Source organism: Halomonas sp. PAMB 3232, assembly GCF_031954225.1.
GTDB lineage: Bacteria > Pseudomonadota > Gammaproteobacteria > Pseudomonadales > Halomonadaceae > Vreelandella.
In genome coordinates, this window is sequence record NZ_CP134865.1 from 738,049 (window position 1) to 852,522 (window position 114,474).

A 114,474-nucleotide genomic window follows, 5' to 3' on the forward strand; every position below is an offset into this window, starting at 1 on the left:
GCAAAGTGGGCGCGATTATAGCGCCTCCCACCGGGGATGAATACCGATTCGGCTAAACGGTGAAGCTCTCGCCGCAGCCGCACTCGTCCTTGACGTTGGGGTTGTTGAAGCGAAAGTAGCGATTGAGCCCTTCGCTGACGTAATCGACTTCGCTGCCGTTGAGCATCGCAAGCGCTTCAGGGTCGACGAACACGCAGGCACCGTGCTCTTCAAAACGGACTTCGTCCGCTTTCGCTTCATCGGCGAAGTCCAGCACGTAGCTGTAGCCCGAGCAGCCGCTGGGCTTGACGGCGACGCGAAGGCCAAGCCCCTGACCACGCTCGTCCAGCACGTGACGGATCTGTTTGGCGGCGTTGGGCGTAATCGTGAGGGTTGCCATTGGCATGCTCCTTGAAAGTGTCGGTCTTGAGTAGAGCCGTCCGATGAAGATCAGTTCGAGGCTTGCGGGGTGCGAAGCCCGCCAAGCGCGTGACGCATCAGACCGAGCGCGTGATCGATGTCGTGTTCGGTGGTAAAGCGCCCAAAGCTAAAACGCAGCGACGAGTGGGCCAGCGCCCGCGGCACGCCAATATTCAGCAGCACATAAGAGGGCTCTACACTTGCCGAGTTGCACGCCGAACCCGTCGATACCGCCACATCGCGCAGCGCCATTAACAGCGCCTCGCCGTCCACGCCTTCGAACGCCACGTTGACGATGCTCGCCACGCTATGTTTGGTTGGCGAGTTGACGTGCACGCCGCCGATATCGGCAAGCCCGGCCATGAAGCGCGCCTTGAGCGCGTCGATATGGGCGCGGTCAGCCTCGCCGACCTCGTTCATCAGCGCAAACGCCTCGCCCATGCCCGCAATCTGATGAGTGGGGAGGGTGCCGGAGCGCATGCCGCGTTCGTGGCCGCCGCCGTGAATCAAGGCTTCGACACGAATATCCGGGTGGCGTTTCACATAAAGCGCGCCGATTCCCTTCGGCCCGTAGGCCTTGTGCGCCGATAGCGACATCAAATCCACCTGCTGGGCGGCCACGTTAAGCTCGATTCGCCCCACCGCCTGAGCGGCGTCGGTGTGAAACGCCGCGCCGAAGCCGTGGGCGGTGTCAGCCAGCGCCTTGAGGTCGTTGACGGTGCCAAGCTCGTTGTTGACCGCCATCAGCGATACCAGCGTGGTGTCGTCGCGAAGCGCGCTTTCAAGCTGCTCGGGGGTAACGCGGCCATCCGGCCCCGGCGTGAGCCAGGTGACCTCGAAACCCTCGCTTTCGAGCGCTCTGGCGGTATCCACCACTGCCTTGTGCTCGATGGTGGAGGTCACCAGGTGCATGCCGCGTTCGCGATTGGCGCGCATGAAGCCGGTCAGCGCCAGGTTGTCGGCTTCGGTAGCGCCGCTGGTCCAGACGATTTCCCGCGGGTCGGCGTTGATCGCATCGGCGACCTGGCGGCGCGCCTGCTCGACGGCCTGCTCTGCCTGCCAGCCAAGCATGTGGCTACGCGAGGCCGGGTTGGCGAACAGCTGATCCACCGTCAGATAGCGCTGCATGACCGCGGCCACGCGCTCGTCCACCGGCGTGGTGGCGGCGTAGTCCAGATAAACGGGGAGCGGGGGAGCGGAGGTTGTCGGCATGGTGTCCAGCGGCTCATCAAATGGTAAAAGGGCGGTCATTGCGACGAGGCGAGAATGCTCGCATCGACGCGGTGGCGCTGACGGGTGGCCGTTTGCAGCACGTCCGGGCGCCTGGCGAGCTTTGCCAGAGTGACGTCATCGAGAAACTGACGAATCTGGTTGGAGAGCTCGCACCATAGATAGTGAGTTAAGCAGATATCGCCCTGTTGGCAATCCGACATGCCCTGGCAGCGCGTAGCGTCGACACGCTCGTCGACTGCATCGATCACCTGAGACACGCTGATGTCGTCGAGCCCGCGGGCCAGCAGGTAGCCACCGCCGGGGCCACGTACGCTCTTGACCAGCCCCGCCCGGCGCAGCCTGGCAAAGAGCTGCTCGAGATAGGAAAGCGAAATTTCCTGACGTTTGGAAATATCGTTCAAACACGTCGGGCCCTGCTCGGCGTGCAGCGCCAGATCGAGCATCGCCGTCACGGCGTAACGGCCTTTGGTGGTCAAACGCATAGGGTATCCCGGTGCTGGTCATGAGCGCACGGACGAAAGTGTGGGACCATTATGGGAAATCCCGAGTACTTTGGTCAACTATTGTGGCGCGCATGGCCCGCGCCGCCTGGAGCGGTGGGATCAACGGGCGGTCGAGTCAGTGCCGGGGCGTTTCGCTCTCTGGACTGTTCGAACGTGCGCGCGTATGGGCGGCGTCGACGCTTTCACAGCCCGGGGTGGGCTCGTCGAGCACGTCGGCGAAGTCGTCGCTGTTGAGTTCAGGGAGCTTTCCCTCGCGGTAGCCGGCATCGAGCTTTTTGAGGGTGGCGCACATGCGCTCCAGGCGTCCGTCGACGGCGTGCATGTGATCGAGCATCGCCTGCATCGAGCGGGCGACGGGGTCGGGCATGTCCTGGCTCACGCCATAAGCATCGAAGCCGAATTTCTGGCAGATCGCCTCGCGCCGGGCCGGGTCGACCTCGTGTGCCGCTTCGACGTCCGGGTCCGGGCGCTGGACGACCTTGCCGGGAATGCCTACGACCGTGGCGCCGGCGGGCACCTCCTTGGTGACCACCGCGTTGGAGCCCACCTTCGCCCCGGCGCCGACGGTGAACGGGCCCAGAATTTTCGCACCGGCCCCGACGATCACGCCGTCGCCCAGGGTCGGGTGGCGCTTGCCCTTGTTCCAGCTGGTGCCGCCCAGGGTTACACCCTGATACAGGGTGACGTTATCGCCGACCGTGGCCGTCTCGCCGATCACCACGCCCATGCCGTGGTCGATGAAAAAGCGCCGCCCGATGGTCGCCCCCGGATGAATCTCGATACCGGTGAGCCAGCGCCCGAAGGTCGAAATGCTGCGCGCCAACCACTTGAGGTTCTTCTTCCAGAGCCAGTGGGCGCCACGGTGTAGCAGCAGCGCGTGAAGCCCTGGGTAGTTGGTCAGCACTTCGAGAAAGTTGCGCGCCGCCGGGTCGCGGTCGAACACGCTGTTAATATCTTCACGCAAACGTTCAAACATGTAGGGTCCTTCGTCCTGGCGACGGCGCGGCGCTTCGAGCTCTAACGTAGCCGCATTCGAATTCGAGTCTGACAGGTAGTTTAGCGCGCCTTGTCAGCGGCCGCTTTTTCTGTCGCGGTGAGCACGCCGCGCAGGATGCCCATCTCCATCTTCTCGACCCGGGCGCGCAGGTAGAGCCTTCGAAGCCTGGCCATCAGCTGGCGCGGCTTGGCCGGGTCGTGAAAGTCGATCGCGATCAGCGTGCGCTCCAGGTGCTCGAAGTAGCGCTCGAGCTCCTCGTGGGTGGCGAGCTCGGTCTCGGTATCCAGCTCAGCCTCATTCTGGGGGCAGGCGCTTGGCTTGCCGTCGAGCCAGGCCAGGCGGCACTCGTAGGCCACGACCTGCACCGCCGCCGCCAGGTTCAGCGAGCTGAAATCCGCGTTGGTGGGAATGTGCACGTGGGCGTGGCAGCGCTGAAGCTCGGCGTTGGTCAGCCCGCTATCCTCGCGGCCGAATACCAGCGCCACGCGGGCGTTGTCGGCCCGGCACTCGCCCGAAAGCCGGCCACCGAGCTCACGCGGGGTGAGCATCGGCCAGGGGAGGGTGCGCGAGCGGGCGCTGGCGCCTACGGCCAGAGTGGCATCCGCCACCGCCTCTTCCAGCGTCTCGACCACCTGGGCGCTGTGCAGCAGGTGATCCGCGCCGGAGGCGCGCGAAATGCTCTCCTGAGTGATCACTTCGCAGCGCGGCGCGACCAGACGTAAATCTGCCAGGCCCATGTTGTGCATGGCGCGGGCCACGGCGCCAATGTTGCCAGGATGACTGGTGCCGATAAGAACGATGCGAATGCGCTCAAGCATGAAAAGGCTCGGTAATGATGAAAACGCGCAGTTTAGCATGAGTCGATAGCAAGCCCGAGGGGGCTCTGTTAGAATTGCGCGCCAAAGGTTCGCCCACCCCCATCCTTACCTGGAATCGTTACCTGGTTTTATCCGGGCGGCCCAACGTTCTTTAACATCACTGTGACAAGGTTTGATCATGAATCCGATGGTCCAGTTTGCGCTGCGCGCCGCGCGTGGCGCCGCCGAACAATTCTTACGCGTTCGCGAACGTATCGAAAACGCCCACGAGGAATCCAGCCTCGAGCGCCTGTTGGAAGATACCGCGCGCAAGGCCGAAGCCACGATCGTGCACCAGCTCGATCGCGGCTATCCGCAGCACGGCGTGACCGGTCGCTACACCGCGCATAAAGCGGGCGAAGGCGACGGCGCCGAGACCCTCTGGAAGATTGAACCGCTTCACGGCTACTCCAGCGTATCCGTGGCGGGTAAAGGCTTTGCACTCACAGTGGTGTGTCTGATCAAGGGGCGGCCCGAACATGCCGTCATCATCGCGCCGTTTGGCGACGACGAGTACATCGTCAGCCGCGGCAGCGGCGCCCAGCACAACGACAAGCGCATGCGCGTGAGCAAGTCCACCGCGCTCCCCGGTACCCGCATGGCGATGAGCCTGCCGCCGTCCTGGCTGCGCGAAGCGCACCTGCCGGCGTACCTGAGCGTGGCGCAGCACATCGCCCCGCAAACCGACACCCTGATCGCCACCGGCAGCGGCCTTTTGGATATTTGCGAGCTCGCCTGCGGGCGCGTCGACAGCGCTTTCGTGCTGGGGCTCGAAGAGCAGGACCTGCAGGTCGGCACGCTGCTCTTGAAAGAAGCCGGCGCGCTGATCGGCACCCTCCAGGGGCAGCCCTCGGTCAAACCCGAAGGCCAACTGATGGCCGCCGGCCCCCGCCTTTACAAGGCGCTGATCAAGCAGCTGGCGCCGCACGTTTGAAGAATGATGAGTCATTGGTGAGTCGCGAATAGTAAGTGGCGAACAAAAAAAGCCCCTGCCGGTTACCCGGCAGGGGCTTTTTTGTGACTCGAAAGCCCGTGGTTGAAAAGCGCCTTACGGCAGCTCCTCTTCCTCTTCGTCGAGTGCCTTCTTCGTCGGGATCAGATCCTCGCGCGAGAGCTTCAGCGGCAGCAGCAGCGCTCCGGAAATATAGATCGAGGAGAAGGTGCCCACGCCGATGCCGACCAGCAGCGCAATGGCGAAGTTCTGGATCATGTCGCCGCCGAGCACCAGCAGCGCCAGTAGCACGAGAATGGTCGTGCCGGAGGTCGCCAGCGTCCTGGAGAGCGTGGCGTTGATCGCTTCGTTGAAGATTTGCGGCATGTCGTCGATGCGCGAGGTGCGAATCGACTCGCGGATACGGTCGTACACCACGATCGTATCGTTGAGCGAGTAGCCGATGACCGCTAGGATCGCCGCCAGCACCGTCAAATCGAAGTCGAGCTGGAACAGCGCGAACACGCCGACCACGATGATGACGTCGTGAATCAGCGCCAAAAGCGCCCCGATGGCGAACTTGTACTGAAAGCGCAGCGCCACATACAGCATCACCACGCCGAGCGCGACCATCAGGCCCATGCCGCTTTGATCACGCAGCTGATCGCCCACTTGGGCGCCGACGAACTCGGCGCGGACCAGATCGACGCTGTCACCGCTTTCACGCAGTAGATTGACGACATTGGTACCCACGTCCGGATCAAACGCCTGCTGCAGGCGAATCAGCACCTCGGTGGAGGCGCCGAAGGTTTGCACCGAGACGTCCTGGAAGCCGCTGGCTTCCAGCAGCTGGCGCACGGCGTCGAGCGAGGGCGCCGCGCCGTAGCGTACTTCGATCAGCGTGCCGCCGGTGAAGTCCAGGCCAAGGTTGAGCGAGAACGCGGCAATGGCGACGATCGACACGACCAGCATGACGGCGGAGGCGATGAACGCCAGATTCCGCCGGCCCATGAAGTCGATGTACAGATGTGTTAGGGGTTTCATGACCACCTCTTGAAGTCGGGGCGAAGCGCGAGGGTCTGGAACATGGCGATCAGATCCATAGCTTTTTAACGGGCTTGCTGCCGTAGGTCAGGTTGACCATGGCGCGCGTCACCATCAGCGCGGTGAACATCGACGTCAAAATACCGATCGAGAGCGTCACGGCAAAGCCTTTCACCGGCCCGGTACCGATCGAGAACAGGATCACCGCCACCAGCAGGGTGGTGATGTTGGCATCGACGATCGAGGTGAAGGCGCGCTCGTAGCCGGCGTGAATGGCCTGCTGGATCGACAGTCCGTTCTTGAGTTCTTCGCGGATGCGCTCGAAGATCAGCACGTTGGCGTCCACCGCCATGCCAAGCGTGAGCACGATACCGGCAATGCCGGGAAGTGTGAGCGTGGCGCCCAGCATCGACATCACCGCGACCAGCAGCGTCAGGTTGAGCCCCAGCGCGACGGTGGCGAACACGCCGAAGACCTTGTAACGGGCGAGCATGAACAGCACGACCAGCAAAAGACCCAGCTGGACCGACAAAAGCCCGCGCTCGATGTTTTCGGCGCCAAGGCTTGGGCCGATGGTGCGCTCCTGCACGAAGTAGATGGGCGCGGCAAGCGAGCCCGAACGCAGCAGTAGCGCGAGTTCGCTCGCTTCGGTGGGCGAGTCGAGCCCGGTGATGCGGAAGCTGTTGCCCAGCGCGCTTTGAATGGTGGCCAGGCTGATCAGTCCGCGCTCGGTGTAGGGCTCACGCTCGATGGTCTGCTCGCCGGTTTCCGGGTCGGTGACCACCGTGTCTTCGCTCTTGTGCTCGATGAACAGGACCGCCATGTTGCGGCCAATGTTGGTGCGCGTGGCGCGGTTCATCAGCGTACCGCCGGTGCCGTCCAGGTTGATGTTGACCTGGGGGCGGCCGTTTTCATCGAAGCTGTTGCTCGCGCTCGACACGCTGTCGCCGGTAATGATCACATCGCGCATCAGCTGCGCGCTGCGGCCGTCGTTGTTACGAAACCCGAAGCTTTCGGTTTCCATCTCCGGCGTGTCGCCCCGCGCTTCCAGGCGGAACTCCAGGTTCGCGGTGGCGCCGACGATGCGCTTGGCGGCCACGGTGTCCTGAATGCCCGGCAGCTCCACCACGATCTGGTTTGGCCCCTGGCGCTGCACCATCGGCTCGGCGACACCCAGCTCGTTGACCCGGTTACGCAGCGTGGTCAGGTTCTGGTTGATGGCGTAGTCCTGGATTTCGCTCACGACCTGGTCGCTAAGCGTCATGGCCAGGCTTGCCGAGCGGCCGCTGCCGTTGCTGGCGTAATCGAAGTCCGGAAACTCGCGGCTGATCAGCTGGCGGGCGTCGTCGCGGTCTTCCGAGCTTGCGAAATCGAGCGACAGGGTCTGGCCATCGATCTCGGTATTGCGATAGCGAATACGTTCGCCGCGCAGAAGCTCGCGCATGGCGCTGGCGTTGACTTCCAGGCGCTGGGTGATCGCCGCGTCCATGTCCACCTCCAAAAGGAAGTGCACGCCGCCGCGAAGGTCGAGCCCTAAAGTCATCGGCGAGGCGGAGAACGCCTGTAGCCAACCAGGGGTGGCATCGGCCAGGTTCAGCGCCACGGTGGCATCGCCACCCAGCACTTCGGTTGCCGCGTCGCGCGCGTCGAGCTGGTCGTCGTCGCTTGCCAGGCGAATCAGCCACTGGCCGTTCTCCTGCTCGACGCCGGTGACGGCGATATCGCGCTCATCGAGGGCATCGCGTACGCGGGATACGTCGTGCTCGCTCAGGGCATCGCCCTGGGCGCTACTAATCTGAATGGCGGGATCGGCGGGAAATAAATTGGGAAGCGAATAGATAAGGCCAACGATCAAAACGACCAGTATCAGCAGATACTTCCACAGGGGGTAACGGTTGAGCATGTAAGCCCTGCCTTCAATGACATACGGAATTGCCGTACGCGGGCAGCCCGCGTACGGCAACGTTTACCATCATCGACCATCTCACCCGTGCCGGGGTGGCTGGCACGTGTCGGCAGGGTGGGGCGCGAAGATTAGATGGACTTGATAGTGCCCTTGGGCAGTACCGCGGCCACGGCGTTTTTCTGCACGTTCACTTCGGTGCCTTCGGAGACTTCAAGGGTCAAAAATTCGTCGCTGACCTTGGTGACGCGACCGACCAGACCGCCGCCGATGACCACTTCATCGCCTTTATCCAGGCTTGTGACCAGCTGCTTGTGCTGCTTGGCGCGTTTGGCCTGCGGGCGCCACAACAGGAAATAGAAAATCAGTACGAAACCGACCAGCATGACGATTTGGGCAATACCGCCGCCGCCGGCGGCACCTTCGGCATGCGCCGGCGAGATGAAGAAATCCAGCATCGAGCGAGCTCCTGGGTTAATGACGTTGAGGTTGATGGAAAATGGGATAAAACCACTCGCGCACGCGAGTGGCGATCAATCTGGTATCGCTGCTTTTTATCACTTGGCAAGCGGTGGCACGGGCAGGCCGCGCTGGGCATAAAAGCCTTCCACAAAGGCGGTCAATGTACCCGCTTCGATTGCCTCGCGCAAATCCGCCATGACCCGCTGATAAAAGCGCAGGTTATGGATCGTATTGAGCATCGAGCCGAGCATTTCATTGCAGCGATCCAGGTGATGCAGGTAGCTGCGCGAGAAATTCTGGCAGGTGTAGCAGTCGCACTCGTCATCGAGCGGTCGGGTGTCGTGGCGGTGCGTGGCGTTACGAATTTTGACGGTGCCGGTGGAGACGAACAGGTGGCCGTTTCGCGCGTTGCGGGTCGGCATCACGCAGTCGAACATGTCCACGCCGCGGCGCACGCCTTCGACCAGGTCCTCGGGCTTGCCCACACCCATCAGATAGCGCGGCTTGTCATCCGGCATCCAGGTCGGCAGGTAGTCGAGCACCTTGATCATCTCTTCCTTGGGTTCGCCCACGGAAAGCCCGCCGATCGCCAAGCCATCGAAGCCGATCTCCATCAACCCCGCGAGCGAGCGCTCGCGAAGCTTTGGGTGCATGCCGCCCTGGATGATGCCGAAAAGCGCCGAGGGTGAATCGCCGTGAGCGTTCCGAGAGCGCCTGGCCCAGCGAAGCGAGAGCTCCATGGATTTCTCGGCTTCATGATAAGTCGCCGGGTAGGGCGTGCACTCATCGAAGATCATCACCACGTCGGAGCCCAGCGAGCGCTGCACCGCCATCGACTCTTCCGGGCCCATGAACACCTTGCTGCCATCTACTGGCGAGCGAAAATGTACGCCCTGTTCGGTGATCTTGCGCATCTCGCCGAGCGAAAAGACCTGGAAGCCGCCGGAGTCGGTGAGAATCGGCTTGTCCCACTGAGCGAAGTCGTGCAGGTCGCCGTGGGCCTCGATCACTTCCGTGCCCGGGCGCAGCCACAGGTGAAAGGTGTTGCCCAGAATGATCTCGGCACCGATCTCTTTCACCGATTCCGGCGTCATGCCCTTGACGGTGCCGTAGGTGCCCACCGGCATGAAGGCCGGGGTTTCGACCGTGCCGCGGGGAAAGTGAAGGCGGCCGCGGCGCGCGCGGCCGTCCTCGGCCAGGCGCTCGAAGCGCATAAAGCATTCGTTTCGCATGTCTAGACTCGTATCTGAATTCGTTGAGGCGGCCGCGATCAGCGCGTCAGCAGCATGGCGTCGCCGTAACTGAAGAAGGCGTAGCGCTCGCGGACCGCTTCCCGGTAGGCGCGCTGGATGTTGTCAAAGCCCGCGAAGGCGGACACCAGCATCAAGAGCGTCGATTCCGGCAGGTGGAAGTTGGTGATCAACGCATCCACGCAGCGCCACTCGTAGCCCGGGTAAATGAAGATGTCGGTATCGCCGCTGTAAGGAGCGATCTGGCCGTCCGCACTTTTCTGACAAGCGCTCTCCAGACAGCGCACGCTGGTAGTGCCCACGGCGATCACACGCCGCCCTGCCTGTTGCGCGTCGCGCACCTTCTGGCAGGCCTCTTCACCCACCTCGATCCACTCGCTGTGCATGTGGTGCTCGAGGATGTTGTCCACCCGCACCGGCTGGAAGGTGCCCGCGCCGACGTGCAGGGTGACGAAGGCGCTCTCCACGCCTTTCTCGGCGAGTGCGTCCAGCAGCGGTTGATCGAAGTGAAGCCCCGCCGTGGGTGCGGCCACCGCGCCGTCGCGGCGGGCGTAGACGGTCTGGTAGCGCTCACGGTCGGAAAGCTCGTCGTCGCGGGTGATGTAAGGCGGCAGCGGCATGTGGCCGTGCGCTTCCAGAAGCGCGATCATCGGCGTCTCGCCCAGAAAGCGCAGCTCAAAGAGCGCATCGCGCCGGCCTTCCACCACGGCGTGAATGCCGCCTTCGAAGATCAGCTCGGTGCCGGGTTTGGGCGACTTGCTCGAACGCAGGTGCGCAAGGCCCCGGTGGGTATCCAGCGGGCGCTCCAGCAGCATTTCCACTTTGCCGCCGCTGGCTTTCTGGCCGTGCAGGCGGGCGGGAATCACGCGGGTGTCGTTGAACACCAGCAGGTCGCCGGGCTCCAAAAGCGCGAGAAGATCGGTGAAGCGGCGATGGTCGATGGCGCCGTTTTGGCCGCTCAGGCACAGCAAACGGCAGTCGCTACGCTGCTCGGAGGGGTAGCGAGCGATCAGCTCTTCAGGTAGCTCGAAATGAAAGTCCGCGCGCTGCATTAAAGGGCTCTTGTGGGTGGTCGAACAGGCGCCCTAGGATAGCGCTTTCACACGATAAAGTCAGTCGATGCGATTGACCCGGCAGCGATTCTCCGTATAATGCCCAGCCATTGCCGGTGTGGCGGAATTGGTAGACGCAGCGGATTCAAAATCCGCCGCTGTAACAGGCGTGCCAGTTCGAGTCTGGCCACCGGTACCATCTTGTTAAAAAAGGCCTAGCGTTTTCGCTAGGCCTTTTTTATTGGCTTCTACTACCGGCTTTTGGAGCCGCTTGGGGGCGCTATGGACTACACGCTCGTCGGGTGGGTCTTCATCGCTGTAACCGGCATTATTCTGAATACGGTCTTTGCCAGAAAGAAAGGCTACCCGACTGTTTTGGGCATTTTAATCGGGATTCTCCTGCCTCTCTGGGGGATTATCGTCATTGCGCTGATCCCTAATCGAAACAAGCGTGAAGACGGCACGTCGCCGCTTTCAGGCAAGGAGAGTGCACGCATTACGCTGGTGTCGTTGGTCATTGGCGCGCTACTGACCGTGCTGGTGGTTGGGCTCATTTACCTCGTGCTGTGGCTTGGGTTTCTTGCCAACTACTGAGGTTCATTGTGTTTTTTCAATCAACGAGACGGTTTTCATCACGTTGAGCAAGCATTTTTGCCGCGTATGTCGTAGTCTCGGGGCGTTCTTTATTTAATGCACGGAGAAACACCATGAGCGTGACCTACCACGACAGCAACGCCCGCATGAGCCAAATCGCCATTCACAACGGCACCGTTTATCTGGCAGGCCAGGTACCGGCCGACGCCACCGCCGATATGAAAGGCCAGACCGAGCAGGTGCTGTCGCGCATCGACGAGCTGCTGGAAAAAGCGGGTTCCTCGAAAGCGCACTTGATCTCCGCCCAGGTCTGGGTCACCGATATGGCCGAGTTCGATGCGATGAACGTCGCCTGGGAAGCCTGGATCGGTTCGAACAACCCGCCGGTGCGTGCCGCCCTTGAAGCCAAACTGGCCAAGCCCGAGTGGAAGGTCGAAATCATGGTCGTGGCGGCACTGGCCAACGGCTGATCCATCGCTCGTTTGATCCCCGCTTTAGAAAACCCCGGCGCCCGCCGGGGTTTTTCGTTGAGTGCGCCCATTATTGAGGTATGCGAAGAGTCGCTGTTTTTGGGTAAACTCCATGGGGCCACTGAGCGCAGTGGGGCGTGCGCGTAAGCGCAAGGCTCATGACTGACAACCCGAACGGAGAGGCGATATGCGAGTGATTTCGAGCGAGGAGGTGGCCCGTCACCTTGAATGGAGAGGCCTGATCGAACGACTCGAACGAACTTTCCTCAACGGCGTGGAGTCACCGCCGCGTCACCATCACGCCATGCATCGCCCCGACGGCGAAGCCACGATGCTCCTGATGCCCGCCTGGGAAGCCGCCGGCTACATCGGTGTGAAAATGGTGAACGTCTTTCCCCAGAACGCCGAGGCCGGCGTGCCGGCAATTTCCGGGCTTTATCTGCTCAGCGAAGGCAAACACGGCCAGCCCCTGGCGTGTATCGACGGCAGCGAACTGACCCGGCGTCGCACCGCGGCGGCGTCCGCGCTGGCGGCCCGCAAGCTCTCGCTGGACACCGCCGAGACGCTGCTGGTCGTGGGCACCGGCAAGCTCGCCCCCATGGTGATCGAAGCCCACGCAAGCGTGCGGCCCATCAAACGGGTGCTGGTGTGGGGGCGAAACCCGAACAAGGCCGCCGCGATTGCCCGGGATTACGCCGACCGGTTCGAGACCCGCGCCGTCGAGGATTTGGCCGAGGCAGTGGCCGCGGCGGACATCGTCAGCTGCGTCACGCTCTCCACCCAGCCGTTGATCAAGGGCGAATGGCTAACGCCAGGCACTCACCTGGACTTGATCGGTGCCTTTCGCCCGCAGATGCGCGAAACCGATGCCGAGTGCCTGCGCCTGAGCGAGGTGTTCGTGGACACCTACGCCGGCGCGAAAGGCGAGGCGGGCGATATTCTGCAGGCCATCGACGAAGGGGCGTTTCGCTTTGATGACATTCAGGCCGATCTTTTGGAGGTGCTCAGCGGCGAGCATCCCGGGCGCTCCTCGCGTAAGGCGATCACGCTGTTCAAGTCCGTCGGCGCCTCCCTCGAGGATCTCGCCGCGGCGGTCGAGGTGTGGGAGACGCTGTCGGGTGCCGAGGCTTGATCCCTGGGCGCTTACCTGGCGCTGGCGATTGGCCGCGTTGGCTATTACATCGACGATGGGAACGTTAATCCAGGTCCCGGCGAACAACTTTAAAAGGGAGAAACGATGAGCCAAACCGGTTTTTATTGGCACGAGCGCTGCTTCTGGCACGACCAGGGCGCCATCGGCGTGTTTTCCGCCCCTGGCGAGTTCCTTCAGCCTCAACCCGCTTCAGAAAGCCCGGATAGCAAGCGGCGTCTCAAGAACATTCTCGAAGTCAGCGGGCTGATCGACGAACTTCACGTCGTCAAACCTGCCCCGGCGGCCCGTGAAGATCTCGAGCGGTTTCACAGCCGGCGCTATCTGGACGCGCTGCAAGCCGGTGATCAAGGCATGGGCGGAAATGGCGGCGACTGCGCCCCTTACACGCCGGGTAGCTGGGCGGCGGCGACTCAATCGGCGGGGCTTGCCATCGCTGCTGTCGAGGCGGTCGCGACCGGTGCACTCGATAACGCCTACGCCCTTTGCCGCCCGCCGGGCCATCACGCCGAAGCTGACCAGGGCCGCGGCTTCTGCCTGCTGGGCAATATTCCGGTGGCGGTCATGCGCGCGCGTGCGCTGGGTCAAATCAAACGGGTCGCGATTCTCGACTGGGACGTGCACCACGGCAATGGCCAGCAGTCTGCGTTCTATGAAGAGCCCGACGTGCTCACCGTCTCGATCCACCAGGCGGCCAACTACCCGCTGGATAGCGGTGGTTTCGACGAGCAGGGCGAAGGCGAGGGCCTGGGCGCCAATCTCAACCTGCCCCTGCCGCCCGGGTGCGGTATTGGGGCCTACGAGTATGCGTTCGAGCGCTTGGTACTGCCGGCTATCGAGGCCTTCGCGCCGGAGATGATCGTTGTCGCCTGCGGATATGATGCCTGCGCCAAGGACCCGCTGGGCAAGATGCTGCTCAACAGCCAGGCCTTTGCCGATATGACGTCAAGGCTCAAGGCTTTGGCCGAGCGCTGCTGCCAGGGCCGGCTCGTGCTGGTTCATGAAGGTGGCTACTCGGAAGGATACGCACCGCTTTGTGGCCACGCCACGCTGCAGGCCTTGGCGGGTAGCCATACTGCCGTACCCGACCCGCAAAACGACGAGATCGCCGCTTGGGGTTACCAGGCATTACAGCCGCATCAGTGCGCGCTGATCGACCATTGGCAAACGGAGTGGGAGCGCAACCACCGATGACACCGCTATACGACCGTGACGGCTGGATCTGGCAGGATGGTGAATGGCTTGAATGGCGAGCCGCGAAAATGCACTTGCTCACCCATACCATGCACTATGGCATGGGCTGCTTCGAAGGCGTGCGCGCCTACGACGGAGCGGGCGGGACGCATATCTTTCGGGCGGCGGAGCATACCAGGCGGCTGGTGGAAAGCGCCCACTCGCTGGATATTCCGCTGTCGTTCAGCGAAGAAGCGCTGATCGCAGCCCAGCGCGCTTGCCTGGCGCGAAACGCGCTAACGGATGCCTATCTCAAACCGACCGTGTTTCTCGGCGCCGAAGGTTTAGGGTTACGCGCTCAGGGGCTGCAAACGCATGTGATGATCGCCGCCTGGGATCTGGGGCCGTACATTTCGCCCCAGGCGGCCACGCACGGGCTTCGCGCGCTGACCTCCTCCTGGGCACGCCACCACGTCAACATTAGCCTGTGCCGCGCCAAGACCAGCGGCCACTACGTCAACTCGATACTGGCGCTGAATACCGCAGTGAAGGCGGGCTTCGACGAAACCATCATGCTCGACCCCGAAGGCTACGTGGCCGAAGCCTCGGCAGCCAACGTCTTTCTGCTGCGCGACGGCGTATTGCACACGCCCGAGGTGACCTCGTGCCTGCAGGGCATCACGCGGGACAGCGTGATTCAGTTGGCCCGCCAAGTGCTCGGGTTGGAGGTACGCGAGCGGCGCATCACCCGCGACGAACTCTACACCGCCGACGAGGCGTTCTTGACCGGCACCGCCGCGGAGATTTTGCCACTGCGCGAGCTCGATGGGCGTCATATCGGCACCCGCGCCGGCGCGCCGCCGGTCAGTGAACCGATCAGCCATGAGAGCGTGACTGCCCGGTTGCAGCAGTTGTATCGCCAAGCGGTACGCGGAGAGCTTGATGAGTTTAAGCACTGGCTGACGCCCGCCTAACGGCGGGCTCGGCTTGGGAGCGTCAGGTGGACGCGTTGATCGCCCGCTCCAGAATGGCCAGCCGCCCGGGTTTTAGCGCATCCGCCACGGCAGTCACCCGGAGCACGTGGCCGAGTGCCGGGTGCGCCGGGCGGGCGATCAGCCGGCCATCTTCGAGCAGCTCGCGGTTGACGCGCTCGGCCAGCTCGCTGCTGGCCAGCCGAATACCGATGAAATTAGTGGCACTTGGCAGCACATCGGCCCCCAGTGCGCGAAAATGCTCGGCGAGGCGCTCCCGGCGCGCTTTCACGTCACGAACGTGTTGATTGACCTCGTCCATGTTATCCAGCACCACTTCCGCTGCCGCTTGGGTGAACGCCGAGACCGCATAATGAATACGCACTTTCATCATCATGGCGAGCACGTCAGGGTCAGCAATGGCGTAGCCGATACGCAGCCCAGCCATCCCGTGGGCTTTCGATAGTGTGCGCAAACGAATGACGCCGGGAAGCGCCCGAGCGGCAAAGTCGCTGCCCGCATCGTCGCGAAAATCGCCATAGGCCTCGTCGAGCAGAAGCCAGCAGTGATCGGGCAGTGCTTCTCTTAGCTTCAAAATGGCGCTGTCGTCGTGCAGATAGCCGCTTGGGTTATCCGGATTGGCAAGATACACCAGCTGCGCGTTTTCCTGGTGCGCAGCTTCGGCCAATGCGTCGAGGTTCGGCGCGAGTACGCCGGGTGCTTCAAAGTAGGGCGGTTCCACCAGCCGGCAGCCCTGGCCTTTCGCAAAATAGCCAAAGGTGGGGTAGGTGCCCGCGGTGCTGATCACCGTGTCGCCGGCCATGCAGGTGGTTCGTAATGAAAGCGCGATCAGGCTGTCGGCACCGGCATCCACCAGCAGCTCGTCGAGCTTGATACCCTGCTGATCGCTAAGACGTTGGCGCACGCCCAGCGCTTCGGCATCGCCATAGCAGTAGGCGTGCTCGGTGGCGGCATCACCGAAATGCTCACGCAGCGCCCGGTGAGGCATATCGAGCCCTTCATTGGAACCCAGTCGATGGGGGATTTCGCGGCCGATGCGTCTCTCCAGCACCTTGATGCCGGGGAACGGGTTAACCGGACCTTCGCCGGTCAGGTGATCGGGGTAGCGGGGCATAACGGTATCCTGAAAGTAATAACTGATAGTAATAACTGAATAGTAAGAGGCTGGCGGCTTACTCAAAAAGCGTCTCGTCGAGTATTTTGCCGCGGTTGAGCAGCCCAAAAGGGTCGAGCGACTTTTTCAGCGTCTGCATCAGCTCGATCTCCGCCTCGTTGCGGCAGCTTCCAAGCCAGGCACGCTTTTCAAGACCGATGCCGTGCTCGGCAGAGATGGAGCCGCCCAGCGCCGTCAGTGGCTCATAGACCAGTGCCTCCACGGCGCGGCGGACTGCGGGCTCCTTGCTACCCACGCCGACCGAAATATGCAGATTGCTGTCGCCCAGATGGCCGAACACGATCAACTGCGGGTCGGGCCACGACGCTTCAAGCCTCGCTTCGAGCGTCTGGGTGTAACGCTCCATGTCGGCGATCGGCAGGCTCACATCGAAGGTCAGTACCGGGTGCAGCCCTTCCTTGAGTCCTTCGATATCTTCCCGTATCGCCCACAGGCCGTCACGCTGGGTGCTGGACTGCGCGATAACCGCATCGATGATCAGCTCCGCTTCCATGGCCTGTTCCAGCGCATCGCGAAACTGAGCCTCACTGCGAGCGTCGTCGCTCCCCAGACACTCGATGATCACGTAGTAAGGGTGCTCTGTAGAAATCGGGGGCGTGTGCCGTCCCAAGGTTTCTGTCTGCAGCTGGTAGTAGTTTTGCCACATCACCTCGAACGCCCCGAGCCCGCCGCCCAGCGTCTTACCCATCTGAGCGAGCAGCGCCGTCAAGGCCTCAAAAGAAGGGCAGGCGACCATGGCGGTGTGTTCGCTCGGCGTAGGCGGTTGCAGGCGTAGCACCGCGCGGGTCACGATACCCAGTACGCCTTCGGTGCCCACGAACAGCTGCTTGAGATCGAAGCCGGCGTTGTTCTTGAGCATGTGGTTCATCGAGCTAACCACGCGCCCGTCGGCCATCACCGCTTCGAGCCCCAGCACCTGCTGGCGCATCATGCCGTAACGAATCACCCGCACGCCACCCGCGTTGGTGGCGATGTTGCCGCCGATGGTGCAGCTGCCCCGCGCGCCCAAATCCAGCGGAAACTGTAGCCCGATGTCCTCGGCGGTTTCCTGCACGCGCTGCAGCGGCGCGCCGGCCTGAACCGTCAGCGTGGCGCCTACCGGGTCGACGCTCTCGATGGCGGTCATACGCTCCAGCGAGATGACAAGATCGTCAGGGCTGGTTTGAGTACCGTGAACAAGTCCCGTTAGCCCGCCGTGGGTCACCACGGTCTGCTTGCACTCGAAGCAGGCGCGCATCACCGCTGAAAGCTCCTCGGTACTGGCTGGTCGAACGATGGCACCGGCCTGACACGGCGCGCCGGTCATCCAATCTTCCTGCCGGCTCGTCACATCGCTGCCAGTCAAGACATGGTTAGGGCCTAAGATTGCGCGTAGGGCCTCCAGGGTGATCTTCATTCATATTCCTTTCGATGACGAGACGGCTGGCAGGCGCTCGTGTTAAAAAAATGCATGCGAAACAATATCATGTTTTACATCGCGCTTTAGGCGCTGGCTGCCACTGGCGCCTCACGCCCGGGAATGGCCTCCAGCAGCGAGCGGGTATAGGCCTCGCGGGGATTTAAAAATATCTGCTCTGCGCTTCCCTGCTCGACGATGCGACCATGCTGCATGACCACGATGCGGTCGCAGATCTGCGCGGCCACACGTAAATCGTGGGTGATGAACAATAGCGATAGCGACAGGCGCTGCTTGAGCTCCTCGAGCAGTTCCAGCACCTGGGCCTGAATGGAGACATCAAGCGCCGAGACGGCCTCGTCCGCGACGATCAGTTCCGGATTGAGCGCCAGCGCCCGAGCGATGCCGATACGCTGGCGCTGGCCGCCGGAAAATTCGTGGGGAAAGCGATCCAGAGCGCTGGCGCCCAGGCCCACCATGTCCAGGAGTTCACCCGCCTGCGCCAACGCCTTTGCCTTGGGTGTGCCGTTGGCGATCGGCCCCTGGGCGATCGCCATGCCCACTTTGGTGCGCGGGTTGAGCGAGGCATAAGGATCCTGAAAAATCATCTGCACCCGGTGGCGCTCGCGGCGCAGGGCATCACCCTTGAGCGTTGACAGGTTCACGCCGTCGAGCAGCAGTTCGCCGTCGTCCGGATGCTCCAGACGTACGACGCAGCGCCCAAGCGTCGACTTGCCCGAACCGGATTCGCCAACGATGCCAACGGTTTCGCCGCGAGCAAGCGAAAGCGAAACATCGTCCAGCGCACGCACTTCGCGCGCTGGTTTCAAAAAGCCTCCGCGAGAGCGAAACACCTTGTTGAGATGCTTGATATCCAGAAGCGCTGCGGGCTCACGCGCCTCTCGGTGGGGCGGTACGGCGTTGCTCGGGATCGCGGCGATCAGTGCCTGGGTGTATTCGTGCTGCGGGTTGCCGAGCACCTCATCCGCGTCGCCGAGTTCGACGATCTTGCCGTGGCGCATCACGCAGACACGGTTGGCAATTTCGGCCACCACGCCGAAGTCGTGGGTAATAAACATCACCGCCATCCCCCGGCGGCGCTGCAGATCGCGAATCAGCTCGAGGATCTGCGCCTGGGTCGTGACATCCAACGCAGTGGTCGGCTCATCGGCGATCAAGAGCACCGGCTCGAGCGCCAGGGCCATGGCGATCATTACCCGCTGACGCTGGCCGCCGGAAAGCTCGAAGGGGTAGGCGCGAATCGCCTTTTCCGGCTGCGGTAGGCCCACCTCGATCAACAGCTCCAGCGCGCGTGCCTGGCGCTCGGAAGGGGTCAACCGGCCGTGGGCCTCGAACACCTCGGCGATCTGGGCGCCCACGCGCATCAGCGGGTTCAGGGCGGTCATCGGCTCCTGGAAAATCATGCCGATCTTGAGCCCGCGCAGCGCCATGTGCTGCTTCTCGGTAAGCGCGAGCAAGTTCTGGCCCTCGAAGGTGATCTCGCCTTGTACCGGGCGTACGCCCTTGGGCAGAAGCCCCATTACCGTATTGGCTGCCATGGACTTGCCCGACCCGGATTCACCCACTACGCACATGATCTCGCCGCGGTTCACCTCGTAGCTCACGTTCTCTACCGCCAGGGCGCGATCCGCGCCCTTGGGCAGCGCCACGCTCAGGTCACGAATGCGAAGTACCGTCTCGCCCGGCGCCTGGGATGGATTCGATTGCGTCATGTCTCTCTCCTAGCGCTCGCGGGACAGTTTGGGGTTCAGCGCATCGTCGAGGCCTTCGCCCACCAGGTTCAGCGCCAGCACGGTAAGCAGGATGGCAACGCCTGGAAAGAAACTGAGCCACCACGCCTGACGGATCACGGTGCGCGCCGCGCCGATCATGTAGCCCCAGGACATCACGTTGGGATCGCCCAGCCCGAGAAACGAAAGCCCGGACTCCAGCAATATGGCCGTGGCCACCATCAATGAGGCCAGCACGATGATCGGCGAGAGCGTGTTGGGCAGAATCTGCTTGAGAATGATGGTGGTATTGGTCTGGCCCACCAGCCGTGCGGCTTCGACGTATTCACGGTGACGCAGCGACATGAACTCGGCGCGCACCAGACGCGCCACCGGCGGCCAGCTCACCAGCGCGATCGCCAGCACGACTGAGGTGACGCTGGGTTGCATGATCGCGACCAGTACGATCGCCAGGGCGAAGTTGGGAATGGTCTGGAAGAACTCGGTGAAGCGCATGAGCACGTCGTCGATCAGGCCACCGTAGTAGCCGGCGATAGCGCCCATGGGTACGCCGATCAAAAGCGCCACGCTGGTGGAGACCAGTCCGATCAGAAGCGACACCCAGGCGCCGTGCATCAGCCCTGCGGCCACGTTACGGCCCATGGTGTCGGTGCCCAGTATAAAGCCATCCTGCGCGAGAGGCGGCAGAAACGGGCGCTGTACCATGCGCCAGGGCGACTCGGGAAATAAAAGCGGCGCAAGTATGGCCATGACGATGATCAGCGCCAGAATGATAAGACCCACTAAAGCGCCGCGGTTTTGGGCAAAGCGTGCGAAAAAGCTCATGAAGCCCCCTTGATGCGCGGATCCGCAAGGCGGTAGACCAGGTCGGTCATGATGTTGAAGACGATGACCAGCGCGGCTGAGAAAAAGAAGATCCCCAGCAGCAGGTTATAGTCGCGCTGCTGAAGCGCCTCGAACATCAGCCGGCCAATGCCGGGCCAAGCAAATACGGTCTCGGTGAGGATCGCCCCGCCGACCATTTGCCCCGCCTGCAAGCCGGCCAACGTAATGATCGGCAGGAGTGCGTTACGCAGCACGTGGCGGCGTTGAATGATGCGCGGCTTCAAGCCCTTGGCGCGAGCGGTCTTGACGTAATCCTGCTGAGCGGCTTCGAGCATCGAGGTACGCGTCATGCGGGTGTAGATCGCCATGAAAAACAGCGCCAGGGTCGTGGCGGGCAGCACCAGGTGCTGGGCGACATCCCACACCAGCGCAAGGCCCGTATGGCCCGCGCCCACGGTATAGAGGCCGTAGGCGGGCAGCCAGCCCAGATAGACCGAGAACACCACCACCGACATCAGCGCTACCCAGAACAGCGGTGTTGCGTAAAACACCAGCGCCAGCGCCATGATCAGCGAGCCGGATGGTTTTTTCACCCGGGCGGCGGCCATGGAGCCGGCCACGATGCCCAAAAAGAGTGACAGTACGAAGGCCGTGCCGGTCAGCAGCAGCGTGGCGGGCAGGCGGGCCATGATCAAGTCGAACACCGGAACGCCCAAACGGTAGGAGTAGCCGAAATCGAGCATGGCGATGCCCGAAACGTAGCGCCACAGCTGCACGTACATGGGCTGGTCGAGCCCGAAGCGCTCGCGTAGCTGGTTGAGAAACTCCTGATCCGCCGCGCCGGCTTCGCCAGCCAGAATGGAGGCCGGGTCGCCGGGGGCAAGCTGGATCAGCAAAAAGTTAAAAATGACGATGAGAAATAGCACAATGACGGCTTTGATGAGCCGCATGGCAATCAAGCGGGCATAGACCATGATGGAATTCCTGACGTTTTTTTAGCCCGGCCGGAGCACGCCAGCCGGGCAAGGCTTGGCTTAGCGGTCGAGCCAGGCATCCCGGAAGCCGTCGTTGACGCCGACACCGGAGGTCACCAGGTCGTTGACGTCGCAGCGGTAGATCGTGGGGAAACCAAGCTCCATCAGCCAGCCCACCGGCACATCCTCGTGAAGGATCTCCTGCACTTGCTGGTAAAGCGCTTCACGCTCGGCGTCCGGATAGGCCGTAGCCGCCTCGTCGAAAAGCGCATCGACCTCGGCGTTTTCGTAGCCTTCCACGTTGTTCCAGGGCGAGCCCTTGGCAATGTTGTCCGAAAGGTAAGTGCGCGAGATGCCCAGCGCCGGGTCGCCGTACTGGAAGAGGTAGGTAAAGGCCAGATCATAATCCCAGTCGCCCAGGCGCTGGTTCCAGCCGCCCACGTCGGTGGCCTGGGTGCTGACGTTGATGCCTACTTCGCGCAGATTCTGCTGTACGGCCTCGGCCCAGCGGGTCCAGGTTTCGCCGTAGGGCAGTGGCAACAGTCTGATCTCTTCACCGTCGTAGCCCATTTCATCCAGCAGCTCGCGGGCGCGGTCAGGGTCGTAGTCGTAGGGCTCCAAATCGTCGTCCTGGAAACGCGCATTGGAACCGAAGGCGGAGAGCGGGACGTTACCCAACCCGTTCCAGAGCACGTTGCGGGCGAACTCACGGTCCATGGCGTACATCACCGCCTGGCGAAAGCGCTTGTCGGCGGTGGGGCCTTCGCGGTTGTTCATCCACAGCATGGCGAAGGGGCTGAAGTACTCATGGCCCTGCTCGGTCATGCAGACACCGTCCATCCCGGAAAGACGCGGGATGTCGAAATTTTCCACGGTGCCGCTGGGCAGCACGTCGACGGTGCCGTTTTCAAAGGCCACGGCCCGGGAGCCGCCGTCGGGAATGATGTGCCAATTTACCCCGTCCAGGTAGGGCAGGCCTTCTTCGTAATAGTCTTCGTTTTTGACCAGCTCGATAACCGTGCCGCGTTCCCAATTGGAGAACTTGAACGGGCCAGTGCCGATGGGGTGGTCGTTGTGCTCGTTATTGCGGAAATCGGTGCCTGCGTAGAGATGCTCCGGCACCATGGTGAACGTACCCGCCTCGAAGGAGAGCAAAAACGGCCCGAAGGGTTCGGCCAGCGTGAAGACTACGGTGTAATCATCGGTCGCTTCGATGCTTTCGACGTGCTCGAGCACGGCGCGGGCGCTGGGATTGAGTTCACGGTGAAAAACGTCTGCGGAGAACACCACGTCGTCGGCGGTGAAGGCCTCGCCGTCGTGCCAGGTCACATCATCGCGCAGATGAAAGGTATAGACTCGGCCATCTTCGCTCACGTCCCAGGACTCGGCTAGCTGCGGCATCGGTTCCAAGTCGGTGGTGTAGCGTAGAAGTCCCTCGTAGATATTACCCGCGACGGTACGGGTGGGGGCGTTCTGGATCATGCCCAGTACCAGGCCCGGCGGTTCGGGCTGAATGATGGTATCGATGGTGCCGCCGGTTTTGGGTTCCTGCGCCATCGCTGCGCAAGAAACGGCCAGGGCCGCTGCGGAAATCGCGAGAGCCAAAGGTGTTTTCATTGTTCCTACTCCTCGGTTATTCACGTCAATAACGTGATGTTTTGTCTTTTTAGCAAGCGAGGCGTGGTGCTGGAGAGCCCGTTGAAATAGGTTTTTGAGGGCCTTTTTGACCATAGCACCGCTCTTTTTAACTGTCGACAGTCGGCAGTCGTTTATCGACACTGCCCTTATTTGCGTCATACTGAACGTCGAAAACAATTTACAAAGGGAGGTGCCCATGGCCTTGTTACCCATGGCTCCCCAGGGGTTGATCCAGCAAAAGAATCTGGTCGAGCAAGTGGCCGATTTTCTTACTCAAGGTGTGATCGAACAGCGCTTCATGCCCGGCGAGCGGCTCTCGGAAGTGCAGCTTTCACGGGATTTGGGCGTCAGCCGCGCACCGGTGCGCGAGGCAGCCAGGCTCCTCGAAAGCCGTGGTCTTTTGGTTTCGCGCCCGCGGCGAGGATTTTTCGTCAAGGCGCTCGACGCGGTCGAGCTACAGGACGTGTTCGACCTGCGCCTGTGCCTGGAGCGCCACGCCATCGAGCGCCTCGCTCAGCGCTACACCCCTGAGGCCAGAAACGCGCTCGAACGACAGGTGGACGTGCTTTGCGAGGCGGCTACGAGCGATAGCGGCACGCGGCGTATCGAAGAGGATTTGAAGTTTCACCGCCTGATGCTGCACTACGCCGGCAATGAGCGGCTACTGCGCGCCTTCGAGGGGTTAGCGCACGAGCTGCGCCTGTGCATCACCTTGATCACGCGGACCCACGAAGCGCCGGAAACCATTGCGACCAGCCACTATCAACTGCTGGAAGCGCTGGCGAGCCAAAACGGCCCGGCCTGCCGGGAAGCGATCGACTACCACATCGGTGTGGCGCGGGATTCCGTGGTGCGCGGCATCAACGACGCGGGCGCGCAGGAGGAGGGCGGCACGCGTTGATCGCGTGCGTTTCTACCGAGCGATTGTATGGCGCTTTCATGGCACGAAACGAGGAGACCTGGCAGTGCAGACGTTCTTTCACGACGATCAGAAATGGCATCAGCCGCAAACCTACTTTTCACGCGGCAAGATGCGCACACCCCAGGAGGTCGCCCAGCGCGCCACTCACCTGTTGGCCGCCGCTGACCGGCTGGGGTTCGAACTATCGCCGCCCAAGGATTACGGCGTTGGCCCTCTTAGAGCGGTGCACTCACTGGCCTACCTGCGCTTTCTGGAAAGCGCCCATGCCCGCTGGCACGCCGTGGGCGAGGACTGGGGCGAAGAAGTGATTTCCAACATCTTCGTGCGCTCGCCCAACGCCTTGCAGGGCATTCTGGCCGAGGCCGCCCGCTACCTGGCCGACGGCAGCGCCCCGGTGGGTCAGCACACCTGGCACTCCGCCTACTGGTCGGCCCAGAGCGCGGTGGCCGGCGCCGAGGCGCTGATGAGCGGTGAGCGCTTCGCCTACGCGCTTTCCCGCCCGCCGGGCCACCATGCGGGCATCGACTCCGCCGGCGGCTTCTGCTTTCTCAATAACGCCGCCATCGCCGCGCAGCACCTGACCAGGCGCTACCCGCGCATCGTGGTGCTCGATACCGACATGCACCACGGCCAGGGCATCCAGGAAATTTTCTATTCTCGTAATGACGTGTTCTACATCTCGATTCACGGCGACACCACCAACTTCTACCCGGCGGTCAGCGGCTTCGAGAACGAGCGCGGTGAAGGCGAAGGGCTCGGCTACAACCTCAACCTTCCGATGCCGCATGGCTCTGCTGAGTCGGTATTCTTCGAGCGTTTGGAGCAGGCCCGTCAGGCCATTCGCCTGTTCGAACCCGACGCCCTGGTGCTGGCGCTCGGCTTCGATATCTTTGAGCGCGACCCCCAGGCCAAAGTCGCCGTTTCCACACAAGGCTTTCATGAGCTGGGCCGACAAATCGCGGCGCTGAACCTACCGACACTGGTGGTGCAGGAAGGTGGGTATTACCTGGAAGGGCTCGAAGCGAACGCGGTAAGTTTCTTTGAAGGACTAATGGTAGAGGCGTTATAAGCCGAGCGCTCGTTTCGGCTTATAGCGCATTGCCTCGCGTTTCCCATCAGGCCCTAAACCTGGGCGTAGCCCCCGTCAACGAACACCTCGCTTCCTGTCATGAAGCGGCTATCGTCGGATGCCAGGAATGCCACTACGGCGGCGGTTTCCCTGGGGTCGCCCAGTCGCTCAAGCGGTATGGCCCGCTTCATCTCGCCCACGGCCTCAGCAGGGAGCAGTGCCATCACCTTGTCGGTTTGGGTGGGGCCAGGCGACATGACGTTCACGCGAATGCCCGTTCCCCTGAGGTCATGAGCCCAGCTGCGCGCCAAATTGCGCACGGCCGCCTTGGAGGCGCTGTAAACGCTCATGGCCGGGGTACCCATGCTGCCCACCGTAGAGCCGGTCAGGATGATAGAGCCGCCATTCTGCATCAGCGGCAGCGCCTTCTGAACGGTGAAGAGGGTGCCTTTGACGTTGATGTCGAAGATGTCGTCGTAGTGCTCGGGCGTGATCTGCCCCAGGCGTGCGAACTCGCCGACGCCCGCGTTGGCCACTAGTATGTCCAGGTGGCCTTTCTCTTTCTGAACTGTCTCGAATACACGGTCGAGATTCTCCGACTTCGTTACATCCGCCTGGAGACCTTGGGCGTTGTGGCCCAGTGTCGACGTCGCGCTGTCGAGAACGTCCTGGCGCCGGCCGACAATGAAGACGAAGGCGCCTTCCTCGATGAGACGCTGGGCCGAGGCCAAACCGATGCCGCTAGCGCCACCGGTGATGAGTGCGATTTTGCCGTTTAGCCGATTCATGTTGGGGTTTCCGTGTGCGTTGACTCGATTCGCTTGAACGATATATAACCCGCTTACAAATGTTCAAGTATGCACCTTTTGGTAAGTAGGGTTATGACGAAAGAAAACTCAGAAAACCCACGTTTCATTTGCGGCCTGCATGCAACGCTGCACGTGATGACCGGGAAGTGGAAACCGTTGATTCTGTTCTTTTTAAACAGGGGCCCGACGCGTTACGGCGAGCTAAAGCGAAGCGTTCGGGGGGTGAGCGACAAAATGTTGATCCAGCAGTTGAAAGAGCTGGAGTCCGACGGCATCGTCCGGCGAACCGATTATGGCGAGATCCCGCTGCGCGTCGACTACTCGCTGACGCCCTTCGGGGAAAGCCTGGTGCGAGCCATGGAACCGCTTTGCAACTGGGGTGAAGCGCACGAAGAGGACATTGCCGCAGCGATGGACCGCCGCCAAGCCAGCCGGTAGACGATAGTTTAGCTGAACGGCCGCTTCGCCAACGTTAGGTGGTGAATCAAACCCGCTGGTCGTCTACCCTGGCGATAGCGATGACGGCGGTTTTGCCTTACTCGAAAATGCCTAGCGTAAACCCAATTGGCCACATAGCGACGTTGGTAATTTCGAACCCAAAGCGGTAAAAGCCATGGATAGCAACGCCACTACACGTACCTGCTGAACTATTCCCTTGCCAGCGCAGGTTGCGTAAGCACCTCGCCTCATTCAATGCATGAGTGTCTATCACTACTGTTGGGCAAGCCGCGGGGCTTACGCCGCAGTGGAGTGTGTCGGACCGGAGAGATTGCGTATCTATTGGTCGAGAGACCACACCTCCTTCCAACCAAGGCTCCGCATGCGTAATACCGGGTGTCCGTATGATTGAAACCGGCAAAACGCGCAGGCTAGCGAATTTTGGATATGTGGCCAAATTTTGCTTTGCTAACAATAGATATAATAAGGTAGAGTCAAAAGAGCTTGCTACATAAAATCAATGAATAGACGGACGCGTTTATTGAGATTATACAGCCTTTCATATAATCGTTTTTAGAGATAATAGGGATGCGTGAAATATCAATTCCGGTCCTAAGTTTTAGTCGTTTGACCTTATGGAGTGATCGTTTCGATATAGTAGGGCGCGAGTATCCTGGTGTTTATGTCATCGCAATATCCGATCAAGATTTGGCGGGTTCGGCTGTCAGGTGGCGTGACGTGGTTTACGTCGGCATGACGAAATCGAAAGGTGGGCTAAGCCAAAGGTGGTCCCAATTTCAGAACTCGATTCGTGGACGAAATGGGCATAGCGGTGGATGGACTATATTCAAAGCGCTTGGTAATTTCGACGAATGGACTTCTGGCCTTTTCGTGGCCGCTATGCCTATAAAATGTAATCCTGCCGATCCTAGCTCCAATGACCTTCGGCGTCTCGGGTGGGTGGCATATCTCGAATACGAGGCGTTCTCGAAATTCTCTCGTCAGGTTCCGAATCAGAAGAAGCCTATGTATAACACTCTGTGAACGTGACTCTAATAATAAGCTACAGTTGATCGTCCAAAGCGCTGGCGCGTTCTGCTGGCAATTGAGAATAGACATTATACCCTAGGAATAAAATGGACATTCAGAGTATAGCTCTAGGATTTTTAAGCGGAGTTCTTCTGGCTCTGATTGGAAGCTTGATTAATCATAAAATAAAGACAAAGTCAGAAGAGCAGAAGGCAATTGAAAAAGCAGAATATGAGCTTTTCTTAAAGCTAAATGATTTATATCAATGGTACTTTTGGCTTGCTACTAATGAATTTCATAAAAAGGAGACAGATGATGAGGTTATCACAACTATCCATAAAATAGCTGTCGATATAGGGCAAGAACTTCATAAAAACGAAAACGGTGAATTTACTGAGCAACTACTTCGTATCCTTTATGATGAAAGTTATGAAACTTATACTCAGCGCTGGAAAGAGATGAGTTTGCTCTCAGAGGTAATGGGTAAAAAAGTTACGCCAAAGCATCATAAATATCTAAAACAGTTAAATGACTCAAACTTAATGTATATGTCAAAATCAGATTTCACACCCAAAGCGCCAGGAACAGTTCGTTTCCGGCTGCAGGTATAAAAAAAATCAATATGATGTCAACGGTTTACCTGAATCTGGCTTAAAACGAATCAAACATGAATACTAACGATAACTCTATTGCTATCAGGCTGCGTTGTTTATCCCGTCAATAAAACGCTGCAGCCGGAGGCTGAAATCCTCGTCACCGACGAGAAAGGAAAGCCCATTCAGGATGCCAAGGTGACTTTGATATCGAACTCCTACCCGTATGGCTTTGAACAGATGAGAAGGAGTGATCAAACCAGTAATGGCGGCGAGGCGAGCTTTCCAGAAATAAAGGAGTGGCGCACTGAATCGCTGATGATTCACGGCTCAAACGTGTTTTTCTGGAATTGGTGCGTAGTAAAACCAGGTTTTGAAACACACACGACCATGTGGAGTAGTGGTCAAGATTTTCAGCCCCAATACAACGTCACTCTTACGCCAGGGGAAAGCACGCCATGCCCAGAAGAGATGAATAAAATTGGCCGCAGGCTATAACAAGCACATGTTGCCGGGCTGATTTTAGCTGAGTTCCGGGCTGACCATCTATGCAGGTCATAAATGTGCGGGCAGGGCATTCAACGGTTAGATGATCTTCCTGACGTCGAGTGTGAGAACATGGCAGCTGTGCCTGCTTGGCCCGCACCGGATGCGTTTGGAGAAAACATGAAAAAGTGGTTATTCATAGTGCTTGCTACGCTGTCGCTGTCCGCCGTGGCTGACGACGAAGCGCTTGATTGCAATAACATCAGGAACACGCTCGAGACCAATCGGTGCGCGGCTATCGAGTTGGAGGGCGCCGAGGAGGTACTCGCCCACTATCTGGAAACGAGCGTTGAACATAACGCGGCGGATCCGGAGTTAGTCGAGGCTATCCAGGCGACTCAAACGCAGTGGCAGGCGTATGCTGCGGCCCATTGCGGCGCGGTCTATACGCAGTGGCGCGACGGGACCATCCGAGGCGTCATGGGCATTACGTGCAGTACAAGGTTAACGAAACAGCGAACGCATGACCTCTGGCAAGATTTCCTGACCTATATGGACAGTACGCCGCCGGTGTTACCGGAACCCGCCATCGAGTAACGCCTTGATTCGTTACATGACGGTACTGTCGTTACTTTCTATAGGCACGTACCATGCTTTCTTCCGCTTGATCGAATGAGAGGGTTCCCCAATGCAGACGTTGAGAATTGACTTGGTGTCCGATGTTGCCTGCCCGTGGTGCGCGATCGGCTACCGGCGTTTGGAACAAGCGCTGGAAACCCTGAAAGGCGAAATCGATGTGGAACTCCACTGGCAGCCTTTTGAACTCAACCGCGACATGCCGCCCGAGGGCGAGCCGATCCTTGAGCACCTGTGCCAAAAATACGGCAAGGATGCGGCCACCATGGAGCAGTCCCAGCGCGAGATCATGGCGGTGGCCGAAGAGCTGGGCTTGAATTTCCGGGGTGCCGTCGAGCGGCGGGCGAACAATACGTTTGCGGCCCACCGGGTGCTGGCTTGGGCGGCTACGCAGAACCGGGAAACACCTCTGCAATTGGCCCTGTTCGATGCCTACTTCGGTGAGGCGAAAAACCCGTCAGACCCAGAGGTGCTACGCGAAAAGGCGATTGATGCGGGGCTTGACGGCGATACTGCCGAGGCCATCGCCCGCTCTGATCAGTACGCGGAGGAGGTTCGCGCGGCAGAGCAGACGTTCATGGAAGCAGGGGTGAGCGCCGTACCGGGGTTCATTCTCGACGGCCGCTACCTGATTTCCGGCGCCCAGCCCGCCGAGGTGCTGGTCGATGCGCTTCGTCAGGTGGCACAAGAGAACGCCAACCGCTGATGCTCTGTAGATTTTGAGAAGCGCCGAGCGGGCGAGGAGCAGAACGCCACTTACGTGGCGTCCGTGATTTTTAAGTTCTTACTCGCTCAGGCCCACCTTCTCCATGAATGCCCGCGCATGCACGTCCACCGCCTTAATGGCGTGAACGACCTGCTGCTGCGTCAGCTCGTAGGCGAGGTTGTGGCTCGATTCGCCTTCCTTCAGCGCCGCTTCCGCCACTCGATACAAATCCTCGTCGCTGACGTCTTCGAGTTTGAGCGCTTTGAGCGTCACCGGCAGGCCCAGTGCCAGATAAAGATCCAGATACTCTTCCAGCTCCGCTTGGGGCGTTTGATCCAGAATCAGCTGGGCGACGGTGCCAAACGCCACCTTCTCGCCGTGGGTCAGCTCGTGAATCTCACCATGAAGCGCGGTGAAACCGTTATGGATGGCGTGCGCCCCGGCAAGGCCGCCGCTCTCAAATCCTAGACCGCTGAGTAGCGTGTTGGCTTCCACCACCGCTTCAAACGAAGGCGTGACGATCTGCGCCTGGTTGGCCTGGTAGGCGAGCATGGCGTGCTCGAAGAGGATCTCTTCGCACTTCTCGCCAATGGTCGCGCCCAGAAGCGTGGCCTTGCCGCCGGCCATGTTGTTGGCGTTGGCGCGAATCGCCGCGCGGGCCTCGACCCAGGTGGCCAGCGCATCGGCAATGCCCGAGGCCAGAAAGCGCGGCGGCGCCTTGCAGATGATGCCGGTGTCCACCAGCACCAGGTTCGGGTTCTTATCAAAAAAACGGTAGGACTCAAACTCACCGTCGTCGTTGTAGATGACCGACAAGGCGCTGGTCGGCGCGTCGGTGGAGGCGGTGGTGGGGAGTACGGCGCAGGCGGCCTTGAGCTCGTCGGCCACGCCCTTGGCGGTGTCGATCGTCTTGCCGCCGCCAAAGCCGATCACCACGTCGGCCCCTTGCTCGCGCCCAAGCTTGACGATGCGCTCGATCTCGCGAGTGGAGGCTTCGCCTTCGAACACCACGCGCTCGAAGCTAACGTTTTCGCCCTGCAGGCTTTCGCTGAGCGCTTCGCCGGCGATATCCCACACGACGTCATCGGCGATCAGCAGTGCTTTCTGGCCGAGTGCGGCCACGTAGTGCCCGGCACGCGCCGTAACGCCTTCGCCCTGCACGTAGCGGGCGGGGCTGATGAAGACTTTCTCGTTGGTCGCTTCCATGGCGGATCGCTCCTGTGCATCAATGAGTGGCTAGCCCAGTGTAGACAGCGCCTGGGCTGAAACGCTCGGATTGATTCAGCGAACGTACAAGAAACGACCGTTACCATGACCGGCGGCAATAAAATGCCCCGCACCGGGCGGGGCATTGCGTGGCGAGGCGAGAAAGGTTACTCCAGGAACTCACGCAGCAGGTCGCTCGCCTGGTCGATGGCGAGCACGCCGTCCAGATGGCCCTGATTGCCTTGAAGCGTTTCCAGCGTCACTTCATTGCCCGCCTGGCGAATCAACGCGGCGGTGCGGCGCACACCTTCCGCGGAGAAGACCTGATCGTCTTCGCTATAGAGCATCAGCGTGGGCGCCTGAATGTTGGCAAGCCCCTCATCGGCGGAGGCGCCGCCGGCCTCGAACGTCTGGTTTGCGCGCACCAGGTACAGCAGATGATTGGCATCGGCGGTGTGGGCGCGAGCGGCGGCCAGGTTGTCCAGCGTCTGCTCGATGGCGTAGCGGGCGTTTAGCTCTTCGGCCGGGTCGCGGTTTTCATCCGCCCAGTCGCGGGTGAAGGTGCGGTTCGCCCAGCGCCAGTGGCTGGCGTTGAGCGTGATCAGCTTGAGCGCCGCCTTGAGCCCTTCAAGCGGCTGCTCGCCGTCGTAGTAGTCGCCTTCGTTCCAATTCGCGTCCAGGCGAATGGGCGCCGCCCAGGTATCAAGCATGGCGACCAGCCACGGGTCGGCGGCGCCGCTACCGATCACGGGCACCAGCCGCTCGACTCGCTCCGGGTAGACGCTTGCCCACTCGATCGCCTGCAGCGCGCCCATGGACGGGCCCATCACCGCGTACAGCGACTCGATTCCCTGGCTCTCCAGCAGTGCCCGCTGCACCTCGACGAAATCGCGAATCGTCACTACCGGGAACGCCAGGCCCCAGGGCTCATTCGTCTCCGGGTTGATCGTGGCCGGACCGGTCGTGATCACGTTTGGATCATGGGCGTTGAGATTGACCAGCGTGTCGGAGGAGATGATATAAAAACGGTCGGTATCCAGCGGCTTGCCCGGGCCGATGATGGCGTCCCAGTAGCCGGGCAGCACGTCGCTTTCCGCGTAGCGGCCGGCGGCGTGGCTGGTGCCGGAGAAAAAATGCGTGATAAGGATGACGTTATCGCGCGCCTCGTTGAGCTCGCCGTAGGCCTCCCAGCCGACTCTCACCTCCGGGATCGTCTCGCCGCTTTGGGTCGTAAAGTTCTCGATTTCGAAGGTCTGTTTATCGACCAAACCGTCGAAGGCAAAAAGAGGCGTCGCGGTCATAAGGGCAAGGCTCGCTATCATCAGGGTGTATCGGTGCAGGCGCGGCATGGAAGTTCCTTATATGTTGTTGTGATTGTTGTGAGATATCAAAAGCGGTTTTCTCAGCATAGTCGGGTTTTGTAGCGCTTGAGTAAAAACCTTTTATTGGACGAGGCTAGCTATCCAGGAGTCAGCTATGTGCTGTATTCTTGTATAATTTTTAATTAATTAATTTTTTATAATGATTGTGAGGCCAAGGATGACGCAATATTTAGACTCAATGATTAAAGATTGCAAACAGGCCAAACTTGCTATGCCCAAGAAAGATATCTTAATTTCCAGTACTGAAGAAATGCCAGCGGTTGATAAAGGTATTTATATTATCAGTGAGGTGGGCGGTAACGCGGCTGAAACCCTTGAAGCGTTCAAGACATTTAAACAGACTAAAACCAAAGCATGCTGCAAGATTAACCATCCCTCGAACATTCTTTATGTAGGCTCTTCTACAAGAAATTTGCAAAGAAGGTTAAGCCAGCATTTGGTCAGTTGTCCACCAAGTACATATTCGCTGCACCTTTATGAATGGTTCAAGGGTGAGTATCAAGTGCGAATACTAGAGTATGATGAGTCCAACAGAGTTCTACAGCTAATCGAAGATAGTATCTCCGCTGATTTAAAACCTGCGTTCGGGAAGCAGGGTGCGAATAATAGATAAATTTTCGATTTGAAAAGCAGGTAGAATTTATCCTATTTGACAACCGCTAGAGCGAGGTTGTACCGGAGTTTCAACGTAAATATGAACCTTCTGTTTCTCGGCACCTCCGCCGGTACGCCCACTAAAGCGCGCAATTTTTCCGGGCTGGCGCTTCGCGAGCGCACCGGCAAGGGCTGGTATTTGATCGACTGCGGCGAGGCGACTCAGCATCAGCTTCTGCATACGCCGCTGTCACTTCATGGGCTGCGCGCGGTTTTGATTACCCACGTGCACGGCGATCACTGCTATGGGCTGCCGGGGTTACTCGCGAGCGCGTCGATGAACGGGCGTACCGAGACGCTGACGATCATTGCTCCACAGGCGATCAAGACGTGGATCATGGCCACCTTTGAGGCTACCCAGCTTCGGCTGTCGTTCGAGATGACGTTCATCTTCACTGAGACGCTTCCCGAGGTCGAATTCGACGCGCTGACGGTCGCCACGACGCGCCTTTCCCATGGGGTGGATTCCTTCGCCTACCGCTTTACCGAAAAGCCTCTGCCTGCGCTCGATACCGAAAAACTGATCACACGCGGCGTGCCGCGCGGCCCGCTGTGGGGGCAGCTCAGTAAAGGCGGGGAGGTCGAGTGGCAGGGCGAGACGTTGAAGGGCGAGGACTTTCTCAGGCTCGATCAACTGCCCTGCAAAATCGTCGTGGCCGGTGATAACGACCGCCCGGAACTGTTGGCCAGCGCCTGCGAAGGCGCCCAGGTACTGGTGCACGAAGCCACCTACACCGGCGCGATGGCCGAGAAAGCCGCCGAGGTGCGCCACAGCTATGCAGGGCAGGTGGCCGGATTCGCCGAGGCCGCAGGGCTACCGTATCTGGTGCTGACGCACTTCAGCCCGCGCTATCAGTCGCGCGCCGAGCCGTCGTCGTCGATCGAGGAGATCCGCGAGGAGGCCGAGCGCGTGTACTCGGGTACGCTTTACCTGGCGCGCGATTTTCTGGAATTTACTCTGGATAAATCGGGTCATTTTCGTGAAGTGGCGGATGAGTGACCCGCTTCATCGCGCCGTTCAGTTACGGCAGTAGCCTTCGCCAGGTTGTACGACCAGGCAGTTTTCCTTATCCGCCAGCCATTTCAATCCGGTCGCTTCGCCATCCGCCTGGCGCAGCAGCTGCTCACCGTCTTCACGGGTAAAGCGGATGCCTTCTGCCGTTGCCTGTCCTTCGAAGGTGCCGTGCTGATCCGCATCCAGGCCGTACTGCATGTCGAGCAGGTAACTGCCTGGGTTGGCGGAATCCTCGTGGCGGATCTCCAGGACCAACCCTTCCACGCCGACCCAACGGCCAATCCATTGATCCGTCATCTGATGGGGCGCACTCTCCTGCGCCGCGCTATTGGAAGCGGGCTCCACGGCTGCCGCCGTCGTGTTTTCCTGACTACACCCGCTGATGAGTATCGTGGCGCTCAACGCCAAGGCTCTTTTGAACATGATGAGTACCACCATTTATCAAGAGAAGAAGCGGCCAACGGTTACCCGTTGGCGCACGGTTTACCAAATCTTGAACGGATTCAGCCCGTTGGCCTGGCGCATCATCAGACGCTTGGCCAGCGGCAGGCGCTCGGCCAGGTGCAGGCTCAGGTCGCCGAGCTGGCGCAGCGGTTTGGCGCCGGTGAACAGGTGATGAAAACCGTCGGTGGCGGCGATCATCGCCTGGTTGGCAAGGCGGCGGTGCCACTCGTAGTGTTGAAGCGCGGAGGCGTCGCCGGCATCAACGTGCTTGAGAATTTGCTCGGCCAGGGTGTCGGCGTCGTGCAGGCCGATATTCAGACCCTGGCCCGCCAGCGGGTGCACCACGTGGGCGGCGTCGCCCATCAGCGCCAGGCGCTTGGCGGTATAGCTTCGGGCGTGCTGGCGCTTGATGGGGAAGCTTGCGCGGGCCACCACGCGAGTAATGCTGCCCAGGCGTTTGGGAAACGCCGCTTCAATGGCGTCCATCAGCGCGTCGTCGTCCAGCGCCTCGCGCGCCTGAATGGCGTTGGGTTCGTCGTACCACACGATCGAGGCGCGGTGGCCGGGCAGCGGCAGCATGGCCAGCGGCCCGGTGGGCGTGAAGCACTGCCAGCTCACATCCTGCTGGGGGAGCGCGGTTTCGACGTTGATGATCATCGCGCGCTGGCGGTAGTCGTGGGTGGCGATGTCGATGCCGGCCAGCTCCCGGAGCCTGGAATTCGCGCCGTCAGCGCCGACCACCAGCTCGGCGCTCAGGGTTTTGCCGTTATCGAGCTCCACCGTGCGCCCGCGGCCGCTGGCAAGGGTGGCGACCAGGGTAGTGTCGGTGTAGAGCGTCACACTCGGCATGTTTTCAAGCCGCTGCCAAAGCGCGTGCTGAAGCGCTATGTTCTCGATGAAAAGCCCGAACTGCTCCAGGTCGCTGTCCCTGGCCGAAAAGAGGCTATGCCCGGTGCCTTCCTGGTTCCACACCTCGATATGGCGAAACGCGGCGGTGCGCTCCAGGGGGAGCTGTGCGCCGCTTGCCTCGATGAACTCGAGCGAGCGCTTGTTGAGCGAGGAGATGCGCAGGTCATAATCGCCTTCGGCCGCCTTGGGCGGCGCGCCTCGCTCGATCAGTGCCACGCGGCGCCCACTCTTGCCCAGCCGCGCGGCCAGCGCCGCCCCGACCATGCCGCCGCCAATGATGATGATGTCGTGATCCTGCTGCATGAGAGGCTCCTTTCTCCGCCGGGGGAGGGCACGTTATGGGCTCGCCCGATGTCTTACCGTATCGTTGGGATGTTAACCGGTTTTTTGAGGTGGCGTATTGACGCAGATAAAAAATCCAACCGATATCGAGCAGGCGGGCGAGGAGCTGGCGGCGTTTATCGCTGGCCATCCGCGCCTTTTCATCATTACCGGGGCCGGGGTCAGCACCGATAGCGGCATTCCCGATTACCGCGACGCCAACGGCCAGTGGAAGCGCTCACCGCCGGTGCAGCACGCTGACTTCATGGGCAACCTTCACGTGCGAAGGCGCTACTGGGCCCGCGCCCTGATCGGCTTCAAGGCGCTGGGTAGCGCTCAGGTGGGCGGCTCTCACCGGGTGCTGGCTGAGCTCGAGGCGCGCGGTTTCGTCGAAATGCTGGTGACGCAGAACGTCGACCGGCTTCACCAGCGCGCGGGATCCAAACGGGTGGTCGACCTGCATGGCCGCGCCGATACGGTCAGCTGCATGCGCTGCGGCTACTCGATGATGCGCTACGCCATGCACGCGGAAATGGCGCGCATGAACCCGCGCTTCGCCGCCATGGACGCGGCCCACGCCCCGGACGGCGACGCGGATCTGGAAACCGACTTCTCGAGTTTTCGCGTTTACGACTGCCCGCGCTGTCGCGGCGTCATGAAGCCTGATGTCGTCTACTACGGTGACGTGGTGCCGAAAGCGCGCCGGCTAGAAGCCGAAGCGGCGCTTGCGCGCTCAAGCGCCGTATTGGCGGTGGGCACCTCGCTGATGGTGTTCTCCGGCTACCGGTTTTGCCGCGAGGCGCACGCCAAGGGCCTGCCGGTGGCGTCGCTGTCGCTGGGCGTAACTCGCGCCGATCCGCTGCTTTCTCACCAGTGGCGGGCGCCGCTGACGCCGGTGCTGGCTCACGCGCTTGAGTGTCTTGATCGCGCGTCCTAGCGCGCTTTGGAAACCCACGGGTTGTCTGCGATCCAGAGCCGCCAGGGCGCGTCGCGATCGGCAGGCGAGGCGTAGTCGATGCCCACGCGCGGGCCGGTCGCGACGCGCTGTGGGGTGGGGCCCTGGGCGACCCAGAGCTTGTCTGCGCGGGTCATGTCCTCGCCGTACAGGGCCTTGTCGATCGAAAGCGCCCGGGTGAGCTTGCCCGGGCCGTTGGAAAGCTCGCGATTTCGCGCCACGCGCGCCCGTCGCATGGCGTCCTCGTTCAGGTAGGGCTCGACGGCGCGTACCAGCACCGCGCAGGGGTTGCCTTCCGGCTGGGTAACGATGTTCAACAGCCAATGCATGCCGTACACCAGATAGACGTAGGCGTGGCCGGGCGGGCCGAACATCGCCTCGGTGCGCGGCGTCTTGCGCCGGTGGGCGTGGCAGGCGGAGTCCGTCGACCCCCGGTAGGCCTCGGTTTCCACGATGGTCGCGGCCATCAGCTCGCCTTCCACGCGGCGCACCAGCTGGCAGCCCAGTAGTTCCTGGGCGACCTCCAGGGTGTCGCGGTCGTAAAAATCGCGGGGCAGGGGCGTGGAGAAGGATGCAACGTCTGCAGAGTCGGAAAGCGCCATGAGTTCGCCATAAACTTGAGTCAGGTGCTAGGGTATTAGCCCAACGACACTATTGAAAGCGGAGGCTCCAGTGCTGACATTCGAGCATGACTATACCCGGCTCCCTGAACCGCTGTGGCTCGCCTGCGAGCCTTCCGGTGTGTGCGCCCCGGCGCTGATCGCCTTCAACGAGGCGCTGGCCCGAAAACTCGGCGCAAGCGACGTGCCTGACGACGATACGCTCGCCCAGTGGTTCAGCGGCAACACGATTCCCGACGGCGCGAAGCCCGCAGCACTTGGCTACGCCGGCCACCAGTTCGGCAACTTCGTGCCGCAGCTCGGCGATGGCCGCGCGCTGCTGCTGGGCGACGTGGTGGACGCCGAGGGTCGACGTTTCGATATTCAGCTCAAGGGCAGCGGGCGCACGCCGTTCTCGCGTGGTGGCGACGGGCGCTCGCCGCTGGGGCCAGTGCTGCGTGAATATCTGGTTAGCGAGTTCATGGCCGCGGTGGGCGTGCCCACCACGCGGGCGCTGGCGGCGGTGGCCAGCGGCGAGCGCGTAGCGCGCCAGATGCCGGAGCCCGGCGCGGTGTTCACCCGCGTGGCTTCGAGCCACGTGCGCGTGGGCACCTTCCAGTTCGCCGCTCGCCACGGTGAGGAGACCACCCGTGCGCTGGCGGACTACGTCATTGCGCGCCACTACCCCGAGGCGCGCGACCAGGATGATCCGTATCTGGCGCTTCTGGAGTGCGTAACGCGTCGCCAGGCCGAGCTCGTGGCGCGCTGGATGAGCCTGGGCTTCATCCACGGCGTGATGAACACCGACAACACCAGCATCAGCGGCGAAACCATCGATTACGGCCCCTGCGCCTTCATGGAGCAGTTCGACCCGCGCAAGGTGTTCAGCTCGATCGACGAGGGCGGGCGCTACGCCTTCAACAACCAGCCGGCGGTCGCCCAGTGGAATCTGGCCCGCTTTGCCGAAACCTTACTGCCGCTGATGAACGTGCAGGGCGAGGAGGGCGTGGCGCTGGCGGTCGAAGTGATTCGCGGCTTCGAGGCGCACTTCGATAAAACCCGGCAGGCGCTTCGCATCGCCAAACTCGGGCTCGCCGAGAATGGCGGTGATACCGCCGACACGCTGATGGACGCACTCAAGACAGTGATGCATCAGGGGCGCATGGACATGACCGCCACCTTCGATGCGCTGACCCACTACGCCGACAGTTTCGAGACGCAACGTCGCGAGGCGCTGCTGGCGCTTTCCCATCAGCCCGAAGCGCTCGATGCGTGGCTCGAGCAGTGGCGCGCGGCGCCGCTTCTAAATGATGCCACGCGATTTGACGCCATGCGCCGGGCCAACCCGGTCGTGATTCCGCGCAATCATCGCGTGAAAGAGGTGATCGACGCCGCGATCGAAGGCGATTTCGCGCCGTTTCATACGCTGTTGAACGCGGTGAGTGCGCCGTTCGATGAGTCCGTCGAGGCGCGTCGGCTGGCCGCGCCGGCCACCGACAGCCAGGCGGTACTGCGCACCTTCTGTGGCACCTAAAGCGCGCGAGGCTATGGCGCGCGAGGCTATGCTACACTGTGATTTTTTACAGCGCCGGACCAGTTAACGGCCCGGCGCTAACCTTTCGACGGTGAGCCAAGCAGGGAGCCCGTGCGCAAGATTATTCACTGTGACTGCGACTGCTTTTACGCGGCGGTTGAAATGCGTGACAACCCGGCGCTGACGGACATTCCCATCGCCATTGGCGGCAGCGTCGAGCAGCGCGGGGTGGTGGCGACCTGCAACTACCCGGCACGCGAGTACGGCATCCACTCGGCGATGCCCATGGGGCAGGCGCTCAAGCGCTGCCCGCACCTGACGATCGTGCGCGGCGACATGCCCAAGTACAAGGAGGTCGCCCGGCAGGTTTTTGCCATTTACCGCGAGATGACCGAGCTGATCGAGCCGCTATCGCTGGACGAAGCGTATCTGGACGTTTCCGAGGTGACGCAGTTCAAGGGCAGCGCCACGTTGATGGCCCAGGCCATTCGCGAGCGGGTGCAAAAGGACGTGGGGATCACCGTGTCCGCCGGGGTCGCACCGAATAAGTTTCTGGCCAAGATCGCCAGCGACTGGAACAAGCCCGACGGCCTTTTTGTCATCGCCCCGGGGGAGGTCGAGCGCTTCGTCGAGCAGCTCCCGGTCAAGAAGATTCACGGCGTGGGCCCGCGCACCGCCGAGAAAATGGCGAGTCTGGATATCCACACCTGCCTCGATCTGCAAGCGCGCCCGCTGACCGAGCTGATCGAATACTTTGGCCGCTTCGGCAAGCGCCTGCATGAGCTGAGCCGGGGCTTTGATGAGCGCCCGGTGAAGACCCATCGCGAACGCAAGTCGATCAGCACCGAACAGACCTACTCTCAGGATCTGCCGACACTCGAGGCGTGCCGGGGCGAACTTCCCGAACTCCTGCAGGACCTGGAGCGGCGCTATGCCCGGCTCGACCCACCGCCGGCGGTGAAAGGGCTGATGGTCAAGGTGAAATTCAACGACTTTACCCAAACCACCGTCGAACATGCCGACCCGGCCCCGGACATGGCCCAGTTCGAAACGCTTTTGAACGTTGGTTGGGCCCGCAAAAGCCGCCCGGTACGCCTGCTGGGCGTGGGGTACCGCTTGGCCGATAGCGCGCCTGATACCCAGCTCTCGCTCTTTTGAAACTTCCCCTTTCGGCGCATTGACGCCGGCACGGGCAGCGATTAAAACAGGTGTATGAACTCTGGCGGCCTAAAGGGCTGCGCTTACCTTCTATTCTCCTCCACCTTGAGCCGCCCATGACGCCCTCCCGCCCTTTGCTGGTATTTGCCCACGCCAACGGCTTTACCGGCGCCAGCTACCGAAGCCTTTTGGCGCCGCTTGCCGAGCACTTCGAGCTTGGCCCCATCGACCGGGTGGGTCACCACCCGCGCTATCCGGTAAACCGCAACTGGGGCAACCTGGTCGACGAGCTGCTGCATTATCTGCCCACCCACCGAAAAGTGTTTGGCGTCGGGCACTCTTTGGGCGGCACGCTCATGGCCATGGCGGCGTTGCGCGAACCCGAGCGCTTTTTTGGGGTGGTCATGCTCGACCCGCCGTTGATGCTGGGCATGGATGCCTGGGCGATGAAAGCGGCCAAGCGCTTTGGCTTCGTCGATCGTATTACCCCGGCGGGCAAAACCAAGGGGCGGCGCAGCGTCTGGCCAAGCCGCGAAGCGATGGCCCACTCGCTGGGCCGCCGCGGCATCTTTCGCGGCTTTACCACAGAGGCGCTCAACGACTATGTTGAAACAGGCACGACGCTTCGCGACGACGGCCAAGCGGAGCTGGTATTCGAGCCGCGAGTGGAAGTGGCGATCTTTCGCAACCTGCCGGACCACCTGTCGTCGAAACTGACCAAAATCCGGGTGCCGGTGGAGATCGTTGCCGGCGACCGCTCGGATCTTTTAACGCCGGGCCGTATCGCGCGACTCACCCGCAAGGGCCTGCGCGTAAGCCGCGTACCCGGCGGGCACATGTTCCCGATGGAGCACCCGGACGAGACCCGCGCGGCGATCATCAACGCCTGGCAACGGCTTGCGCCCTAAGCTACAGCTCACGAGACCCATCAAGGAGGCACGCCATGTACCTTTCCGTACAGCTAAGCTACTACCCGCTGACCGACGACTTCAAACCCGTGGTCAAGGAGGTGGTCAAGCGCCTGGAAGCCACCGGCCTCGAGGTGCACGCCAACCGCATGAGTACACAGGTATTCGGTGAGTTTGACACGGTGATGAACGCGCTGACTGAGGTCATGAAGTGGTCCTTCGAGACCCACGGTAAAGCGGTGTTCACCGCCAACTTTCTGGAAGGGGATCGCCGGCCGCGGGAGTAGATAACCCCTCTCTGAACAACAACGCCGCCCCGAGGGCGGCGTTCTTTTTCATCAAACCAACGTTCAGGTCAGCGATTCGAGGCAGGACTCGATGATGTCGAGGCCTTCGTTGAGCACCGTGTCGTCGATGGTGACCGGCATCAAAAAGCGGATGGTGTTGCCGTAGAGGCCGCAGGAGAGCAGGATCAGCCCCTTTTCGCGGGCTTTTTTGCACAGCGCGCCGGCCAGGTCCGGGTTGGGGGCGCCGTCGGCTTTATTGGATACCAGCTCGAAAGCGGCCATCGCGCCCATGTTGCGCGGGTGGGCGACGCAGTCGAATTTTTCCTGCCACTGGCCGAAGCGCTGGGCGAGTTTGTCACCCAGTGCCCGGCTCTTCTCCAGAATGTTCTCTTCTTCGAACACCTCGAGCACGGCAAGCGCCGCAGCGCAGGCGGTGGGGCTGCCGGTGTAGGTGCCGCCAAGCGAGTTGGGGCCGGAAGAGTCCATGATCTTGTCGGTGCCGACGATGGCCGAGATCGGCATGCCGTCGGCCATGCTTTTCGCCATGGTCATGATGTCCGGCTCGACGCCGCTGTGTTCGATGGCGAACAGCTTACCGGTGCGACCGAAGCCTGACTGCACTTCGTCGACGATCATGAGAATGCCGAGCTCGTCACAGATATCGCGCACGCGCTTCAAGAACGAGGCGGGGGCGGGATAGAAGCCGCCTTCCCCGAGCACCGGTTCGAGCACGATGGCGGCGGTATTGGTCGGGCCGGCGTCGGTCTTGAGCGTCATCATCAGCCCGCGGATCGCTTCCTCTTCGCTGATACCGTGGGAGGGCACCGGGTAAGGGGCGCGGAAGACGGTGCCGGGCATCGGGCCGAAATCGGTCTGGTAGGGCGCGACCTTACCGTTCATTGCCATGGTAAAGAAGGTACGGCCATGGTAGCCGCCGTCGAAGCAGATCACGTTGTCACGCTGGGTCGCTGCGCGGGCGATCTTGACCGCGTTTTCGAGCGCCTCGGCGCCGGAGTTGGCGAGCATCACCTTGGCGTGGCCGCGCACCGGCACGACGTGGCTGAGCTTTTCGGCGACCTTCACGTAGCCTTCATAAGGCATCACGGTCTGGCAGGTGTGCATGACCTTGTCGAGCTGATCCTTGACCGCGGCGACCACTTTCGGGTGGCGGTGGCCGATGTTGAGTACGCCGATGCCGCCGGCAAAATCGATGAAGCGGTTACCGTCGGCATCCCAGATTTCGGCGTTTTCAGCGCGGGCGGCAAAGGCGGTGGCGGGGCTTGCGGCGCCGGCGGCGACGTATTTCTGCTTTAGCGCGTTAAGCTCGGCATTACTCGTCATGGCGGGGTCCTCTGGCGTTGAGCAAAAATAACGGGTGTGAGGACAGCATAGTACGCAAGTGGCGTTATTTACACGTTCTTAGGCAAGGCTTACCTGGTTGCGCCCGCTGGCTTTGGCCTGGTACATGGCCTGGTCGCCGCGCTCGATGAGCTGCTCGGCAGAGGTGGCGGGCGTGCTGGCGACGCCGGCGGAGAGCGTGATCGACAACTGGTGGGGCGTGAAGCGGCGCTCCTCGATGATCGCGCGCAGGCGCTCGGCGGCAACGTGCGCCTCGTCACTACCGGTTTCCGGCATGATGATGAGAAACTCTTCGCCGCCCAGGCGCACCTGCAGGTCGGTGTCGCGCAGAGCGTGGGCGATCGCTGCCGTGACCTCGGCGAGTGCGGTATCGCCGGTAGCGTGACCATAGGTGTCGTTGATCGATTTGAAACTATCCAGGTCGAACAGCACGACGCTGAGTTCGCCGCCGTAGCGCCGGCAGCGCTTGAGCTCCTCTTCGAGCTGACAAAGCCCCGCGCGACGATTTAAAAGCCCCGTCAGTTCGTCGTGACAGGCCAGGTGATCGAGCCGACTGTTGGCTTCCTGCAGGCGCTCTTCGAGCTTCTTGCGCTCGGTGATGTCGATGACGAAGGTGACCTTGTGCTGTTGATCGTCGTCGCTTTCGACCTTGGCGGCCTCCGTCAACACGGTGCGCCGCTCGCCGTTTTTGCAGTAAACCGTCCACTCCTGGCGGGCCTGGATCGTCTCCGTGCCGCCCAGAAACTCGGTATGCTGGGTACAGGCGAACGAGTGGTTTTCCGGCGAGAGCAGCATGATAAAGTGCTGGCCGATCAGCTCTTCCTGAGCGTAGCCGTAAAACGCACAGAAGGCGGGATTAACCAGCTCGAAATGGCCCTGTGGGTTGGTGACACAGATGCCGATGGGGGCACTGTTAAGAACGCTCCAGGCGTTGCGTTTGGAGCGTTTGACCGTTTCTTGTAGTTGGTCGGTCGAAAGATCAAGCATTCGCTGTCTCGGGTATCGAACTTGAGTGCGCCTTGGCGCGAAGCGCCTCCAGACGCGATGAAAGGTCTTCACCCAGTGAGTTGATGGCGGGTTTAGCATAAAAATAGCCCTGCTGACGCATAATGCCAGCGCGGGCGAGCCACAACGCTTCGGCTTCGGTTTCGATGCCCTCGGCGATCAGGGTCGTGCCGAGTTCGCGCCCCAGCGTAATGACCGACTTCAAAATCGCCTGGCGGCGCGGGTCGCTATCGCAGTGCATGACGATCTCGCGATCGATTTTCAGCTTGTTGGGGGCAAGCTCGGTAAGAAGATCGAGATTGGCGAAGCCGTTGCCGAAGTCGTCGAGCGCGGTTTCAAAGCCCATGCTGCGGTAGGCGTCGATGATATCGGAGAGATGCTGGCGATCCTTGACGCGCTCGGTTTCGGTGATTTCAAAGATCAGTCGATTGGCCGGCCAGCCTACACGCCGCGATACTTCGAGCGTTGCCTGAATGCAGGCACGGGGCTCGTAAACCGCATTAGGGAGAAAGTTGATGGAAAGACTGGTCGGCATGTTCAGCGCGCTGGCCATTTCGATCGCTCGGACGCGGCAGGCCTGATCAAAGCGGTAGAGTAGATCGTCGGTGACTTTCGAGAGAATGCTGTAGGCCGACTCTCCGTTCACACCGCGCACCAACGCCTCAAAAGCGATGACCTGCGCTTTGGAAATATCCACGATCGGCTGGAACGCCATGGTGAACTCGAACGGAAGCTCTCCTTCGCACCGATTACAGTGCCCCTGTACGCGAGCGCAGTTACCCATGAAAAACCCTCCACAAACCCTTGGTTTCTTGATTTTTTGAGCGCGCTCGTGACGCGCCGTATATCTAGTGTTTTAAGCTTAGATGCTGGTAGTTTAGTAGCAGTGCTGGAGTCCGTACATGTCCGGCGTTATGCTTTTAACGTTTAGTTAACAATTGTTCAAAAAATCGATATTTGCTCACGTTAAAGCAAAAAAACGCCCGAAGCGGGCGTTGAACAAAGGGAATCGTTAAATGGAGGAATCGTTAGATTGTGATGGCGGTGAGCGGCGGGGCTAAATGATGCCTGCTCGTTTGAGCGCTTCGCGCTGCTGTCGGGTAATACCGATCTCTTCAAGCACGTCGTCGGTGTGCTGCCCCAGAAGCGGCGGCGCGGTAGGCGCCGTGGCCGAGCGGCCATCAATACGCACCGGATTGGCGACCAGGTCGACGCTGCCGGCCTGAGGGTGAGCAAAGGTCTTTCTGAGTCCGCGCGCCTTGACGTGGGCATCCTCGAATACCCGGTCGAGGGTGTTAATCGGCCCGCAGGGCACGCCCACCGCTTCCAGCGCCGCCAGCCACTCGTCGATCGAGCGCAGCGCAAGCGTGGCCTCTAAAAGCGGCACCAACTCCTCGCGGTTGGCTACCCGGGCGCCGTTGGTGGCAAAGCGCGGATCATCACAAAGGCCGGGCTGCTCAATCACCTGACAAAAGCGCTTGAACTGCTCGTCGTTGCCCACCGCGACGATGATATGGCCATCCAAAGTGGCGAAGGCCTGGTAGGGCACGATATTGGGATGGGCGTTGCCCAGGCGCTCGGGCACGCGGCCCGAGGTCAGGTAGTTGGTCGCCTGGTTGGCCAGCACCCCGACCTGAACGTCCATCAGCGAAAGATCGATATGGCAGCCCTGGCCTGAGTCACGGCGGGCGTAAAGCGCGGCGAGAATGGCATTGGTAGCGTAGAGGCCGGTGAACAGGTCGGTGATCGCCACGCCCACCTTGACCGGTCCGCCGCCGGGTACCTCGTCCGGTTGACCGGTCAGGCTCATCAATCCGCCCATCGCCTGGATCATGAAATCGTAGCCGGCGCGGTGAGCGTAGGGGCTTTGCTGACCAAAGCCGGTGATCGAGCAGTAGATCAACCCCGGGTTGAGCGCTTTCAGGCTCTCGAAATCGAGCCCGTAGCGCTTGAGCCCGCCCACCTTGAAGTTCTCCACGACGACATCGGCGCCCCTGGACAGGGTTTTGATCAGGGCCTGGCCTTCGGGGGCTGCCATGTCCACCGTCACCGAGCGCTTGCCGCGGTTGGCGCACAGATAGTAGGCGGATTCAAAACTGTCACCGAGCCAAGGCGGCCCCCAGTGACGGGTATCGTCGCCCTTGCCGGGGCGTTCTACCTTGATGACGTCGGCGCCCAGATCGGCCAGCGTCTGCCCGCACCAGGGGCCGGCGAGCACGCGGGAGAGATCGAGCACTTTGACGCCTTTGAGCGGGGTGGGCGCATCGCTCATAACAACTCCTTGCGCGGCGGCTTAGAAGAACGCCTGCAGACCGGTCTGAGCGCGGCCCAGAATCAGCGCGTGTACGTCATGGGTGCCTTCGTAGGTATTGACCGACTCGAGATTGACCATGTGACGAATGACGCCGTACTCGTCGGAGACGCCGTTGCCGCCGTGCATGTCCCGCGAGAGCCGCGCAATGTCCAGCGCCTTGCCGCAGTTGTTGCGCTTGATCAGCGAGACCATTTCCGGTGTCCAGCTGCCGTTGTCCATCAGCCGGCCGACCTGCAGCGCCGCCTGAAGGCCGAGCGTGATCTCGGTCTGCATATCGGCGAGCTTTTTCTGAATCAGCTGGTTGGCGGCGAGCGGCCGGTTGAACTGCTTGCGATCAAGAGTGTACTGACGCGCGGCGTGCCAACAGAACTCGGCGGTGCCCATCACCCCCCAGGCAATGCCGTAGCGCGCCTTGTTCAAGCAGCCAAACGGGCCTTTCAAACCGCTGACGTTCGGCAGCAGGTTCTCTTCCGGCACGAAAGCGTTATCCAGCACGATCTCGCCGGTGATCGAGGCGCGCAGCGACACCTTGCCCTCGATTTTTGGCGTGGAGAAGCCTTCCGTGCCGCGCTCGACGATGAACCCCTTGATCTGGTTTTCATGGGCGGCTGACTTGGCCCACACCACGGCGATATCGGCGATCGGGCTGTTGGTGATCCACATCTTGGCGCCGGTCAGGCGGTAGCCACCATCGACCTGTTCAGCGCGGGTGATCATCGAGCCCGGGTCGGAGCCGTGGTCCGGCTCGGTCAGGCCGAAGCAGCCCACCATCTCGCCGGTGGCGAGCTTGGGCAGATACTTTTTCTTTTGCTCTTCACTGCCATAGGTTTCGATGGGATACATCACCAGCGACGACTGCACGCTCATCGCCGAGCGGTAGCCTGAATCGACGCGCTCCACTTCGCGGGCGATCAACCCGTAGGCGACGTGGTTGACGCCGGCGCCGCCGTACTCCTCGGCCACCGTCGCGCCCAGTAGGCCAAGCTCGCCCATCTCGGACATGATCTCGCGATCGAAGCGCTCTTCACGAAACGCGCTCAGCACGCGCGGCTGGAGATTCTCCTGGCAGTAGTCGTGCGCGGCGTCGCGGATCTGGCGCTCTTCGTCGGTCAGCTGTTGTTCGAGCAGCAGCGGGTCGTCCCAGTTGAAGCGTGACATGGCAATAGCCCTCCTGATAAGTGCGTCCAATGTAGCGCTGATATGAAAAAATATCTACATTTTTATAAAACGGCGACGTTAGTTGGGGAAATGCTAGTCGATGCCGCGCTCGCGCAAGAGCTCGGTGATGATCGGTACCGGCGTCATCAGGTGATCGCGCATCATGACCGCGGCGCGCTCGGCGTCGCGGGCCAGAATGACCTCGACCAGGGCGCTGTGCTCGTCGTGTTTTCGTGAAAGCGCCGCGGGCGACATTACCGTCTGCTTGAGCCAAAGGTGGCGATAGCGCTCTACCTGGCTGAAGAGCGTTTCGCGCATCTGCAGAAGGTGGGGAGAGTTACAGCCGCTGGCGATAGCGGTGTGAAACGCCTGATGGCGCGCATCCCAGGTATCCAGCAACGCCTCCGGGGAGCTTACATTGGTGACCTTGCCCAAGCGGTGGGCGGTGGCCAGTACCTCGGCTTCCCAGTCATCGTCGCCGCGCTCGATGGCCAGTTTTAGCACCAACCCTTCGAGCTGTGCGCGGGCGTCGTAGATATCACGCAGCTCAGAAAGCGACATGGGGGCGACGCGGTAGCCGCGCTGACTAATGGCGATGACCAGCCGGTCCGCCACCAGCTGGGAAAGCGCCTCTCTCAGCGGGCCAGTGCTGAGCCCGTAGTGCTCCTTCAAACGACTCATCAACAGCTTTTCGCCCGCCGGGTAGCGCCCGCGAATAATGTCGCGCTTCAAATCGCGGTAGGCGTTGATGGCCAGGTTAGGCCGGGGCAGGGAGGTATCCATCGCGTATCCTGTAGCGGTGTTGGCCGTTTTTGATAAATGACGGTCATTATCCGTCAATTTCGATTCTTTAGCATGACAAGCGCGCCTTTTAAACGCTCTCAAGGGCGAAAGCGTTCCAAAAACGCCGGCACAGAGCTTGGGTCATGGCACTATCGTCCCATTAACGTTTGATTTAAAACCGTGCTAACGTCGACTAAACGGTTGGGTGAAAAACATTTTCGAATGCCCGACGCCGTTGATACCGCCTTGATTTAAACATCAATAACGCTCCCAAAAGGATAGAGGCAACGCTCATGAAAACGCTAAAATACGCAGTCGCCACGACCATGTTGGCCATGGCGCTACCCGCCAGTGCCCAGCAGCTATCGATCGCCACCGGCGGAACCGGCGGTGTCTACTATCCGATCGGCGGCGGTTTGGCCGAGATGATCAACAACCACATCGAAGGCGCCCAGGCCACGGCAGAGGTAACCGGCGCCTCGGTCGAGAACATGGGGCTGATCATGCGCGGCGATGCGGACATGGCGACAGCGCTTGCCGACACCGTATACCAGGCCTACACCGGCACCGGCGATTTCGAAGGCCGCCAGGTCGAGAACACCCGGGCGCTGGCCTCGATCTATCCCAACGCCGTGCAGCTGGTCGTGCTCGCGGAATCCGACATCGAAAGCATCGACGATCTGGCCGGTAAGCGCGTATCGGTGGGCGCCCCGGGGAGCGGCACCGAGCTCAATGCCCGCGCCGTGCTCGAATCCAACGGCATTAGCTACGACGACTTCACCGCCCAGCGGCTGAACTTCAACGAAACCGCCGACGCCATCCGCGACGGCGACATCGACGCCGGTTTCTGGAGCGTGGGCCCGCCCACCAGCTCGATCATGAACCTGGCGGCGACCCGCGACATCCGCTTGATCAGCCTGACCGACGAAGAGATTGCCAATGCTCAGGAAGAGGAAGCGGTGTTCGCTCCCTACCAGCTGGAAGCCGGGCTTTACGACGGTATGGACGAAGCGGTGCAAACCATAGGTATTCCCAACGTGCTGGTGGTCAACGCGGACATGGATGAAGAGCTTGCCTATCAGCTCACCCAGCTATTGTTCGAGCACACCGACGAGCTGATCGCCGTTCACCCGGCGGCCAACGACACCACCGTGGAGTTCACCATGGAGTCCACGCCGGTGCCGCTGCATCCTGGTGCGATTCGCTACTTCGAGGAGACCGGTGTCGAGATTCCCGACCGCCTGCGTCCTTGATCACTCTCTTAACACGTTCTCTTAACGATCGTTCAAAAGGCGTCTGATCATGCAGTGGTTCACTCTACCGCTGATAGCGCTTTCACTGATGACACTGCCGCACGCCGGCGCCTGGGGACAGGCGCCGGCGCGTTTGGTGGTGACCAGTGAGTCGGGTGAGGTGTTGATCGATGACACCGTTGTGGAAGGTGGGCGCTGGTGCATGGCCTGGAACCATTCGGTGGCGCACTTCACCGTGCTCGACTGCTATCGCAATCAACAGGGGCAGATGGTGCTCGAGCGCAGCCATCAGCCGGACTTCGCCGCGGGCCTTGGCCATATCGCGGGCCGCGGCGAGCAGGTCTCCGACGGCGAGGGCGGCTACTGGATCAACGCCATCGACGAGCCGGTCCCAAGCAACCGCTACCTGCTGCGGGCGGGGGCGCCTGGGGTGAATCACCGTATCGTCTGGCCTGACGGCGAGCATGAGCCGTCGAGCATTAGCGAGCGCGCCGCCGGCGAGCGCGTGACGATCGAGCTTGCGTCGTCGTCAAGCGCCAACACCGAGTGATCAACACGCTCGAATCGTCTCAGGTTGGGGTATGAAGATCTTCCAGGACCGCTTTTTAGCGCAATTTTTCTAACGCAGCTTTTTTTAACGCAGCTTTTTTAACGCTTCGAGGACTCCATGAGCGAATCCACTCAACCGCCGGTGGTCATGCCGGGTGCCAACGCGATTCAGCCTCGCGCCGCACTCTGGGCGATCACGCTGGTCGCGGTCGCCCTGTCGCTTTTTCAGCTCTACTCGGCGGGTATTCAGCCGCTCGGGCTTTTCTACCAGCGCAGCATTCACCTGGCGCTGGTCATGCTGCTGGCGTTTCTAATGTTTCCGGTGTTCGGCCCGGATCGTAAGCGCGGGGCGCTCGGCTGGGCGCTCGATGCCGTCTGCTTCGCTGGCGCTTTGATCACCGGCGGCTATCTGGTGTTCTTTCTCGATGAGATCATCAACCGCGCCGGGTTCTGGAACCAGACCGACATCATCGTGGCGATGATCGCGACCGTCACGGTGCTGGAAGCGAGCCGTCGCGCGGTGGGACTCGGCATGACCATCATCGGGCTGATTGCCATCGTTTACGCCCTGGCCGGCCCCCGGGGCGAGCTTCCCTGGCTTGGTGAGTGGCTGCCGGGCATTCTCTCGCACCGTGGCTATACGCTGGACCGCGTCGCGGGGCAGCTCTATCTCGGCCAGGAGGGCATCTTTGGGCTGCCGCTCGGCGTGGCGGCGACCTACATCTTCATCTTCGTGCTGTTCGGCGCCTTTCTCGAGAGTACCGGCGCGGGGCGATTCTTCATCGATATGGCCTACGCCGCCACCGGGCGCCAGCGCGGCGGCCCGGCAAAAGCTGCCGTGCTCGCCTCGGCGGGCATGGGCTCGATCTCCGGCAGCGCCATCGCCAACGTGGTGACCACCGGTGCCTTCACCATTCCGCTGATGAAAAAGCTGGGCTACAAGCCCAAGCAGGCCGGCGGTATCGAAGCCGCGGCTTCGACCGGCGGGCAGATCATGCCGCCACTGATGGGCGCCGGTGCCTTCTTGATCGCCGAGTACACCAACACGCCGTATCTGGAAATCGTCAAGATCAGTATCCTGCCGGCGATCATGTACTTCGCCACGGTCTATCTGTTCGTGCATATCATTGCGCTCAAGCAGGGCATGCAGGGCATGCCGCGCTCCGAGCTTCCGAAGATGCGCCAGGTGATGAAGGACGGCTGGCACTTTCTGCTACCGCTGGCGGTGCTGGTGTGGCTGCTGGTGCTGAATCTGTCACCGATGCGGGTGGGGTATTACGCAGTCATCACCATGGTGGCGGTGGCGGTGATTCGCTACGCGCTCTGGTACTTCTTCGTTGCCCCCGGCCAGGGCCAGCCGGTGACCGCAGCGCGTACCAAAGCGGTGGTCTGGTCGGGGTTGACCAAACTGGTCGAAGGGCTCGAACTGGGCGCGCGCAACGCCGTGGCGGTATCGATGGCCTGCGCCGTGGCCGGAATTATCGTGGGCGTGGTGGGGCTGACCGGGCTCGGGCTCAAGTTCTCCTCGATGATGCTCGCGTTCTCTGGCGGTAACCTGGTGTTGGCACTGGTCATGGTGCTACTGGCGAGTCTAGTGCTCGGCATGGGGCTGCCGGTGACCGCCAGCTACATCGTGCTGATCGTGCTGGTGGGGCCTGCCTTGACCAATGAGTTCGGCGTGCCGCTTCTGATCGCACACCTGGTGGTGTTCTGGTACTCCCAGGACTCCAACGTGACCCCACCGATTGCGCTGGCGGGCTTTGCCGGGGCGGCGATTGCCGGCAGCAAACCGATGGAAACCGGCTTCCAGGCCTGGAAGTTCGCCAAGGGGCTCTACCTGATTCCGCTGTTCATGGTCTTCAATCCGGAGATCATCATTGGCGGGCCGGTGCCGGTCGTGATCTGGAATGCGGTGATCGCGATCTTCGCGCTGTGCGCCTTTGCCGCCTCGCTCGAAGGCTATCTGTTCACGCGAATGAGCTGGCAGGCGCGTCTGGCGGTCGGCGCGGCGATCTTCGGCGTCTTCTACCCAAGCCTCTGGACCGAGCTTGCGGGCGTGGTCGTGATGGCCGTGATCATCGCCGCCAACTACCTGGCCAGCCGCCGTGAGGAGCACCCGGTCATGCCGTGACCGGCCTTGAGTGAGCGCTATAAAAAAGCCCGGGACGCCATGGCGTCCCGGGCTTTTTCGTTCAGGCCTTTTTCGTTCAGGGCTTAAAAGCGTTAGAAGATCGACTCTGCCGCGCCGGAGCCCTGGGAGCCGGTTGCTTCCTCGAACTCGCGGCTCACCGTGCGCGCCTGATAAGAGGGCAGATTATCCTCGCGGAACAGCTCAGTGATACCGCCGGACTGATTGTCATAAAGCCGACGTCCGTTGTCCGGGTCGACCCGTGCGGTCACCACGTTGCTCGGACGCTCCGGCAGCGCCGACGGCGTACCCGCCAGGGCCTGGCCCATGAAGTCGATCCAGATCGGCAGCGCGGCGCTGGCGCCGTACTCGGCGGTGGTTTCGTTGCTGTCCTTGCCGACCCACACCGTAGTCACCAGGTTGCTGTTGAAGCCGGCGAACCAGGCGTCGCGCTGGTTGTTGGTGGTGCCGGTCTTGCCGACGATATCGTCCCGGTCGAGACTGAGCGCGGCGCGCCCAGTGCCCGAGGTGATGACGTCGCGCAGCATGTCGCGAAGGATGTACACCGCCGCCGGGTCGGCCACGCGCTTGGCGATGGGGTAGCTCTTGCCGTCGATCTCGACGCTTTGCTGGCCTTCGGCGCAGCTCGCGCAGGCGATGCTGGGCGTGGCTTCGTCGAGAATTTCGCGGTCGTCGTTACGCGTGACGCGCTCGATGAACCAGGGCGAGACCTGGAAGCCGCCGTTGGCGATGACCGCGTAGGCGTTGGTCATCTCCATCGGCGTAAGGCTTGCGCTACCGAGGGCCAGCGACAGCCCACGCGGCAGGCGATCCACCGAGAAGCCGAAGCCTTCCAGATAGTTGATGGTCGGGGTGATGCCCATCGACTGCAGTACCCGGATGGTGACCAGGTTGCGCGAGCGGGCCAGCGCCGGGCGCAGGCGCATCGGGCCCTGGAAGTCGCGGCTCGAGTTCATCGGCCGCCATAGCGAGTCGCTGCCGTCATCGACCACCAGCGGCGAGTCGTTGACTACGCTCGCCGCGGTCATGCCGCCGTCGTCGAGCGCGGCGAGATAGATGAACGGCTTGAAGATCGAGCCGGACTGGCGCTGGGCCTGAATGGCGCGGTTGAATTTGCTGGCGTTGAAATCGAAGCCGCCCTGCAGCGCGAGAATGGCGCCGGTGCGCGGGTCCTGCACCACCAGCGATCCCTCGACGTCCGGGCGCTGGGAAAGGCGTAGCGAGCCGTCATCGCTTTCCACCACGCGAATCAGATCGCCCCGCTCGGCGATTTGGCTGGCATTGGCGGGCTCGCCGCCGCGGCTTCGCGGGCTCAGATACTGGCGGGCCCAGTTCAGGCCGTCCCAGCCGATGGTTTTAAGTTCACGGTCACGGGTCAGCACCTGCATTTCGCGGCCGCTGCTTTCGACCACGATGGCTGGCTGCAAAAGCCCGTAGTTGGGCGTGCGCTCGATCACCTGAAGCCAGTTGGAGACGTCGCCATCGATGCCTTCGATTTCGGTCTGGCTGCGTTCGGCGGCCTGGCGCGCGGTCTGGCGAATCTCCGGCGACTCGGAAAGCTCTTCCTCGAGCCCTTGGGTCGTGGTCTGCTCCTGGGCTTCGACCAGGCTCGCGGCGATGTCGCTCTGCTCCGGCCCGCGCCAGCCGTGACGGCGGTCGTATTCGATCAAGCCATCGGCCAGCGCCTGACGCGCGGCGGGCTGAAGCTCGCTATCGATGGTGGTATAGATGCGGTAGCCGCCGGTGTAGGCGGTATCGCCAAAGCGCTCGACGGCGTACTGGCGCGCCATTTCCGAGACGTAGGAGGCGTCCACTTCGGTTTGCGTATAGTGGCGACGCGCGGTGACCGGCTCCTGCACCGACGCCTGATAGGTGTCGTTATCGATGTAACCCAGCTCGCGCATGCGAAACAGGATCCAGTTGCGGCGAATCAGCGAGCGCTCGGAGTTGGCCAGCGGGTTGAACGCCGACGGCGCCTTGGGCAGGCCGGCGATCATCGCGGTTTCGGCCAGCGTGAGCTCGGAGAGCGGGCGGTCGTAATAGGTCTCCGCGGCGGTGGCGATGCCGTAGGCGCGGTTGCCCAGAAAGATCTTGTTCACGTAGAGCTCGAAGATCTGCTCCTTGGAGAGCACCTGCTCCATCTGAAGCGCCAGCAGGATCTCGCGAATCTTGCGCGTGAAGGTCTGATCCAGAGTGAGCATGTAGTTACGCGCGACCTGCATGGTGATGGTCGAGCCGCCGGACTGGATCGTGCCGCCACTGCTGGCAAGCTCCACCGCAGCACGGGCCAGACCCCGCGGGTCGACCCCCGCGTGCTCGAAGAAGCTCGAGTCCTCGGCGGCGATCAGCGCATTGATCATGTTTTGAGGGATTTCGTCGAAGTCCACCACCATGCGGCGCTCTTCACCGAACTCGCCGATCAGCCGGCCGTCGTTGGTGAAGATACGAAGCGGGGTGTGGAGCTCGAAATTTTGTAGCTGACGCACATCGGGAAGCCCGGGCGAAAAGTAGATGGCAGCGGCGATCACCGCCAGCGCCGTGGCGCCCACGAGGGCGACCACCGCGGAGAACAGTGACACGAGAAGAGTTCGTAAAAACGTCATGAACAGAGGGCACCCGTGGAGATAAAAGAGGTACGGCGTCCAGCTGGCCGTATTGCGCAATTGGGCACCATTATAAGAAGCCTATCCACCGGCCACCAGTGTTGATATGCCATGTGGGCCTTAACGTGTCGCGCCGCTAAAAATAAGGTAACCTCGCTACACGCTCGGTAAAACGATAAAACCAAACGGGATCCCATGCGCTTATCAACGTCTGGAAAGGGATTGATCGGGGTCGATATCACCTCGGCCACCGTCAAGCTTTTAGAGCTTAAACAGCTGGATACCAACTATCAGGTACAAAGCTACGCCGTACGCCCGCTCAAGGAAGGCGCGGTGGTGGAGCGGCGTATTCGCGATATCAACGACGTGGCGCGAGTACTTAGAGCCGCCGTCGAACACGCCAAACCCACTACACGCAAGGCCGCCGTCGCGGTACCGGCGAGTGCGGCGATTACCCGCACCCTCACGTACCCCGCATCGCTTGGCGAAGAGGACATCGAAGCGCGTATCATCGAGGAGTACGACCGCCACGTTCCCTTTCCGTTCAACGAGGTGGCGTTCGATTTCCAGCGCCTGGGGTTGGTGCCCGGCGACGACACTCTGCAGCAGGTGATTTTAGTGGCGTGTCGCCAGCGCGATGTCAGCCAGCTCACCGATACCCTGATCCAGGCCGGGCTCGAACCCGCCGCCGTCGACGTTGAAACCTTCGCCGTGGAGCGCTCGTTTGGCGAGCTCAGACGCCAGATCGATCTGGCCGAGGCGTCGCAGTCGAACATCGCGCTGGTGGATCTGGGCGCGACCATGAACGCTTTCCACGTGCTCGACCACGGCCGCATCATTTACAGCCGCGATACCGTTTACGGGGGGCGCCAGCTCACCGATAACATCCGCGAGCGCTATGAGCTGACCAACGAAGAGGCGGGGCTTGCCAAAAAGCGGGGCGGGTTGCCGGAGGACTACGAAAAGAGCGTGCTCGATCCTTTCATCGACACCGTCGTACAGCAGGTAGGCCGCTCTCTACAGCTTTACTACACCGCCGGGCGCAAGCGGCGCGTGGAGCATCTGGTGCTGGCCGGCGGGTCGAGCGTGATTCCGGGCCTTGCCGAGCGCATCGCCCAGGAGAACGACCTGACGGTGACCCAGGCCAATCCGTTTCAGCGCATGAAGCTTCGCTCGCGGATCAACGTCAAGGGGCTGACCAGCGACGCGCCGGCAATGCTCACCGCCTGTGGGCTTGCCATGAAGGTGAGCCAGTGAATATCAATATTAATCTGCTGGCCTGGCGCGAAGCGCGTCGGGAGAAGCGCACCAAACAGTTTTACGGCGTGCTGGCACTGGCGCTTGCGCTGGGTATTCTGGCCGCCCTCGGCGTTTCGCTCATTTATCAGCAGGAGCTCAACGAGCAGGCGATGCGTAATGACTATATCGTCCGTCACATCGAGCAGCTCGACCAGCAGATCGAGGACGTCAAGCGCTACCAGGAGGATGCTGCCCAGCTCAACAAACAGCTGGCCCTGTTCAGGACGCTGCAAAGCGAGCGCGTCGATACCGTCGAGCTCTTCAACGCGCTGGCGGCCAGTTTGACCGACGGTGTGGTCTACGAAGAGCTCAGCCGTGAAGGCCCGCGGGTGAGTGTGACGGCGACGGCCAACGACGAGCGCCAGGTCTCCGAGCAGCTTCGCCGCCTGGCCCGCGTGCCGGGCTTCGCGGTGCCGGTGCTATCGGAAGTCACCAGCGCGCCGGACGAGCAGGGGCGGCGTTTTCGCTTCGAGATGATTCAAACGATGCCCACTGTCGAGGCCAGTGCGACGACCGAGGAGACCGCCCAGTGATGAGTAAAGCCCGGGCGCGCCAGGAGTGGCAGCGTCTCAAGGAAGTCGAGGTGCAAAGTCTCGATCTAAAAGAGGCCGGCGGCTGGCCGATCTTTTTGAAGGCGCTGTGCGTGATACTGGTGTTCGCCGTCGCCTTTGGGGCTCTGATGGCTTGGCAGGTGAGCGAAAAGCGCGCTGGCCTTGCCGAGGCCAAACGTGAGGAGGCGCGCCTTTTAAGCGACTACCGCGTCAAGGCCTCGGAAGTGGCGCTCTTGCCCAACGTTCAAAGCCAGCTTGAAACGCTTGGCGGACACATGGAGCGCATGCGCGCGATGCTGCCCACCAATGTCGAAATTCCGTCCCTTCTGGACAGCATCAGCGATGCCGCGGTGGATAATCGTCTTACCATCGAGGTGATTCGCCTCGGCGCGCCGGTGGCCAACGAGCATTACATCGAGCATCCGCTGGATATTCAGGTGCGCGGCGGCTACCACCAGCTGGGCCGCTTCGTCGCCGATATCAGCCAGCTGGCGCGCATCGTGACCCAGCACGATTTGACCCTCACCGCCGTCGAGCCGCCGGGCGAGTCGCTACGGTTGACGCTGGATGCGCGCACCTATACCTATATCGACGAGGCTCGACCCGACGAGGTAGCGCCATGAGTCCGCGCGCGCTAACGCCGCTTTTGCTGACCGCTTTGCTGAGTGGCTGCAACGACGCCATGCTCGACCAGCTCGATGCCACGCTTGCCGACATTCGGCGCGAACCGAACGTGCCGGTGGCCATCGACGCCGCACCGTTTCCCGAGCCCGCGCTATTAAACTATCGATATAGCGAGTCACGCAGCCCGTTTTTGGCGCCTGAGCGGCTCGCGCGCAGTGAGACAATCGCAACGCGCAATAGCGCCCTAGCGCCGGATACCGAGCGCCCGCTGGAGCCGCTGGAGGCCTTTGCGCTCCCGTCGCTACGCCTGGTAGGTACGCTTCAGATGGGCACTCAGCGCGTCGCCCTGATTGCAACGCCGGACGGCAGCGTCGTCACCGTGCGCGAAGGCAATCACCTGGGCACCAACTACGGGGAGATTACCCGCATTACGCTGGACGAGGTCACGCTGGTCGAGCGCATCCTTGACGAGCAGCAAGGGTGGCAAACGAGCCCGGCCGCCCTGTCGCTGCAGCCCTGAGGCGCTTGTGAGCTGCGGTTGAGCAACCATTTTCGTTGGACGTTTATTTGGACATCCCTGTTTATGATCACCATTGCCCGCAGTACCGCGCTTTGTCTGCTCGCCCTCTCTGTGCTCGCTTGCCCGGCGCTTGCCTCGGCGGCGCTATTGACCGACCTGGAGGTGCGTGATGCGCCCCAGAGGGAGGTCGAGCTACTGCTGTCATTTGACGGCGCGCCGGGCGAGCTGACTGGCTACGCGCTGGAGGCGCCGCCGCGGCTGGCGCTGGATCTGGCCAATACGCAAAACGGGCTTGCCGAGCGAAGCCAGGCCGTGGGGCTGGGTGGGGTGGAGCGCATCACCACCATCGAAGGTGGCGGGCGCACGCGACTGATCGTCGATTTGAGCGGCGCGCACACGTTTCGCTCGGCGGCCTCGCCCAGCCGGCTCAGCGTGTTTCTTACCCCCACCGCCATTGGCTCCCAGCCGCCGGTCGCGTCCACGCCAAGCGCCGCCAGCGTCCCCACCGCCCCACCGTCACCGCGCCCGGCGCCGGCCGCCTCTAGTGGGCCAAGCATCGAGGACATCGATTTTCGCCGCGGCGCCAACGGCGCCGGGCGACTTCTGGTCACGTTCAGTCAAAGCGGGGTGAACGCCCGCGTCGAGGAGGCGGGGCTTGGCGTGGTGAACGCCACCTTGCCGGGCGTCACGCTGCCCGCGTCGCTCGACCAGATTCTCGATGTCACCGACTTCGCCACGCCCATCAATCGCATCACGCCGCGCACCACCGCCACGGGCACCCAGCTCGAGCTGCAAACCCAGGGGCCTTATGCGCTGCTCTCCTCGCAAAGCGGGCGGGTGCTGACCATCGACGTCGAGCCCGTGGCCACCCCCGCCGATTCGCTTGCCCAGGGGGCGGAAGAGCGCTTTACCGGCGACCGGCTGAGCCTCAACTTTCAGGACATCGAAGTGCGCTCGGTACTCGCCACGCTTGCCGAATTCACCGGGCTCAACCTGGTCGCCAGCGACAGCGTCACCGGCCGGGTCACGCTGAACTTGAACGACGTGCCCTGGGATCAGGCGCTGGCGCTGATTCTGCAAAGCCAGGGACTATCGAGCCGCGAGCAGGGTAACGTGATCGTGATCGCCCCGGCTGGGGAGCTCGCCGAGGTCGAACGTCAACAGATCGAGTCGCGCAATCAGCGCCAAACGCTGGCGCCACTGGTGACCGAGTTCATCGAGGTGCGCTACGCCCGCGCCGAGGACTTCGCCCAGCTCTTGCGCGGCGCCGAAGGCTTTGGCCTTTTGACCGACCGCGGCCGGGTCAGCGTGGACCAGCGCACCAATACGCTGCTGGTGCAGGATACCGCCGACCAGCTTCGCGAAATCGTGGCCACCCTCGACCGGCTCGATGTCGCCGTGCGCCAGGTACAGATCGAGGCGCGCATCGTCATCGCCCGCGATAACGCCTCCCGCGAGCTGGGGGTCAACTGGAGCGCCTCGAGCACTCGCGGCTTTCAGATTAACGAGTTTGGGCAAGGCGTTCGTCGAGACCTCAATCCACAAGGTCTCAGCCGTGCTCGGGGCGGGCTCGCCGTGGACCTTGGCCCCGGCGCGGTCGCGGGCACCGGTTTCAGCTTCGGCTATCTCTCCGGCGACGTGCTGCTGGATCTCGAGCTTCGAGCACTCGAAAGCGAGGGCAAGAGCCAGACGATCTCCCAGCCGCGCATCATCACCGCCAACCAGCGCACCGCCACCATCCGCCAGGGCGAGGAGCGCGCCTTTCAAAGCGTCGATGCAGAGGGCAACCCGGATACCCAGTTCAAGGAAGCCGAGCTTTCGCTCGAGGTCACGCCGCAAATCACTCCGGACAACCGCATCATCATGGATCTGGTGATCAAGAACGATAGTTTCCGCGAAAGCGAATTCGGTGGTGAGCCGCCCATCGATACCAACCAGATCGAAACCCAGGTGCTGGTGGACAATGGCCAAACCGTGGTGCTGGGCGGCATCTTGACCACCGAGCAGCTCAGCCAAATTTCCAAAACGCCGCTTCTGGGCGATCTGCCGCTTTTGGGCCGGCTGTTTCGCTATAACCAGGAGAGCAATGAGAAGGTAGAGCTGTTAGTGTTTATTACTCCACGACTACTCGATGATGGTTTGACGGTTCGCTGATGCAGGATTTACCCAATCTTTTTCTGGTCGGCCCGATGGGAGCCGGCAAAAGCACCATCGGCCGTTTGCTGGCCGCGGAGCTTTCACGCACGTTCTTTGATAGTGATCACGTGATCCAGGACCGCTGTGGCGCGGACATTCCCTGGATTTTCGACGTCGAAGGCGAGCCCGGTTTTCGCCTTCGCGAAGTGCAGATGATCGACGAGCTCACCAGGCTTTCTGGGGTGGTGCTGGCCACCGGCGGCGGTGCGGTGCTGCGCGAAGAGAACCGCCGGGCGCTGCGCGAGCGCGGCACCGTGGTGTATCTGCTGACCACCGTCGAGCAGCAGCTCAAGCGTACCGCCCGCGACAAGAACCGCCCGCTTTTGCAGCGCGTCGACCGCGAGCAGGTACTCAAGGATATGTTTTTACTGCGTGACCCGCTCTATCGCGCGACCTCGGACATTACCGTACGCACCGACCGGCGAAGCCCGCGTGCGGTGGTCAACGACATTTTGCGCCGCGCGCGGCGCTTGAACGATCCGCTGGAAAGCCGCCAGCTCACCGACTCCGGGGTATCCTCATGACTGCCAACGCCCGTCGCACCCTCAACGTCGCGCTCGGCGAGCGCAGTTACCCCATTCATATCGGCCGCGGCCTGATCGGTGAACCCGGCCTGCTGGCGCCTTATCTGGCGGGCCGCCAGGTGATGGTAGTCACCAACGACACTATTGCGCCGCTCTACTTGAAGGCGCTGATGGACGCGCTGCCCGAGGAGTGCGACGTGCGTACGGTGTCGCTACCCGACGGCGAGCGCTATAAGAACCTGGAGCAAGTCGAGCGCATCTGGGATGCGCTGCTGGGTGCCGGGTTCAATCGCCGCTGCACGCTGATCGCACTCGGCGGCGGCGTGATCGGCGACATGGTCGGCTTTGCCGCCGCCGCCTATCAGCGCGGAGTGGCGTTCATTCAGGTACCGACCACGCTGCTCTCCCAGGTAGACTCCTCGGTGGGCGGCAAGACCGGCGTCAATCATCCGCTGGGCAAGAACATGATCGGCGCTTTCCACCAGCCTCGCGCGGTACTCATCGATATCGACACGCTGGCCACACTCCCGCCGCGCGAGCTCTCCGCCGGGCTTGCCGAAGTGATCAAGTACGGCTTGATTCGCGACGAGGCGTTTCTTGGCTGGCTCGAGGAGCACATGGACGCGCTTCGCCGTATTGATGCCGATGCCGTCAGTGAGGCGATCGCGGTGAGCTGTCAGATCAAGGCCGATATCGTCGCCGAAGATGAAACCGAGCAGGACGTGCGGGCGCTTCTGAACCTGGGCCACACCTTTGGCCACGCCATCGAGGCGCACCAGGGGTACGGCAACTGGCTACACGGTGAGGCGGTCGGCGCCGGGATGGCGATGGCGGCCACACTCTCCTTCGAGCTTGGGATGATCGACGAGCCGATGCTCACTCGCGCCCGGACGGTGATCGAGCGCGCGGGGCTGCCGCTGGCCGCGCCGTCGAACATGAGCGTCGAGGATTTTCTCAGCCGGATGCGGCTGGACAAGAAAAACGTCGATGCCCGGCTCAGGTTGATATTGCTCAACGCTCTGGGTGAGGCGGTGATCAGCGATCAGACGCCACCGGATACGCTTAACGAGCTGCTTCGGCGCTACCCGCGAAGCGAATAATTCCGTTCTTCTGTCTTTGTCTTGACAGCAGGCGTCGACCGGCGCCTCTAAAACCCGCCCACGTGGCGGGTTTTGGCGTTTGGGTCATGCGTAAAGCCAATGGTTGCGCCAATCGGTATGCCGTATGCGTTATCGGCATGGATAAAAGCGGTGTTGTTAGACTAAAGTCTATGTGGCATTCGGGCTCACGCAGACTACGCATGATATCGGCTTAAGTGGTTGACGGAGCTATGTTTTTTGGTTGGGTGGTGCTGCAAATACAGGATTTGGCGAGAGTTTTGAGAAATTTGGCGCGGTCGGGCGATTGCGCCAGGTGGGGGCAAGTGGCTATGCTGAGCGGCCATTTTCCTAAGGCAGCGAACGCCAGGGAGCCGGGAGCTCGGGCGGGAAAGGCAAGAAAAAATAAAAAGAAAACCCGCTATTAAAGCACAAGTTCGCTGCCAGTAAAACACCTTGACTAGAGGCACGCCCATGAACAAAGGTCTTCATCAGCCTGGCGAGTTTCGCGATAACTGCGGTTTTGGGCTTATCGCGCACATGCAAGGGGAAGCCAGTCACGATCTCCTCAAAACCGCCATCGAGTCGCTGACCTGCATGACCCACCGGGGCGGCATCGCCGCCGACGGCAAAACCGGCGACGGCTGCGGGCTGCTGCTGAAAATGCCGACCCGGTTCATGCGCGATGTCGCAAAAGAAGCGCTGGGCACCGAGCCCGGCGAGCGCTTCGCCGTGGGGGTGATCTTTCTGCCCAATGACGATGCGCGCGCCCGGACGGCCCGCGAGACGCTGGAGCGCGAGCTCGACAGCCGCGGCTTGAAGCGCCTGGGCTGGCGCGAAGTGCCCACGGATTCGAGCGTGTGCGGCCCGATGGCGCTCGATTGCCTGCCGCGGATCGAACAGATTTTCGTCGAGCCCGGCGATAGCGCCAATTTCACCGTCGATCTGTTCATGGCCCGGCGCTACGCCGAGCAGGCCTTGAAGAAAGAGGAGGATTTCTACGTCGCCTCGCTCTCTTCTGAAGTCGTCTCCTACAAGGGCCTGGTGATGCCGGAAGATCTGCCGGCCTTTTACAAGGACCTGAACGATTCGCGCCTGGAAACCGCCATCTGCGTATTCCACCAGCGTTTTTCGACCAACACCGCGCCGCGTTGGCCGCTGGCCCAGCCGTTTCGCCTGCTCGCCCACAACGGCGAGATCAACACCATCGAAGCCAACCGCGGCTGGGCGAACTCCCGGAAGGCCAACTTCGCAAGCGAGCAGTTGCCGGACATCGTCAAGCTCGACGAGGTAGTCAACACCACCGGCTCCGACTCCTCGAGCATGGACAACATGCTCGAAGTGCTGCTCACCGGCGGCATGGAGCTTCATCGCGCCGTGCGCATGATGGTGCCGCCGGCTTGGCAAAACGTCGAGACCATGGACGCGGAGCTGCGCGCGTTCTATGAGTACAACTCCATGCACATGGAGCCCTGGGATGGCCCCGCCGGCGTGGTCATGACCGATGGCCGCCAGGCGGTGTGCATGCTCGACCGTAACGGCCTGCGCCCGGCGCGCTGGGTGATGACCAAGAACGGCTACATCACGCTCGCCTCCGAAACCGGCACCTACGGCTACAAGCCGGAGGACGTGGTGGCCAAGGGGCGCGTCGGCCCGGGCCAGATGCTCGCCGTCGATACCCAGACCGGCGAAGTGCTGCATACCGACGACATCGATAACCGCCTGAAGTCCGCCTACCCCTACAAGCGCTGGCTGAAAGAGCAGGCGAGCTATCTGGAGTCAGCGCTGACCGAGCTTGCGCGGTTCCAGAGCATGGATACCGATGCACTCAACGTGCAGCAGAAGATGTTCCAGGTGACGTTCGAAGAGCGCGACCAGGTGCTGCGCCCGCTGGCGGAAAGCGGCCAGGAAGCGGTTGGCTCGATGGGCGACGACACGCCGATGGCGGTGCTGTCGAGCCGCCCGCGTCTTCTGACCGACTTCTTCCGGCAGAAATTCGCCCAGGTGACCAACCCGCCGATCGACCCGCTGCGCGAGGCGATCGTGATGTCGCTGGAAACCTGCTGCGGCGCCGAGCTCAACGTCTTCAAGGCGACCCCGGAACACGCCCATCGCCTGATTCTGACCACGCCGATCCTGTCGCCGCGCAAGTTCACCGCGCTGGTCAGCCAGGACGATCCGGCGTTTGCCAGCTGCCTACTCTCGCTTGGCTACAACCCGGACGAGACCAGCCTCAAGCAGGCCGTCGACGCGCTGTGCCAGAAGGCCGAGCGCCAGGTGAAAGAGGGCTGCGTGCTGCTGGTGCTCAGTGACGCCGAGCTGCCCAAGGGCGAAGTGCCGATTCAGGCCGCGCTCGCCGTGGGTGCGGTACACAGCCACCTGGGCCGTCTTGCCATGCGCCCGATGGCGAACATCATCGTCGAGACCGGCTACGCCCGCGACGCTCACCAGATGGCGGTGCTCTTCGGCGTGGGCGCCACGGCGGTCTACCCCTGGCTTGCCTACCAGGTCATGGCGGACATGCATCGCGTCGGCGAGCTGACCGGCAACCCGGCGGACGCCCGCGAGAACTATCGTAAGGGCCTGCAGAAGGGGCTGTTCAAGATTCTCTCCAAGATGGGCATCTCGACTTTGGCCTCCTACCGCGGCTCGATGCTGTTCGAGGCGGTCGGGCTCAACGACGAGATCATGGACACCTGCTTCGTGGGCATGGCCTCGCGCATTCAGGGCGCAGGCTTTGGCGAGCTGCAGATGCAGCAGACGCTGATCGCGAAGGATGCCTGGACGCCGCGCAAGGGAATCTCCCAGGGCGGCCAGCTCAAGTACGTTCACGGCTATGAGTACCACGCCTACAACCCGGACGTGGTCATGACGCTGCAGGCGGCGGTGCAGGAAGGCAGCTACGCCAAATGGAAGAAGTTCGCCCAGCAGGTGAACGAGCGCCCGGTGGCGACCATTCGCGACATGCTGAAGCTCAAGCAGTCCGGCGATTCCATCGCCTTGGACGAGGTGGAGTCCATCGAGGAGCTCTTGCCGCGCTTCGATAGCGCCGGTATGTCGCTCGGCGCGCTGTCGCCGGAGGCTCACGAGGCGCTGGCCCAGGCGATGAACGAAGCCGGCGGGCGCTCCAACTCCGGTGAAGGCGGCGAAGACCACGCCCGCTACGGCACCATCCGAAGCTCCAAGATCAAGCAGATCGCCTCCGGCCGCTTCGGTGTGACGCCGTCGTATCTGGTCAACGCCGAAGTGCTGCAGATCAAGGTCGCCCAGGGCGCCAAGCCCGGTGAAGGCGGCCAGCTGCCCGGCGGCAAGGTCAACGAGATTATCGCCAAGCTGCGCTACGCCGTGCCTGGTGTGACGCTGATCTCGCCGCCGCCGCACCACGACATCTACTCGATCGAGGATCTGGCGCAGCTGATTTTCGATCTCAAGCAGGTCAACCCACAAGCGCAGGTCTCGGTCAAGCTGGTCTCCGAGCCCGGTATCGGCACCATCGCCACCGGCGTTGCCAAGGCCTACGCCGATTTGATCACCGTGTCCGGCTACGACGGCGGCACCGCGGCGAGCCCGCTCACCTCGATCAAGCACGCCGGCTCCCCTTGGGAGCTGGGCCTGCCCGAGGTGCACCAGGCGCTGCGTATCAACGGCCTGCGCGACAAGATCCGCCTGCAGACCGACGGCGGCCTGAAGACCGGGCTGGACGTCATCAAGGCGGCGATTCTCGGCGCCGAGAGCTTTGGCTTCGGTACCGCGCCGATGGTCGCGTTGGGCTGCAAGTACCTGCGCATCTGTCACCTGAACAACTGCGCCACCGGTGTCGCCACCCAGGATGACTACCTGCGCGGCGAGCACTTTCGCGGCACCGTCGACATGGTCAAGAACTACTTCCGCTTCATTGCCGAAGAAGTGCGCGAACTGATGGCGATGATGGGCGTGCGCAGGCTGACCGACCTGATCGGCCGCACCGATCTGCTCGAAGTGATCGAAGGGCGCACCGCCTCGCAGCGCGGGCTCGATTTGACCCCGCTTTTGAAAAACGACTTCGTGCCGGCGGATGCGCCGCAGTTCTGCACGGTGAGTCGCAACGTGCCCCACGATCCGGGTGCGAAAAACCAGGAAGTGCTCGAGGCGCTCAAAAGCGCCATCGAGAACCGCTCCGGCGGCGACTTCAGCTTCGATATCACTAACTGCGATCGTAGCGTCGGCGCGCTCTCCTCCGGCGCCATCGCCAAGCGCTATGGCGAAGAGGGCCTGGAAGACGCCCCGATCACCGCGCGCTTCACCGGCGTGGCAGGTCAGAGCTTTGGCGTGTGGAACGCGCGGGGCCTGAATCTGTATCTCGAAGGCGATGCCAACGACTACGTCGGCAAGGGCATGAACGGCGGGCGCATCGTCATCGTGCCACCCAGGGTGAGCGAGTTCGAAAGTCACAAGACCTCGATCGTCGGCAACACCTGCCTGTACGGCGCCACCGGCGGCACGCTGTATGCCGCGGGCGTGGCTGGCGAGCGCTTTGGCGTGCGCAACTCCGGCGCCATGGCGGTCATCGAAGGCGCGGGGGATCACTGCTGCGAGTACATGACCGGCGGTATGATCTGCGTGCTGGGTGAGACCGGCGTCAACTTCGGCGCCGGCATGACCGGCGGCTTTGCCTACGTGCTCGACGAAGAGCGCAGTTTCGTGGACAAGTACAACCACGAGCTGGTCGAGATTCACCGGGTCAACACCGAGGCGATGGAGGCGTACCGCCGCCACCTGCGCGAGACGATCGAAGCCTACGTGGCCGAGACCGGATCAAAGCGTGGGGCAGCCATTCTGGAAGACTTCAGCGACTACGCGCGCCACTTCTGGCTGGTGAAGCCGAAGGCGGCGAGTCTGGGAAGTCTGTTGGATCAATCTCGGCGTCAGCCGCAGTAATCCGAATGTGTCCATCGCCGAGAGGAGAGAGATCATGGCCAACCGTTTGAACAACGATTTCCAGTTTATCGACGTGGGTCGCAAGGACCCGCAGAAAAAAGAGGCGCACGCGCGCGCCAAAGAGTTCGCCGAAATCTACGAGCCGTTCAAGCCAACGGACGCGGCGAGCCAGGCGCACCGCTGCCTGCACTGCGGCAACCCGTACTGCGAGTGGAAGTGCCCGGTGCACAACTACATTCCCAACTGGCTGCAGCTCGTTGTGGAAGGCAACATCATCGAAGCCGCGGAGCTTTCGCACAAGACCAACTCGCTGCCGGAAGTGTGCGGGCGCGTCTGCCCGCAGGACCGTCTCTGTGAAGGCGACTGCACGCTCAACGATGGCTTTGGCGCAGTCACCATCGGCTCGATCGAGAAGTACATCACCGACACCGCCTTCGCCATGGGTTGGCGCCCGGACATGTCCAAGGTGGTCTGGACCGACAAGAAGGTCGCGATCATCGGCGCCGGCCCCGCGGGCCTGGGCGCGGCGGACATTCTAGCGCGCAACGGCGTCAAGCCCGTGGTGTTCGACCGCCACCCGGAGATCGGCGGGCTTTTGACCTTCGGTATCCCCGAGTTCAAGCTCGAAAAGAATGTCATGGAGCGCCGCCGCGCGGTGTTCGAGGAGATGGGCATCGAGTTTCGCTTGAACGTCGAGATCGGCGTGGACATCGAGTTCGACACCCTGGTGCAGGAGTATGACGCGGTATTCCTCGGCATGGGCACCTACCAGTACATGGAAGGTGGCTTCCCCGGTGAAAACCTGCCCGGCGTTTACAAGGCGCTCGACTTTTTGATCGCCAACGTCAACCGGCGCCTGGGCTTCGAGAAGGATCCGGCGGACTACATCTCGATGGAAGGCAAGCGCGTGGTGGTGCTCGGCGGCGGCGATACGGCGATGGACTGTAACCGCAGCTCAATTCGTCAGCGCGCGGCGAGCGTGACCTGCGCCTACCGCCGCGACGAAGAGAACATGCCCGGCTCGCGCCGCGAGGTGGCCAACGCCCGGGAAGAGGGCGTCGAGTTTCTCTTCAACCGCCAGCCCATCGCCGTGGTCGGCGAAGGTAAGGTGGAAGGCGTGAAGGTCGTGCGCACCCGGTTGGGCGAGGCCGATGAAAACGGCCGCCGCCGCCCGGAAATCGTGCCCGGCTCCGAAGAGGTGATCCCGGCGGACGCGGTCGTGGTCGCCTTCGGTTTCCAGGCAAGCCCGATCCCCTGGTTCGAGGGCTCGAGCATCGACGTCTGCGAGCGCAACCTGGTCAAGGCCCCGGAACACGGTCAGTACGCCTTCCAGACCACCAACGAGAAGATCTTCGCCGGCGGCGACATGGTCCGCGGCTCGGATCTGGTGGTCACCGCCATCTATGAAGGCCGCCAGGCCGCTGAGGGTATGCTGGATTACCTGGGCGTGTAAGTACGATTACCCAGCGTAGCAAGGGAGGCGAATGCCTCCCTTTTTTGTTTCCAGCGGGCTCGTTTGAGCGTTGATCTAACGGAAGGCTAGCCGCGAATAAAGCGGTGCGTAGCCAGTAGCAGTAGCGAAAAACTCAGTAGCGCCACGCTGGCTTGCTGCACGAACAATAGAAACTCCATCGTACTCGTCGTGTTCGACTCAACCGCTAGGTGCTCCTTGTAAGCCAAATCGCTTAGTACCAGCCCAGCGTTGATGCCCACGATCGCGCCGATGCCCGCCAACCATTCAGGGCAGGCGGGAAGCGCTCTGCGCATGAGCGCCAAAAGGGCCCAAACCGCGCCGGCCAGTAGCGACCATGCAAGTGACATCTGTGGGAAAAGATAAAAGCAGGAAATCGAAAAAAGGGTAGCCGAGATAGCTGCCATATAGGGAGCGGCCCTATTCAGCCGCCCGTTTCGATTGACGGGCAATCGCGTAGTATCAGACGTGACCTGGGCGCTTTCGACCATGGCGGCGTGGTTGGCAAAATGGAAAATACCCAGCGGGGCCATACCGGCCAGAAATACGCCTGCAAAGAGCGCTCGAAACCAGTCGCCGGGTTTTATATCGACGGTGACAGCCAGCAGGGTGGCCATTACCAGTAGGATGGGTCCCGCAAGCGTGAGATAAATGTCGCCTCGCCGCCAGTTCGCGGCAAACCCCGGAGAGCGGCTCATTGCCCTGGGGCGCTTGTTCCAAACAGATAGCGCATACGCCAACCAGACGAATGCGCCTCCACCCCAGGCGGATAGAAGCGTTATCAGTGGTTGTTGATTCATGGTGTAAAAGGCGTCCATATGGCTAAATTAAATTTTGTTAAACGTCCAGCCTAAAAGTTAAATGCCTTGAAAGTAAAGTCTTGCTGGCAGGTTGGTTGGAACCGTCTGGGAAGCTGGGGAGAGGCCGCGCTCTGATCGATAGAGGGCGGTGTAGGCAGGCGAGGTGCTCGGTTCAAATTGAGCCTTCGGGCGAGCTCTGGTATTCTGTCATCCCATCCTGGTGTGGCTTTCTGCCGTGCCTTCTGATCACGTTCTTACAGGTTTTCCATGACACGATATATCTTCGTGACCGGCGGCGTTGTGTCCTCTCTTGGCAAGGGCATCGCGTCGGCCTCGCTGGCGGCGATTCTAGAGGCCCGCGGCCTTAAGGTCACCATGCTCAAGCTCGACCCGTACATCAACGTGGATCCGGGCACCATGAGCCCGTTCCAGCACGGCGAGGTGTTCGTCACCGAGGATGGCGCCGAAACCGATCTCGATCTGGGTCACTACGAGCGCTTCATTCGTACCAGGATGACCCAGGGTAACAACTTCACCACCGGCCGGGTCTACGAGCACGTGCTGCGTAAGGAGCGCCGCGGCGACTACCTGGGCGGTACGGTGCAGGTCATCCCGCACATTACCGACGAGATCAAACAGCGCGTCTACGACGGTGGCGAAGGCTTCGACGTGGCGCTGGTCGAGATCGGCGGCACCGTCGGCGATATCGAGTCGCTGCCGTTTCTGGAATCCATTCGCCAGATTCGAAGCGAGCAGGGCGCGAGCCGCGCGATCTTCATGCACCTGACGCTGGTGCCCTACATCAAGACCGCCGGCGAGACCAAGACCAAGCCGACCCAGCACAGCGTCAAGGAGCTTCGCTCCATCGGTATCCAGCCGGATATCCTGATTTGCAGAAGCGAAGTCGAGCTCGAGGAGAGCGAGCGGCGCAAGATCGCGCTCTTTACCAACGTCGAAGAGCGCGCGGTGGTACCGCTTCAGGACGCCGACACCATCTACCGCATCCCGCTGATGCTCCACGAGCACGGCCTCGATGACATCGTCTGCGACAAGCTGCGCCTGGAAGCCGAGCCTGCCGATCTCTCCGAGTGGGTGAAGGTGCTCGACGCCAAGCTCAATCCGCTGAAGTCGGTGAGCATCGCCATGGTCGGCAAGTACATGGAGCTTTTGGACGCCTACAAGTCGCTCAACGAAGCGCTGATTCATGCCGGCATTCAGGGGCGTATCAAGGTCAACGTCGACTACATCGACTCCGAAGACATCGAGCGCCACGGCACCGAGCGCCTGGCCGGCAAGGACGCGATTCTCGTGCCCGGCGGCTTCGGCGAGCGCGGCGTGGAAGGCAAGATCAAGACCGCTCAGTTCGCCCGTGAGAACAACGTGCCGTACCTGGGGATTTGTCTGGGGATGCAGGTCGCGGTAATCGAGTACGCCCGCAACGTCGCCGGCTGGGCGGACGCCAACTCCACCGAGTTCACCCACGACACCCAGCACCCGGTGGTCGGTTTGATCACCGAGTGGCTCAATAGCGAAGGCAAGATCGAGCTGCGCGACGCGGCCTCTGATCTGGGCGGCACCATGCGTCTGGGCGGCCAGGTATGCCACCTTGCCCCGGGAAGCAAGGCGCGTGAAGCCTACGGCTCGGACGAGATCGTCGAGCGCCATCGCCACCGCTTCGAGGTGAACAACCAGTTCATCGACGAGCTCGAAAAAGCGGGGCTGGTGATTTCCGGCAAGAGCGTCGATCAGTCGCTGGTCGAGATGGTCGAGCTTGCCGACCACCCCTGGTACGTAGCGTGTCAGTTCCACCCGGAGTTCACCTCCACGCCGCGCGACGGGCACCCGCTGTTCTCGGGCTTCGTCAACGCCGCGGTCGAGCACAAGGCACAACGCACGCGCGCCCACGCCGCGCCCCACGAGTAAGGAGCCGTCATGGCCTCTGATCAAGGCGTTCGCGAGCGTCACATCGACATTGCCGGCCTCAAGGCCGGCAACTCTCTGCCGCTGATGCTGCTCGGTGGTATGAACGTACTGGAGTCCGCCGAGCTTGCCGATGAGGTCGCTGCGGCCTACGTCGAGGCCACCTCGGCGCTTGCCATGCCCTACGTGTTCAAGGCGAGTTTCGACAAGGCCAACCGCAGTTCGATCAATTCGTTTCGCGGGCCGGGCCTCGAGAAAGGGCTGCAGATACTGGCCGATATCAAATCGCGCTATAACGTGCCGATCATCACCGACGTGCACGAGCCCCACCAGGCGGCGGCCGCGGCGCAAGTAGCGGACATCATCCAGCTCCCCGCGTTTCTGGCCCGCCAGACCGATCTGGTCGTCGCCATGGCCAACACCGGGGCGGCGATCAATATCAAGAAGCCGCAGTTTCTCGCCCCGCACGAGATGCGCCACATCATTGCCAAGTTTGTTGAAGCCGGCAACGACCGCCTGATGCTCTGCGAGCGTGGGTCGAGCTTTGGCTACAACAATCTGGTGGTCGACATGCTTGGCTTTGGCGACATGAAGGAGACCGGCTACCCGCTCTTTTTCGATGTCACCCATGCGCTCCAGCGCCCCGGCGGTCGCGCCGACAGCGCCGACGGGCGCCGCGCTCAGGTAGCGGAGCTCGCCCGCGCCGGTGTCGCCGTGGGCCTGGCCGGGCTCTTTCTGGAAGCGCATCCGGACCCGGACAACGCCAAGTGCGACGGGCCGTGTGCGCTGCCGCTGGATCAGCTCAAACCGTTTTTGACCCAGCTTTCACAGCTCGACGCGCTGGTAAAAGGCTTCGAGCCGCTCGTGATTCGCTAGGCGCGCGATGGGCGCTAACGCCACGGCCGGCGCTCACGGGAAACATCGCTAGTTAGTAGACCGATAATCAAAAAGGACGCTGTCATGACCAAAATTGTGGATATCACCGCGCTCGAAGTGCTCGACTCCCGCGGCAACCCCACCGTGAGCGCCACGGTGCGCCTGGAAAGCGGTGCGGTGGGCCAGGCCTGCGCGCCAAGCGGCGCTTCCACCGGCTCGCGCGAAGCGCTGGAACTTCGCGACGGCGACAAGGCACGCTATCTGGGTAAGGGCGTGTTGAAAGCGGTCGAGGCGGTCAACGGCAGCATCCGCGAGGCGCTACTCGGTATGGACGCGCGCGACCAGCGCGGGCTGGACGACGCCATGCTCAAGCTCGACGGCACCGACAACAAGGCGAACCTGGGCGCCAACGCCATTCTCGCGGTGTCGCTGGCGGCAGCCAAGGCGGCGGCCAACGCCAAGGGCGTGGCGCTCTACGCCCATATCGCCGAGCTCTACGGCAAGCCGGGCCACTACAGCATGCCGGTACCGATGATGAATATCCTCAACGGCGGCGAGCACGCGGATAACAACGTCGATATCCAGGAGTTCATGGTTCAGCCCGTGGGCGCGGCCAACTTCCGCGAGGCGCTGCGCGTCGGCGCCGAAATCTTCCATGCGCTGAAGAAGGTGCTCGCCGCGAAAGGGCTCTCCACTTCGGTGGGGGACGAGGGCGGCTTCGCGCCGAACCTCTCTTCCAACGCCGAGGCGTTGGCGGTGATCAAGCAGGCGGTGGCGGATGCCGGCTACACCCTGGGCACTGACGTGACCCTGGCGCTCGACTGCGCCTCTTCCGAGTTCTACAAGGATGGCCAGTACGTGCTTGCCGGCGAAGAGAAGAGCTTCGATGCCCAGGGCTTCACCGATTATCTCGCCGGGCTTTGCGACGACTATCCGATCGTTTCGATCGAAGACGGCATGGACGAGTCCGATTGGGACGGCTGGAAGGCGCTCACCGACAAGCTCGGTGATAAGGTCCAGCTCGTGGGTGACGACCTGTTCGTGACCAACACGAAAATTCTCAAGCGCGGCATCGACGAGAAGATCGGAAACTCGATTCTGATCAAGTTCAACCAGATCGGCTCGCTCTCCGAGACCCTCGATGCCATCCAGATGGCCCAGGATGCCGGCTTCACCGCGGTAATCTCACACCGCTCCGGTGAAACCGAGGACACCACCATCGCCGATCTGGCTGTGGGCACCGCCGCAGGCCAGATCAAGACCGGATCGCTTTGCCGCTCCGACCGGGTCGCCAAGTACAACCGCCTGCTCATGATCGAGGCGGAGCTTGGAAACGTCGATTACCCCGGGCTAAAAGCGATCAAGGGGCAGTGAGCCTGGGCGCCTCGCCTGTAAGTAATCGTTTAATCGGGTGTAAGAGATCGCTTACCTGACGCTAGGAAAATAGTACTAAAGCGTTGGAAATAAAAAGCTTTCTTTATAATGGATTTTTTAAATAATTGATTTTTATAGGGTTGAAATCTCAAGGCGAGCCTCAGGGCTCGCCTTTTTTAATGACAAGCACTTTTTGCGCTGCGCTTCATCTCTGTCACACTGGCCTCAGGACAAGGGGAGGCAAGGATGCTTTAGGCAGGATAGAGAGCGAAAGAAGCGGTGCGCCGGGGCCACGGTGAACGAGGCGCCGGCAGGGAGGACACCGAGGAGTGTTGACACAGGATGTGGTGAAAGGAAGTGCTTGGAGCGGGCGGCCTACGGGCCGCCTTTTTTATGTGCCTTTTTATATGCCTGCCATGGGCATTGAGGCCGTTGTGATCCCGGACGACGCACTCTGCCGGGCGTTAGCGCGAATGCTATCGATGGTTATAAGAAAAATGCATTGTTATTCCTTTCGACGATTAATTACCATGTCGCGTCCGAGTTAGCAGGCTATCGTTTGGTCTGCTCGTTGTCCGGTGCATTCCGCACCGGCCTGGTTTCAAGGAGGCGACGACCATGCCCTGGTGGGTAGCGATAAACGTACTGATTTTTGCGCTGGCGATCGCACTGCTGGCGCGCTGGCAGCGCCGCGGCGCGAGCCTTTCTCGCGTGGTGTTGGTGGGGCTGATTATTGGTGTACTGCTGGGTGCTGCGTTGCAGGCGCTTTATGCCGACACCGCCACGCTCACCGGCACTATCGACTGGGTCAACCTGGTCGGCGGTGGCTACGTGCAGCTTCTCAAGATGATCATCATGCCGCTGGTGCTGGTGACGATTCTCTCGGCAGTCACCCGGCTTCACGACGCCAGCTCGCTTGGCAAGATCAGCGTTGGCGTGCTGGCCATGCTGATGATCACCACGGCGATTTCTGCGATCATCGGCATCGGCATGACCCAGCTGTTCGGGCTTTCCGCCGAAGGGCTCGTTCAGGGCGCGCGCGAGCTCGAGCGCGGCCAGGACATCATCGAGCGTAGCGCCCAGGTCGCGGATCTCACCGTGCCACAGCTGCTTTTATCCTTCATTCCCAGCAACCCGTTCCAGGACCTGGCCGGCGCGCGCCCGACCTCGATCATCAGCGTAGTGATTTTCGCGACCTTTCTGGGCATGGCGGCACTGGGCATCAAGCGCGAGAACGCGGTACTCGGCGACAGGTTGATCGACGGCATCGACGTGGTGCAGAAGTGGATCATGCGCCTGGTGCGCATGGTGATTCGCCTCACGCCCTACGGCGTCATGGCGCTGATGACCAAGGTGGTCGCGACGTCCGACATCGGCGACATTCTCGGCCTTCTGGGGTTCGTGGTGGCCTCCTATATCGGGCTTGGCCTGATTCTGGTGATGCACGCGCTGTTTCTCTCCGGCGCCGGAGTCAATCCGCTGCGCTACTTCCAGAAGGTGTGGCCGGTACTGACGTTCGCGTTCACCTCGCGCTCGAGTGCGGCGACCATTCCGCTCAACATCGAAGCCCAGGTCGACCGTATCGGCGTGCCGCCGGCGATCGCCAATTTCGCCGCCTCCTTTGGGGCCACCATCGGCCAGAACGGCTGCGCGGGGCTCTATCCGGCGATGCTCGCCATGATGATCGCGCCGACGGTGGGGATCGACCCGCTCTCGCTCGAGTTCCTGGCGACGCTGGTGCTGGTGGTGACGCTGGCCTCGTTCGGCATTGCCGGCGTCGGCGGCGGGGCGACCTTTGCGGCGATCATCGTGCTCTCGACGCTGGATCTGCCGATCGCACTGGCCGGTCTTCTGATCTCGATCGAGCCGCTGATCGACATGGGTCGCACGGCGATCAACGTCAACGGCTCCATGACCGCAGGCACCGTGACCAGCCGGCTGCTGGGCCAACACGACGGTGCGGTCTTCGCCGCGGAGTCCGACGAGCTGGGCACGCCGAAAGCCGCCTAGCGCGCTTTCAGGTCCAAAAAAAGCCACCTTCGGGTGGCTTTTTTCATTTGCAAGGGTAGGGCAGGGCTCAGCGTTCGAGCTTGTCCATTTTGCCGCTCTTGCCGTCCCACTCTTCGGCGTCCGGCAGCGGGTCTTTCTTTTCGTTGATATTGGGCCATACGTCGGCGAGCTCGGCGTTGATCTCGATGAAGGGTTCCTGGCCGCTTGGCAACTCGTCTTCAGAGAAGATCGCCTCGGCGGGGCACTCCGGCTCACACAGCGCGCAGTCGATGCACTCGTCGGGGTGGATCACCAGAAAGTTCGGGCCTTCATAGAAACAGTCGACCGGGCAGACTTCTACGCAGTCGGTATATTTGCACTGGATGCAGTTTTCGGTAACGACAAACGTCATCGGTTGGTTCCTCTTGCCTGGCCGCCGGCGGCCACGGTAGTCGTAAATGATTGCTAATCGTGAATGGTTATAAGCTAACCGCTTTTTATAAGCTAAAACGCATGCCGAGTATTCTAGAGGGGGTGCCGGGCTGCGGCAAGCGCGAACTGGCCCGTCAAAGAAGCGCCCGCCACTGATACATCAGGGCCAACGCCTCCCGCGGCGATAGATCGTCCACGTCGACGTTGGTAAGCGCCTCCACCACCGGGTGCGGAGCGCTGGCGAACAGATCGCTTTGAAGCGGCGCGCTGGCAGCCGGTGCCGGGCGCTGCTGCTCGTCGACGTCGCGCTGCTCGAGCATGGCAAGCTTCTCGCGGGCGCGATGGATCACCGCACCTGGCACGCCGGCCAGCTGGGCGACCTGCAGGCCGTAGCTCTGGCTTGCCGGCCCCGCCTCGATGCGGTGCATGAACACGATGCTGTCGCCGTGCTCGGTGGCGGTCAGGTGAATGTTCGCCACGCCCTCGGCCTGCTCCGGCAGGGCGGTCATCTCGAAGTAGTGGGTGGCGAAGAGCGTCAGCGCTTTGGTGCCCGCCAGCTGCTCGGCGCTCGCCCAGGCAAGCGACAGGCCGTCGAAGGTGCTGGTGCCGCGGCCGATCTCGTCCATCAGCACCAGACTCTGGTCGGTGGCGTTATGCAGGATATTGGCGGTTTCGGTCATCTCCACCATGAAAGTGGAGCGCCCGCCGGCGAGATCGTCGGAGGAGCCGATGCGGGTGAAGATGCGATCGAGCGGGCCGATCTCGGCCTGTGCGGCGGGCACGAAGCTGCCGCAGTGGGCGAGCAGCGCAATCAGCGCGGTCTGGCGCATGTAGGTCGATTTACCGCCCATGTTAGGGCCGGTGATGACCAGCATGTGCCGTTTGGGCGAAAGGTCGATGCCGTTGGGCACGAAAGGCGTTTGACTGACGTGCTCGACCACCGGGTGGCGCCCGGCGGTGACGTGAATGCCGGTTTCCTGGCTAAGCGTCGGGCGCACCCAGCCAAGCGCCTCGGCGCGCTCGGCGAAGGCGCACAGCACGTCGAGCTCGGAGAGCGCCTGGGAGGTCGCCTGGAGCGCGTGAAGATGGGCGTTGAGCTCGCCAAGAAGGCGCTCGTAGAGCCACTTTTCCCGCGACAGCGCCCGGGACTTTGCCGACAGCGCCTTGTCCTCGAACTCCTTGAGCTCGGGGATGATGAAGCGCTCGGCATTTTTCAGCGTCTGGCGGCGAATGTACTCCGCCGGCGCCTGCTGCGCCTGAGCGCGGGGCAGCTCGATGAAGTAGCCGTGCACCCGGTTATAGCCCACTTTCAGGTTCGAAAGCCCGGTGCGCTCGCGCTCGCGCCGCTCGAGCTCGACCAGATACTCGCCGGCGTTTTCCGCAAGCCCGCGGTGCTCGTCGAGATCATCATCGAAGCCTTCCGCGATCACGCCGCCGTCGCGAATCACCACCGGCGGGTTGGTGATGATCGCCCGGGTCAGGGTGTCCGCCATCTCCGGGTAGGGGCGAACGTGGGGCTTGAGCGCGTCGATGGCGCTGCCACTCTCCACCGCCTCTAACAGGCGCTGTAGTTCGGGTAAAGCGTTGAGCGCATCGCGAAGCCGGGCCAGATCCCGCGGGCGGGCGCTGTAGAGCGCTACGCGCGCCAGTATGCGCTCGATGTCGCCAAGCTCAGAAAGCGCCTCGCGAAGCTCCATATAGGCGGCGTCGAGGCTCAAAAGCGCGACGCCGGCCTGGCGGCCCTTAACCAGCTCGATCTGGCGCAGCGGGCGGTTGAGCCAGCGCTTCAAGAGCCGCGAGCCCATCGGCGTGGCGCAGGTATCGAGCACGCTCGCCAGCGTATTGTCGGTGCTGCCGGCAAGGTTGGTGTCGATCTCCAGGTTACGCCGGCTGGCACCGTCGATGACGACGGCGTCGTCGCGATTCTCGACAGTGATGGCGGTGACGTGGGGCAGGCGCGAGCGCTGGGTGTCGCGGGCGTAATCGACCAAAACGCCGGCAGCGATGAGCGCCGTGGAAAGGTGCGCGCAGCCGAAGCCGCGCAGATCCTGCACCTGAAACTGATCACACAGGCTCCGGTTGGCGCTGTCTAAATCGAACAGCCACTCGCCCTGGCGGCGCAGGCTGCGCTTTTGCGACCAGGCCTCCGGCAGCGTCAGGTTTTCAGGCACCAAAAGCTCCGCCGGCGCCAGGCGGGTCAGCTCGGCGAGCATCTCCGCTTCGCTTTCTACCTCGAGCACGTTGAAGCGCCCGCTGGAGAGTTCGAGCCAGGCAAGACCAAAGCGATCGCGGCCCGGGGCGAGCGCGACCAGGACGTTATCGCGTCGGGCGTCGAGCAGCGCCTCATCGTGCAGCGTGCCTGGGGTGACGATGCGCACCACCTGGCGCTCCACCGGGCCCTTGCTGGTCGCCGGGTCGCCGATCTGCTCGCAAATCGCCACGGACTCGCCGGCGGCGACCAGCCGAGCAAGATAGCCCTCGGCGCTATGGTAAGGGACGCCAGCCATGGGGATCGGCTTGCCGCCGCTTTGGCCGCGGGCGGTCAAGGTGATATCCAAAAGCGCCGCGGCGCGGCGGGCATCGTCGAAGAACAGCTCGTAAAAATCCCCCATCCGGTAGAAAAGCAGCACTTCCGGGTGGTCGCGTTTGATCTTCAGATACTGCGCCATCATGGGCGTATGCGCGGGGCTTTGTGACATGGACGTCCTGGCTTGGCGTGGCCCACGGCAAGGCCTGACCGTGGGCGGTGTTCGAGTTCCGTGTGTTGGTTCTATAGGCAACACAAACGCAGTATTCTACGCTGAACACAGCGCTGACATGAAGGAGTCTGCAAGGTGGCTGACGTATCCGGCTTGAAAAATCTCGATATGGCGCTGCTTGCCAAGCGCCTGGGCAAGCTCTGCGTGGCCCAGAACGTCACGCTGACCACGGCAGAGTCCTGCACCGGGGGCGGCATCGCCTCAATGATCACCTCGGCGGCGGGCAGCTCCGCCTATTTCGAAACCGGATTGGTGACCTACTCCAACGCGGCCAAGACCCGGCTTTTGGGCGTGGCCCAACAAACGCTCGACGCCCATGGTGCGGTGAGCGAGGCGGTGGTGAACGAGATGGTGCGCGGGGCGTGTCGTGAAAGCGGCGCACAGCTTGGCGTGGCGGTGAGCGGCGTGGCCGGGCCCGGCGGCGGCAGCGCGGAAAAGCCCGTGGGGCTCGTGTGGCTAAGTGTGGGCAGCGAGCGCGAACAGCGCGCCCAGCGCTTCATGTTTCCCGGCGACCGGCAAGCGGTGCGTGAGCAGGCGGTGCGCGAGGCGCTGATCGCGTTGATCCTGCGCCTTTCGCGCTAGCGCACTCGGGCAAAAAGCACTGCTGTCAGCGCTTTGAGAGCGAACTGATAGCCGGGGTGCTGCGGAAATAAATAGCGCGACAGGGATAGGTTTTGCGGCCAATATTTGGCATAATACTGGCTAATTATACAGGTTGTTACGAGGACGCTTTACATGGCTCAAGATGAAAACCGTACCAAAGCACTGAACGCCGCGCTCAGCCAGATCGATCGTCAGTTCGGCAAGGGCACCGTCATGCGTCTGGGCGATGCGCCGCGCGTGGTCATGCCGTCGGTATCGACCGGATCATTAGGACTCGACATCGCGCTCGGCATTGGCGGTCTGCCCTACGGGCGGGTCGTCGAAATCTTCGGCCCGGAGTCCTCGGGCAAGACCACGCTGACGCTGTCGGTCATCGCTCAGGCGCAGAAACAGGGCAAGGTGTGCGCGTTCGTGGACGCCGAGCACGCGCTCGACCCAAGCTACGCGGAAAAGCTCGGCATCAACCTGGATGACCTGCTGGTCTCCCAGCCGGACACCGGTGAACAGGCGCTCGAGATCACCGACATGCTGGTGCGCTCCGGCGGTGTCGACGTCATCATCATCGACTCCGTGGCGGCCCTCACCCCGCGCGCCGAGATCGAAGGCGAAATGGGCGACGCCCACGTGGGTCTGCAGGCGCGCTTGATGTCTCAGGCGCTGCGCAAGATCACCGGCAACATCAAGAACGCCAACTGCCTGGTCGTCTTCATCAACCAGATCCGCATGAAAATCGGCGTCATGTTCGGCAGCCCCGAAACCACCACCGGCGGTAACGCGCTGAAGTTCTACTCGAGCGTGCGTCTGGACATTCGCCGCACCGGCTCGGTGAAAACCGGCGACGAGGTCACCGGTAACGAAACCCGCGTGAAGGTCGTGAAGAACAAGGTCGCGCCGCCTTTCCGCCAGGCCGAGTTCCAGATTCTCTACGGCAAGGGCATCTACCACGCCGGCGAAGTGATCGATCTGGGCGTGCAGTGCAATCTGGTCGACAAGGCCGGCGCCTGGTACAGCTACAAGGGCAGCAAGATCGGTCAGGGCAAGGCCAATGCGTCCCAGTACCTGGAAGAGCATCCGGAAATCATGGAAGAGATCGAGAGCCAGATTCGCGATCAGCTGCTGGCCAAGGCCGAGCCCAAAAAAGAAGAAGAGGTCGCCGCTGCGGATGACGCGGACGGCGAAGATAGCCTGATCTAATCGTCCGTCCCTGCGGAGAGAGCCATGTTTGGCGCCGGTAACGCGACCCCGCGCGGGGTCGCCATCGATCTACTGGCCCGGCGCGAGTACTCCCGCGCCGAGCTCCATGAAAAGCTTGCGCAAAAGACGTTCGAGGAGGCCGATATCCTCGAATGCCTCGACGCCCTCGAGGAGCAGGGGCTTCAAAACGACGACCGCTTCAGCGAAAGTTTCGTACGCTCGCGGGTGCTGCGAGGCCAGGGGCCCATGCGCATCAAAATGGAGCTTGGTCGCCGTGGCATCAGAGGCGAGGCCCAAACGCAGGCGATTAACGCGGTCGCCGAGCAGGAGCGCATCGACTGGTTCGAACTGGCGGCTGAAACGCTACAGCGGCGCTTTCGCACGTCCGGGGCGCCTTCGGGCGAGCGTTTTGTGCCCCCCAAAGAGCGCGCCAAACGCGAGCGCTTTCTGGCTCAGCGCGGCTTCGACTTCGAGCAGATTCGCTACGCGCTCTCCACGCTTTCCGACTAAACCGCACCTGTAATTCCTTCACCCATCGCACTGCTTGTAAGACGCCAGCGCTTCGTGGCTTTAGTCGCGTGACAACTTCGTTATAATGGATGTTTTGCGGCTCCCAGGGTGGCGGCGATAGCGCCCCGGGGCATCACGCTTCATTGTCACGGAACCCCTATGAAAAGCGCAGCGATCAGGCAGGCCTTCCTCTCCTATTTCGAAGAGCACGGACACACCGTGGTTCCCACCAGCTCGCTGGTGCCCGGCAACGACCCAACGCTTTTGTTCACCAACGCCGGCATGGTGCCGTTCAAGGACGTTTTTCTGGGCCGCGACCCGCGCCCCTACGTGCGCGCCACCTCGGCCCAGCGCTGCGTGCGCGCCGGTGGCAAGCACAACGACCTGGACAACGTCGGTTACACCGCGCGCCACCACACGTTTTTCGAGATGCTGGGCAACTTCAGCTTCGGCGACTACTTCAAGCGTGATGCCATCCGCTTTGCCTGGACGTTTCTGACCGACACCCTGGGCCTTCCAAAGGAGAAGCTTTGGGTCACCGTGCATATCAGCGACGACGAGGCCGAAAAGATCTGGAAAGAGGAGATCGGCATCGACCCCGAGCGCTTCTCGCGTCTGGACGAGGACAATTTCTGGCAGATGGGCGATACCGGCCCGTGCGGGCCGAGCTCGGAAATATTTTTCGATCACGGCGCTGACGTTTGGGGCGGGCCGCCCGGAAGCCCGGAGGAAGACGGCGACCGCTACATCGAGATCTGGAACCTGGTCTTCATGCAGTTCGACCGTGACGCCGAGGGCACGTTGCATCCGCTGCCCAAGCCTTCGATCGACACCGGCATGGGGCTTGAGCGTGTTGCGGCGGTCATGCAGGGCGTGCACTCCAACTACGAGATCGACCTGTTCCAGAACCTGCTGAAAGCGGCCGCGCAGGCCACCGGCTCCCATGATCTCGAGGCACCGTCGCTTCGCGTCATCGCCGACCACATCCGTTCCTGCGCGTTCTTGATCGCCGACGGCGTGCTGCCCTCCAACGAAGGGCGCGGCTACGTCCTGCGCCGGATCATTCGCCGCGCGGTACGCCACGGCCACAAGCTTGGCGCCACGGGAACGTTCTTCCATGAGCTGGTCGAGGCGCTGGATGCGGAGATGGGCGACGCCTACCCGGAGCTTCGCGAGTCGAGCGCGCAGATCGCCCGAGTGCTGCTGAAAGAAGAGGAGCAGTTCGCCCGCACGCTGGATCATGGCATGGGGCTTCTGACCGAAGCGCTGGAGAATCTCGACGGCGACACGCTGCCCGGCGAGACCGTGTTCAAGCTCTACGACACCTACGGTTTCCCCTTCGATTTGACCGCGGACGTCTGCCGCGAGCGCGGCGTCACACTCGATGAAGCGGGTTTCCAGCGCGAGCTCGAGGCCCAGCGTGAGCGCGCCCGCGCGGCGAGCCAGTTCGGCGCCGACTACAGCGCCAACATCGAGCTCGAAGGCGCCACCGACTTCACCGGGTACGAGCTTTTAGCCGACGACGCCCAGGTGACGGCGCTACTCGATACCGAAGGCAACGCGCTGGCCGCGCTCGAGGCAGGGCAGAAGGGGATCGTGGTGCTGGATCGCACGCCGTTCTACGGCGAGTCCGGCGGCCAGGTGGGCGACACCGGCTACCTGCACGTCGACGGCGGGCGCTTTCAGGTCACCGATACCCAGAAGCAGAGCGGCCACCACCTGCACCAGGGCGTGATGGTCGAAGGCACGCTGAGCGTCGGTGTCCATGTACGTGGCGAGGTCGACACCGGCCTTCGCGCCGCCACGGTGCGCAACCACTCCGCCACCCACCTGCTGCACGAAGCGCTGCGCATCGTACTGGGCGACCACGTCCAGCAGAAGGGCTCGCTGGTCAACGCCGAGCGCCTGCGCTTCGATTTCAGCCATTTCGAGGCGCTGAGCGCCGAGCAGCTTTCCGAGGTCGAGCGGCTGGTCAACGAGCAGGTGCTGGCCAACGCTCCGACCCGCACCGAGCAGATGACGCTTTCCGAGGCGAAAGCCAAGGGCGCAGCGGCGCTGTTCGAGGCGAAATACGCCGACAGCGTGCGCGTGCTGACCATCGGAGCTGACGACTTCTCCATCGAGCTTTGCGGTGGCACCCACGTGGCGCGAAGCGGCGATATCGGCTGCTTCCATATCGTGAGTGAGGCGGGCACCGCCGCCGGCGTTCGTCGTATCGAGGCAATCACCGGCGAGAACGCGCTGGCCTACTTCCAGCAGCAGGAAGCCACGCTCGAGCGCCTGGGGGCGCGGCTCAAGGCCAAGCCCGAGCAGGTCGAGTCCCGCGTAGAGTCGCTGTTTGAGCGCAACCGCACGCTCGAAAAAGAGCTCGAGCAGCTCAAGGCGAAGCTTGCAAGCTCCGCCGGCAGTGACCTGCTTGGCCAGGTCCAAGAAGTAAGCGGCGTGAAGCTTCTGGCGACTCGGCTCGAAGGCGTTTCCGGCAAGGACCTTCGCGGCATGCTCGACCAGCTCAAGCAGAAGATCGGCTCCGGCGTGATCCTGTTGGCGGTCGCGGACCAGGCGGCGGGCAAGGTGAGCCTGATCGCCGGGGTGACCGACGATCTCACCGACCGCGTCAAGGCCGGCGAACTGGTCAACCACGTCGCCGCACAGGTCGGCGGCAAGGGGGGCGGGCGCGCGGACATGGCCCAAGCCGGCGGCAGCCAGCCCGAGGCGCTGCCCGGGGCGCTCGATAGCGTGCCGGCCTGGCTTGCAAACGCGCTCTAACTCAAAGGGCCGGTGGCGCTGCCATCGGCCCTTTTTATAGCGGTAGTCAGACTAGCGCATGTTTCCAACGCTAATTTCCCGCTAGTCTACTATTACTCTTTTACTCCGAACGCATAGGGAAAATGGCATATGGCACTATACGTACAAAAGTTCGGCGGTACGTCGGTCGGCTCCGTCGACCGGATCAAGGCCGTGGCGGAAAAGGTAAAAGGCTTTCGCGACCAGGGCCACCAGATCGTGGTGGTGGTCTCCGCCATGAGCGGCGAGACCAACCGCCTCACCGATATGGCCCACGCGCTCAACGAAGACCCGGCGCCGCGCGAAATGGACATGCTGCTCTCCACCGGCGAGCAGGTCACCATTTCACTGCTGGCGATGGCGCTGCAGCAGCTCGGCGTGTCGGCGACCTCGCACACCGGCGCCCAGGTGGGTATCCACACCGACAGCGCTTACACCAAGGCGCGCATTCAGCGCATCGAAACCGACGATCTCAAGACCGACCTCGACGAAGGCAAGGTCGTGGTCGTGGCGGGCTTTCAGGGCGTGGATGAAGAGGGCAACATCACGACCCTCGGTCGCGGCGGCTCGGACACCACCGGCGTGGCCCTGGCCGCGGCGCTCGGTGCCGACGAGTGCCAGATCTATACCGATGTCGACGGCGTCTACACCACCGACCCGCGCGTCTGCTCGAAGGCGCAGCGCCTTACGAGCATCACCGTCGAGGAGATGCTGGAGCTTGCAAGCCTGGGATCCAAGGTGCTGCAGATTCGCGCGGTGGAGTTCGCTGGCAAGTACAACGTTCCGCTTCGGGTGCTGTCCAGTTTCGAGGATGGCCCCGGTACCCTAATTGTTGCTGATTCTGACCAAGACGAGGATTCCATGGAAGAACCGCTGATCTCCGGTATCGCCTTTACCAAGAACGAAGCCAAGCTGACCCTTTTGCATACGCCAGACGTGCCGGGTGTCGCCTCACGCATTCTCGGCCCGATCGCCGACGCCAACATCGAAGTCGACATGATCGTGCAGAACGTGGCCCCCGCCGGCGACTACACCGACTTCACCTTCACCGTGGCCAAGGGCGACTACAAGGCGACCAAAAAGCTTCTGGAAGAGAGCGTGATTCCGGATCTGGGCGGCGGCGAGCTGCGCGGTGACGACAACATCGCCAAGGTCTCGCTGGTGGGTGTCGGCATGCGCTCTCACGCCGGCGTTGCCTCGAAGATGTTTCGTGTATTGGCCGATGAGAACGTCAATATCCGTATGGTCTCCACCTCGGAAATCAAGATTTCCGTGGTCATCGATGAAAAGCATATGGAACTGGCGGTGAACGCGCTACACAAGGCGTTCGGTTTGGACAGCACAAATATAGAATCTGAATAACATTTGTGCTCTAAACCTTCTACGCTAATAGGTAACTTGCTGCCAACGGTGGTGAGCTCACTTACAGCGAATGCTTAACGTGTCATGGAGCCAGAGGCAACAGTCGTTGGTGACTGGTGTCGCTTTGTCGCATAATAGCGACGGTGACGCCTCTGGCGGACACGGTTCGTTGTACAAACGTCTGAGAAGGAGATCAGCCATGCTCATCCTAACGCGCCGCGTAGGCGAAACGCTGATGATAGGTGATGAGATCACCGTCACAGTGTTGGGAGTAAAAGGTAATCAGGTCAGAATTGGTGTGAATGCTCCCAAGGATGTCGCCGTACATCGCGAAGAGATCTACCAGCGCATTCAGCGCGAGCGTGACACCGAAAGCGAACCTGAATAAATGGCGGCTTATCCCACGTCCACTAGAGGGCGTCTAAGCGCTAACATGAAGCCGGTGCGAAAAAATTTCTGCTTAAGTCTGGACAACCCAATGCATAATCGGTAATATTCGCGCCGTGCCGTTGAGGAGAGGTGGCCGAGTGGCTGAAGGCGCTCCCCTGCTAAGGGAGTATAGGGTTTATAGCCCTATCGAGGGTTCGAATCCCTCTCTCTCCGCCAACTGCCGAACTTGTTGAAAATCGTTTTACGTTTCGAAGTATTTTGGAATCGAGCGAGTTTTCATTGGATATGCGCCCGTAGCTCAGCTGGATAGAGTATCTGACTACGAATCAGAGGGTCGGAGGTTCGAATCCTCCCGGGCGCGCCATCCACAGGTTGTTTGATCGAATCGCGCGATTACATCCGTCGATTTGAATCGAGAAAGTAGCAGGACATTTTGTAAAGCGCCCGTAGCTCAGCTGGATAGAGTATCTGACTACGAATCAGAGGGTCGGAGGTTCGAATCCTCCCGGGCGCGCCAAATTCCAGGAAAACCCGTCTCTTTTGAGGCGGGTTTTCTGCGTCGGCGCCATGTAAACACGCCAGACGCGCCCCGCAGGCTGGTTCAGGAGGATGGAGCCTGTGCATGAGAGCTGCTCGCGCTCTCTGCGGTCGTTTAAAACGCCTGCCACGCTACGTGGTCAGGCGTTTTTTTTTGGCTAATGGCTAGGCGAGGGCGCACGCCCTGGGGGTTGGGGCGAGCTCGGCGAGCAGCACGTCGAGTTCGGTGATGCGCTTCAAGCGCTGAAAATGCTGGTTGGCCTCGGTGCTTGCCTGGCGCATCTGGGCCAGCCACTGCTTGACCAGCGACACGACCACGCGCTCGGGCAGCGCTTCGCGCTGGCGCCTTGCGTACTCGGCGATGACGCCTGCGCGCATCGCCCAGCTGGTTTCGGGCAGGCGCTCGCCGGTGTCCAGCCAGTGACGAATGCGCGGGGCAAGCCAGGGGTCCGCCAGCGCACTGCGCCCGAGCATCACGTCGCGACAGCCCGAAAGCGTGCGCGCCTTCCAGTAATCCTCCAGCGTCCAGATATCGCCATTGGCCACCACCGGGATCGAGAGCCGCTCGCGGATGCGCCCGATCCACTCCCAGTGCGCCGGCGGCCGATAGCCTTCGTCACGGGTGCGCCCGTGTACCACCAGCCTTGCGGCGCCACCCGCCTCGGCGGCCTGGCCGCAGGCTACCGCCAGGCGCCGATCGGAAAAGCCCAGACGAATCTTTGCCGTGACCGGGATGCGCCCCTCCAGGGCTTCGTGCACCGCGTTCACCGCGCGAAAGACCCGCTCCGGGCGGCGCAACAGCGAGGCGCCGCCGTCGTGGCGGTTGACGAGTTTGGCCGGGCAGCCAAAGTTCAGATCCATGCTGACCGCGCCCAGCTCGAGCGCCTGACGCGCGTTGGCAGCCAGCGCCACCGGGTCAGAACCCAGAAGCTGCAGGTGCACCGGCACGCCGCTGGGCGTGGCGACCGGCGGGTGCTCGAGCTCCGGGCAGTGCTTGTAGAACACTCGGGGTGGCAGGCGCGCATCCACCACGCGTACGAACTCGGTCACCGTCCAATCGAAGCCGCGCTCTCGGGTGAGCAAATCGCGGGTGAGAGCGTCGATGACACCCTCCATCGGCGCCAGGCCGATTTCCCCCTTTTGTAGTAAATTAACAACCATGACTTCCACTTTTGCGGCATTGCAATATATGCTGGATATGGCAGGTTAGAGGATTGTCCTTACTGCGCCAAGCGCCTTTGCAAAAGCCCGGCGCGCCAATCGATGGGATCATTCGGGAGAAAACCGTGCAAGAAGAAGAGCTGCTACAGGAAGGGCTGGCCCTGATGGGATTGGGGATGGGCTTTGTGTTTGTTTTTCTTACCATACTGGTGATCAGCGTAGTGCTGATGTCGGCGCTGATAACGCGCATGCAGCCCGCCGCCGAATCCACGCCAACGCGTGTCAAATCCAGCGCTGGCGCGACCCCGGCGGGTCAGGACGACGAGGTCGTGGCGGTCATCTCTGCCGCGGTGCATCGTTACCGCAGTTCGCGTACCCGATAGCGACACCGCTGACTAGCGAACTTTACAAAGATAAAGCGGCTTTTTTTGTTAAGTTTACTAACAAAACAATTTTGGAAACGAGCCATGAACGAGCCAGTCACACACGAGAAACCCCGCCCGCTGGGCATCACCGATGTCGTGTTGCGCGACGCCCACCAATCGCTGTTCGCTACGCGCCTTCGCCTGGACGATATGCTGCCGATTGCCGAAAAGCTCGACAGAATCGGCTTCTGGTCATTGGAGACCTGGGGCGGGGCGACGTTCGATGCCTGCATTCGCTATCTGGGCGAAGATCCCTGGGAGCGTATTCGCGCGCTCAAGGAAGCGATGCCCAACACACCTCAGGCCATGCTGCTGCGCGGCCAGAACCTGCTGGGCTACCGCCACTACGCCGATGACGTCGTCGATAAATTCGTCGAGCGCGCCAAAACCAACGGCGTCGACGTGTTTCGCGTGTTCGACGCCATGAACGACCCACGTAACCTGGAGCGCGCGATCAAGGCCGTGCGCCAGTTCGGCGGCCACGCCCAGGGCACCATCTCCTACACCGTAAGCCCGGTTCATACCCTGGACAGCTGGGTGGAGCTTGCCCAGACCATCGCCGGGATGGGCGCCGACTCGCTGGCCATCAAGGACATGGCGGGCCTTTTGACGCCTTACACCGCTTTCGAGCTGGTCACGCGGCTGAAAAGGGCGCTGTCGATTCCGGTTCACCTGCACTGCCACGCGACCACCGGGCTTTCGACCTCGACCATCTTGAAAGCAGTCGAGGCCGGCGTGGACAACGTCGACACCGCGATTTCATCGATGTCGATGACCTACGGCCACAGCCCGACCGAATCCGTGGTGGCAATGCTCAAGGACACCGACCGCGACACCGGCCTCGATCTTGAGGCGCTCGAGGACATTGCCGGCTATTTCCGTCAGGTGCGCAAGAAGTACGCCGCCTTCGAAGGCTCGCTCAAAGGCATCGACTCGCGCATCCTGACCGCTCAGGTGCCCGGCGGCATGCTCACCAACATGGAGGGCCAGCTCAAGGAGCAGGGCGCCGGCGACCGGCTCGACGACGTGCTCGAGGAAATTCCGCGGGTGCGTGAAGACCTGGGTTTCATACCGCTGGTAACGCCGACCTCGCAAATCGTCGGCACCCAGTCGGTGATGAACGTGATGATGAATGAGCGCTACAAGTCGATCTCCAAGGAAGTGCAGGCGCTGTTGAAAGGTGAATACGGGGCCGCGCCCGCGCCGTTCAATTCGGAGCTTCAAACGCGCGTACTGGAAGGCGGTGAGCCGATCACCTGCCGACCGGCAGACAACCTGTCGCCCGAGATGGAGCGGCTAAAAAGCGAGCTCGAAGAGAAGGCGAGCGCCGAGAGCATTCGCCTGAGCGAAGGCGAGCAGCGCATCGACGACGTACTGACCTACGCGCTGTTTCCACAGATCGGCCTGAAGTTCCTGAAAAACCGCGACAACCCGGACGCCTTCGAGCCCGCGCCCCAGGTCGAGCAAGCCAGGGGTGACGACAAGTCCAATGTTCGGTCACCGGCATCGGCTGGCGCGGCAACGGCCGGCGGACCCGAGACCTATACCGTCAAGCTCAACGGCAAGGCCTACGTGGTCGAGGTCGCCGAAGGCGGCGATATTGGCCAAATTACCGAGACCAGCGCGTCATCGGCGTCGGCGCCAACGAGCGAACCGGCCGCTTCGAGCGGGGAGAGCATCGATGCGCCGCTGGCCGGTAACATCTTCAAGGTCAACGTGAAGGTGGGTGATCAGGTGAGTGAAGGCGACGTGGTGATCATTCTCGAAGCCATGAAGATGGAAACCGAGGTGCGCGCCCAGAGCGGCGGCACGGTGTCCAGCGTCAACGTGAGCGAAGGCGACAGCGTCGCCGTAGGCGACTCTCTGGTCGAGCTTTAAGGGCATCCGATAATGGATAAATTGATTACCCTGTGGGAAGGCTCGGGGCTTTATAACCTCCAGCTCGGCCAGGCGGTCATGATGGTGGTGGCGCTGGTGCTTTTGTATCTCGCCATCTACAAGAAGTTCGAGCCACTGCTGCTGGTGCCGATCGGTTTTGGCGGGATTCTGGCCAACATCCCCGAGGCGGGGCTTGCGATTTCGGCGCTCGATCAGGCGATCGACGTGGCGCGCCCGGCGCTGCTGGAGCAGATCGGCGACGCCCTGGGGGTGGCGCTCGACCCGGCGGCAGGGTTGGAGGCCTGGCGCGAAGCGCTCAAGGTGGTCGCGCACGACGCCGCCCCGGAAGCAGCGCGCGCCGCCCGGGACATCGCCGTGGCGGCAGGCTACAGCAACGGCGTGCTCTACAACTTCTACAGCGTGGCCATCGGTTCGGGCATCGCGCCGCTGGTGATTTTCATGGGCGTGGGGGCGATGACCGACTTCGGCCCGCTGTTGGCCAACCCGCGTACGCTGTTTCTCGGCGCGGCGGCGCAGTTCGGCATCTTCGCGACGCTTTTTGGCGCGGTGCTGCTCACCTCGATGGGCGTGATGGACTTTTCGCTCAATCAGGCCGCGGCGATCGGCATCATCGGCGGCGCGGACGGGCCGACCTCGATTTATGTCTCGAGCGTGCTGGCCCCGGAACTGCTGGGGGCGATCGCCGTGGCGGCTTACGCCTACATGGCGCTGGTACCGCTGATTCAGCCGCCGATCATGCGCCTGTTGACCACCGACAAGGAGCGCAAGATCGCCATGACGCAGCTGCGTCCGGTCTCGAAGCTCGAAAAGATCGTCTTTCCGATCATTTTGCTGCTGCTGGTGGCGATGTTTCTGCCGGACGCCGCGCCACTTCTGGGCATGTTCTGCTTTGGTAACCTGATGCGCGAATGCGGTGTGGTCGAGCGGCTGGCAGACACTGCCCAGAACGCGCTGATCAACATCGTCACCATCGTACTGGGGCTTTCGGTGGGCTCGAAGCTCATGGCCGAAAGCTTTCTTGCCTTCGAGACGCTGGGCATTCTGGGTCTGGGCATCGTGGCCTTCGGCATCGGCACCGCCGCCGGCGTGTTGATGGCCAAGCTGATGAACCTGGTGAGCAAAATGCCGATCAACCCGCTGATTGGCGCCGCTGGCGTTTCCGCCGTGCCGATGGCTGCGAGGGTCGCCAACAAGGTGGGGCTCGAGTCGAACCCGCACAACTTCCTGCTGATGCACGCCATGGGTCCGAACGTGGCCGGCGTTATCGGCTCGGCGGTGGCTGCCGGTGTGATGATCAAGTATCTGGGCTAAAAGCCGCGGTGTAAGTGAAAGCGTCAGAGAACGTGGCGCGGTGTCGAGCAGCCCGTAGTGAGGGTTTTTCGCCAGGGATGGCGAAAGTAGCGCCCAGGGAAGGGTTCACAGCGCCTCACGTAGGGGTGGGCGACACCGCTTCCTGCACCGGATTAGACGAATGGGCCAACTGACACGCCCCGCTTTCGAGCGGGGCGTGTCAGGTTTTGACGCGTTGAATGTCCAGCGCGCTTTTCAGGCGACTTTCGAGCACGGTGAAATCCGCCGGCTCGTCGGTGGGCCAGGCGACGGTCAGCGTCACGCCCTGGCCGTCGTAGTCGGCACCCGTAATGGGCGCGCTCTGTTCGTCGAAGTAGGCGCGGGCCTGGGCTTCCTGGGCGAAATCGACCTTTACACGGTAGGACGTACGCTCGACGATTTCGCGCGTAGGCAGCGTCTCGAGGGCTTTATTCACCGACTGAGCATAGGCACGGGCCAGCCCGCCGGTGCCGAGTTTGGTGCCACCGAAGTAGCGGATGACCACGCAGCCGATTTCACCGAGCCCGCTTCCCGAAAGTGCCTGATACATCGGCCGCCCCGCGGTGCCGCCGGGCTCGCCGTCGTCAGAAAATCCGATATGGGTCTGCTCGCCGGGTGGGCCGGCAATGAAGGCGCTGCAGTGGTGGCTGGCGCTTGGGTGCGCCGACCGCGCCGCTTTTAAAAGCGACTCGAAGGCCTCTGGCGTCGGCGCGTGGCAAAGCCAGGCGATGAACTGGCTTTTCTCGATGACAAGCTCGGCTTCAAAACGGGTGTCGAGCGTAAGGTCGGGGGCTCGGTAGCGCAAGCGGGGCTCCCTGAAACGGTTAGTGGCGCCGAGTGGTTGCGGCGGGGCTTTCAACGCCCATCACCATGCCCAGCACCTGTATATCGCTATTATGCAGGAAAACCGTCGGCATCGCCTCGCCTTCGGCGCACAGGCGCAGGCCAAGCCGGCTGATCGACAGCTCCTTGAGAGCGATTTCGCGCTGGTTGATCGTCGCGGTGGCGATTTCCCGGTGGCCACCGCGCTGCTGGCGGTGAATCACGATCACGTCGCCGTCAAACAGATTGTACTGCTGCATGCGATGACCGCGAACGCGCAGCGCATAGGTGTTGCGCCGGGTGACTTCGCGCTGCTCACCGGTTACCCGCTTAAGGGCGGGGTTACGCGTGCTGGCCGCGACGCGCGAGGCGGTGGCAGGCTCAATCGGTCGTGATGCGATCATCGGTTTCTCTCCAGCAATCGCCCGCTCCCTGGGCGTGAACAAGTGAAAAGCGCAGAGCATGTCTTTTCATACAGTGGTTGGAGTATAAACCTGTTTTTAAATACAGTGCTACCCCTGTAGGGCGTTTACCTGGAGACCGGTTTCAACGCTTGCCACTCGCGTGCGCAACGACAGGCGCGAGCGGCGTTCACGTCGCTTTACTGGGGCCGGCTTGCTGGCGGGAAAGCGCATTTTTGTGTACAGTGCGCGCGAACTTCACGCCCTGGAGATGCCCCTTGAGCCTGCGCCTTCAAGCCCGACAGCTTGCCTGCGAGCGCGACGACCGCTGGCTGTTCGTGGGCTTGAACGTGACGCTTGAACGCGGCGAGATCCTGCGCGTCGAGGGGCCTAACGGCAGCGGCAAGACCACGCTTTTGAAGATTCTCTCCGGGCAGCTCGACGATTATGAAGGCGCACTTGAGTTCAATGGTCAGTCCCTTCGCACCTGCCGCGATGTGTTTCTGGCGAACCTGCTCTATCTGGGCCACGCGCCCGGCGTGAAGGCGGGGCTGACGCCGCTCGAGAATCTGGCCTGGTATCAGGCGCTGGGCGGTGAGCCGCCGGATGAGGCTGGCTGCGAGCGTGCGCTTAATGATGTCGGGCTTGCCGGGTTCGAGGATACGCCCGTCGGGCGGCTCTCCGCCGGCCAGAACCGGCGCGTGGCGCTTGCCAGGCTGACGCTCACCCCCCGGGCGCTCTGGGTGCTCGACGAGCCCTTTACGGCGCTCGACCGCGAAGGCGTTTTGATGCTGGAGCAGCGGCTTTCGCACCACGCCAGAACGGGGGGAAGCGTCATCATCACCACTCACCACGCGCTTGGCGGGCTCGAGCGGGTGCGCCGCCTGCAGCTGGGGCCGGCATGAGCGCCAGCAATGACGGCGCATTAAGGGCGGCGCCTCACGGAGCCGGGCGTGCGTTCATCGCCACGCTCTCGCGCGGGCTAACATTGGCGTTTCGTCGCCGAGGCGAGGCGCTCAATCCGCTGGTCTTTTACGCGCTGGTGATCACGCTCTTTCCGATCGGCATTTCGCCGGACCCCAAGCTTTTGGCCGAGATAGCGCCAGGGCTTTTGTGGGTGGCGGCGCTTCTGGCCGCGCTGCTGTCGCTGGATACGCTCTTTCGCGGCGACTTCGAGGATGGGAGCCTTGCGCAACTCATGCTCGCGCCGCAGCCGCTTTGGACCCAAACGCTTGCCAAGGTGTGCGTGCACTGGCTGATAACGGGGCTACCGCTTTCGCTTTCGGCGCCGCTGCTCGCCACGCTCCTGGCGCTTCCCGCGGGCAGCTACGCGGTGCTGACGCTGTCGTTACTGCTTGGCAGCGCCATACTCAGTTTGGTCGGCGCGATCGGCGCGGCGCTCACGGTGGGGCTTGCTCGCGGCGGCGTGCTGACCTCGCTTTTGATCCTGCCGCTCTACATTCCGGTGCTGGTGTTTGGTACCGGCGCCGTCGAGGCGGCCATCGCCGGGCAAAGCGCCTTGCCTTATCTCGCGATTTTGGGGGCGCTTTTGGCGCTTTCGCTGATGCTCGCCCCCTGGGCGATCGCCGCGTCGCTTCGTATCAGTCTCAACGGTTGAGGAGCCGCCATGTGGGCCATCGTGCACAAGTTTGGATCACCCCAGTGGTTTTACCGGCTAAGCGGCCGGCTCACACCCTGGTGCTGGGCGCTGGCGGCGCTGTCGCTTGGCGCGGGGGGCGTCTGGGGGCTGGCGTTGGCGCCGGCGGACTATCAGCAGGGCGAGAGCTTTCGCATCATCTACGTGCACGTGCCGGCAGCACTCCTGGCCCAATCGGTATTCATTGCGATGGCGCTTTCAAGCCTGGTGTTCATGGTCTGGAAGATCAAGGTGGCCGACATGGCCGCCGCGGTGATGGCGCCGTTTGGCGCGGTGATGACGTTTACGGCGCTGTTTTCCGGCGCCGTGTGGGGCGTGCCGACCTGGGGCACCTGGTGGGTGTGGGACGCAAGGCTCACCTCGATGCTGATTCTCCTGTTTCTCTATCTGGGCGTGATTGCACTGCGCGGCGCCTTTGGTAGCCGCCAGAGCGGGGCTCGGGCGGCGTCGCTTCTCGCCATGGTGGGGGTGATCAACATTCCGATCATCAAGTATTCGGTCGAGTGGTGGTATACGCTCCACCAGTCCGCCACGTTCTCGCTCACCGAGCGCCCGGCCATGCCGGCGTCGATGTGGCTGCCGCTTTTGCTCATGGTGATCGGCTTTTATAGCTTCTTCGCGGCGCTCACACTTGTGCGCGTGCGCAGCGAAATTTTAAGGCGCGAAGGCGACAAGCGCTGGGTGCGCGCGCTCACGGAGTCCTCTTCATGAGCGCCTTCGACTCACTCGGTGCGTTTTTCGCCATGGGCGGCCACGGCGTGTACGTCTGGTCGGCCTGGGGCGTCACCGCGGCGCTGCTGTTGCTCTGCTTTTGGCAGGCGAAGCTCGAGCGGCGCGCGCTGCTCAAGGCACTCTCACGGCGCGCCCGGCGCGAGCGCGCCCGCACCGAGTCTCCCTCCACCCCCACGCCAACCGAGGTCAGCGATGACGCCTAAACGACAACAGCGACTGTTCGCGCTCTTGGGGCTGGTGGTGCTGGCGGCGGTGGCTCTGGGGCTAACGCTCTATGCGCTGCGCGCCAACATCAACCTGTTTTTTAGCCCGGTGCAGATCGCGATGGGCGAAGCGCCGCTCGAGCGCCAGATTCGCGCCGGGGGCCTGGTCAAGGAGGGGTCGGTCGCCCGTGACCCGCAAAGCCTCGATGTCGACTTCGTCGTTACCGACTACGTGGAGGAGGTCGAGGTCACTTATAGCGGCATCCTGCCGGATCTCTTTCGCGAAGGTCAGGGCGTGGTCGTGGTCGGCGAACTCCAGCGCGATGGGCGAATTCGCGCCGACAAGGTGCTTGCCCGCCACGATGAAAACTACATGCCGCCGGAAGTGGCAAAGGCGTTGGAAGACGCGGGCTACGCGCCGTCGGACTACCAGCAAAAGGCCGCGCGCGTCGCCGAGCGTTTGGCGGCGCCGACCCGCGAGGACGACTAGCCCATGTGGATACGGATGATTCCCGAGGTCGGCCACTTCGCGCTGATTCTGGCGCTTTCGATGGCCGCGCTTCAGGCGATCCTGCCGCTGGCCGGAAGCGCGAGCCGGCGTCCGCTCTGGATGGCGTACGGGGCGCCGATGGCGGCGGGGCAGTTTCTGTTTCTGGGCGCGGCTTACGTGTGTTTGACTGCAAGCTACCTGCTCGACGACTTCAGCGTGGCCAACGTGGCCAACAACTCCAACTCGTTGCTGCCCTGGTACTACAAGGCCAGTGCCGTCTGGGGCAATCACGAAGGCTCGGTACTTTTGTGGAGTTTGATGCTCGCGGGCTGGGGCTTTGCCGCCTCGCGCTTCTCCCGCGCGCTGCCCCGCGACATGGTCGCCCGCGTGCTTGGCGTGATGGGGCTCGTGAGCGTCGGCTTTCTGCTTTTCATACTGCTTACCTCCAACCCCTTCGAGCGGCTGCTGCCCAACGTGCCCGGCGACGGCGCCGACTTGAATCCGCTGCTGCAGGATTTCGGCCTGGTGATCCATCCGCCGATGCTCTACATGGGCTACGTCGGTTTTTCGGTGGTCTTCGCCTTCGCCATCGCCGCGCTGATGGGCGGGCGCCTCGACGCGGCCTGGACGCGCTGGGCCAGGCCCTGGGCGAATCTGGCCTGGGCGTTTTTGACCGTGGGCATCGCGCTTGGCAGCTGGTGGGCGTACTACGAGCTTGGTTGGGGCGGCTGGTGGTTCTGGGACCCGGTCGAGAACGCTTCGCTTCTGCCCTGGCTGACCGGCACGGCGCTTTTGCACTCGCTGGCGGTGACCGAAAAGCGCGGCTCCTTCAAAAGCTGGACGGTACTTCTGGCGATCACCACCTTTGCGCTTTCGCTGATGGGCACGTTTTTAGTGCGCTCCGGCGTGCTCACCTCGGTGCACGCCTTCGCCAACGACCCGGCCCGCGGCTTTTTCATCCTGGTGCTGCTGGGTGTGACGGTGACGCTGTCGCTTTTGCTGTTCGCGCTGCGTGCGCCCCGGGTCAGCCACCGGGTCGGCTTTAGCTGGTGCTCGCGGGACGCGCTGTTGTTGATCAACAATTTCCTCTTGGTAATCATGACCGTCACGGTGCTGCTCGGCACCGTTTACCCGTTGATTCTGGACTCGCTGGGCCTTGGCAAGATCAGCGTCGGCCCGCCGTACTTCAACGCGCTGTTCGTGCCGCTTACCCTGGTGATGTGCCTGTTCATGGGGGCAGGCCCCGTGGCGCGCTGGAAGCGCATGCCCTTTGTCGAGCTCAAGCGTACGCTGTGGCTCTCCGGGCTTGCCGCGCTCGTGTTCAGCATGGCGGCGCCGCTGCTCTTCGCCGGGCGCTGGAACCCGTGGGTGAGCCTTGGGCTTCTGGCCGCACTCTGGATTGTGCTGCCGCTGGTTCGCGACGTGGTCGCGACCTGCCGCCGGGCGAGCTCGGTCCGGCGCGGGCTTGGCAAGCTGTCGCTCGCCTACTGGGGCATGGTGCTCGGCCACGTGGGACTCGCCGTGACCATCGTCGGGGTGACGGTGGTGTCGAACTACAACGTCGAGCGCAACGTGCGCATGGCGCCGGACACCGCGGTCGAGGTAGCGGGCTATGAGTTCACCATGCGCGAGCTGACTAGCCGCCGCGGGCCGAACTTTTTGGCGGATACCTCGGTGATCGAGGTGCGCAAGGGCGGCGACGGGCGCGCGTTCATCATGCGCCCGGAAAAGCGGCTTTATCTGGCCACCGGCATGCCCATGACCCAGGTCGCGCTGAGCCCCGGGATTTTTCGCGATCTTTACGTGGCGATGGGCGAAGACCTCGACGACGGCAGCTATGCCATGCGCGTGCAGTACAAGCCCTTCGTGCGCTGGCTCTGGCTCGGGGCGCTATTGATGGCGCTTGGCGGCGTGCTGGCGGTGATCGACCGGCGCTACCGGCGCGCGTCTTCCCCCATCCAACGCGAGGTCACGCCATGAGACGCTGGCTATTGGTACTGCTGCCGCTCGGCTTCGTCGGCATCGCGCTGTTTTTCTACCAGGGGCTTTCGCGCGACCCAAGCCAGCGCGACTCGGCACTCATGGCCCGCGAGTTTCCCGCCTTTAGCGCCACCACGCTTGGCGACGAGACGCGCCGCGTGGACGAGTCGCTTTTGCACGGCCAGCTGACGCTGGTCAACGTGTGGGGCGAGTGGTGCCCGGCCTGCAAGCAGGAGATGCCCCAGCTTCTGGAACTGGCCGATCACGGCATCCGTCTGGTCGGGGTGAACTACCGCGATACCCGCGAGAAGGGCACCGAATTTCTCCAGCAGTACGGCAATCCTTTCGAGGTCAACGTGTTCGACCCCGACGGCGCGCTGGGCTTCGATCTTGGCGTCTACGGCGCGCCGGAAACCTTTCTGGTCGATGAAAAGGGGGTGATTCGCTACCACCACAAGGGCTATATCTCACCAAGCGATGTCCAGGAGCAGATCCTGCCGGAGGTGGAAAAGTGGCGATGATTCGGCGTTTGGGGTTTTTGCTGGCGCTGCTGCTGACGGCCGGCTCGGCGCTGGCGGCGATCGAGGTGCGCGAGTTCAGTGATCCGGTGCTCGAGCGGCGCTACGTCGATCTGACCGCTTCGATGCGCTGCCCGCTGTGCGAAAACCAGGCGATCGACGACTCCAGCGCGCCCATCGCCGCCGACATGCGCCAGCGCGTTTTCGAGCTGCTCCACCAGGGGCAGTCGGATGGCGAAATCGTCAATCACATGGTGGAGCGCTTCGGCGAGTACATCCTCTACAACCCGCGCCTTGAAAACCGCACCTACCTGCTCTGGGGCATCCCGGTGGCGCTTGTGGTCCTCGCCGCGCTGGTGCTTTCGCTGATCGTGCGCGCCCGACGCCAGGCGTCGCATCGCGCGCTGAGCCGCGAAGAGCGCGCCCGGCTCGAGGCGCTGATCGATGAGGAGAAGAGCCCATGACGCCGCTCTGGATCGCACTTCTGATCACGGCGCTACCGGCGCTTTGGCTGATGCTGTCGCCGCTTTGGCGAGCGCGGGCGCTGTTTGAGGCTCAGCGCCGTTTTGAAGAGCGCGATGATGCCAACCGCCAGAACGTCGCCATTTTTCGCCGCAGGCTCACCTCATTGGAAAGCGCACTCGATCGTGGCGACATCGACCAGGCGCGTTTTGACGAGGACAAACTCGAGCTCGAGCGAAGCCTTCTTGAGGACACCGCGCCCGCGCCCAAACGCGCGCTGAAAAAGCCAGGCGCCGGGCGGCGGGTCGTGCCGCTGGTGGCGGTAGCGGTGCTCGTCGCGGCGGTGGTCGGCTACCAGCGAAGCGGCGCCGAGGGTGATCTGCGGCTCTACGCGCTGCGAAGTGCCTGGGAGAGCACCCCGGGGCACTCTTTCGAGAGCTACATTGCACCGCTGGAAGCCGAGGCTGGCCGCCAGCCCGGTAACCCCAACGTCTGGGGAACGCTGTTCACGCTCTATCGCGAAACCGGCCGGCTCGAGCAGGCGGCAAAGGCGCTGAACCGGCTGATCGCTATTGAAGGCCGCGCACCGGCGCTTTTGAGCGAACTCGCCGAGCTGCGCTTTTTCATGGCTGAGCGCACGCTGACCCCCGAGGTGCAGGCGCTGGTCGACGAAGTGCTGGCGCTGGACCCGCGCCAGCCCAAAATCCTGAGCCTTCTCGGCGTTCACGCCTTTGGCGAAGGCGATTACGCGCTTGCCATCGACCGCTGGCGCCGGGCGCTGGCAAGCCTTGGCGAGGGCGAGACGAGCGAGGCGCTGCGCGACGGCATTCGCGAAGCCCAGGCGCGTATGGCATCGAGTGAGGCTAACGTTTCGACCGATGGTATGTTTGAATAGCCCGCTCGTTTTTTCCGTTTTCAAAGAGCCGCGATGCGCCTAACGTCCATACGCCTTACCGGGTTCAAATCCTTCGTCGATCCCATCACGGTGCCCTTCGATGGCAACATGACCGCGATCGTCGGCCCCAATGGCTGCGGCAAGTCCAACATCATCGACGCGGTGCGCTGGGTGATGGGCGAGTCTTCGGCCAAGACCCTGCGCGGCGAGTCGATGGCGGACGTCATCTTCAACGGCTCCACCGGGCGCAAGCCGGTCGGCCAGGCCGCCATTGAGCTCAAGTTCGACAACCGCGACGGCGCCATGGGCGGTGCCTACGCCCAGTATTCGGAAATCGCCGTCAAGCGTCTGGTCACTCGCGACGGCCAGTCCAACTACTTCTTTAACGGCCAGAAGTGCCGCCGCCGGGATATCGCGGATCTGTTCATGGGCACCGGCCTTGGTCCGCGCTCCTACGCGCTGATCGGTCAGGGCATGATCTCCAGGCTGATCGAGGCGCGCCCGGACGATCTGCGCGCCACGTTGGAAGAGGCCGCCGGCATCTCCAAGTACAAGGAGCGCCGCCGCGAAACCGAAAACCGCATGCGCCGCACCCAGGAGAACCTGGAGCGCCTGGATGACATTCGCGAAGAGCTCGACAAGCAGCTCGAGCGCTTGAAGCGCCAGGCCGAGGCCGCCAAGCGCTACCAGACGCTGAAATCCCAGGAGTACCAGCTCAAGGGCGAGCTTGCGCTGATTCGCGGTCGCGCCCTGCGTGCCGAGCAGACCCGCCAGGAAGCTCGCGTGCGCGAGCTCGAAATCAGCGTCGAGAAGGACGTGTTCGGCGTGCGCGCCTGCGAAACCCGCCTCGAGCAGGCCCGCGCCCAGCACGACGAACTCGCCGAGGTGCTCGAGCGTCACCAGCAGCAGTTCTTCGAGACCACCACGCGCATCGCCCGCCTCGAGCAGGACCAGGCCCACCGCAAGAGCCGCGAAAGCCAGCTGGCAAGCGATATCGACACCGCCCGGCGCGATCTCGATGAGCAGCGCCGGGTGAGCGAAGGCGACCGCGAGCGCCTGAGTGCGATCGACGAGCGCTGGGAGACGCTGTTGCCAGAGCTCGAAGGCCTGGAGGAGCAGCTCGAGGCGCTGGAGGAGGCGTTAGCCGGCATCAAGCCGACGCTCGAGCACGCCGAGCAGCACTTTGCCGACCTCGACGCCCGCTGGCGCGACGCCAGCCGCAGCGCCGAGCGCGGCCAGGACCAGGTGGCCGATCTGGAGCAGCGCATCAAGCGCCTGCAGGGCGAGCGTGAGCGCCGCGAGCAGCAGCGCGGTGATCTCGACGACACCACCGCCGTGCGCCAGGAGCACGCTCAAAGCCAGACCGAGCTCGAAGCGGCCGAGTGGCGCGTCGAGCAGTTTCAAACCGAGCGCGAGCAGGCCCAGCAGCGCATCAGCGACACCAAAGGGGCGCACCAGCGCGCGCTCAAGACCCGCGATGACAAGCGTGGGGAACTGAGCCGCTGCCAGGGCGAACTCGCCTCACTCAAGGCACTGATCGACGCGGCGCTTGCCGACCACGACCCGGCGCTCGATGGCCATCTCCAGGCGCTGGGCCTCGAGAGCGCCCCGAGGCTCGGCGAAACCCTGCAGGCCGCGCCCGGCTGGGAATCGGTCGTCTCCTGGCTGCTCGCGCCTTGGCTCAATGCTCGTATGGTGGACGGCGCGGCGCTATCAAAGCTGCCCGAGGCGCTGGCCACCGACTGGTGCCTGATCGACGCCACCGCTCCCAGGGCACACAACGACGGCCGGCTCGATGCGAAGGTGGACGGCGCCGGGGCGCTTAGTGAGTGGCTCGCGCGCATTCACGTTGTCGAAGGTGATGATGAGGCCCAGGCGCTTGCCGCCCGGCTGCCTGCGGGAGAGAGCGCGGTCAGTCGGCAAGGGCTCTGGTGCGGGCCGGGGTGGCTTTCGCAGAAAGCGAGCGGGCAGGGCGTCGATGCGCTGCTGGTGACTCGCCGGCGTTTCGACGAACTCAGCCGGGAGCAGGAGGCGCTCGAGCAGGCGCTCGAAGCGCTGGACGCGCAGTGCGAAAGACTCGCCGAACAGCTTGAAAATCTCGAGCACGAGCGCGGCGAGCGCGACCAGGCCGAGCGCGAACACGGTGCGCTTCGCCAGCAGCTCGCGGTCAAGGAGCAGCGCCTGGCGCAGCGGCTCGAGCACCTGGAGGGCCGCGCCGCCGAGATCGACGACGAGCTTGCCACCCTCAAGGAGGACGAGGCGACGCTGGTACTCAGCCTCGAGGAGCAGCGCGAGCGCTGGAACGACGCCATGGCAAAGCTCGACGAGGCGGCCACCGCCCGCGAGGAGAGCGTGGAGCAGCGCGCCCGCGCCCGGGAGGAGTTCGAGCGTTTGAGCCGCGAGCAGGCCCCGCTCAAGGCGAGCCAGCAGGCGCTGGCGCTGGAGCGCGAGCGGCTCAACACCGAGCGCGATAGCCTGCGCGCCCAGCAGGCCCGCGCCGAGGAGAGCGACGAGCGCCTGACGCTGCGTATCGAAGAGCTCGAAGAGGCCCGCGAGGCGCTAAGAGAGCCCGACGAACTCGCTGCTGAAGAGCTCGAGGAGCTTTTCCATGAGCGCGAGCAGCGCCAGGCCCGGCTGAGTGACACCCGCGAGCAGGCCCAGGTCATCACCGAACAGCTCAGAAATGACGAGCTCGCCCGACAAAATCACGAGCGCACTCTGGAGCAGAGCCGCGAACAGCTCCAGACGCTTCGCATGGAGGTGCAGGCGCTGACCCTCAAGGCCGCCACCCAGGACGAGGCGCTGGCCGAGCTCGGCCACGATGTCGAGGCGCTCGCCAATGGGCTTGCCGATGATGCAGAAGAGTCACGCTGGCAGTCGCTTCTGGAGAACACCTCGGAGAAGATCCGAAAGCTTGGTGCGATCAACCTGGCGGCGATCGAGGAGTACGACCAGCAGGCCGAGCGGCGCAACTACCTGGAAGCCCAGCACGCCGAGCTGACCGAGGCGCTCGAGACCCTGGAACGGGCGATCAAGCGCATCGACCAGGAGACCCGGGTGCGCTTTCGCGACACCTTCGATCAGGTCAACGCCGGGCTGCAGGAACTCTTCCCGCGGGTGTTCGGCGGCGGCGCGGCGTGGCTCACGCTCACCGGCGAGGATCTGCTGGAGACGGGGGTGGCGATCATGGCGCGCCCGCCGGGCAAGAAGAACAGCACCATTCACCTACTCTCCGGCGGTGAAAAGGCGCTGACGGCGCTGTCGCTGGTGTTTTCGATCTTCAGGCTCAACCCGGCGCCGTTTTGCATGCTCGATGAGGTCGACGCGCCGCTGGACGATGCCAACGTCGGCCGCTACGCCAAACTGGTCAAGGAGATGTCGGAGAACGTCCAGTTCATCTACATCACCCATAACAAGATCGCCATGGAGGCTGCCGAACGGCTGATGGGTGTCACCATGCAGGAGCCCGGCGTCTCAAGGCTGGTGTCGGTCGGTATCGACGAAGCCGCCGCTTTGGTCGACTAAAGAACGAGGGCAGGCCCCATGAAAGGCGCCCTTTATCCGGCGTATCGATGCCAGCCGATAGCGTGGGCGCGGAACGTTTGATCCCATTGATGAAAAAAAATAGCGGCTGGACATATATATAGTATAAAAGGAGCGCTTAACGAGTTTCGTTATAGCGCTCTTTTTAATCAAACTAACGCCAACTCTTGAGCACTTGTCGCGATAATCCCGAGTTGTGCTTGTTTAATGAGCGAGTATGGCGGTAAGATTTTGTCATCATGGGTTAACGCTTCTACACTGAGCACATTTATAAGCGGGACGGAGCGTCATCAAAGACTCGCCGACCGCTAAAGGGCCTGCGGCCCACGTGTCGAATAGCGTTGGCCCGAACAAGCGCCAGGATGGCACTTTTAGCGTTACCGTTTGTCCAAGCGCCGGATTTACTCTGTCGAGTATTGATCGAAATGGCGGATAGCCCGCGTAGAGCAAGCACACGTTGTCCTTTTTATAGCAGTCGCACTATGTTTGGTGGTCGGTGCAGCGTTTGGATGGACGCGAATGATCATCAAGGGTAGCGCCTTTAACCGGTTAAAATGACCCATGGAATGCTCGACATGGAATTAAGAGAGTGGTTAATCATTCTGGGATTGGCGTTGGTGTCGCTTATCGTGGTCGATGGGGTTCGAAGGCTTCAGCGCCAGCGCCGAGTGCCAAGGCTCGACCAAGCGGTCGATAACCTGCCTAAAGCGTCGGCAGAGGAGTTCGATGACGAGGCCAAGGAAGCCGAAATCAACTGGGAGCTTCCCAACGGAGGCGCGCGCGTAGTCAAACCCGCCGACTACAGCGGTTTGGGCAAAAAGCCGCAGCTGGAGCGTCAGGAGCACCCAGGCCCGTCCCGCGTACTCTCCGATTTCAAACGTTCGTTCTCGCGGGCAGCCACGCGTTCCAAAAAGGCGGCCGGCGGCCAGCAGTTTGCTTATGAAGGCGGCTACAGCGATGAGCACGCTGAAAGCGCCTCTCAAGCCCAGCCCGGCGCCTCCAAACGCGCTGCTTTTAAAGCATCAGCAGCAACGCCTGCGCCTAAAACGTCTGCCGCAAATGCTTCAGCGTCTGAAATATCAGCCCCTTCCTTCGCCACCGATGAGCCCGTAAGCCCGGCGCCGCGACCCGCTACCGAGCCCGCCCTGGACGGCGCGGAGCGTCAGGAGCCCAGCCTTTTCGTCGAGCCGGCGCCCGAGAGTAGCGCGTCGTCCGCCGAGCCGGTCGAGCCGACCCTTTCTGCTGCCCCGGCCGAGCCTGCACCGGTTCAGGCTAAGCCCGCACCGCTTGATGAAACGATCGACCCGAGCATGACTTCGGAAACGCCCGCTTCGCGCCCGGAACCGCTTTCAAGTGACGAGGCCGTCGCGGCAAGCGAATCGGCCCCGGCCGCCGAGCAGGAGCCGGTGCTTCGTGCCGAGCCCGAAGACACCGCTGCGCACGTCAAGAGCACCGAGGCACGCAAGCGGCGCCAGCTGCGCGCCCATACCGCCGGGGAGCTCGATGACGATACCGTCGACGAGTACCGGCTGGTCGATTTCGAAGGCATCGGGCGCTCGTTCAAGCGTCGGATGATCGAGCACCGCCAGACCCGCGAGCGTAAAAAGGCAGAAAAAGCCGAGCGGGCGAAGGCGCTGGCCAAGCAAAAAGCCGAGCGTAAGGCGCTGGAAGCCGAGCAGCGCCGCGAAGCGAAGGAGGCCGCCGAGGCCGAAAAGGCGCGCATCGCCCAGGAGAACGCTCGGGCCCGCGAGCTTGAAGCTGCCAACAGCGCGACTCGCTTCGAAAACGACGAGCTTTACAGCGCCGAGCCCTCCATGAGCGCGCTGCGCCGCCAGGGGGGGGAGCGCCGTTATGACGAGCGCTTTGCCGAGCCCCGGAGCGACGACCGCGACGATGGCGATTACCCTGACGAGTATGGCGACGAGTACAGCGATGCGCCGGCGTTTGAAGAGAGCAGCGTACGCGTGCATCCGACGCTTGCGAAAGCGCTTCGCCACGACGTTTCTGGCGCTCGCGCCAGGGACGCACTAACCGACGCGTCGGAAATGGTCGTCATCAGCGTGCTTTCCCGGGATGAAGACGGCTTCGACGGCGGCAAACTGCTGGAGCTGATGATGGCCTGCGGGCTTCGTTACTGCAGCGCCATGGGCGTGTTCCACCGTTTCGAGACCGAAAGCGACGACAGTGCGCTGCAGTTCTCCATGGTCAACGTGGTCAAGCCCGGTACCTTCCCCATCGAGCAGATGGACGAGTTCGCCACGCCCGGCGTCACCTTCCTGATGCCGCTGCCCGGCGCGCTCGACAGCGCCGCCGCGTTCGAGGCGATGGTGGAAACCGCCATGGTAGTGGTGCGTCACATGGGCGGCGAGCTCAAGGACGAAAACCGCAGCGTCATGACGGCGCAAACCATCGAGTTCGCCCGCCAGCGGGTCCACGAGTTCGAACGCCGTCACCGGCTACAGCGCCACGCCCGCTAGCACTTCGTCTGTATGAAAACACCCGCCTGAAAAGGCGGGTGTTTTTGTTTCTGGAGCCGCTGGCTGCCAGGCTTTAGGATATGTCCATCAGAGACCCGCTTCACGGAACCCCAACGCATGAGTCAGCCCTCTATTGAGGTGCTCGAAGAGCTCGCCTCGCTTCGCGCCGAGCTCGACGACGCCAACCACCGCTACTACGTGCTCGACGAGCCCGCGCTGACCGACGCCGACTACGACCGCAAGCTGCAGGCGCTGAAAGAGATCGAGGCGAAGCATCCGGAGCTCGTTACGCCGGAGTCGCCTACCCAGCGGGTAGGCGCGGCGCCAGCGGAAGGTTTTCCCGCGGTGGCCCACGCTACCCCGATGCTGTCACTGGACAACGCTTTTGACCGCGACGACATTTTCGCCTTTGCCGAGCGCGTGGCCGAGCGCCTGGAGTGTGACGCAAGCGAGATCGAGTTCAGCTGCGAGCCCAAGCTCGACGGCGCGGCGGTATCGCTGGTGTACGAGCAGGGCGTGCTGACCCACGGCGCGACCCGCGGCGATGGGCGCACTGGCGAAGGCATCACCTCGAATCTGCGCACGCTGCGCTCGATTCCGCTCAGCCTTCGGGGCGACCCGGCCCCGGCGCTGCTGGAAGTGCGCGGCGAGGTCATCATGCGCCATGAAGGTTTCGAGGCGCTCAACGAGCGCGCTCGGGAAGAGGAGGGCCGGGTGTTCGCCAATCCGCGCAACGCCGCCGCCGGCAGCCTGCGCCAGCTCGACCCACGCATCACCGCCAAGCGCCCGCTGGAGTTTCACGCCTACCAGGTCGCCAGGCTCGACCCGGATGCCGGCGACACCAGCCACAGCGCACTGATGGCCAGACTCAAGACGCTCGGCTTTCGCTCGAGCAGCGAGCTTGAAACGCTCACCGGCCCCGACGCGGTGGCCCGCTACTGCGACGCGCTGGGCGAGAAGCGTTTGAAGCTGGGCTATGACATCGACGGCGTGGTGATCAAGGTCAATGATCTGCGCGCCCAGCGCGAGCTCGGGTTCGTGGCCCGCGCGCCGCGCTGGGCAGTGGCGTTCAAGTTCCCCGCCCAGGAGGAGGTCACCACGCTCAACGACGTGGAGTTTCAGGTGGGGCGTACCGGCGCCATCACCCCGGTGGCCAGGCTTGCGCCGGTGAGCGTGGCCGGCGTCACCGTCTCCAACGCCACGCTCCATAACGCCGATGAGATCGAACGGCTTGGCGTGATGATCGGCGACACTGTGGCGATTCGCCGGGCCGGCGACGTCATTCCCCAGGTCGTGCGCGTCGACCCCGACAAACGCCCGAAGGCCGCCCGCGTAATCGAGTTTCCTACCGCCTGCCCGGTGTGCGGCTCGGACATCGAACGCGTCGAGGGCGAGGCAGTGGCGCGCTGTACCGGCGGGCTATTCTGCCCCGCCCAGCGCAAGGAGGCGCTCAAGCACTTCGCCAGCCGCAAGGCGCTGGATGTGGACGGGCTGGGCGAAAAGATCATCGACCAACTCGTCGAGCGCGACTGGGTCAAGACACCGGCGGATCTGTTCGGTCTCACCGCCGAGGGGCTGGCCGAACTTCCGCGCATGGGCGCGAAATCGTCGCAGAACCTGGTCGCGGCGCTCGAAAGTGCCAAAAACACCACCTTCGCACGCTTCGTCTATGCCCTCGGCATTCGCGAAGTGGGCGAGGCGACCGCGGTGAATCTGGCGAGCCACTTCGGCACGCTCGAGGCGCTGATGGCCGCCGATCAGGCCGCGCTCGAAGCAGTCAACGACGTCGGTCCGATCGTCGCCGCCCACGTGCATCTGTTTTTCCAGCAGCCGCACAACCGGGAAACCATCGAGGCGCTGATCGCCTCCGGCCTCACGTGGGAGGAGGCGGAAGTCACGCGCGGCCCAACGCCGCTGGAGGGCCAGACCTGGGTGCTCACCGGAAGCCTTGAGACCATGACGCGCGACGAGGGCAAGGCGCGCCTGCAGGCGCTGGGGGCGAAGGTCGCCGGCAGCGTTTCGAAAAAGACCACCTGCGTGGTCGCCGGCGAAGCGGCGGGCAGCAAGCTGGCCAAGGCCGAGGAGCTCGGGGTCGAGGTGCTGGACGAGGCCGCCTTTACGCAACAACTCAAGCAGTGGGAGCAGGCCGAATGAGCCGATTCATCGAAGTGCCGGCGCGCATGCTGCCGCCGGAAACCCTGAACGCACTGCTCGAGGCGTTCGTGACCCGACAGGGCTACGACACCACCGACACCAGCGGTGAGGGCATGCACGGCTGGGTAGTCGAGCTCAAGCGCCAGCTCGAGCGCGGCGAGCTGCTCATCGCCCACGATCTAGAGCTCGAGTACACCGAAGTGATGACGCTCGAGCAGTGGCGCGCCTTTGGCCGCGATCTCGCCGACGACGAGGAGGAGGGCGACTACTAGGCGCGTACTGTCTATGAATCGGCGCGAATCAGCGCGCTGATCAGCCGTCGGCCCGGGTGCAGGTGATCGGCGAGCGCGGCCTCGATCGGCAGCGGCTCATTGAGCATCCGGGAGGCGATGACCTCGGCGCACAGCGGGGCGCTGGCAAGCCCCCGGCTGCCGTGCGCCGCCGACACCCAGAGCCCCGGATGGTGCGCGCCGGGTATGGGTGCCACGCGGGAGGCGTCCTTCGAGAGCGCGGCGTAGTCGCGCTGCCACGCCTCTGCGTTGGGTACCGGCCCGGCGTAAGGCGTCTTGTCCGGGCTCGCCGCGCGGATCGCGGCCCGCCCGGAGAGCCTTGCCGGCGTCAATGGGCCGCTTGCGCGCTCGAGCGCCTCAACCCATTCGGGCAGTGCGGCCTTGAGCTCGTCGATATTGCGCTGGTGATCCGCCTCACGCAGGTCGCGCTCGCCGTCGTTGGGCACGAAGCTTGCGCCGAAGGTGAGCACGCCCTCCACAGGCGGGCAGACGTAGCCGCCGGCGCACACCACTCTGGACGGGGCGCTCACGCCCTCGGGAAGCGCCAGCGAGCTCACCTGGCCGCGCACTTTTTGCAGGGCGAGGGTTTGCGTCTGGGTGAACGCGTTTGCCTGGTGCGCGCAGGCAATGACGACCTGATCCGCCTGACATGCGCTGTTATCCCCAAGCGTCAGGCGCCAGCCGGATGCATCGGCTTCAAGCGCGCTCACCTCGGCTTTTTTGAGCGTAATGCGTGGATGGTCCAGCAGCGCCTGGCAAAGTTTCTGGGGGCGTGCCCAGCCCGCCTGTGGATAGAACAGCGCGTGCTCGGTCTCGCCTGTGACGCCCGCCAGCGTAGCGAGCCCCCCCTGGTGCGCCTGAACCACCGCGTCCCCCAGCGGGTGGCGCGCCAAAAAGCGGCGCTGGCGGCTCGCTTCCTTGTCGCTGGTCGCCAGCTGCACCACCCCGCAGGGTGACCAGAACGCCTCACTCCCTTGAAGCCCGCCCAACCAGCGCGCGCTGTACAAAAGCCCCGCCAGATAGAAGCGGCTCTGCCGGTTGGTCTCGACGGCGAGCTTGACGTAGAGCGCGCCCTGGCGGTTGCCCGAGCCGCCGGCGCCCGGCGCTTCGCGCTCGAACACGCTGACCTTCACCCCACGCCGGGCGAGCGCGGCCGCCGTGCAGGCCCCGGCCAGGCCCGCGCCGATCACCGCGACGTGCGCGACTGGCTGCAGCGCTTGCGGAGTGAACCAGGGCGTGTGGTGGCGGCGGTTATCCACCGGCGGGTGGTCGATCTCGCCAGCGAGCATCTCGCGCTTGCGCCCAAAGCCCGGCACTTTGCGGATCGCAAAGCCTGCCGCCTTGAGCCCACGCTTGACGATACCGGCGCAGGTGAAGGTGGCGAAGGTCGCCCCGGGATGCGAGCGCGCCGCCATGGCCTCGAACAGCGCGTCCTGCCACATTGCCGGGTTTTTGGAGGGCGCGAAGCCGTCCAGAAACCAGGCGTCGACCCGGCCGTCGAGCAGCGTTAAACGCTCGGTGGTATCGCCAAAGTGAAGGTCCAGCGTCACCCGCTCGCTCAAGTGCAGCCGGTGAATGCCGGCGACGGGGGCGGGCCAGCGCGCGCAGAGTGCGTCGGCGTAGTGGGAAAGCGAGGGCCAGGCGTTTAACGCGCGGGACAGCGCTTCGACAGGCATTGGGTACTTCTCTGTGGATAACAGATGAAGGCGCGCGCCAGCCTGGGCGTGCTTCTCGAAGCACGCCCAGGCGCTGAGCACGTTGAGCCCGGTGCCAAAGCCCGTCTCGCCGATGACGAACGCCCGTGGCTCGTGCCAGGTGGCAAAGCGCTCGGGCAGCCGGTTGGCGTGCAGGAACACGTGCTCGGTTTCGGCGCGGCCGTCCTCGCGGGAAAAATAGACGTCGCCGAACTGACTCGAGTGCGGGGCGGCGTCTTCCCAGGTCAGCGGCGGGGCGGTCAAGGTCTCCAGGGGCGGCATTACAGGGTGGCGCTGGGTCACACGAATATCCGTTGTCGAGGCAAGCGTGAAAAGCGGTTAAAAAATGATCAATTCGTTAATACGGGCGCACTCTCTCGCTTTGAGAAAAGCGTCCGCCGTGTTTTCACAGAGTTTTCCACAGCCTCTGTGCAAAAGCCGGCGACACCCCCATAGCAGCCCGTAAAAATCAAGGCATTACTTTCTTGAAGGGCTTCACGGTGACGCGGGCGTAGACGCCTGCCGCCACGTAAGGGTCGCTATCGGCAAACGCCTGGGCGTCGTCCAGACTATCGAACTCCGCCACGACCAGGCTGCCGGTGAAGCCGGTATCTCCCGGGCTTTCGCTGTCGATGGCCGGGTGCGGGCCCGCCAGCACCAGACGGCCCTCGTCGCGTAGTGCTTCCAGGCGGGCGAGGTGGTCCGGGCGCGCCGCCTGGCGCTTTTCCAGACTATCGGAAACGTCTTCACTCATGATGGCGTAGAGCATGGGGGGTCCTCGGCGTTAAGCGCAAAGCGTGGTCTGGGGGGGCGGGCCGTGAATAAAAATCAGCGTTTCATATCGCGGCGTACATGGTACGGCGCACGCGCGTTAGGTACCATGGCGCGGCGCGTGCAAACGCCCGTATTTATACGTGAAGGCCCCCATTCTGACAAACTCCCCAACCGACGTCATGCCCATGCCCCGACTCCCTGTGACCGTGCTGCCCGAAAGCTTCGAGGCCGACCACGGCTATCCGGTGGATTTGCACATGCATTCCACCGCCTCCGACGGCGCGCTGTCGCCCTTCGATCTCGTCGCGCTGTGCGCAAGCCGCGGGCTTTCTCATATCGCTTTGACCGACCACGACACCATGGACGGCGTGGCTGAGGCGGCACTGGCCTGCGAGCGAGAAGGCCTTTGTCTGATCGCCGGCTGCGAGCTCTCCACGCGCTGGCAGGGCATCAACATTCACGTGGTGGCACTGATGCCGGGGGGCGCCCGCGGGCCGCTCATCGAAGGTCTCGAGGCGCAGCGCCAGGCGCGTATTCAGCGCGCCGAGGTGATCGCCCAGCGGCTGGAGAAGTTGGGGCTCAAGGATGCGCTGGCCAAGGCGCGCGAACACGCCGGAAGCGAGCGCCCGCTGGGACGCCCGGACTTCGCCCGGGCGCTCGTGGCAGAGGGGCTGGCGTCGGACTGGGCCAGCGCCTTCAAGCGCTACCTGGGCAGCGGCAAGAAGGGCGACGTCAAGGCGCACTGGCCCGAGATCGGTGAGGCGGTCGAGTGGGTCGTCGCCTCCGGTGGGGTAGCGGCGATCGCCCACCCGCTTCGCTACGGGCTGACCCGGCGAAAGCGCGGCCAGCTGATGGACAGCTTCGTGGCCGCCGGCGGCCAGGCCGTGGAGCTGGTCAGCGGCCAGCAGAATCCGGACGCCACCCGCGATCTGGCGCGCCAGCTCGTCGAGCGCGACCTGTATGCCTCCCTGGGCAGCGATTTTCACTTTCCCGGCAGCCACGCCGCCCCCGGTAGCACCAGCGCCATCCCGCGCACCGCGGCGCGGCCGATCTGGCAGCATCCGCGGCTAATCCATTTACACGAGGCGCCCGCCGGGCTTCTGCCCGTGGGCACGCCGGCATGACACGGCCATCGTGAGCTATGCTTGGGGAACACCGCCCGCCGGGCGAGAAGTGACAGGGCAAGGAGTCAGCCATGAGCCAGTATTTTCAGATCCATCCGGAAAATCCGCAAAAGCGCTTGATCGACCAGGCCGTCGAGATCATTCGCAAGGGCGGGGTCATCGCCTATCCGACAGACTCGGGCTACGCGCTGGGCTGCCATTTGGGCGAGAAAAAGGCGATCGAGAAGATCAAGTGGCTGCGCTCGCTCGACGACAAGCACAACTTTACCCTGGTGTGTTCGGATCTCTCCGAAATCGGCACCTATGCCAAGGTGGATAACGCGGTGTTTCGCCTGCTCAAGGCGCACACGCCGGGGCCCTACACCTACATTCTGGAAGCGACCACCGAAGTGCCAAGGCTTCTTTTGCACCCCAAGCGCCGCTCGATCGGCGTGCGCGTGCCGGACCATCGCATCACCCACGCGCTGCTCGAAGCCCTGGGGGAGCCCCTGATGAGCGTGACGCTCATCCCGGTGGACGAGACGCTTCCCATGAACGACCCGGAAGAGATTCGCGAGCGCTTCAGTGCACACCTGGATTTGATCATCGATGGCGGCGCCTGCCATCTGGACCCCACCAGCGTGATCGATCTTCGCACCATGCCGCCGACCATCGTGCGCGAAGGGCGCGGCGATACCGCGCCCTTCGAGAGCTAGCCTTGTGGGCGACGCCGGCGATTATTCGCCGGCGTCCTCGTCTTCATCGGCGCGCTTTTTCTCCTCGAGCTTCAACTCCTCCATCTTCTCCTTCGCTTCCCGGGCTTTCTTCTCTTCCTTTTCGCGTCGCTCCTCCTCGCGCGGGTCCTCGCTGAACTCGTCGAGCCAGGTGCCGCAACGCAGGCAGTAGCGGGCGCGCTTTTCGTGGTGGTCGTGACCGCAACCGGGGCAGGCCTCTTCCGAGTAGCGGTCCTCACGAATGGAGCGGATTACCTGGGCCGAGAAGACGCCGGTGGGCACGGCGATGATCGAGTAGCCCAGCAGCATCAAAATCACCGTGATCGATTTGCCCAGCGGCGTTAACGGCACGATATCGCCGTAACCTACCGTGGTCATGCTCACGATCGCCCAGTAGATCGAGATCGGAATGCTGGTAAAGCCCGCCTCTTCGGACTCGATGGTGTACATCAGCGCGGCGAACAGCGTCACCACCATCAGAATGCTGCTGAAAAAGAGCAGAATCTGGCGTGAGCTACGCTTGAGCGCCTCGAGCAGCATGTGGCCTTCGCCGACGAACTCCATCATTCGCAGAATGCGAAAAATACGCAGCACGCGCAAAAGGCGCACGATCACCAACCCGTGCGCGCCGGGTACCAGCAGCACCAGCCAGGCGGGAAGAATGGCGATCAGATCCACCGCGCCGTAGAAGCTTTTGATATAGGCCAGCGGTCGATCCAGGCAGTAGAGGCGCACCAGAAGCTCGATACTGAACAGGATCGTGATCGTCCACTCGATGTAGAGAAATATCTCCCCGTAGGGCTGGGCGATGCTCTCGACACTGCCAAGGATGATGATCGTGACGCTGGTGAGAATCGCGATGATCAGCGCCAGATCGAAGGCCTTGGCGCCGGGCGTATCGGATTCGAAAATAATGTGAAAAAGCTGCGAACGCAGGCCTTCCGGGCCCGGCGCGAGGTGAAGGCTCATGGCGTTATCCTTGAACGTGGCAAGCCGGTTCAGCTTAGCGCGCTTTCAAGGGTCAGGCGATGCGCCAGACTCAAGGCGTTGTAGCCAAAGCTGATACTCGTGGCGTTTTTATCGAGCGCCCGAGCGAGCGCCGCCGCGGTCGGGCGAAGCGGCTCGGCAAGCGCCGGATGCTCGGCCAGCGTCTCGTAGGCGCGAACGGCGTGCTCGAAGTACGCTGGTTCGCGGCTGTCCTGGTAGGCGTCCATCGCCACCGTCGCCCGGTGCAGCCACTTGCTGGGGGTGTTGGCCTGGGGCAGCGTCCACTCGCCATGACTCAGGGCATTGCCGCGGGCGGCCTTGCTCGAATCGCTCGGGCGAAGTGGAACGAAACTCGACATCGAGAGCGCCAGCGACCAGAGCGCATCGGGAGCGCCTTCCTTGAGCTCGAGCTCGATTTCACAAATCACGGCCCGCGCGCCGTTGGCACGGACCTCGCCTTCATCGAGCACGAGCTCGATGCGGCTATCGTTCCAGTCGATCATCCAGCTGCGCCGGTCGAAATCCGTGGCAAGCGTCGGGGTGAGGGCCTTGAGCGCCTCAATAGATACGTTCTCGAACGGCGGCAGGGCGGCGAGCGCCTTTATATCCAGCCCTTTGCTCACGGCCCACTCCCACTCGCCCCGTGTCGAGAGCCCGCCGCCGCCGTGGCCTTTCGTTTTGACCGTTTGCAGCGTCTGCCCGCCGGTCTGGCGCAGCCGCACGGCGATGCCCTGGCGGGAAAGGTCCTTATTGGGGGTGTCGTAATAAGTGTTGGTCAGGCGCTTTCGGGTTGGGGCCTTGGCCAGGGCAGGGTAGCTTAAAAGGGCGTCGATGGACGCGGCAGGCAGCGCTAGCTTAAGCTCTACTTCGAGCGGGGAGTGATCTTTCATGACAATGGCTACCTTGCTTTTGTGAACGTTGCGTTAAATTTCGACGTCTTTATGAACTTTTCATGACGGCGGCAGGCGCACTCTTTATACTAGCGCCGCCATTTTCAGGCTTTCCACACTCAGGATGAAAGGCACTATGGTTACCTCCAATCCTTTTTCCGCCATGTTCGGCCGTTCGCCCTTCCAGCCGCTTCTGGCCCATATCGTCAAGGCCAACGAGTGCGCCGATCAGCTGCTGCCCTTTTTCGAGGCCTCGCTGGCAGGCGACTGGGAGACCGCGACGGCACTGCGTGAGCGTGTCACCTGTCTTGAGCACGATGCGGACACGCTGAAAACCGAGCTGCGCTTGAATTTGCCCAGCACCATGTTCCTGCCGGTATCGCGCTCGGATCTGTTGGATCTGATCAGCGTGCAGGACAAGATCGCCAATAAGGTGCGTGACATTACCGGCATTATGCTGGGACGTAAAATGCGCGTGCCGGATGAGCTTGCCGAGCCGATGCGCGACTACATGATCACCAGCGTAGCCTGCGTGGCTCAGGCGCGTCAGGCGCTCGAGGAGCTCAAGGAGCTGCTGGAATCCGGCTTCGGGCGCAACGTGTCGGATGTTATGCAGAACATGATTCGCGAGCTGCATACCCTGGAACATCAGGCCGACGATCAACAGGTGGCGATTCGCCGCCAGCTTTTCGAGCTCGAAAGTGTACTGCCGCCGGTGGATGTGATCTTCCTTTACAAGATCATCGAGTGGGTGGGCGAAGTATCGGACCGCGCCGAGCGCGTGGGTAGCCGACTGCAGATTTTGACCGCGCGTTAAGGGGACCGCATGCAGATTATTGCCCAGTATGGCGATATTTTTATCATTCTCGCCTGTGTATTCGGCTTTTTCATGGCCTGGGGCGTGGGCGCCAACGATGTCGCCAACGCCATGGGAACCTCGGTGGGGTCGAAAGCGATCACCATCAAGCAGGCCATCATCATCGCGGTGATTTTCGAGTTTCTTGGCGCCTGGCTTGCCGGCGGCGAAGTCACTGCTACCATTCGGGGCGGCATCATCGACCCGGCGCTTTTGGAGGCCAATCCGCAGTTTCTGGTCTACGGCATGCTCTCGGCGCTTCTGGCCGCCGGTATCTGGCTGATGGTGGCCTCGGCCAAGGGCTGGCCGGTCTCGACCACCCACTCGATCGTCGGCGCCATCGTCGGTTTCGCCGCGGTAGGCCTGGGGGTCGAGGCGGTGGCCTGGGACAAGGTGACCCAGATCGCCTCGAGCTGGGTGGTGTCGCCGCTTCTGGCCGGTACCATCGGCTACGTGCTGTTCAAATCCGTTCATCATTTGATTTTCGAAAGCAATGACCCCTTTGCCGCCGCCAAGCGCTACGTGCCTGGCTACGTGTTTCTGGTCGGCTTCATCGTCTCGATGGTGACGCTCACCAAGGGGCTATCCCACGTCGGGCTCGACCTGAGCTTTAGCCAAAGCCTGATCCTCTCGATTCTATTGGGTGCGGCCATCATGGGGCTGGGGATCGTCATGCAGCGGCGGATCAAGTTCGAACAAAACGCCGCCGACCACTTCGGCTACGCCAACGTCGAGCGCGTATTTGGCGTGCTGATGATCTTTACCGCCTGCGCCATGGCGTTCGCCCACGGCTCCAACGATGTCGCCAACGCGGTCGGCCCGCTGGCCGCGGTGATCAGCGTGGTGCGTAGCGAAGGCATGATCGACAGCGCCGCGCTGGTGCCCTGGTGGGTGCTGGTGCTCGGTGGTGGCGGTATCGTGTTTGGTCTGGTGACCTACGGCCACCGCGTGATCGCCACCGTCGGCACCGGCATCACCGAGCTTACGCCGAGCCGCGGCTTTGCTGCGACCCTGGCCGCGGCGAGCACCGTGGTACTGGCCTCGGCCACTGGCCTGCCGATCTCGACCACCCACACGCTGGTCGGCGCGGTGCTGGGCGTGGGACTTGCCCGCGGCATGGCCGCACTCAATCTGCGCGTCATCGGCACCATCGTGATGTCCTGGCTGATCACGCTGCCGGCGGGCGCGTGTCTGGCCATCGTGTTCTTCTTCATGTTCAAGGGCATGTTCGGCTAACGCCAACGCGCCTGCCACGCGGCACCGTTTTG

The 114,474-nt window shown here is 62.6% G+C and carries 101 protein-coding genes and 4 tRNA genes; 66 read left to right on the forward strand and 39 right to left on the reverse strand.

The features are described from left to right. Positions 1-52 precede the first annotated feature (52 nt). The 5 genes from RN346_RS03450 to RN346_RS03470 form a co-directional block, all read right to left on the reverse strand. A complete protein-coding gene (locus tag RN346_RS03450; protein WP_263584967.1) occupies positions 53-379 on the reverse strand; it encodes an iron-sulfur cluster assembly accessory protein in 327 nt (108 codons plus the stop codon). Positions 380-429: 50 nt separating this feature from the next. Beyond that, a complete protein-coding gene (locus RN346_RS03455; protein ID WP_311962121.1) occupies positions 430-1,611 on the reverse strand; it encodes an aminotransferase class V-fold PLP-dependent enzyme in 1,182 nt (393 codons plus the stop codon). Between the two features lie 35 nt (positions 1,612-1,646). Continuing rightward, the gene (gene iscR, locus RN346_RS03460; RefSeq protein WP_263584965.1) at positions 1,647-2,114 is read right to left on the reverse strand and encodes a Fe-S cluster assembly transcriptional regulator IscR; all 468 of its coding nucleotides are present in this window, start codon (positions 2,112-2,114) and stop codon (positions 1,647-1,649) included. 136 nt (positions 2,115-2,250) lie between these two features. After that, entirely contained in the window at positions 2,251-3,111 is an 861-nt protein-coding gene (gene cysE, locus RN346_RS03465; RefSeq protein WP_311962122.1) for a serine O-acetyltransferase, read from the reverse strand. 80 nt (positions 3,112-3,191) lie between these two features. Next, on the reverse strand, positions 3,192-3,950 hold the full coding sequence (locus tag RN346_RS03470; RefSeq protein ID WP_311962123.1) for an RNA methyltransferase: 759 nt from the start codon (positions 3,948-3,950) through the stop codon (positions 3,192-3,194). A gap of 178 nt (positions 3,951-4,128) precedes the next feature. On the opposite strand from RN346_RS03470, the gene RN346_RS03475 reads away from it, so the two are divergent. Then, complete coding sequence (locus tag RN346_RS03475) at positions 4,129-4,923, forward strand: inositol monophosphatase family protein (RefSeq protein ID WP_311962124.1); 795 nt, start codon at positions 4,129-4,131, stop codon at positions 4,921-4,923. Positions 4,924-5,037: 114 nt separating this feature from the next. Here the strand turns inward: RN346_RS03475 and secF are convergent, their stop codons facing one another. The 5 genes from secF to queA all read right to left on the reverse strand — a co-directional run bounded on the left by secF (position 5,038) and on the right by queA (position 10,631). Continuing rightward, positions 5,038-5,964 carry a protein translocase subunit SecF gene (gene secF / locus RN346_RS03480; RefSeq protein ID WP_311962125.1) on the reverse strand — a complete coding sequence of 309 codons (927 nt, stop codon included), beginning with the start codon at positions 5,962-5,964 and terminating at the stop codon, positions 5,038-5,040. Positions 5,965-6,013: 49 nt separating this feature from the next. After that, on the reverse strand, positions 6,014-7,867 hold the full coding sequence (gene secD / locus RN346_RS03485; RefSeq protein WP_311962126.1) for a protein translocase subunit SecD: 1,854 nt from the start codon (positions 7,865-7,867) through the stop codon (positions 6,014-6,016). Positions 7,868-7,998: 131 nt separating this feature from the next. Beyond that, entirely contained in the window at positions 7,999-8,325 is a 327-nt protein-coding gene (gene yajC, locus RN346_RS03490; RefSeq protein WP_252106781.1) for a preprotein translocase subunit YajC, read from the reverse strand. Between the two features lie 99 nt (positions 8,326-8,424). Then, the gene (tgt, locus tag RN346_RS03495) at positions 8,425-9,561 is read right to left on the reverse strand and encodes a tRNA guanosine(34) transglycosylase Tgt (protein ID WP_311962127.1); all 1,137 of its coding nucleotides are present in this window, start codon (positions 9,559-9,561) and stop codon (positions 8,425-8,427) included. 38 nt (positions 9,562-9,599) lie between these two features. Next, the gene (gene queA, locus RN346_RS03500) at positions 9,600-10,631 is read right to left on the reverse strand and encodes a tRNA preQ1(34) S-adenosylmethionine ribosyltransferase-isomerase QueA (RefSeq protein ID WP_311960213.1); all 1,032 of its coding nucleotides are present in this window, start codon (positions 10,629-10,631) and stop codon (positions 9,600-9,602) included. A 112-nt stretch (positions 10,632-10,743) separates the two neighbouring features. Here queA and RN346_RS03505 point away from each other — a divergent pair. The 6 genes from RN346_RS03505 (at position 10,744) to RN346_RS03530 (ending at position 14,992) form a co-directional block, all read left to right on the forward strand. Next, positions 10,744-10,830 (forward strand) — tRNA-Leu (locus RN346_RS03505). Between the two features lie 83 nt (positions 10,831-10,913). Further along, positions 10,914-11,225, forward strand: a complete 312-nt coding sequence (locus tag RN346_RS03510; protein WP_263584958.1) for a hypothetical protein — start codon at positions 10,914-10,916, stop codon at positions 11,223-11,225. A gap of 113 nt (positions 11,226-11,338) precedes the next feature. Further along, complete coding sequence (locus RN346_RS03515) at positions 11,339-11,695, forward strand: RidA family protein (RefSeq protein WP_263584957.1); 357 nt, start codon at positions 11,339-11,341, stop codon at positions 11,693-11,695. A 187-nt stretch (positions 11,696-11,882) separates the two neighbouring features. Continuing rightward, positions 11,883-12,827, forward strand: a complete 945-nt coding sequence (locus RN346_RS03520) for an ornithine cyclodeaminase family protein (RefSeq protein ID WP_311962128.1) — start codon at positions 11,883-11,885, stop codon at positions 12,825-12,827. A 105-nt stretch (positions 12,828-12,932) separates the two neighbouring features. Then, complete coding sequence (locus RN346_RS03525; protein WP_263584955.1) at positions 12,933-14,039, forward strand: class II histone deacetylase; 1,107 nt, start codon at positions 12,933-12,935, stop codon at positions 14,037-14,039. Further along, entirely contained in the window at positions 14,036-14,992 is a 957-nt protein-coding gene (locus tag RN346_RS03530; protein ID WP_263584954.1) for a branched-chain amino acid transaminase, read from the forward strand. Before RN346_RS03525 ends, RN346_RS03530 begins: the two co-directional genes overlap by 4 nt. A gap of 22 nt (positions 14,993-15,014) precedes the next feature. Here RN346_RS03530 and RN346_RS03535 read toward each other — a convergent pair whose 3' ends face one another. The 6 genes from RN346_RS03535 to RN346_RS03560 form a co-directional block, all read right to left on the reverse strand. Next, on the reverse strand, positions 15,015-16,124 hold the full coding sequence (locus RN346_RS03535) for an aminotransferase class I/II-fold pyridoxal phosphate-dependent enzyme (protein WP_311962129.1): 1,110 nt from the start codon (positions 16,122-16,124) through the stop codon (positions 15,015-15,017). 58 nt (positions 16,125-16,182) lie between these two features. Further along, the gene (locus tag RN346_RS03540; protein ID WP_311962130.1) at positions 16,183-17,580 is read right to left on the reverse strand and encodes an FAD-binding oxidoreductase; all 1,398 of its coding nucleotides are present in this window, start codon (positions 17,578-17,580) and stop codon (positions 16,183-16,185) included. 86 nt (positions 17,581-17,666) lie between these two features. Continuing rightward, positions 17,667-19,313 carry an ABC transporter ATP-binding protein gene (locus RN346_RS03545; RefSeq protein ID WP_311962131.1) on the reverse strand — a complete coding sequence of 549 codons (1,647 nt, stop codon included), beginning with the start codon at positions 19,311-19,313 and terminating at the stop codon, positions 17,667-17,669. A 9-nt stretch (positions 19,314-19,322) separates the two neighbouring features. After that, positions 19,323-20,156: an ABC transporter permease gene (locus RN346_RS03550; RefSeq protein ID WP_263584950.1), complete on the reverse strand. Its 834-nt coding sequence runs from the start codon at positions 20,154-20,156 to the stop codon at positions 19,323-19,325. Continuing rightward, positions 20,153-21,130 carry an ABC transporter permease gene (locus tag RN346_RS03555; RefSeq protein ID WP_252106793.1) on the reverse strand — a complete coding sequence of 326 codons (978 nt, stop codon included), beginning with the start codon at positions 21,128-21,130 and terminating at the stop codon, positions 20,153-20,155. The genes RN346_RS03550 and RN346_RS03555 overlap by 4 nt, the downstream gene beginning before the upstream one ends. A gap of 60 nt (positions 21,131-21,190) precedes the next feature. Then, positions 21,191-22,747 carry an ABC transporter substrate-binding protein gene (locus RN346_RS03560; protein WP_263584949.1) on the reverse strand — a complete coding sequence of 519 codons (1,557 nt, stop codon included), beginning with the start codon at positions 22,745-22,747 and terminating at the stop codon, positions 21,191-21,193. A gap of 217 nt (positions 22,748-22,964) precedes the next feature. On the opposite strand from RN346_RS03560, the gene RN346_RS03565 reads away from it, so the two are divergent. Both RN346_RS03565 and RN346_RS03570 read left to right on the forward strand, forming a co-directional pair. Beyond that, entirely contained in the window at positions 22,965-23,669 is a 705-nt protein-coding gene (locus tag RN346_RS03565; RefSeq protein WP_263584948.1) for a GntR family transcriptional regulator, read from the forward strand. A 64-nt stretch (positions 23,670-23,733) separates the two neighbouring features. Continuing rightward, entirely contained in the window at positions 23,734-24,759 is a 1,026-nt protein-coding gene (locus RN346_RS03570) for a histone deacetylase family protein (RefSeq protein ID WP_311962132.1), read from the forward strand. 53 nt (positions 24,760-24,812) lie between these two features. Here the strand turns inward: RN346_RS03570 and RN346_RS03575 are convergent, their stop codons facing one another. Beyond that, complete coding sequence (locus RN346_RS03575) at positions 24,813-25,547, reverse strand: SDR family oxidoreductase (protein ID WP_311962133.1); 735 nt, start codon at positions 25,545-25,547, stop codon at positions 24,813-24,815. A gap of 93 nt (positions 25,548-25,640) precedes the next feature. Between RN346_RS03575 and RN346_RS03580 the strand changes: the two genes are divergently transcribed. The 5 genes from RN346_RS03580 (at position 25,641) to RN346_RS03600 (ending at position 29,456) form a co-directional block, all read left to right on the forward strand. Further along, positions 25,641-26,006, forward strand: a complete 366-nt coding sequence (locus RN346_RS03580) for a helix-turn-helix domain-containing protein (protein ID WP_311962134.1) — start codon at positions 25,641-25,643, stop codon at positions 26,004-26,006. 1,136 nt (positions 26,007-27,142) lie between these two features. Next, complete coding sequence (locus tag RN346_RS03585; protein WP_311962135.1) at positions 27,143-27,646, forward strand: hypothetical protein; 504 nt, start codon at positions 27,143-27,145, stop codon at positions 27,644-27,646. Positions 27,647-27,724: 78 nt separating this feature from the next. Continuing rightward, positions 27,725-28,126 (forward strand): hypothetical protein, encoded by a 402-nt coding sequence (locus RN346_RS03590; RefSeq protein WP_311962136.1) that lies wholly within the window; start codon positions 27,725-27,727, stop codon positions 28,124-28,126. 168 nt (positions 28,127-28,294) lie between these two features. After that, positions 28,295-28,711: a lysozyme inhibitor LprI family protein gene (locus RN346_RS03595; RefSeq protein WP_311962138.1), complete on the forward strand. Its 417-nt coding sequence runs from the start codon at positions 28,295-28,297 to the stop codon at positions 28,709-28,711. A 91-nt stretch (positions 28,712-28,802) separates the two neighbouring features. Continuing rightward, positions 28,803-29,456, forward strand: a complete 654-nt coding sequence (locus tag RN346_RS03600) for a DsbA family oxidoreductase (RefSeq protein ID WP_311962141.1) — start codon at positions 28,803-28,805, stop codon at positions 29,454-29,456. A gap of 78 nt (positions 29,457-29,534) precedes the next feature. Here the strand turns inward: RN346_RS03600 and RN346_RS03605 are convergent, their stop codons facing one another. Both RN346_RS03605 and RN346_RS03610 read right to left on the reverse strand, forming a co-directional pair. Next, positions 29,535-30,662 (reverse strand): glycerol dehydrogenase, encoded by a 1,128-nt coding sequence (locus tag RN346_RS03605; RefSeq protein WP_311962143.1) that lies wholly within the window; start codon positions 30,660-30,662, stop codon positions 29,535-29,537. Positions 30,663-30,829: 167 nt separating this feature from the next. Further along, positions 30,830-31,963: a homoserine O-acetyltransferase gene (locus RN346_RS03610; RefSeq protein WP_311962145.1), complete on the reverse strand. Its 1,134-nt coding sequence runs from the start codon at positions 31,961-31,963 to the stop codon at positions 30,830-30,832. A 238-nt stretch (positions 31,964-32,201) separates the two neighbouring features. Here RN346_RS03610 and RN346_RS03615 point away from each other — a divergent pair, with 238 nt between their 5' ends. Beyond that, entirely contained in the window at positions 32,202-32,657 is a 456-nt protein-coding gene (locus RN346_RS03615) for a GIY-YIG nuclease family protein (RefSeq protein ID WP_311962146.1), read from the forward strand. Positions 32,658-32,738: 81 nt separating this feature from the next. Next, positions 32,739-33,698, forward strand: coding sequence for a ribonuclease Z (locus tag RN346_RS03620; protein WP_311962148.1), 960 nt, complete (start codon positions 32,739-32,741; stop codon positions 33,696-33,698). An 18-nt stretch (positions 33,699-33,716) separates the two neighbouring features. Here RN346_RS03620 and RN346_RS03625 read toward each other — a convergent pair whose 3' ends face one another. After that, positions 33,717-34,136: a hypothetical protein gene (locus RN346_RS03625; protein WP_311962149.1), complete on the reverse strand. Its 420-nt coding sequence runs from the start codon at positions 34,134-34,136 to the stop codon at positions 33,717-33,719. Positions 34,137-34,196: 60 nt separating this feature from the next. Continuing rightward, positions 34,197-35,369 carry a UbiH/UbiF/VisC/COQ6 family ubiquinone biosynthesis hydroxylase gene (locus tag RN346_RS03630; RefSeq protein ID WP_311962150.1) on the reverse strand — a complete coding sequence of 391 codons (1,173 nt, stop codon included), beginning with the start codon at positions 35,367-35,369 and terminating at the stop codon, positions 34,197-34,199. 97 nt (positions 35,370-35,466) lie between these two features. On the opposite strand from RN346_RS03630, the gene RN346_RS03635 reads away from it, so the two are divergent. Continuing rightward, a complete protein-coding gene (locus RN346_RS03635; RefSeq protein WP_311960228.1) occupies positions 35,467-36,324 on the forward strand; it encodes an NAD-dependent protein deacetylase in 858 nt (285 codons plus the stop codon). On the opposite strand, the gene RN346_RS03640 is transcribed toward RN346_RS03635, so the two are convergent. Next, the gene (locus tag RN346_RS03640) at positions 36,321-36,944 is read right to left on the reverse strand and encodes a DNA-3-methyladenine glycosylase (RefSeq protein ID WP_311962151.1); all 624 of its coding nucleotides are present in this window, start codon (positions 36,942-36,944) and stop codon (positions 36,321-36,323) included. The two genes, RN346_RS03635 and RN346_RS03640, sit on opposite strands and share 4 nt — an antisense overlap. A gap of 70 nt (positions 36,945-37,014) precedes the next feature. Here RN346_RS03640 and RN346_RS03645 point away from each other — a divergent pair, with 70 nt between their 5' ends. The 4 genes from RN346_RS03645 to RN346_RS03660 all read left to right on the forward strand — a co-directional run bounded on the left by RN346_RS03645 (position 37,015) and on the right by RN346_RS03660 (position 40,828). After that, on the forward strand, positions 37,015-38,475 hold the full coding sequence (locus tag RN346_RS03645) for a protein adenylyltransferase SelO family protein (RefSeq protein ID WP_311962152.1): 1,461 nt from the start codon (positions 37,015-37,017) through the stop codon (positions 38,473-38,475). Between the two features lie 111 nt (positions 38,476-38,586). After that, positions 38,587-39,633 carry a DNA polymerase IV gene (dinB, locus tag RN346_RS03650; protein WP_311962153.1) on the forward strand — a complete coding sequence of 349 codons (1,047 nt, stop codon included), beginning with the start codon at positions 38,587-38,589 and terminating at the stop codon, positions 39,631-39,633. A gap of 116 nt (positions 39,634-39,749) precedes the next feature. Continuing rightward, complete coding sequence (locus RN346_RS03655; RefSeq protein WP_263584931.1) at positions 39,750-40,541, forward strand: alpha/beta fold hydrolase; 792 nt, start codon at positions 39,750-39,752, stop codon at positions 40,539-40,541. A 35-nt stretch (positions 40,542-40,576) separates the two neighbouring features. Next, positions 40,577-40,828, forward strand: a complete 252-nt coding sequence (locus RN346_RS03660; RefSeq protein ID WP_252106825.1) for a YkoF family thiamine/hydroxymethylpyrimidine-binding protein — start codon at positions 40,577-40,579, stop codon at positions 40,826-40,828. A 63-nt stretch (positions 40,829-40,891) separates the two neighbouring features. Here RN346_RS03660 and gabT read toward each other — a convergent pair whose 3' ends face one another. From gabT to csiR, 6 genes are all read right to left on the reverse strand, one after another. Continuing rightward, entirely contained in the window at positions 40,892-42,169 is a 1,278-nt protein-coding gene (gabT, locus tag RN346_RS03665; RefSeq protein WP_311962155.1) for a 4-aminobutyrate--2-oxoglutarate transaminase, read from the reverse strand. 78 nt (positions 42,170-42,247) lie between these two features. Further along, entirely contained in the window at positions 42,248-43,174 is a 927-nt protein-coding gene (locus RN346_RS03670) for a diguanylate cyclase (protein WP_311960233.1), read from the reverse strand. Further along, positions 43,167-43,976, reverse strand: coding sequence for an EAL domain-containing protein (locus tag RN346_RS03675; protein WP_263584925.1), 810 nt, complete (start codon positions 43,974-43,976; stop codon positions 43,167-43,169). The genes RN346_RS03670 and RN346_RS03675 overlap by 8 nt, the downstream gene beginning before the upstream one ends. A gap of 273 nt (positions 43,977-44,249) precedes the next feature. Then, a complete protein-coding gene (locus tag RN346_RS03680) occupies positions 44,250-45,464 on the reverse strand; it encodes a CaiB/BaiF CoA-transferase family protein (protein ID WP_263584924.1) in 1,215 nt (404 codons plus the stop codon). 21 nt (positions 45,465-45,485) lie between these two features. Then, positions 45,486-46,664 carry an acyl-CoA dehydrogenase gene (locus tag RN346_RS03685; RefSeq protein WP_311962156.1) on the reverse strand — a complete coding sequence of 393 codons (1,179 nt, stop codon included), beginning with the start codon at positions 46,662-46,664 and terminating at the stop codon, positions 45,486-45,488. 93 nt (positions 46,665-46,757) lie between these two features. After that, positions 46,758-47,447 carry a DNA-binding transcriptional regulator CsiR gene (gene csiR, locus RN346_RS03690; RefSeq protein WP_263584922.1) on the reverse strand — a complete coding sequence of 230 codons (690 nt, stop codon included), beginning with the start codon at positions 47,445-47,447 and terminating at the stop codon, positions 46,758-46,760. 293 nt (positions 47,448-47,740) lie between these two features. Here csiR and RN346_RS03695 point away from each other — a divergent pair, with 293 nt between their 5' ends. The 3 genes from RN346_RS03695 (at position 47,741) to RN346_RS03705 (ending at position 51,380) form a co-directional block, all read left to right on the forward strand. Further along, entirely contained in the window at positions 47,741-48,700 is a 960-nt protein-coding gene (locus tag RN346_RS03695; RefSeq protein WP_311960236.1) for a TAXI family TRAP transporter solute-binding subunit, read from the forward strand. Positions 48,701-48,749: 49 nt separating this feature from the next. Continuing rightward, positions 48,750-49,250, forward strand: a complete 501-nt coding sequence (locus RN346_RS03700) for a DUF1850 domain-containing protein (RefSeq protein WP_263584920.1) — start codon at positions 48,750-48,752, stop codon at positions 49,248-49,250. A gap of 117 nt (positions 49,251-49,367) precedes the next feature. Next, positions 49,368-51,380, forward strand: a complete 2,013-nt coding sequence (locus RN346_RS03705) for a TRAP transporter permease (protein WP_311962158.1) — start codon at positions 49,368-49,370, stop codon at positions 51,378-51,380. 92 nt (positions 51,381-51,472) lie between these two features. On the opposite strand, the gene RN346_RS03710 is transcribed toward RN346_RS03705, so the two are convergent. Next, the gene (locus tag RN346_RS03710; RefSeq protein ID WP_311962160.1) at positions 51,473-54,001 is read right to left on the reverse strand and encodes a PBP1A family penicillin-binding protein; all 2,529 of its coding nucleotides are present in this window, start codon (positions 53,999-54,001) and stop codon (positions 51,473-51,475) included. A 195-nt stretch (positions 54,002-54,196) separates the two neighbouring features. Between RN346_RS03710 and pilM the strand changes: the two genes are divergently transcribed. The 9 genes from pilM to RN346_RS03755 all read left to right on the forward strand — a co-directional run bounded on the left by pilM (position 54,197) and on the right by RN346_RS03755 (position 67,182). Then, entirely contained in the window at positions 54,197-55,258 is a 1,062-nt protein-coding gene (gene pilM / locus RN346_RS03715) for a type IV pilus assembly protein PilM (RefSeq protein ID WP_311960240.1), read from the forward strand. Then, a complete protein-coding gene (locus RN346_RS03720) occupies positions 55,255-55,833 on the forward strand; it encodes a PilN domain-containing protein (protein ID WP_311962162.1) in 579 nt (192 codons plus the stop codon). The genes pilM and RN346_RS03720 overlap by 4 nt, the downstream gene beginning before the upstream one ends. After that, positions 55,833-56,474, forward strand: a complete 642-nt coding sequence (locus RN346_RS03725; RefSeq protein WP_263584915.1) for a type 4a pilus biogenesis protein PilO — start codon at positions 55,833-55,835, stop codon at positions 56,472-56,474. The genes RN346_RS03720 and RN346_RS03725 overlap by 1 nt, the downstream gene beginning before the upstream one ends. Then, entirely contained in the window at positions 56,471-56,995 is a 525-nt protein-coding gene (locus RN346_RS03730) for a pilus assembly protein PilP (RefSeq protein ID WP_311960241.1), read from the forward strand. Before RN346_RS03725 ends, RN346_RS03730 begins: the two co-directional genes overlap by 4 nt. 63 nt (positions 56,996-57,058) lie before the next feature. Further along, complete coding sequence (gene pilQ / locus RN346_RS03735; protein ID WP_311962163.1) at positions 57,059-59,149, forward strand: type IV pilus secretin PilQ; 2,091 nt, start codon at positions 57,059-57,061, stop codon at positions 59,147-59,149. Next, on the forward strand, positions 59,149-59,715 hold the full coding sequence (gene aroK / locus RN346_RS03740; RefSeq protein WP_263584912.1) for a shikimate kinase AroK: 567 nt from the start codon (positions 59,149-59,151) through the stop codon (positions 59,713-59,715). Before pilQ ends, aroK begins: the two co-directional genes overlap by 1 nt. Further along, complete coding sequence (gene aroB / locus RN346_RS03745; RefSeq protein ID WP_263584911.1) at positions 59,712-60,815, forward strand: 3-dehydroquinate synthase; 1,104 nt, start codon at positions 59,712-59,714, stop codon at positions 60,813-60,815. Before aroK ends, aroB begins: the two co-directional genes overlap by 4 nt. Before the next feature lie 471 nt (positions 60,816-61,286). After that, the gene (gene gltB, locus RN346_RS03750) at positions 61,287-65,729 is read left to right on the forward strand and encodes a glutamate synthase large subunit (RefSeq protein ID WP_311962164.1); all 4,443 of its coding nucleotides are present in this window, start codon (positions 61,287-61,289) and stop codon (positions 65,727-65,729) included. Positions 65,730-65,763: 34 nt separating this feature from the next. Continuing rightward, the gene (locus tag RN346_RS03755; protein ID WP_311962165.1) at positions 65,764-67,182 is read left to right on the forward strand and encodes an FAD-dependent oxidoreductase; all 1,419 of its coding nucleotides are present in this window, start codon (positions 65,764-65,766) and stop codon (positions 67,180-67,182) included. A gap of 86 nt (positions 67,183-67,268) precedes the next feature. Here the strand turns inward: RN346_RS03755 and RN346_RS03760 are convergent, their stop codons facing one another. After that, positions 67,269-68,018, reverse strand: a complete 750-nt coding sequence (locus RN346_RS03760) for a hypothetical protein (RefSeq protein ID WP_311962167.1) — start codon at positions 68,016-68,018, stop codon at positions 67,269-67,271. A 249-nt stretch (positions 68,019-68,267) separates the two neighbouring features. Here RN346_RS03760 and RN346_RS03765 point away from each other — a divergent pair, with 249 nt between their 5' ends. The 4 genes from RN346_RS03765 to RN346_RS03780 all read left to right on the forward strand — a co-directional run bounded on the left by RN346_RS03765 (position 68,268) and on the right by RN346_RS03780 (position 74,180). Beyond that, positions 68,268-69,923: a CTP synthase gene (locus tag RN346_RS03765; protein ID WP_263584908.1), complete on the forward strand. Its 1,656-nt coding sequence runs from the start codon at positions 68,268-68,270 to the stop codon at positions 69,921-69,923. Positions 69,924-69,932: 9 nt separating this feature from the next. After that, on the forward strand, positions 69,933-70,796 hold the full coding sequence (gene kdsA, locus RN346_RS03770; protein WP_263584907.1) for a 3-deoxy-8-phosphooctulonate synthase: 864 nt from the start codon (positions 69,933-69,935) through the stop codon (positions 70,794-70,796). 84 nt (positions 70,797-70,880) lie between these two features. Then, positions 70,881-72,170, forward strand: a complete 1,290-nt coding sequence (gene eno, locus RN346_RS03775) for a phosphopyruvate hydratase (protein WP_263584906.1) — start codon at positions 70,881-70,883, stop codon at positions 72,168-72,170. Positions 72,171-72,788: 618 nt separating this feature from the next. After that, positions 72,789-74,180, forward strand: a complete 1,392-nt coding sequence (locus tag RN346_RS03780) for an L-cystine transporter (protein ID WP_263584905.1) — start codon at positions 72,789-72,791, stop codon at positions 74,178-74,180. A 67-nt stretch (positions 74,181-74,247) separates the two neighbouring features. On the opposite strand, the gene fdxA is transcribed toward RN346_RS03780, so the two are convergent. Together fdxA and mutS are read right to left on the reverse strand one after the other, a co-directional pair. After that, positions 74,248-74,571 (reverse strand): ferredoxin FdxA, encoded by a 324-nt coding sequence (gene fdxA / locus RN346_RS03785; RefSeq protein WP_263584904.1) that lies wholly within the window; start codon positions 74,569-74,571, stop codon positions 74,248-74,250. Positions 74,572-74,725: 154 nt separating this feature from the next. Next, positions 74,726-77,290, reverse strand: coding sequence for a DNA mismatch repair protein MutS (gene mutS, locus RN346_RS03790; RefSeq protein ID WP_311962169.1), 2,565 nt, complete (start codon positions 77,288-77,290; stop codon positions 74,726-74,728). A 168-nt stretch (positions 77,291-77,458) separates the two neighbouring features. Between mutS and RN346_RS03795 the strand changes: the two genes are divergently transcribed. The 9 genes from RN346_RS03795 (at position 77,459) to RN346_RS03835 (ending at position 84,710) form a co-directional block, all read left to right on the forward strand. Further along, the gene (locus tag RN346_RS03795; protein WP_263587343.1) at positions 77,459-77,932 is read left to right on the forward strand and encodes a CinA family protein; all 474 of its coding nucleotides are present in this window, start codon (positions 77,459-77,461) and stop codon (positions 77,930-77,932) included. A 153-nt stretch (positions 77,933-78,085) separates the two neighbouring features. Then, entirely contained in the window at positions 78,086-79,147 is a 1,062-nt protein-coding gene (gene recA / locus RN346_RS03800) for a recombinase RecA (RefSeq protein ID WP_252106854.1), read from the forward strand. A 24-nt stretch (positions 79,148-79,171) separates the two neighbouring features. Beyond that, positions 79,172-79,657 (forward strand): regulatory protein RecX, encoded by a 486-nt coding sequence (locus RN346_RS03805; RefSeq protein WP_311962171.1) that lies wholly within the window; start codon positions 79,172-79,174, stop codon positions 79,655-79,657. Positions 79,658-79,816: 159 nt separating this feature from the next. Further along, a complete protein-coding gene (gene alaS / locus RN346_RS03810) occupies positions 79,817-82,423 on the forward strand; it encodes an alanine--tRNA ligase (RefSeq protein WP_311962172.1) in 2,607 nt (868 codons plus the stop codon). Positions 82,424-82,552: 129 nt separating this feature from the next. Continuing rightward, positions 82,553-83,803 (forward strand): aspartate kinase, encoded by a 1,251-nt coding sequence (locus RN346_RS03815; protein WP_311960251.1) that lies wholly within the window; start codon positions 82,553-82,555, stop codon positions 83,801-83,803. Between the two features lie 199 nt (positions 83,804-84,002). Continuing rightward, complete coding sequence (gene csrA / locus RN346_RS03820; RefSeq protein WP_252106858.1) at positions 84,003-84,191, forward strand: carbon storage regulator CsrA; 189 nt, start codon at positions 84,003-84,005, stop codon at positions 84,189-84,191. A gap of 125 nt (positions 84,192-84,316) precedes the next feature. Then, positions 84,317-84,409, forward strand: a tRNA-Ser gene (locus RN346_RS03825). Positions 84,410-84,480: 71 nt separating this feature from the next. Beyond that, positions 84,481-84,557 (forward strand) — tRNA-Arg (locus tag RN346_RS03830). Positions 84,558-84,633: 76 nt separating this feature from the next. Further along, positions 84,634-84,710: transfer RNA gene (locus RN346_RS03835), tRNA-Arg, on the forward strand. Between the two features lie 185 nt (positions 84,711-84,895). On the opposite strand, the gene RN346_RS03840 is transcribed toward RN346_RS03835, so the two are convergent. After that, entirely contained in the window at positions 84,896-85,891 is a 996-nt protein-coding gene (locus RN346_RS03840; RefSeq protein WP_311962174.1) for a tRNA-dihydrouridine synthase, read from the reverse strand. A gap of 125 nt (positions 85,892-86,016) precedes the next feature. On the opposite strand from RN346_RS03840, the gene RN346_RS03845 reads away from it, so the two are divergent. The 3 genes from RN346_RS03845 to RN346_RS03855 all read left to right on the forward strand — a co-directional run bounded on the left by RN346_RS03845 (position 86,017) and on the right by RN346_RS03855 (position 89,526). After that, positions 86,017-86,274 (forward strand): OadG family protein, encoded by a 258-nt coding sequence (locus RN346_RS03845; protein ID WP_263584897.1) that lies wholly within the window; start codon positions 86,017-86,019, stop codon positions 86,272-86,274. An 84-nt stretch (positions 86,275-86,358) separates the two neighbouring features. Beyond that, positions 86,359-88,194, forward strand: a complete 1,836-nt coding sequence (gene oadA, locus RN346_RS03850) for a sodium-extruding oxaloacetate decarboxylase subunit alpha (RefSeq protein WP_311962176.1) — start codon at positions 86,359-86,361, stop codon at positions 88,192-88,194. A gap of 12 nt (positions 88,195-88,206) precedes the next feature. Further along, complete coding sequence (locus tag RN346_RS03855; RefSeq protein ID WP_311962178.1) at positions 88,207-89,526, forward strand: sodium ion-translocating decarboxylase subunit beta; 1,320 nt, start codon at positions 88,207-88,209, stop codon at positions 89,524-89,526. A gap of 199 nt (positions 89,527-89,725) precedes the next feature. Here the strand turns inward: RN346_RS03855 and RN346_RS03860 are convergent, their stop codons facing one another. Next, on the reverse strand, positions 89,726-90,349 hold the full coding sequence (locus RN346_RS03860; RefSeq protein ID WP_311962180.1) for a YigZ family protein: 624 nt from the start codon (positions 90,347-90,349) through the stop codon (positions 89,726-89,728). A 19-nt stretch (positions 90,350-90,368) separates the two neighbouring features. Next, positions 90,369-90,770 carry a LexA family transcriptional regulator gene (locus RN346_RS03865; RefSeq protein ID WP_263584893.1) on the reverse strand — a complete coding sequence of 134 codons (402 nt, stop codon included), beginning with the start codon at positions 90,768-90,770 and terminating at the stop codon, positions 90,369-90,371. Positions 90,771-91,045: 275 nt separating this feature from the next. Between RN346_RS03865 and ccmA the strand changes: the two genes are divergently transcribed. The 13 genes from ccmA to RN346_RS03930 all read left to right on the forward strand — a co-directional run bounded on the left by ccmA (position 91,046) and on the right by RN346_RS03930 (position 106,150). Continuing rightward, a complete protein-coding gene (ccmA, locus tag RN346_RS03870; RefSeq protein WP_311962182.1) occupies positions 91,046-91,672 on the forward strand; it encodes a cytochrome c biogenesis heme-transporting ATPase CcmA in 627 nt (208 codons plus the stop codon). After that, complete coding sequence (gene ccmB / locus RN346_RS03875; RefSeq protein ID WP_311962184.1) at positions 91,669-92,385, forward strand: heme exporter protein CcmB; 717 nt, start codon at positions 91,669-91,671, stop codon at positions 92,383-92,385. The genes ccmA and ccmB overlap by 4 nt, the downstream gene beginning before the upstream one ends. Positions 92,386-92,394: 9 nt before the next feature. Then, positions 92,395-93,135: a heme ABC transporter permease gene (locus RN346_RS03880; RefSeq protein WP_263584890.1), complete on the forward strand. Its 741-nt coding sequence runs from the start codon at positions 92,395-92,397 to the stop codon at positions 93,133-93,135. Further along, positions 93,132-93,359, forward strand: a complete 228-nt coding sequence (ccmD, locus tag RN346_RS03885) for a heme exporter protein CcmD (RefSeq protein WP_311962186.1) — start codon at positions 93,132-93,134, stop codon at positions 93,357-93,359. The genes RN346_RS03880 and ccmD overlap by 4 nt, the downstream gene beginning before the upstream one ends. Continuing rightward, on the forward strand, positions 93,349-93,849 hold the full coding sequence (ccmE, locus tag RN346_RS03890; RefSeq protein ID WP_311962188.1) for a cytochrome c maturation protein CcmE: 501 nt from the start codon (positions 93,349-93,351) through the stop codon (positions 93,847-93,849). The genes ccmD and ccmE overlap by 11 nt, the downstream gene beginning before the upstream one ends. Positions 93,850-93,852: 3 nt before the next feature. Continuing rightward, positions 93,853-95,829: a heme lyase CcmF/NrfE family subunit gene (locus RN346_RS03895; RefSeq protein ID WP_311960259.1), complete on the forward strand. Its 1,977-nt coding sequence runs from the start codon at positions 93,853-93,855 to the stop codon at positions 95,827-95,829. Beyond that, entirely contained in the window at positions 95,826-96,350 is a 525-nt protein-coding gene (locus tag RN346_RS03900; RefSeq protein WP_311962190.1) for a DsbE family thiol:disulfide interchange protein, read from the forward strand. Before RN346_RS03895 ends, RN346_RS03900 begins: the two co-directional genes overlap by 4 nt. Further along, entirely contained in the window at positions 96,341-96,811 is a 471-nt protein-coding gene (locus tag RN346_RS03905; RefSeq protein WP_409335782.1) for a cytochrome c-type biogenesis protein, read from the forward strand. The genes RN346_RS03900 and RN346_RS03905 overlap by 10 nt, the downstream gene beginning before the upstream one ends. Next, positions 96,808-97,704 carry a c-type cytochrome biogenesis protein CcmI gene (gene ccmI / locus RN346_RS03910; RefSeq protein WP_311962192.1) on the forward strand — a complete coding sequence of 299 codons (897 nt, stop codon included), beginning with the start codon at positions 96,808-96,810 and terminating at the stop codon, positions 97,702-97,704. Before RN346_RS03905 ends, ccmI begins: the two co-directional genes overlap by 4 nt. A 33-nt stretch (positions 97,705-97,737) precedes the next feature. Then, positions 97,738-101,229, forward strand: coding sequence for a chromosome segregation protein SMC (gene smc, locus RN346_RS03915; protein WP_311962194.1), 3,492 nt, complete (start codon positions 97,738-97,740; stop codon positions 101,227-101,229). 593 nt (positions 101,230-101,822) lie between these two features. Continuing rightward, complete coding sequence (zipA, locus tag RN346_RS03920) at positions 101,823-103,724, forward strand: cell division protein ZipA (protein WP_311962195.1); 1,902 nt, start codon at positions 101,823-101,825, stop codon at positions 103,722-103,724. A 117-nt stretch (positions 103,725-103,841) separates the two neighbouring features. After that, positions 103,842-105,878: an NAD-dependent DNA ligase LigA gene (gene ligA, locus RN346_RS03925; protein ID WP_311962196.1), complete on the forward strand. Its 2,037-nt coding sequence runs from the start codon at positions 103,842-103,844 to the stop codon at positions 105,876-105,878. Continuing rightward, complete coding sequence (locus RN346_RS03930; protein WP_263584881.1) at positions 105,875-106,150, forward strand: YheU family protein; 276 nt, start codon at positions 105,875-105,877, stop codon at positions 106,148-106,150. The genes ligA and RN346_RS03930 overlap by 4 nt, the downstream gene beginning before the upstream one ends. 11 nt (positions 106,151-106,161) lie before the next feature. On the opposite strand, the gene mnmC is transcribed toward RN346_RS03930, so the two are convergent. After that, positions 106,162-108,165, reverse strand: a complete 2,004-nt coding sequence (gene mnmC / locus RN346_RS03935; protein WP_409335783.1) for a bifunctional tRNA (5-methylaminomethyl-2-thiouridine)(34)-methyltransferase MnmD/FAD-dependent 5-carboxymethylaminomethyl-2-thiouridine(34) oxidoreductase MnmC — start codon at positions 108,163-108,165, stop codon at positions 106,162-106,164. A gap of 166 nt (positions 108,166-108,331) precedes the next feature. Further along, a complete protein-coding gene (locus tag RN346_RS03940; RefSeq protein WP_263584880.1) occupies positions 108,332-108,631 on the reverse strand; it encodes a YciI family protein in 300 nt (99 codons plus the stop codon). Between the two features lie 190 nt (positions 108,632-108,821). On the opposite strand from RN346_RS03940, the gene RN346_RS03945 reads away from it, so the two are divergent. Further along, positions 108,822-109,760 carry a PHP domain-containing protein gene (locus tag RN346_RS03945; protein ID WP_311962197.1) on the forward strand — a complete coding sequence of 313 codons (939 nt, stop codon included), beginning with the start codon at positions 108,822-108,824 and terminating at the stop codon, positions 109,758-109,760. A gap of 71 nt (positions 109,761-109,831) precedes the next feature. Further along, positions 109,832-110,455 carry an L-threonylcarbamoyladenylate synthase gene (locus RN346_RS03950; RefSeq protein ID WP_263584878.1) on the forward strand — a complete coding sequence of 208 codons (624 nt, stop codon included), beginning with the start codon at positions 109,832-109,834 and terminating at the stop codon, positions 110,453-110,455. 21 nt (positions 110,456-110,476) lie between these two features. Here the strand turns inward: RN346_RS03950 and RN346_RS03955 are convergent, their stop codons facing one another. Continuing rightward, a complete protein-coding gene (locus RN346_RS03955; RefSeq protein ID WP_263584877.1) occupies positions 110,477-111,442 on the reverse strand; it encodes an ion transporter in 966 nt (321 codons plus the stop codon). Positions 111,443-111,471: 29 nt separating this feature from the next. Then, positions 111,472-112,350 carry a CYTH domain-containing protein gene (locus tag RN346_RS03960; RefSeq protein WP_311962198.1) on the reverse strand — a complete coding sequence of 293 codons (879 nt, stop codon included), beginning with the start codon at positions 112,348-112,350 and terminating at the stop codon, positions 111,472-111,474. Between the two features lie 136 nt (positions 112,351-112,486). Between RN346_RS03960 and RN346_RS03965 the strand changes: the two genes are divergently transcribed. Both RN346_RS03965 and RN346_RS03970 read left to right on the forward strand, forming a co-directional pair. Continuing rightward, positions 112,487-113,167 carry a TIGR00153 family protein gene (locus RN346_RS03965; RefSeq protein ID WP_263584875.1) on the forward strand — a complete coding sequence of 227 codons (681 nt, stop codon included), beginning with the start codon at positions 112,487-112,489 and terminating at the stop codon, positions 113,165-113,167. 9 nt (positions 113,168-113,176) lie between these two features. Further along, complete coding sequence (locus RN346_RS03970; protein WP_263584874.1) at positions 113,177-114,442, forward strand: inorganic phosphate transporter; 1,266 nt, start codon at positions 113,177-113,179, stop codon at positions 114,440-114,442. The last annotated feature ends 32 nt before the right edge of the window (positions 114,443-114,474 follow it).

Excerpts from the sequence above, each read along its gene's own strand:
- RN346_RS03450 (WP_263584967.1), bottom strand. The coding sequence starts at position 379 with ATGGCAACCCTCACGATTACGCCCAACGCCGCCAAACAGATCCGTCAC.
- RN346_RS03455 (WP_311962121.1), bottom strand. The coding sequence starts at position 1,611 with ATGCCGACAACCTCCGCTCCCCCGCTCCCCGTTTATCTGGACTACGCC.
- iscR (WP_263584965.1), bottom strand. The coding sequence starts at position 2,114 with ATGCGTTTGACCACCAAAGGCCGTTACGCCGTGACGGCGATGCTCGAT.
- cysE (WP_311962122.1), bottom strand. The coding sequence starts at position 3,111 with ATGTTTGAACGTTTGCGTGAAGATATTAACAGCGTGTTCGACCGCGAC.
- RN346_RS03470 (WP_311962123.1), bottom strand. The coding sequence starts at position 3,950 with ATGCTTGAGCGCATTCGCATCGTTCTTATCGGCACCAGTCATCCTGGC.
- RN346_RS03475 (WP_311962124.1), top strand. The coding sequence starts at position 4,129 with ATGAATCCGATGGTCCAGTTTGCGCTGCGCGCCGCGCGTGGCGCCGCC.
- secF (WP_311962125.1), bottom strand. The coding sequence starts at position 5,964 with ATGAAACCCCTAACACATCTGTACATCGACTTCATGGGCCGGCGGAAT.
- secD (WP_311962126.1), bottom strand. The coding sequence starts at position 7,867 with ATGCTCAACCGTTACCCCCTGTGGAAGTATCTGCTGATACTGGTCGTT.
- yajC (WP_252106781.1), bottom strand. The coding sequence starts at position 8,325 with ATGCTGGATTTCTTCATCTCGCCGGCGCATGCCGAAGGTGCCGCCGGC.
- tgt (WP_311962127.1), bottom strand. The coding sequence starts at position 9,561 with ATGCGAAACGAATGCTTTATGCGCTTCGAGCGCCTGGCCGAGGACGGC.
- queA (WP_311960213.1), bottom strand. The coding sequence starts at position 10,631 with ATGCAGCGCGCGGACTTTCATTTCGAGCTACCTGAAGAGCTGATCGCT.
- RN346_RS03510 (WP_263584958.1), top strand. The coding sequence starts at position 10,914 with ATGGACTACACGCTCGTCGGGTGGGTCTTCATCGCTGTAACCGGCATT.
- RN346_RS03515 (WP_263584957.1), top strand. The coding sequence starts at position 11,339 with ATGAGCGTGACCTACCACGACAGCAACGCCCGCATGAGCCAAATCGCC.
- RN346_RS03520 (WP_311962128.1), top strand. The coding sequence starts at position 11,883 with ATGCGAGTGATTTCGAGCGAGGAGGTGGCCCGTCACCTTGAATGGAGA.
- RN346_RS03525 (WP_263584955.1), top strand. The coding sequence starts at position 12,933 with ATGAGCCAAACCGGTTTTTATTGGCACGAGCGCTGCTTCTGGCACGAC.
- RN346_RS03530 (WP_263584954.1), top strand. The coding sequence starts at position 14,036 with ATGACACCGCTATACGACCGTGACGGCTGGATCTGGCAGGATGGTGAA.
- RN346_RS03535 (WP_311962129.1), bottom strand. The coding sequence starts at position 16,124 with ATGCCCCGCTACCCCGATCACCTGACCGGCGAAGGTCCGGTTAACCCG.
- RN346_RS03540 (WP_311962130.1), bottom strand. The coding sequence starts at position 17,580 with ATGAAGATCACCCTGGAGGCCCTACGCGCAATCTTAGGCCCTAACCAT.
- RN346_RS03545 (WP_311962131.1), bottom strand. The coding sequence starts at position 19,313 with ATGACGCAATCGAATCCATCCCAGGCGCCGGGCGAGACGGTACTTCGC.
- RN346_RS03550 (WP_263584950.1), bottom strand. The coding sequence starts at position 20,156 with ATGAGCTTTTTCGCACGCTTTGCCCAAAACCGCGGCGCTTTAGTGGGT.
- RN346_RS03555 (WP_252106793.1), bottom strand. The coding sequence starts at position 21,130 with ATGGTCTATGCCCGCTTGATTGCCATGCGGCTCATCAAAGCCGTCATT.
- RN346_RS03560 (WP_263584949.1), bottom strand. The coding sequence starts at position 22,747 with ATGAAAACACCTTTGGCTCTCGCGATTTCCGCAGCGGCCCTGGCCGTT.
- RN346_RS03565 (WP_263584948.1), top strand. The coding sequence starts at position 22,965 with ATGGCCTTGTTACCCATGGCTCCCCAGGGGTTGATCCAGCAAAAGAAT.
- RN346_RS03575 (WP_311962133.1), bottom strand. The coding sequence starts at position 25,547 with ATGAATCGGCTAAACGGCAAAATCGCACTCATCACCGGTGGCGCTAGC.
- RN346_RS03580 (WP_311962134.1), top strand. The coding sequence starts at position 25,641 with ATGACGAAAGAAAACTCAGAAAACCCACGTTTCATTTGCGGCCTGCAT.
- RN346_RS03585 (WP_311962135.1), top strand. The coding sequence starts at position 27,143 with ATGGACATTCAGAGTATAGCTCTAGGATTTTTAAGCGGAGTTCTTCTG.
- RN346_RS03595 (WP_311962138.1), top strand. The coding sequence starts at position 28,295 with ATGAAAAAGTGGTTATTCATAGTGCTTGCTACGCTGTCGCTGTCCGCC.
- RN346_RS03600 (WP_311962141.1), top strand. The coding sequence starts at position 28,803 with ATGCAGACGTTGAGAATTGACTTGGTGTCCGATGTTGCCTGCCCGTGG.
- RN346_RS03605 (WP_311962143.1), bottom strand. The coding sequence starts at position 30,662 with ATGGAAGCGACCAACGAGAAAGTCTTCATCAGCCCCGCCCGCTACGTG.
- RN346_RS03610 (WP_311962145.1), bottom strand. The coding sequence starts at position 31,963 with ATGACCGCGACGCCTCTTTTTGCCTTCGACGGTTTGGTCGATAAACAG.
- RN346_RS03615 (WP_311962146.1), top strand. The coding sequence starts at position 32,202 with ATGACGCAATATTTAGACTCAATGATTAAAGATTGCAAACAGGCCAAA.
- RN346_RS03620 (WP_311962148.1), top strand. The coding sequence starts at position 32,739 with ATGAACCTTCTGTTTCTCGGCACCTCCGCCGGTACGCCCACTAAAGCG.
- RN346_RS03625 (WP_311962149.1), bottom strand. The coding sequence starts at position 34,136 with ATGTTCAAAAGAGCCTTGGCGTTGAGCGCCACGATACTCATCAGCGGG.
- RN346_RS03630 (WP_311962150.1), bottom strand. The coding sequence starts at position 35,369 with ATGCAGCAGGATCACGACATCATCATCATTGGCGGCGGCATGGTCGGG.
- RN346_RS03640 (WP_311962151.1), bottom strand. The coding sequence starts at position 36,944 with ATGGCGCTTTCCGACTCTGCAGACGTTGCATCCTTCTCCACGCCCCTG.
- RN346_RS03655 (WP_263584931.1), top strand. The coding sequence starts at position 39,750 with ATGACGCCCTCCCGCCCTTTGCTGGTATTTGCCCACGCCAACGGCTTT.
- RN346_RS03660 (WP_252106825.1), top strand. The coding sequence starts at position 40,577 with ATGTACCTTTCCGTACAGCTAAGCTACTACCCGCTGACCGACGACTTC.
- gabT (WP_311962155.1), bottom strand. The coding sequence starts at position 42,169 with ATGACGAGTAATGCCGAGCTTAACGCGCTAAAGCAGAAATACGTCGCC.
- RN346_RS03670 (WP_311960233.1), bottom strand. The coding sequence starts at position 43,174 with ATGCTTGATCTTTCGACCGACCAACTACAAGAAACGGTCAAACGCTCC.
- RN346_RS03675 (WP_263584925.1), bottom strand. The coding sequence starts at position 43,976 with ATGGGTAACTGCGCTCGCGTACAGGGGCACTGTAATCGGTGCGAAGGA.
- RN346_RS03680 (WP_263584924.1), bottom strand. The coding sequence starts at position 45,464 with ATGAGCGATGCGCCCACCCCGCTCAAAGGCGTCAAAGTGCTCGATCTC.
- RN346_RS03685 (WP_311962156.1), bottom strand. The coding sequence starts at position 46,664 with ATGTCACGCTTCAACTGGGACGACCCGCTGCTGCTCGAACAACAGCTG.
- csiR (WP_263584922.1), bottom strand. The coding sequence starts at position 47,447 with ATGGATACCTCCCTGCCCCGGCCTAACCTGGCCATCAACGCCTACCGC.
- RN346_RS03695 (WP_311960236.1), top strand. The coding sequence starts at position 47,741 with ATGAAAACGCTAAAATACGCAGTCGCCACGACCATGTTGGCCATGGCG.
- RN346_RS03700 (WP_263584920.1), top strand. The coding sequence starts at position 48,750 with ATGCAGTGGTTCACTCTACCGCTGATAGCGCTTTCACTGATGACACTG.
- RN346_RS03705 (WP_311962158.1), top strand. The coding sequence starts at position 49,368 with ATGAGCGAATCCACTCAACCGCCGGTGGTCATGCCGGGTGCCAACGCG.
- RN346_RS03710 (WP_311962160.1), bottom strand. The coding sequence starts at position 54,001 with ATGACGTTTTTACGAACTCTTCTCGTGTCACTGTTCTCCGCGGTGGTC.
- pilM (WP_311960240.1), top strand. The coding sequence starts at position 54,197 with ATGCGCTTATCAACGTCTGGAAAGGGATTGATCGGGGTCGATATCACC.
- RN346_RS03725 (WP_263584915.1), top strand. The coding sequence starts at position 55,833 with ATGAGTAAAGCCCGGGCGCGCCAGGAGTGGCAGCGTCTCAAGGAAGTC.
- RN346_RS03730 (WP_311960241.1), top strand. The coding sequence starts at position 56,471 with ATGAGTCCGCGCGCGCTAACGCCGCTTTTGCTGACCGCTTTGCTGAGT.
- pilQ (WP_311962163.1), top strand. The coding sequence starts at position 57,059 with ATGATCACCATTGCCCGCAGTACCGCGCTTTGTCTGCTCGCCCTCTCT.
- aroK (WP_263584912.1), top strand. The coding sequence starts at position 59,149 with ATGCAGGATTTACCCAATCTTTTTCTGGTCGGCCCGATGGGAGCCGGC.
- aroB (WP_263584911.1), top strand. The coding sequence starts at position 59,712 with ATGACTGCCAACGCCCGTCGCACCCTCAACGTCGCGCTCGGCGAGCGC.
- gltB (WP_311962164.1), top strand. The coding sequence starts at position 61,287 with ATGAACAAAGGTCTTCATCAGCCTGGCGAGTTTCGCGATAACTGCGGT.
- RN346_RS03755 (WP_311962165.1), top strand. The coding sequence starts at position 65,764 with ATGGCCAACCGTTTGAACAACGATTTCCAGTTTATCGACGTGGGTCGC.
- RN346_RS03760 (WP_311962167.1), bottom strand. The coding sequence starts at position 68,018 with ATGGACGCCTTTTACACCATGAATCAACAACCACTGATAACGCTTCTA.
- RN346_RS03765 (WP_263584908.1), top strand. The coding sequence starts at position 68,268 with ATGACACGATATATCTTCGTGACCGGCGGCGTTGTGTCCTCTCTTGGC.
- kdsA (WP_263584907.1), top strand. The coding sequence starts at position 69,933 with ATGGCCTCTGATCAAGGCGTTCGCGAGCGTCACATCGACATTGCCGGC.
- eno (WP_263584906.1), top strand. The coding sequence starts at position 70,881 with ATGACCAAAATTGTGGATATCACCGCGCTCGAAGTGCTCGACTCCCGC.
- RN346_RS03780 (WP_263584905.1), top strand. The coding sequence starts at position 72,789 with ATGCCCTGGTGGGTAGCGATAAACGTACTGATTTTTGCGCTGGCGATC.
- fdxA (WP_263584904.1), bottom strand. The coding sequence starts at position 74,571 with ATGACGTTTGTCGTTACCGAAAACTGCATCCAGTGCAAATATACCGAC.
- mutS (WP_311962169.1), bottom strand. The coding sequence starts at position 77,290 with ATGTCACAAAGCCCCGCGCATACGCCCATGATGGCGCAGTATCTGAAG.
- RN346_RS03795 (WP_263587343.1), top strand. The coding sequence starts at position 77,459 with ATGGCGCTGCTTGCCAAGCGCCTGGGCAAGCTCTGCGTGGCCCAGAAC.
- recA (WP_252106854.1), top strand. The coding sequence starts at position 78,086 with ATGGCTCAAGATGAAAACCGTACCAAAGCACTGAACGCCGCGCTCAGC.
- RN346_RS03805 (WP_311962171.1), top strand. The coding sequence starts at position 79,172 with ATGTTTGGCGCCGGTAACGCGACCCCGCGCGGGGTCGCCATCGATCTA.
- alaS (WP_311962172.1), top strand. The coding sequence starts at position 79,817 with ATGAAAAGCGCAGCGATCAGGCAGGCCTTCCTCTCCTATTTCGAAGAG.
- RN346_RS03815 (WP_311960251.1), top strand. The coding sequence starts at position 82,553 with ATGGCACTATACGTACAAAAGTTCGGCGGTACGTCGGTCGGCTCCGTC.
- csrA (WP_252106858.1), top strand. The coding sequence starts at position 84,003 with ATGCTCATCCTAACGCGCCGCGTAGGCGAAACGCTGATGATAGGTGAT.
- RN346_RS03840 (WP_311962174.1), bottom strand. The coding sequence starts at position 85,891 with ATGGTTGTTAATTTACTACAAAAGGGGGAAATCGGCCTGGCGCCGATG.
- oadA (WP_311962176.1), top strand. The coding sequence starts at position 86,359 with ATGAACGAGCCAGTCACACACGAGAAACCCCGCCCGCTGGGCATCACC.
- RN346_RS03855 (WP_311962178.1), top strand. The coding sequence starts at position 88,207 with ATGGATAAATTGATTACCCTGTGGGAAGGCTCGGGGCTTTATAACCTC.
- RN346_RS03865 (WP_263584893.1), bottom strand. The coding sequence starts at position 90,770 with ATGATCGCATCACGACCGATTGAGCCTGCCACCGCCTCGCGCGTCGCG.
- ccmB (WP_311962184.1), top strand. The coding sequence starts at position 91,669 with ATGAGCGCCAGCAATGACGGCGCATTAAGGGCGGCGCCTCACGGAGCC.
- RN346_RS03880 (WP_263584890.1), top strand. The coding sequence starts at position 92,395 with ATGTGGGCCATCGTGCACAAGTTTGGATCACCCCAGTGGTTTTACCGG.
- ccmD (WP_311962186.1), top strand. The coding sequence starts at position 93,132 with ATGAGCGCCTTCGACTCACTCGGTGCGTTTTTCGCCATGGGCGGCCAC.
- ccmE (WP_311962188.1), top strand. The coding sequence starts at position 93,349 with ATGACGCCTAAACGACAACAGCGACTGTTCGCGCTCTTGGGGCTGGTG.
- RN346_RS03895 (WP_311960259.1), top strand. The coding sequence starts at position 93,853 with ATGTGGATACGGATGATTCCCGAGGTCGGCCACTTCGCGCTGATTCTG.
- RN346_RS03900 (WP_311962190.1), top strand. The coding sequence starts at position 95,826 with ATGAGACGCTGGCTATTGGTACTGCTGCCGCTCGGCTTCGTCGGCATC.
- ccmI (WP_311962192.1), top strand. The coding sequence starts at position 96,808 with ATGACGCCGCTCTGGATCGCACTTCTGATCACGGCGCTACCGGCGCTT.
- smc (WP_311962194.1), top strand. The coding sequence starts at position 97,738 with ATGCGCCTAACGTCCATACGCCTTACCGGGTTCAAATCCTTCGTCGAT.
- zipA (WP_311962195.1), top strand. The coding sequence starts at position 101,823 with ATGGAATTAAGAGAGTGGTTAATCATTCTGGGATTGGCGTTGGTGTCG.
- ligA (WP_311962196.1), top strand. The coding sequence starts at position 103,842 with ATGAGTCAGCCCTCTATTGAGGTGCTCGAAGAGCTCGCCTCGCTTCGC.
- RN346_RS03930 (WP_263584881.1), top strand. The coding sequence starts at position 105,875 with ATGAGCCGATTCATCGAAGTGCCGGCGCGCATGCTGCCGCCGGAAACC.
- RN346_RS03940 (WP_263584880.1), bottom strand. The coding sequence starts at position 108,631 with ATGCTCTACGCCATCATGAGTGAAGACGTTTCCGATAGTCTGGAAAAG.
- RN346_RS03945 (WP_311962197.1), top strand. The coding sequence starts at position 108,822 with ATGCCCCGACTCCCTGTGACCGTGCTGCCCGAAAGCTTCGAGGCCGAC.
- RN346_RS03950 (WP_263584878.1), top strand. The coding sequence starts at position 109,832 with ATGAGCCAGTATTTTCAGATCCATCCGGAAAATCCGCAAAAGCGCTTG.
- RN346_RS03955 (WP_263584877.1), bottom strand. The coding sequence starts at position 111,442 with ATGAGCCTTCACCTCGCGCCGGGCCCGGAAGGCCTGCGTTCGCAGCTT.
- RN346_RS03960 (WP_311962198.1), bottom strand. The coding sequence starts at position 112,350 with ATGAAAGATCACTCCCCGCTCGAAGTAGAGCTTAAGCTAGCGCTGCCT.
- RN346_RS03965 (WP_263584875.1), top strand. The coding sequence starts at position 112,487 with ATGGTTACCTCCAATCCTTTTTCCGCCATGTTCGGCCGTTCGCCCTTC.
- RN346_RS03970 (WP_263584874.1), top strand. The coding sequence starts at position 113,177 with ATGCAGATTATTGCCCAGTATGGCGATATTTTTATCATTCTCGCCTGT.